Annotated in this window: 95 protein-coding genes and 1 pseudogene (2 of these 96 running past the window's edge); 32 read left to right on the top strand and 64 right to left on the bottom strand. The window is 61.1% G+C overall.

Going from position 1 to position 115,343, the window contains the following annotated elements:
- Positions 1–83: the 5' end (the start) of an asparaginase domain-containing protein gene (locus B9Q17_RS08850; protein ID WP_022988497.1), read on the bottom strand. Its footprint begins 415 nt before the window's first position; 83 of the gene's 498 nt are visible here — the first part of the coding sequence; the start codon lies at positions 81–83; its stop codon lies off the left edge, out of view.
- A gap of 182 nt (positions 84–265) precedes the next feature.
- Between B9Q17_RS08850 and B9Q17_RS08845 the strand changes: the two genes are divergently transcribed.
- Together B9Q17_RS08845 and B9Q17_RS08840 are read left to right on the top strand one after the other, a co-directional pair.
- On the top strand, positions 266–2,458 hold the full coding sequence (locus tag B9Q17_RS08845; RefSeq protein ID WP_244177351.1) for an EAL domain-containing protein: 2,193 nt from the start codon (positions 266–268) through the stop codon (positions 2,456–2,458).
- Positions 2,459–2,557: 99 nt separating this feature from the next.
- Complete coding sequence (locus B9Q17_RS08840; protein ID WP_094624929.1) at positions 2,558–4,978, top strand: phosphoketolase Xfp; 2,421 nt, start codon at positions 2,558–2,560, stop codon at positions 4,976–4,978.
- 66 nt (positions 4,979–5,044) lie between these two features.
- Here B9Q17_RS08840 and B9Q17_RS08835 read toward each other — a convergent pair.
- The 3 genes and pseudogenes from B9Q17_RS08835 to B9Q17_RS08830 all read right to left on the bottom strand — a co-directional run.
- Positions 5,045–6,922 (bottom strand): annotated as a pseudogene (locus B9Q17_RS08835) (cation-translocating P-type ATPase); the annotation flags it as partial.
- Positions 6,923–6,946: 24 nt separating this feature from the next.
- Positions 6,947–7,360 (bottom strand): cation-transporting P-type ATPase, encoded by a 414-nt coding sequence (locus B9Q17_RS18370; protein WP_244177350.1) that lies wholly within the window; start codon positions 7,358–7,360, stop codon positions 6,947–6,949.
- A 17-nt stretch (positions 7,361–7,377) separates the two neighbouring features.
- Positions 7,378–7,989, bottom strand: a complete 612-nt coding sequence (locus B9Q17_RS08830; protein ID WP_094624928.1) for a Yip1 family protein — start codon at positions 7,987–7,989, stop codon at positions 7,378–7,380.
- Between the two features lie 191 nt (positions 7,990–8,180).
- Here B9Q17_RS08830 and B9Q17_RS08825 point away from each other — a divergent pair, with 191 nt between their 5' ends.
- Positions 8,181–8,984 carry a dienelactone hydrolase family protein gene (locus B9Q17_RS08825; protein WP_094624926.1) on the top strand — a complete coding sequence of 268 codons (804 nt, stop codon included), beginning with the start codon at positions 8,181–8,183 and terminating at the stop codon, positions 8,982–8,984.
- Positions 8,985–9,057: 73 nt separating this feature from the next.
- Here the strand turns inward: B9Q17_RS08825 and B9Q17_RS08820 are convergent, their stop codons facing one another.
- The 5 genes from B9Q17_RS08820 to cysZ form a co-directional block, all read right to left on the bottom strand.
- Entirely contained in the window at positions 9,058–9,264 is a 207-nt protein-coding gene (locus tag B9Q17_RS08820) for a cold-shock protein (RefSeq protein ID WP_008939715.1), read from the bottom strand.
- A gap of 263 nt (positions 9,265–9,527) precedes the next feature.
- A complete protein-coding gene (gene crcB / locus B9Q17_RS08815) occupies positions 9,528–9,908 on the bottom strand; it encodes a fluoride efflux transporter CrcB (protein WP_094624925.1) in 381 nt (126 codons plus the stop codon).
- Between the two features lie 14 nt (positions 9,909–9,922).
- Complete coding sequence (locus tag B9Q17_RS08810; protein WP_094624923.1) at positions 9,923–12,370, bottom strand: acyl-CoA dehydrogenase; 2,448 nt, start codon at positions 12,368–12,370, stop codon at positions 9,923–9,925.
- Between the two features lie 140 nt (positions 12,371–12,510).
- Complete coding sequence (rapA, locus tag B9Q17_RS08805) at positions 12,511–15,375, bottom strand: RNA polymerase-associated protein RapA (protein ID WP_094624921.1); 2,865 nt, start codon at positions 15,373–15,375, stop codon at positions 12,511–12,513.
- Between the two features lie 19 nt (positions 15,376–15,394).
- Entirely contained in the window at positions 15,395–16,144 is a 750-nt protein-coding gene (gene cysZ / locus B9Q17_RS08800) for a sulfate transporter CysZ (RefSeq protein ID WP_022988506.1), read from the bottom strand.
- Between the two features lie 95 nt (positions 16,145–16,239).
- On the opposite strand from cysZ, the gene B9Q17_RS08795 reads away from it, so the two are divergent.
- Positions 16,240–16,644: a VanZ family protein gene (locus B9Q17_RS08795; protein ID WP_036219163.1), complete on the top strand. Its 405-nt coding sequence runs from the start codon at positions 16,240–16,242 to the stop codon at positions 16,642–16,644.
- 466 nt (positions 16,645–17,110) lie between these two features.
- On the opposite strand, the gene B9Q17_RS08790 is transcribed toward B9Q17_RS08795, so the two are convergent.
- Positions 17,111–17,770, bottom strand: a complete 660-nt coding sequence (locus tag B9Q17_RS08790; RefSeq protein ID WP_094624920.1) for a 50S ribosomal protein L11 methyltransferase — start codon at positions 17,768–17,770, stop codon at positions 17,111–17,113.
- Between the two features lie 110 nt (positions 17,771–17,880).
- Here B9Q17_RS08790 and mnmH point away from each other — a divergent pair, with 110 nt between their 5' ends.
- The 5 genes from mnmH to B9Q17_RS08765 all read left to right on the top strand — a co-directional run bounded on the left by mnmH (position 17,881) and on the right by B9Q17_RS08765 (position 22,443).
- Entirely contained in the window at positions 17,881–18,990 is a 1,110-nt protein-coding gene (gene mnmH, locus B9Q17_RS08785; RefSeq protein ID WP_094624919.1) for a tRNA 2-selenouridine(34) synthase MnmH, read from the top strand.
- 137 nt (positions 18,991–19,127) lie between these two features.
- A complete protein-coding gene (locus tag B9Q17_RS08780; RefSeq protein ID WP_058342001.1) occupies positions 19,128–19,958 on the top strand; it encodes a mechanosensitive ion channel family protein in 831 nt (276 codons plus the stop codon).
- Between the two features lie 158 nt (positions 19,959–20,116).
- Entirely contained in the window at positions 20,117–20,665 is a 549-nt protein-coding gene (locus B9Q17_RS08775; RefSeq protein WP_094624918.1) for an aminoacyl-tRNA deacylase, read from the top strand.
- 77 nt (positions 20,666–20,742) lie between these two features.
- A complete protein-coding gene (locus tag B9Q17_RS08770; protein ID WP_094624917.1) occupies positions 20,743–22,038 on the top strand; it encodes an FAD-dependent oxidoreductase in 1,296 nt (431 codons plus the stop codon).
- 39 nt (positions 22,039–22,077) lie between these two features.
- Entirely contained in the window at positions 22,078–22,443 is a 366-nt protein-coding gene (locus B9Q17_RS08765) for a histidine triad nucleotide-binding protein (RefSeq protein WP_022988513.1), read from the top strand.
- A 230-nt stretch (positions 22,444–22,673) separates the two neighbouring features.
- Here B9Q17_RS08765 and phoU read toward each other — a convergent pair whose 3' ends face one another.
- The 5 genes from phoU to B9Q17_RS08740 form a co-directional block, all read right to left on the bottom strand.
- Positions 22,674–23,396 (bottom strand): phosphate signaling complex protein PhoU, encoded by a 723-nt coding sequence (gene phoU / locus B9Q17_RS08760; RefSeq protein ID WP_058342005.1) that lies wholly within the window; start codon positions 23,394–23,396, stop codon positions 22,674–22,676.
- Between the two features lie 30 nt (positions 23,397–23,426).
- Complete coding sequence (gene pstB, locus B9Q17_RS08755; protein WP_094624916.1) at positions 23,427–24,314, bottom strand: phosphate ABC transporter ATP-binding protein PstB; 888 nt, start codon at positions 24,312–24,314, stop codon at positions 23,427–23,429.
- Positions 24,315–24,325: 11 nt separating this feature from the next.
- The gene (gene pstA, locus B9Q17_RS08750) at positions 24,326–25,603 is read right to left on the bottom strand and encodes a phosphate ABC transporter permease PstA (RefSeq protein WP_094624915.1); all 1,278 of its coding nucleotides are present in this window, start codon (positions 25,601–25,603) and stop codon (positions 24,326–24,328) included.
- Complete coding sequence (pstC, locus tag B9Q17_RS08745; protein WP_094624914.1) at positions 25,596–26,984, bottom strand: phosphate ABC transporter permease subunit PstC; 1,389 nt, start codon at positions 26,982–26,984, stop codon at positions 25,596–25,598. The genes pstA and pstC overlap by 8 nt, the downstream gene beginning before the upstream one ends.
- A gap of 158 nt (positions 26,985–27,142) precedes the next feature.
- Positions 27,143–28,189, bottom strand: a complete 1,047-nt coding sequence (locus B9Q17_RS08740; protein ID WP_269802465.1) for a substrate-binding domain-containing protein — start codon at positions 28,187–28,189, stop codon at positions 27,143–27,145.
- Between the two features lie 197 nt (positions 28,190–28,386).
- On the opposite strand from B9Q17_RS08740, the gene B9Q17_RS08735 reads away from it, so the two are divergent.
- Complete coding sequence (locus tag B9Q17_RS08735) at positions 28,387–28,791, top strand: acyl-CoA thioesterase (RefSeq protein WP_094624912.1); 405 nt, start codon at positions 28,387–28,389, stop codon at positions 28,789–28,791.
- On the opposite strand, the gene B9Q17_RS08730 is transcribed toward B9Q17_RS08735, so the two are convergent.
- Genes B9Q17_RS08730 through B9Q17_RS08710 form a run of 5 tightly spaced genes read right to left on the bottom strand, consistent with a single transcriptional unit; the run spans position 28,785 to position 34,131 of the window.
- On the bottom strand, positions 28,785–29,879 hold the full coding sequence (locus tag B9Q17_RS08730; RefSeq protein ID WP_094624911.1) for a tRNA-queuosine alpha-mannosyltransferase domain-containing protein: 1,095 nt from the start codon (positions 29,877–29,879) through the stop codon (positions 28,785–28,787). The genes B9Q17_RS08735 and B9Q17_RS08730 overlap by 7 nt on opposite strands.
- Positions 29,880–29,919: 40 nt before the next feature.
- Entirely contained in the window at positions 29,920–31,095 is a 1,176-nt protein-coding gene (locus B9Q17_RS08725; protein WP_094624910.1) for an MFS transporter, read from the bottom strand.
- Positions 31,092–32,318 carry an organoarsenical effux MFS transporter ArsJ gene (gene arsJ / locus B9Q17_RS08720; protein ID WP_094624909.1) on the bottom strand — a complete coding sequence of 409 codons (1,227 nt, stop codon included), beginning with the start codon at positions 32,316–32,318 and terminating at the stop codon, positions 31,092–31,094. Before arsJ ends, B9Q17_RS08725 begins: the two co-directional genes overlap by 4 nt.
- Position 32,319: 1 nt before the next feature.
- Complete coding sequence (locus B9Q17_RS08715) at positions 32,320–33,324, bottom strand: ArsJ-associated glyceraldehyde-3-phosphate dehydrogenase (RefSeq protein ID WP_094624908.1); 1,005 nt, start codon at positions 33,322–33,324, stop codon at positions 32,320–32,322.
- 42 nt (positions 33,325–33,366) lie between these two features.
- Positions 33,367–34,131 carry a metalloregulator ArsR/SmtB family transcription factor gene (locus B9Q17_RS08710; protein ID WP_094624907.1) on the bottom strand — a complete coding sequence of 255 codons (765 nt, stop codon included), beginning with the start codon at positions 34,129–34,131 and terminating at the stop codon, positions 33,367–33,369.
- 131 nt (positions 34,132–34,262) lie between these two features.
- Here B9Q17_RS08710 and B9Q17_RS08705 point away from each other — a divergent pair, with 131 nt between their 5' ends.
- The 6 genes from B9Q17_RS08705 to B9Q17_RS08680 all read left to right on the top strand — a co-directional run bounded on the left by B9Q17_RS08705 (position 34,263) and on the right by B9Q17_RS08680 (position 39,757).
- Positions 34,263–35,585: a permease gene (locus B9Q17_RS08705; protein WP_094624906.1), complete on the top strand. Its 1,323-nt coding sequence runs from the start codon at positions 34,263–34,265 to the stop codon at positions 35,583–35,585.
- Between the two features lie 31 nt (positions 35,586–35,616).
- A complete protein-coding gene (locus B9Q17_RS08700) occupies positions 35,617–35,847 on the top strand; it encodes a thioredoxin family protein (RefSeq protein WP_022988528.1) in 231 nt (76 codons plus the stop codon).
- Positions 35,848–35,849: 2 nt separating this feature from the next.
- Positions 35,850–36,566 (top strand): arsenical resistance protein ArsH, encoded by a 717-nt coding sequence (gene arsH / locus B9Q17_RS08695; RefSeq protein WP_094624905.1) that lies wholly within the window; start codon positions 35,850–35,852, stop codon positions 36,564–36,566.
- 9 nt (positions 36,567–36,575) lie between these two features.
- A complete protein-coding gene (arsB, locus tag B9Q17_RS08690; protein WP_094624904.1) occupies positions 36,576–37,640 on the top strand; it encodes an ACR3 family arsenite efflux transporter in 1,065 nt (354 codons plus the stop codon).
- A gap of 24 nt (positions 37,641–37,664) precedes the next feature.
- Positions 37,665–38,858 carry a chromate efflux transporter gene (gene chrA / locus B9Q17_RS08685; RefSeq protein ID WP_094624903.1) on the top strand — a complete coding sequence of 398 codons (1,194 nt, stop codon included), beginning with the start codon at positions 37,665–37,667 and terminating at the stop codon, positions 38,856–38,858.
- A gap of 101 nt (positions 38,859–38,959) precedes the next feature.
- Positions 38,960–39,757, top strand: coding sequence for an undecaprenyl-diphosphate phosphatase (locus tag B9Q17_RS08680; RefSeq protein ID WP_094624902.1), 798 nt, complete (start codon positions 38,960–38,962; stop codon positions 39,755–39,757).
- 462 nt (positions 39,758–40,219) lie between these two features.
- Here B9Q17_RS08680 and uvrD read toward each other — a convergent pair whose 3' ends face one another.
- Both uvrD and B9Q17_RS08670 read right to left on the bottom strand, forming a co-directional pair.
- On the bottom strand, positions 40,220–42,385 hold the full coding sequence (gene uvrD, locus B9Q17_RS08675; protein WP_094624901.1) for a DNA helicase II: 2,166 nt from the start codon (positions 42,383–42,385) through the stop codon (positions 40,220–40,222).
- Between the two features lie 295 nt (positions 42,386–42,680).
- Positions 42,681–44,129: an NAD-dependent succinate-semialdehyde dehydrogenase gene (locus tag B9Q17_RS08670; RefSeq protein WP_094624900.1), complete on the bottom strand. Its 1,449-nt coding sequence runs from the start codon at positions 44,127–44,129 to the stop codon at positions 42,681–42,683.
- A gap of 168 nt (positions 44,130–44,297) precedes the next feature.
- Between B9Q17_RS08670 and B9Q17_RS08665 the strand changes: the two genes are divergently transcribed.
- Positions 44,298–45,311, top strand: coding sequence for a histone deacetylase family protein (locus B9Q17_RS08665; protein ID WP_058342022.1), 1,014 nt, complete (start codon positions 44,298–44,300; stop codon positions 45,309–45,311).
- On the opposite strand, the gene thiI is transcribed toward B9Q17_RS08665, so the two are convergent.
- Entirely contained in the window at positions 45,308–46,762 is a 1,455-nt protein-coding gene (thiI, locus tag B9Q17_RS08660; protein WP_094624899.1) for a tRNA uracil 4-sulfurtransferase ThiI, read from the bottom strand. The two genes, B9Q17_RS08665 and thiI, sit on opposite strands and share 4 nt — an antisense overlap.
- Before the next feature lie 121 nt (positions 46,763–46,883).
- On the opposite strand from thiI, the gene ppnN reads away from it, so the two are divergent.
- A complete protein-coding gene (gene ppnN, locus B9Q17_RS08655) occupies positions 46,884–48,266 on the top strand; it encodes a nucleotide 5'-monophosphate nucleosidase PpnN (protein WP_094624898.1) in 1,383 nt (460 codons plus the stop codon).
- 20 nt (positions 48,267–48,286) lie between these two features.
- Here ppnN and B9Q17_RS08650 read toward each other — a convergent pair whose 3' ends face one another.
- Complete coding sequence (locus B9Q17_RS08650; protein WP_022988539.1) at positions 48,287–48,619, bottom strand: c-type cytochrome; 333 nt, start codon at positions 48,617–48,619, stop codon at positions 48,287–48,289.
- Positions 48,620–48,849: 230 nt separating this feature from the next.
- On the opposite strand from B9Q17_RS08650, the gene B9Q17_RS08645 reads away from it, so the two are divergent.
- A complete protein-coding gene (locus B9Q17_RS08645) occupies positions 48,850–49,953 on the top strand; it encodes an enoyl-CoA hydratase/isomerase family protein (RefSeq protein ID WP_094624897.1) in 1,104 nt (367 codons plus the stop codon).
- 15 nt (positions 49,954–49,968) lie between these two features.
- On the opposite strand, the gene B9Q17_RS08640 is transcribed toward B9Q17_RS08645, so the two are convergent.
- Together B9Q17_RS08640 and B9Q17_RS08635 are read right to left on the bottom strand one after the other, a co-directional pair.
- Positions 49,969–50,550, bottom strand: a complete 582-nt coding sequence (locus tag B9Q17_RS08640; protein WP_022988541.1) for an ankyrin repeat domain-containing protein — start codon at positions 50,548–50,550, stop codon at positions 49,969–49,971.
- Positions 50,551–50,617: 67 nt separating this feature from the next.
- A complete protein-coding gene (locus tag B9Q17_RS08635) occupies positions 50,618–52,750 on the bottom strand; it encodes a tRNA(Met) cytidine acetyltransferase TmcA (protein ID WP_094624896.1) in 2,133 nt (710 codons plus the stop codon).
- A gap of 298 nt (positions 52,751–53,048) precedes the next feature.
- On the opposite strand from B9Q17_RS08635, the gene B9Q17_RS08630 reads away from it, so the two are divergent.
- Positions 53,049–55,328 carry an ATP-dependent helicase gene (locus B9Q17_RS08630; protein WP_208618770.1) on the top strand — a complete coding sequence of 760 codons (2,280 nt, stop codon included), beginning with the start codon at positions 53,049–53,051 and terminating at the stop codon, positions 55,326–55,328.
- Between the two features lie 166 nt (positions 55,329–55,494).
- Positions 55,495–56,691: an OmpA family protein gene (locus tag B9Q17_RS08625; protein WP_094624894.1), complete on the top strand. Its 1,197-nt coding sequence runs from the start codon at positions 55,495–55,497 to the stop codon at positions 56,689–56,691.
- 64 nt (positions 56,692–56,755) lie between these two features.
- On the opposite strand, the gene B9Q17_RS08620 is transcribed toward B9Q17_RS08625, so the two are convergent.
- Positions 56,756–57,997 (bottom strand): methyltransferase, encoded by a 1,242-nt coding sequence (locus B9Q17_RS08620; protein WP_094624893.1) that lies wholly within the window; start codon positions 57,995–57,997, stop codon positions 56,756–56,758.
- On the opposite strand from B9Q17_RS08620, the gene B9Q17_RS08615 reads away from it, so the two are divergent.
- On the top strand, positions 57,996–58,679 hold the full coding sequence (locus tag B9Q17_RS08615) for a tRNA/rRNA methyltransferase (protein ID WP_094624892.1): 684 nt from the start codon (positions 57,996–57,998) through the stop codon (positions 58,677–58,679). The two genes, B9Q17_RS08620 and B9Q17_RS08615, sit on opposite strands and share 2 nt — an antisense overlap.
- A gap of 1 nt (position 58,680) precedes the next feature.
- On the opposite strand, the gene B9Q17_RS08610 is transcribed toward B9Q17_RS08615, so the two are convergent.
- Together B9Q17_RS08610 and B9Q17_RS08605 are read right to left on the bottom strand one after the other, a co-directional pair.
- On the bottom strand, positions 58,681–59,952 hold the full coding sequence (locus B9Q17_RS08610) for a D-amino acid dehydrogenase (protein WP_094624891.1): 1,272 nt from the start codon (positions 59,950–59,952) through the stop codon (positions 58,681–58,683).
- Between the two features lie 12 nt (positions 59,953–59,964).
- The gene (locus B9Q17_RS08605; protein WP_094624890.1) at positions 59,965–60,795 is read right to left on the bottom strand and encodes a polyphosphate kinase 2 family protein; all 831 of its coding nucleotides are present in this window, start codon (positions 60,793–60,795) and stop codon (positions 59,965–59,967) included.
- Positions 60,796–60,913: 118 nt separating this feature from the next.
- On the opposite strand from B9Q17_RS08605, the gene B9Q17_RS08600 reads away from it, so the two are divergent.
- Positions 60,914–61,723, top strand: a complete 810-nt coding sequence (locus B9Q17_RS08600; RefSeq protein ID WP_094624889.1) for a TatD family hydrolase — start codon at positions 60,914–60,916, stop codon at positions 61,721–61,723.
- Positions 61,720–63,339: a Na/Pi cotransporter family protein gene (locus B9Q17_RS08595; protein ID WP_094624888.1), complete on the top strand. Its 1,620-nt coding sequence runs from the start codon at positions 61,720–61,722 to the stop codon at positions 63,337–63,339. Before B9Q17_RS08600 ends, B9Q17_RS08595 begins: the two co-directional genes overlap by 4 nt.
- On the opposite strand, the gene B9Q17_RS08590 is transcribed toward B9Q17_RS08595, so the two are convergent.
- From B9Q17_RS08590 to acnA, 5 genes are all read right to left on the bottom strand, one after another.
- Positions 63,309–65,603 (bottom strand): diguanylate cyclase domain-containing protein, encoded by a 2,295-nt coding sequence (locus B9Q17_RS08590; protein ID WP_244177349.1) that lies wholly within the window; start codon positions 65,601–65,603, stop codon positions 63,309–63,311. The two genes, B9Q17_RS08595 and B9Q17_RS08590, sit on opposite strands and share 31 nt — an antisense overlap.
- Positions 65,600–66,556: an ABC transporter substrate-binding protein gene (locus B9Q17_RS08585; protein ID WP_094624887.1), complete on the bottom strand. Its 957-nt coding sequence runs from the start codon at positions 66,554–66,556 to the stop codon at positions 65,600–65,602. The genes B9Q17_RS08590 and B9Q17_RS08585 overlap by 4 nt, the downstream gene beginning before the upstream one ends.
- Before the next feature lie 102 nt (positions 66,557–66,658).
- Entirely contained in the window at positions 66,659–67,567 is a 909-nt protein-coding gene (locus tag B9Q17_RS08580; RefSeq protein ID WP_094624886.1) for a LysO family transporter, read from the bottom strand.
- 34 nt (positions 67,568–67,601) lie between these two features.
- Positions 67,602–67,919: a DUF2288 domain-containing protein gene (locus B9Q17_RS08575; RefSeq protein WP_058342036.1), complete on the bottom strand. Its 318-nt coding sequence runs from the start codon at positions 67,917–67,919 to the stop codon at positions 67,602–67,604.
- 100 nt (positions 67,920–68,019) lie between these two features.
- A complete protein-coding gene (gene acnA / locus B9Q17_RS08570) occupies positions 68,020–70,779 on the bottom strand; it encodes an aconitate hydratase AcnA (protein WP_094624885.1) in 2,760 nt (919 codons plus the stop codon).
- 196 nt (positions 70,780–70,975) lie between these two features.
- Between acnA and B9Q17_RS08565 the strand changes: the two genes are divergently transcribed.
- Together B9Q17_RS08565 and B9Q17_RS08560 are read left to right on the top strand one after the other, a co-directional pair.
- Positions 70,976–71,359, top strand: a complete 384-nt coding sequence (locus B9Q17_RS08565; RefSeq protein WP_208618769.1) for a PAS domain-containing protein — start codon at positions 70,976–70,978, stop codon at positions 71,357–71,359.
- A 32-nt stretch (positions 71,360–71,391) separates the two neighbouring features.
- Positions 71,392–72,846 (top strand): B-box zinc finger protein, encoded by a 1,455-nt coding sequence (locus B9Q17_RS08560; RefSeq protein WP_094624884.1) that lies wholly within the window; start codon positions 71,392–71,394, stop codon positions 72,844–72,846.
- Here B9Q17_RS08560 and B9Q17_RS08555 read toward each other — a convergent pair.
- Positions 72,843–74,288, bottom strand: coding sequence for a rhomboid family intramembrane serine protease (locus B9Q17_RS08555; RefSeq protein ID WP_058342039.1), 1,446 nt, complete (start codon positions 74,286–74,288; stop codon positions 72,843–72,845). The two genes, B9Q17_RS08560 and B9Q17_RS08555, sit on opposite strands and share 4 nt — an antisense overlap.
- A 232-nt stretch (positions 74,289–74,520) precedes the next feature.
- Between B9Q17_RS08555 and B9Q17_RS08550 the strand changes: the two genes are divergently transcribed.
- The gene (locus B9Q17_RS08550) at positions 74,521–74,961 is read left to right on the top strand and encodes an OmpA family protein (RefSeq protein ID WP_058342040.1); all 441 of its coding nucleotides are present in this window, start codon (positions 74,521–74,523) and stop codon (positions 74,959–74,961) included.
- Between the two features lie 64 nt (positions 74,962–75,025).
- On the opposite strand, the gene B9Q17_RS08545 is transcribed toward B9Q17_RS08550, so the two are convergent.
- The 5 genes from B9Q17_RS08545 to B9Q17_RS08525 all read right to left on the bottom strand — a co-directional run bounded on the left by B9Q17_RS08545 (position 75,026) and on the right by B9Q17_RS08525 (position 79,270).
- The gene (locus B9Q17_RS08545) at positions 75,026–75,427 is read right to left on the bottom strand and encodes an MAPEG family protein (protein WP_022988559.1); all 402 of its coding nucleotides are present in this window, start codon (positions 75,425–75,427) and stop codon (positions 75,026–75,028) included.
- A gap of 1 nt (position 75,428) precedes the next feature.
- Positions 75,429–75,671, bottom strand: coding sequence for a GlsB/YeaQ/YmgE family stress response membrane protein (locus tag B9Q17_RS08540; protein ID WP_022988560.1), 243 nt, complete (start codon positions 75,669–75,671; stop codon positions 75,429–75,431).
- A gap of 63 nt (positions 75,672–75,734) precedes the next feature.
- Complete coding sequence (locus B9Q17_RS08535) at positions 75,735–76,454, bottom strand: lysophospholipid acyltransferase family protein (RefSeq protein ID WP_094624883.1); 720 nt, start codon at positions 76,452–76,454, stop codon at positions 75,735–75,737.
- A 48-nt stretch (positions 76,455–76,502) separates the two neighbouring features.
- Positions 76,503–77,087: a class GN sortase gene (locus B9Q17_RS08530; RefSeq protein WP_244177348.1), complete on the bottom strand. Its 585-nt coding sequence runs from the start codon at positions 77,085–77,087 to the stop codon at positions 76,503–76,505.
- The gene (locus tag B9Q17_RS08525; RefSeq protein WP_244177347.1) at positions 77,084–79,270 is read right to left on the bottom strand and encodes a marine proteobacterial sortase target protein; all 2,187 of its coding nucleotides are present in this window, start codon (positions 79,268–79,270) and stop codon (positions 77,084–77,086) included. The genes B9Q17_RS08530 and B9Q17_RS08525 overlap by 4 nt, the downstream gene beginning before the upstream one ends.
- A 145-nt stretch (positions 79,271–79,415) precedes the next feature.
- Here B9Q17_RS08525 and pdsR point away from each other — a divergent pair, with 145 nt between their 5' ends.
- The 3 genes from pdsR to B9Q17_RS08510 are packed head-to-tail and all read left to right on the top strand — an operon-like array spanning position 79,416 to position 83,446.
- Positions 79,416–80,117, top strand: a complete 702-nt coding sequence (gene pdsR, locus B9Q17_RS08520; RefSeq protein ID WP_022988564.1) for a proteobacterial dedicated sortase system response regulator — start codon at positions 79,416–79,418, stop codon at positions 80,115–80,117.
- A gap of 3 nt (positions 80,118–80,120) precedes the next feature.
- On the top strand, positions 80,121–82,124 hold the full coding sequence (locus B9Q17_RS08515; RefSeq protein ID WP_094624881.1) for an ATP-binding protein: 2,004 nt from the start codon (positions 80,121–80,123) through the stop codon (positions 82,122–82,124).
- A 14-nt stretch (positions 82,125–82,138) separates the two neighbouring features.
- A complete protein-coding gene (locus B9Q17_RS08510) occupies positions 82,139–83,446 on the top strand; it encodes a DUF3422 family protein (RefSeq protein ID WP_094624880.1) in 1,308 nt (435 codons plus the stop codon).
- A gap of 6 nt (positions 83,447–83,452) precedes the next feature.
- Here the strand turns inward: B9Q17_RS08510 and B9Q17_RS08505 are convergent, their stop codons facing one another.
- Positions 83,453–84,232, bottom strand: coding sequence for an ATP-binding protein (locus B9Q17_RS08505; RefSeq protein WP_094624879.1), 780 nt, complete (start codon positions 84,230–84,232; stop codon positions 83,453–83,455).
- Between the two features lie 103 nt (positions 84,233–84,335).
- On the opposite strand from B9Q17_RS08505, the gene cysK reads away from it, so the two are divergent.
- The gene (gene cysK, locus B9Q17_RS08500) at positions 84,336–85,307 is read left to right on the top strand and encodes a cysteine synthase A (protein ID WP_094624878.1); all 972 of its coding nucleotides are present in this window, start codon (positions 84,336–84,338) and stop codon (positions 85,305–85,307) included.
- A gap of 63 nt (positions 85,308–85,370) precedes the next feature.
- On the opposite strand, the gene B9Q17_RS08495 is transcribed toward cysK, so the two are convergent.
- The 3 genes from B9Q17_RS08495 to B9Q17_RS08485 all read right to left on the bottom strand — a co-directional run bounded on the left by B9Q17_RS08495 (position 85,371) and on the right by B9Q17_RS08485 (position 87,282).
- Positions 85,371–85,949 (bottom strand): porin family protein, encoded by a 579-nt coding sequence (locus B9Q17_RS08495; protein WP_094624877.1) that lies wholly within the window; start codon positions 85,947–85,949, stop codon positions 85,371–85,373.
- A 119-nt stretch (positions 85,950–86,068) separates the two neighbouring features.
- Entirely contained in the window at positions 86,069–86,374 is a 306-nt protein-coding gene (locus B9Q17_RS08490) for a hypothetical protein (protein ID WP_094624876.1), read from the bottom strand.
- Positions 86,371–87,282: an esterase/lipase family protein gene (locus B9Q17_RS08485; RefSeq protein ID WP_094624875.1), complete on the bottom strand. Its 912-nt coding sequence runs from the start codon at positions 87,280–87,282 to the stop codon at positions 86,371–86,373. Before B9Q17_RS08485 ends, B9Q17_RS08490 begins: the two co-directional genes overlap by 4 nt.
- Before the next feature lie 225 nt (positions 87,283–87,507).
- Here B9Q17_RS08485 and B9Q17_RS08480 point away from each other — a divergent pair, with 225 nt between their 5' ends.
- A complete protein-coding gene (locus B9Q17_RS08480) occupies positions 87,508–88,101 on the top strand; it encodes an ATP-dependent zinc protease family protein (RefSeq protein ID WP_058342051.1) in 594 nt (197 codons plus the stop codon).
- Here B9Q17_RS08480 and B9Q17_RS08475 read toward each other — a convergent pair.
- The 20 genes from B9Q17_RS08475 to tssE form a co-directional block, all read right to left on the bottom strand.
- Positions 88,098–88,988: a DNA ligase gene (locus tag B9Q17_RS08475; protein ID WP_094624874.1), complete on the bottom strand. Its 891-nt coding sequence runs from the start codon at positions 88,986–88,988 to the stop codon at positions 88,098–88,100. The two genes, B9Q17_RS08480 and B9Q17_RS08475, sit on opposite strands and share 4 nt — an antisense overlap.
- A 52-nt stretch (positions 88,989–89,040) precedes the next feature.
- Entirely contained in the window at positions 89,041–89,478 is a 438-nt protein-coding gene (locus B9Q17_RS08470) for a YtoQ family protein (protein WP_022988574.1), read from the bottom strand.
- A gap of 65 nt (positions 89,479–89,543) precedes the next feature.
- Complete coding sequence (locus tag B9Q17_RS08465; RefSeq protein WP_022988575.1) at positions 89,544–89,801, bottom strand: HP1242/YdcH family protein; 258 nt, start codon at positions 89,799–89,801, stop codon at positions 89,544–89,546.
- A gap of 108 nt (positions 89,802–89,909) precedes the next feature.
- Entirely contained in the window at positions 89,910–90,359 is a 450-nt protein-coding gene (locus B9Q17_RS08460; protein WP_022988576.1) for a DUF4124 domain-containing protein, read from the bottom strand.
- Positions 90,360–90,430: 71 nt separating this feature from the next.
- The gene (locus B9Q17_RS08455) at positions 90,431–91,744 is read right to left on the bottom strand and encodes a hypothetical protein (RefSeq protein WP_094624873.1); all 1,314 of its coding nucleotides are present in this window, start codon (positions 91,742–91,744) and stop codon (positions 90,431–90,433) included.
- Between the two features lie 2 nt (positions 91,745–91,746).
- Complete coding sequence (locus tag B9Q17_RS08450) at positions 91,747–95,193, bottom strand: toxin VasX (RefSeq protein WP_094624872.1); 3,447 nt, start codon at positions 95,191–95,193, stop codon at positions 91,747–91,749.
- Entirely contained in the window at positions 95,186–96,115 is a 930-nt protein-coding gene (locus B9Q17_RS08445; RefSeq protein WP_058342057.1) for a DUF4123 domain-containing protein, read from the bottom strand. The genes B9Q17_RS08450 and B9Q17_RS08445 overlap by 8 nt, the downstream gene beginning before the upstream one ends.
- Positions 96,108–98,192, bottom strand: a complete 2,085-nt coding sequence (locus B9Q17_RS08440; RefSeq protein WP_094624871.1) for a type VI secretion system Vgr family protein — start codon at positions 98,190–98,192, stop codon at positions 96,108–96,110. The genes B9Q17_RS08445 and B9Q17_RS08440 overlap by 8 nt, the downstream gene beginning before the upstream one ends.
- A 100-nt stretch (positions 98,193–98,292) precedes the next feature.
- The gene (gene tssM / locus B9Q17_RS08435) at positions 98,293–101,886 is read right to left on the bottom strand and encodes a type VI secretion system membrane subunit TssM (RefSeq protein WP_094624870.1); all 3,594 of its coding nucleotides are present in this window, start codon (positions 101,884–101,886) and stop codon (positions 98,293–98,295) included.
- A gap of 24 nt (positions 101,887–101,910) precedes the next feature.
- A complete protein-coding gene (gene tssA / locus B9Q17_RS08430) occupies positions 101,911–103,356 on the bottom strand; it encodes a type VI secretion system protein TssA (protein ID WP_094624869.1) in 1,446 nt (481 codons plus the stop codon).
- Positions 103,357–103,368: 12 nt separating this feature from the next.
- Positions 103,369–104,010 (bottom strand): type VI secretion system-associated protein VasI, encoded by a 642-nt coding sequence (vasI, locus tag B9Q17_RS08425; protein WP_094624868.1) that lies wholly within the window; start codon positions 104,008–104,010, stop codon positions 103,369–103,371.
- Entirely contained in the window at positions 104,007–105,572 is a 1,566-nt protein-coding gene (locus B9Q17_RS08420; RefSeq protein ID WP_094624867.1) for a sigma-54 interaction domain-containing protein, read from the bottom strand. The genes vasI and B9Q17_RS08420 overlap by 4 nt, the downstream gene beginning before the upstream one ends.
- Before the next feature lie 177 nt (positions 105,573–105,749).
- Positions 105,750–108,428 carry a type VI secretion system ATPase TssH gene (tssH, locus tag B9Q17_RS08415; RefSeq protein ID WP_094624866.1) on the bottom strand — a complete coding sequence of 893 codons (2,679 nt, stop codon included), beginning with the start codon at positions 108,426–108,428 and terminating at the stop codon, positions 105,750–105,752.
- Positions 108,394–109,215, bottom strand: coding sequence for a type IVB secretion system protein IcmH/DotU (gene icmH, locus B9Q17_RS08410; RefSeq protein ID WP_094624865.1), 822 nt, complete (start codon positions 109,213–109,215; stop codon positions 108,394–108,396). Before icmH ends, tssH begins: the two co-directional genes overlap by 35 nt.
- A gap of 3 nt (positions 109,216–109,218) precedes the next feature.
- Positions 109,219–110,553: a type VI secretion system baseplate subunit TssK gene (gene tssK, locus B9Q17_RS08405; RefSeq protein WP_094624864.1), complete on the bottom strand. Its 1,335-nt coding sequence runs from the start codon at positions 110,551–110,553 to the stop codon at positions 109,219–109,221.
- Positions 110,553–111,086: a type VI secretion system lipoprotein TssJ gene (gene tssJ, locus B9Q17_RS08400; protein WP_022988588.1), complete on the bottom strand. Its 534-nt coding sequence runs from the start codon at positions 111,084–111,086 to the stop codon at positions 110,553–110,555. Before tssJ ends, tssK begins: the two co-directional genes overlap by 1 nt.
- Positions 111,086–112,261, bottom strand: a complete 1,176-nt coding sequence (gene tagH / locus B9Q17_RS08395; RefSeq protein ID WP_094624863.1) for a type VI secretion system-associated FHA domain protein TagH — start codon at positions 112,259–112,261, stop codon at positions 111,086–111,088. The genes tssJ and tagH overlap by 1 nt, the downstream gene beginning before the upstream one ends.
- Positions 112,262–112,278: 17 nt before the next feature.
- Entirely contained in the window at positions 112,279–113,295 is a 1,017-nt protein-coding gene (tssG, locus tag B9Q17_RS08390; protein ID WP_094624862.1) for a type VI secretion system baseplate subunit TssG, read from the bottom strand.
- Positions 113,259–115,031 carry a type VI secretion system baseplate subunit TssF gene (gene tssF, locus B9Q17_RS08385; protein ID WP_094624861.1) on the bottom strand — a complete coding sequence of 591 codons (1,773 nt, stop codon included), beginning with the start codon at positions 115,029–115,031 and terminating at the stop codon, positions 113,259–113,261. The genes tssG and tssF overlap by 37 nt, the downstream gene beginning before the upstream one ends.
- Positions 115,032–115,340: 309 nt before the next feature.
- Positions 115,341–115,343, bottom strand: partial view of a type VI secretion system baseplate subunit TssE gene (gene tssE, locus B9Q17_RS08380; protein WP_094624860.1) — the 3' portion only. It continues 435 nt past the right edge of the window; the window shows 3 of its 438 coding nt (coding positions 436–438); its start codon lies off the right edge, out of view; it ends in the stop codon at positions 115,341–115,343.

The following is a 115,343-nucleotide window of genomic DNA, read 5'->3' as shown; positions in this document are numbered from 1 at the left end:
CTGTCACCGATCTCGAACTTGCTGTTGGCATCAAAGTACACCTTGTCGATGGTGCCGCCGGTGGTCAGTATCTGGATGGTCACGGGGTATCCTCTGTTGGAGTGGAGCTATCGGGAACAGGTCTCATTTTAACCATCCCCATGAAACTCCAAATGTAAAATATCTTTAAATGCATTAAAATTTGTTCAAATTCATAATGTTGCAAGATGTTATATCGAGTAACATTGTGTATCAAAGCCTTTGCACCAATCAGGATTGCTACGGAATGGGCGCAGCCTCCACAAACCAACACAGCCCAGGGCGGGGCCGGCGCGCCGGTGGCAACGGGCTGCAGCGCTGGTTTCCGTTTGTGGTGCTGCTGGTAGTGGCAATCTATGGTTTGCTGGCGGCATTTCTGGGCCAACAAGCTTCGTCGCTGGTTGGCGACACAGCCATCGCCGAGCCTGACCTGCCGGTCATGGTCTGGAAGTCCTTCGTCACCGGCATGCTGGTGTTTGCCCTGCCGCTGAACCTGAGCATTGTCATCAGGCTTCGCCGGCCCGGGCTGGCCTGGCTCAGTGTGCTGATGGTGGGCGTTATCTACAGCCAGCTGGTGATGGATGGCCTGGGGCTCTGGCTGATCTGGCCCGGCATACCGGAGCTCAACGCCCTGCTGTCCGTCAGCCTGCCACTATGCCTGATTGCCCTGTGTGAATTCACCCCCCACTTTATTGCCGTGGGCCGGCAAGGCGCCCGGCTACTCCGGGGCTTCAGCCTGGCCGCCGGCCTGCACCTGCTGGCGGCCCCCTTCCCCATCGGCCCGCTGGGGCAGGATGTGTTCCTGGTAGTTGCCGCCACCGGTGGCATGTTCATCTTCGGACTGGTGCTGGGGCAGATCCGCAAGCACGTCTACGCCCGTTATTTCGCCCTGTCGGTACTGGCCATTCTGGTCGGCGCACTCACCACGTCCCTGACAACCATCGGCTGGCTGCCGGTCAATCCGCTGACCGACTCCGCATTTTTTCTGGGGGCAGCCGTCGGCTCGCTGATCCTCACCAGCGGTGTCGGCCGGCTGTTGCTGGAAGAGCGCAAACGCCGGCTGAGCGCCGACATCCGCGCCCGGGAAGAACAGGCACTGCGCGCGCGCATCGAACAGGATTACGACCGGGTCCTGAAAACCCACCGGGTAACCGGCAAACCCAACCGCCCCATGCTGGAAGAGGCGCTGACCGCCATCGACAGCCGGCAAACCCCTTACACGCTGTGCATGGTGCGGCTGACCCGCTTCAATGAACTGGAGCAGGCGCTGGGTTACCGCTCTGCCGAAGAGCTGTTGAGGCAGTACCTGCGGAAGATGAACCGGTTCCTGAAACAGGCATTGGGCGAGCAGCTGATTCCCATCAACGGCTATGCCATTGCCACACTGGATACCGTCAACCATGCCTTTGCCCTGCGCCGCAGCCCGAACCAGCCGGAGCTCGAAGCCCGCGCCCTGAGTGCCATTGCCGACTGGTTATCGGGCAACTTCATGGAAGGCCGGTTTTCGTTCTCCTGGGCTGCGTCACTGGGCATTGCCCACGCCCCGGAGCATGGCACCGACGCCGGCAGCCTGCTGTCGGCGGCGGGCTTTGCCTCCCTGAACAGCGACAATGCCCTGAGTGTTTATGACCCGTCTATTGCCGAGTGGCAGTACCGCCAGCAGATCCTGATGCTGGACGTTGAAGATGCCCTGAACTCCGGCGACATGTGGCTGGAATACCAGCCGAAAGTGAGTATCCGCGACGGCCGGATCAGCTCGGTGGAAGCCCTGCTGCGCTGGGAACACAGCGAATTCGGACGAATCCCCCCGGACCAGTGGATTCCGCTGGCCGAGGAAGTGGGCATTATCCACCAGGTTACCCGCTGGGTGCTGGACCGGGCCTGCCGTGATGCCAGCGGCCTGCGGGCAAGGTACGGCGACCACATCGCCATCAGCGTCAATATTTCCGCCAAGGACCTGGCTCACCCGCTGTTCGCCGAACAGGCCCGGGCGATCCTGCGCCGGCACCATCTGCTGCCCCGGAATATCATCCTGGAGATCACCGAAACCGCCATGATGACCGACCCGGAGCTGGCCCGGCATACCATCGAAATCCTCAGCGACATGGGTTTCCGGATTGCCCTGGACGACTTCGGTTCCGGCCATTCCTCCCTGGGCACCCTGGCCCTGTTCCGGCTGGATGAACTGAAGATAGACCGCAGCTTCCTGCACAACGTGCTGGACTATCCGGCCCGCCAGAAAATCCTGAAAGCGGCACTGGAACTGGGCACCGCCCTGGACCTGGACGTTGTCGTGGAAGGTGTGGAAGAAGAAGCCATTGCCGTCTGGCTGCAGCAGTTCCCCGGCCTGCAGGGCCAGGGTTATTACTGGGGCCAGCCCGCCCGGGCCAGTCTCGAATCAACAGGCGCACCCCTGCCCTCCCACGCAAGCGATCATTAGCCCGTCAATAGATGCAGACTCCAATGACCTGCATCAAGGGCCCCTCCCGGCACTGCCATTACACTGCTCTGACAATTATCAATGTCATGGAGGCCGACTATGTCTTCGCCCATCAAACAGGTTCCAACGCCGGATGCGACCGCGGCGAGCCCGGTATTCCAGTGCTGGCAACAGGGCTATGGCATAATCCGGCACTCTGAGACCACCGCTCGCCAGGTACAGGCGCTGGCACAGAAACTGGTGGCAGCAGGCCAACAGCCGGACGCCGACAGCGTATACCGCAAACTGATCGCCCTGGACCGGCTGACCAGCGCCGGCCTGTGGCTGGTGGTGCACATGACCTACTGCAACCGGGTGGATATTACCGGTGCCCCGCTGCAACCCAAGGACTTCAAAACCGCCCCGGAAGGCCATACCGGTGGCGCGCTCAACATGGTGCCGGCCTATGCCGCCTACCTGGCCCTGAACAACCTGACCGGACAAACCCGAAGCTGGCTGATGGGCCAGGGCCACTGCGTTGCTGCCGTAGACGCCATCAACGTTCTGACCGGCAACCTGCACCCGGAACAGAAAGCCCGGTACCAGGCCGCAGACGGCCTGTCCCGCCTGGCCTCGGATTTTTACAGCTACCGGCAAAAGCCCGATGGCTCCATGGCATCGCCCCTGGGCAGCCACGTTAATCCGCACACCGCCGGCGGCATTATTGAAGGCGGCTATCTGGGGTTCGCTGAGCTGCAGTACGCGCACATGCCGCTGCCCGATGAGTCCCTGGTCGCCTTCCTGTCTGACGGCGCCGCTGAAGAACAGCGCGGCAGTGACTGGATACCCCGCTGGTGGCGGGCGGAAGACTGCGGGCAGGTGCTGCCGGTGATGATCGCCAATGGTCGCCGCATTGAACAGCGCACCGAACTGGGTACCCGGGAAGGCCTGGAGCGCTTCGAACAGCACCTGGAAGCCCGTGGCTTTGCGCCTTTCCGCTTTGACGGCAAAGACCCGGCTGCCTTTGTCTGCGCCCTGTACGAGATGGAAACCGCGCTGGCCGCCAACGGCGAGGCAGCCAAAAAAGGCGAAACCGCGTATCCGGTGCAGATTCCCTACGGCATTGCTGAAACCGTCAAAGGCTTCGGCTTTTACGGCGCCGGCCAGAACAGCGCCCATAACCTGCCACTACCGGGCAACCCCCGGCTGGATACCCGGGCCAGGGATCTGTTCCAGGAGCACATTGCGCCCCTGTGGGTTGAACCGACCCATCTCCAGCAAGCCGTTGCCGAACTGAACGAACACGCCCTGCAACAGCGCCCGCTGGAGCGGGACCACGCCCTGGCCACCCGTAACCCGCCGGAACCTTCCATACCGGCCCTGCCCTGGGGCCAGAACCAGAGTTCGCCCATGTCGGCCGTCGACGAATTCTTCCGGGCACTGGTGGAGGACAACCCCGGGTTACGCCCCCGGGTGGGCAATCCTGACGAACTGGCTAGTAACCGCCTGACCGGTATCCTGGCTGACCTGAAACACCGGGTTAATGACCCGGAAAGCCGCCAGGAATCGATCCACGGCAAGGTCATCACCGCCCTGAATGAAGAGGCCGTGGTGTCTGCCTGCCTGGCCAACAAGGCCGGCCTGAACCTGGTCGCCAGCTACGAAGCCTTCTGCGTGAAAATGCTCGGCGCCATTCGCCAGGAGCTGATTTTCGCCCGGCACCAGAAAGAAGTGGGCCGGCCGGCCCGCTGGCTGGGCTTTCCGGTGATAGCCACTTCCCACACCTGGGAGAACGGCAAGAACGAACAGTCACACCAGGACACCACCTTCTGCGAAGCCATGCTGGGCGAGATGAGCGATGTTTCCCGGGTTCTGTTCCCGGCGGATTACAACAGCACCCTCGCAGTTCTGCCTTCGGTCTTTACTGAACGGGGCCGGATCAGCTGCATGGTGATCCCGAAGCGGGAGCGGCCCTGCGTGTTCAATGCCGGTGAGGCAGAAACCCTGGCCCGCCACGGCGCGCTGGTGGTCGACGAAGACACCTCCACCGGAGAAGAACCGATTCTGCTGATTGCCAGCGGGGCCTACCAGCTGTCTGAAGCCATCCGGGCCTGCGAGCGCCTGCGGGAAACCGGCACCGCGTTCCGGCTGGTGTACCTGCAGGAGCCCGGGCGCTTCCGCCAGCCCCGGGACCCGCACGAAGCCGCCTTCTGCCTGAACGAATTCGAGCGGGAGCGGTTGTTCCCCCATCGCCTGCAGCGGCGGGTTGCGCTCACCCATATGCGCCCGGAAGTATTCCGGGGCCATCTGCACAACCTGTTCCCCCAGCCGTCCCACACCCGGGTGCTGGGTTACGTCAACCGTGGCGGCACCCTGAACGAAAGCGGCATGCTGTTTGCCAATCACTGCTCCTGGGGCCACACCCTGGCAGCCTGCGCCGAGGTGTTGGACAAGCCCCCCGGAGCCTGGCTCTCCAGTGCCGAGCTGGCCGCCGTGGAAGGCCGGGGTGACCCCTCCGTGATTACCCGCGGGCTGCCCTGAAGCGCCGGCGGATTGCCGTTTCCAGCTCCAGCAGCACCAACACCGCGACACCGGCCAGACCACAAAACCCCGGAGCAGGGATTCGTCCCGTGGCCGCGGCGGCTGGTCCATCACGCCCGGCTCCGGCGGTTCGAAAGCCAGGGTCATGGCCAGCACCACCGAACTCACCATATTCACCCAGAGAATCTGCAGGGCGGATATGGGCAGCGCCAGCCCCAGCAGCAAGGCCGTGATCAGACTGATCGACTCGCCGCCGTTAATCGGCAGCATGAAGGCAATGCCCTTGCGCAAATTGGTGTAGACCGTACGGCCTTCCCGCACGGCGGCCACAATGCTGGCAAAGTTGTCGTCCAGCAAGACCACCGACGAAGCCTCCCGGGCCGCTTCCGAGCCTTTCACGCCCATGGCGATACCCACATCCGCCCGCTTCAGGGCCGGGGCATCGTTCACCCCGTCACCGGTCATAGCCACCACGCCATGCAGGGCCTGCAGGGCTGCCACCAGCCTCAGTTTGTGTTCTGGGCTGGTGCGGGCGAAAACATCCACTTCACCGGCCGCCTGCTGCAGCTGTTGCTCGTCCATGGCGTCCAGGTCCTTGCCGGTGAGCACCTTGTCGGTATTCCGCAACCCAAGCTTTCGGGCGATGGCTCCGGCGGTCAGGGCGTGGTCGCCGGTGATCATTTTTACCCGGATACCGGCACTGTGGCATTCTTCAATCGCCCGGATGGCTTCCTGCCGGGGCGGGTCCAGCAGGCCCACCACACCCAGCAGTTCAGCCCCCTGCTCCAGCTCTTCCACAACCAGCTCACGGCTGCCGGCTGTCACGGGCCGGCGAGCAATCGCCAGCACCCGCAGGCCTTCGGACGCCATCCCGGCAATGATGCCGTCCCATGCCGGGTGGTCAAGTTCAACCGGCTCACCGTTATCCGATAACTGGTGCGAACACATCCGCAGAATCCGCTCTGGCGCGCCTTTCAGGTAGGCCACCTCATGGCCATGATGATCATGGTGCAGGGTCGCCATAAAGCGGATATTGGTATCAAAGGGTACTTCATCGACCCTTGGCCAATCCCGGGCACTGGCTTCTACATCGAACTCCGCCTTGCTGGCAAACACCTTCAGCGCGGCTTCCATGGGGTCGCCATGAATCACGGCCCGGCCATCCCGGAGGCTGATACTGGCATCGTTGCACAGGGCCGCGGCCCGCGCCATTTCCGCCAGCGCCGGGCTGGCATCTACCGGAGCATCGTTGCGGCAAACTGCACCCTCAAAACTGTAGCCCTCGCCGGTGACATCGAAGCGCTGGCCACCGGCCACTGCGGCGGTCACCATCATTTCGTTACGGGTCAGGGTTCCGGTCTTGTCGGAACAGATCACCGACACCGCACCCAGGGTTTCAATGACCGGCATACGCCGGACTACGGCCTTGCGGCGAGCCATCTGGCGGACACCAATGGCCAGGGTAATGGTCAGAATCGCAGGCAGGCCCTCGGGAATGGCCGCAACGGTGAGCCCCACCACCGCCATGAACAGCTCCCGGAACTCCAGGCCGCTGAACGCCAGGCCGCCGAAGAAAATCGCCACCCCGGTCAGGATGACAATAATCGACAACACCCGGGCAAACCGGTCCATCTGCTCCAGCAAGGGCGTTTTCAGGGTGGTCGTGCTGGCCAGAAGGCGGGAAATCCGGCCAATCTCGGTACTGGCGCCGGTACGCACCACCACACCCCGGCCGGTTCCTGTGGCCACCATGGTGCCGGAAAAGGCCATACCGGTCTGGTCACCCAGGGCAGCCTCGGCCTCGACCGGCTCGGGGGTTTTATCCACCGCCTCGGATTCGCCGGTCAGGATGGCTTCTTCAATTTTCAGGTTGTGGCACTTTTCCAGGCGGATATCCGCCGGTACACGGTCACCCGGTTCCAGCAAAATGGTATCGCCCGGCACCAGTTCTGCTGCATCCACCTGGTGCTAGCCATCGTTCCGGACAACCCGGGCTTTCGGCGCCAGCATGTGCCGGATAGCCGACAGCGCCTGTTCGGCCCGCCCCTCCTGCAGAAAGCCGACCAGGGTCTGGATGACCACCACCGCCAGGATGACGCCGGCATCGACCCAGTGGCCGAGGGCACCGGTAATCACCACCGCGGTCATCAGCACATAGATCAGGAAATTCTTCAGTTGCCGGCCAGGGCGGGCAAGCGGGCCGGATGCGGCCGCTTCCGGCAAACGGTTGTAGCCCAGGGTGACCAGGCGTTCAGCAGCTTCGGCGTTGGATAATGGATGTTCGGCCTTCAGGCGTTCACGAGCCTCGGCGGCCGGCACAGGCCTTTGCCATTGGCACAGGTCAAATAAAAACGGGAGCCGAAGCTCCCGTAAACGATCCAAACGCAGGTGACATCCGGTTATCCGCTGATAAAGACCGGACCAACCCCCAGGTTCCACAGGATTACCGAGCCCACGCGGGTGGACACCAGGATCACCAGTGCGACCGTCAGCAAAGCGCCACCGTACATCACAGCACGCTCTTTCTCGATGCCCATCACAATGGGCAGACCGTCATACATTAACCAGGCGCCGTAACAGGCCGCAGCCAGGAACACCGCAGCGTTGAACCAGGGCACCGGATACAACAGGGCAAAGCCCGCCAGGAACAGGGGCGTACAGGAATAAGCCGCCAGGGCAATACCATTGGAAGGCACGTGCTCTTCCTTGGCCCCGTAAGTCTTCGCCATCCAGTTGATGGCATAGCCGAGGGCAAACACCCCCACCAGCATTGCCACGTAGGTCAGGACACTCAGTTGAACCGCACTGATTTCCGTAAGCTTGATCAGCCGCTCGCTACCCACAGACCAGCCGAAGTGTGCTGTTGAAATATAGGCGCAGATGGGAGCAATAGCCGCCAGAATGGCGATGTAAGCGATATAGAGCCTGGTTGGATTTTCGTGTTCCTTTCTGATGGATACCCACTCCTGGTCAGGGTGAGTAAAGAGACCGAACGCATGTGACAGGAGCATAGACCACCCCGCATTGTTGCTGTTGTTGGTATGGGGATATACGGCGCCTGAACCAGTTCAGACTTACAACCGTTCCTGTACTTAACTATAGTCAAGAATACCGGTGGTAAAAGCCGGCTTTGATGCTATTTTGTTCAAAGCCCGCCGTTATCATACCCTTTAGTTCTTGATGAACAGGAGCAGGAACAGCCATGAAACCACGTTTGAACAAGCACTCACTCGCCGCCCTTACCCTGGCCATTGCCAGCCTCAACGCACAGGCCGAGCTTCGCACCGAGACCGTGGAATACACGCTCGATGGCCAGGTCTTCAGCGGCTATCTGGCCTGGGATGATGAAGCCGAAGGCAAAAGGCCCGGAATCCTGCTGGTACACGAATGGTGGGGCCACAACGACTTTGTCCGGGAACAGGCAGAACAGCTGGCGGCCGCCGGTTACACCGCCTTTGCCCTGGACATGTATGGCGAAGGCAAGCTGGCCGAGCATCCGGATACCGCCCAGGAGTTCATGAAACAGGCCACCCGGGATATGGAGCAGGTAAAAGCCCGCTTTATCAAGGCAAAGGAGCTGTTACAGAACCACGAATCGGTGGATGCTGACAAGATTGCCGCCCAGGGCTACTGCTTTGGCGGTGCCGTGGTGCTCAATATGGCACGGATGGGCGTCGACCTTGATGGCGTGGTGAGCTATCACGGCGCCCTGGCCAGCCCTCTGCAGGCCGAAGCCGGCAAAGTGACCGCACGGGTACAGGTGTATACCGGCGGCGCCGACCCGATGGTGCCCTCAGAACAGGTGGCAGGCCTGGTTCAGGAAATGCAGGATGCCGAGGTGGACCTGACGCTGGTGAGCTTCCCGGGGGTCAAGCACTCCTTCACCAATCCGGGTGCGGATGCCTTTGCCGAAAAGTTCGGTATGCCGGTTGGCTACGACGAGGATGCCGCCCGCCGTTCCTGGGATGGCACCCTGCTGTTCTACCAGGAGCTGTTCGGCAGCTGATCCGACAAACCGGGCAGGCACAAAAAAAGGCAGCCTTGGCTGCCTTTTTTTGATGTTACTGAATCCTCAAGGATTACAGGGCAACAACGTTCTCCGCCTGAGGACCTTTCTGGCCCTGAGTTACGGTGAACTCAACCTGCTGACCTTCGGCCAGGGTCTTGAAACCAGAGCCTTGGATGGCGCTGTAGTGAACAAATACGTCCGGGCCGCCTTCACGAGTGATAAAGCCAAAGCCTTTTGCTTCGTTGAAGAACTTAACAGTACCGGTAACAGTAGACATACGTAAACTTCCTGAAATCAATCATTTTATCTGCTGCCACACACCATTCTGGTGCTGGTCAGCGTGTTACGGAAAAACTGAACTCGCGGAATCAAAAACAGGACGGCACTACTAACTGCGGAGGTACGTCTTATTCATGAACTGCTTTGCTAATCTTTCCTTCAGGATTCACTCTACTCCTGAATTTCCGGCTTGCCAAGGGTAAATTCAATAATTTATGTAGGTAGTGATACCAAGGCCGGAGCGGTCATCCGCAACCGTCTTTATCCCCTGAACAGGGTGAAGGTCCAGAAGCCCAGGGCGGTCATCAGGATGGAACCAATCACGTGGGCCAGGATGCCGGTGAGGGCCACCGCCCACTTGCCTTCCTGCATGGCGGCAAACATTTCCAGGGAAAAGGCCGAGAAGGTCGTCAGCGCACCGCACAGGCCCGTTACGGCGAACAGCCGCCACTCCGGAGCCAGCGAACTGCTGTGGGTAAAGAAGCCCATCAGCAGTCCGATCAGCCAGCCACCACTGAGGTTGGCCACCAGGGTGCCCCAGGGAATGGCATGGTAACTGGCATTCAGCCACAGGCTCAGGGCCCAACGCAGGTTGGCGCCGATCACGGCGCCAACACTGACAGCAACTACCGACAGCCACATATCAGCGGCCTGCTTCAGGCCGGATTGTGGTCAATGAGGGTGTCCTTGTTGCGGGCGAACTCGTCGAACGGGAAATCGTCGACGGTCAGCATTTCCAGCACCAGCGCCTCATACTCGCGCATGAAATCGGCCTCTTCCTGGCTGAAAATACCCGCTTCCAGGGCCGCCTCGAACCGTTCTTCCGGATGCAGGGCTGTCATGGGCAACTCGCCCTTGGCGTAGGCCTTGGTAGCTTTGCGGTACAACTGCTCTGCCTTGCCATAGTCCTTGAGCAGGCTGTTGTACTGAGCCAGCGGATTGGCCACATCACCCTCACTTGCCGTTGTCCACGCACTTTCTGTCAGCTTGCTGCGCACCGGCGTATCCGTGCTGATGCTGTTGGCCAGTTTGCGGGTAAGCTCGTCGCCCGGCTCAGCCCAGCGACGGCCCAGCGGCAGGGTTACCGCCCGCAACGCCATGGCGGCCGGCCGGTTGGGCAGGTTCTTCAGGAATTCGTCCAGGGCTTTCTCGGTACGATGCAGCAGCAGGGTCATGCTGTATTGCATCAGTTCCTTCTCGCCATCCACCGGCTGGGTTTCATACCAGTTCTTGAGCACCATGGAGGCCAGGTACAGGTTGGCCAGCATGTCGCCGAGGCGCGCGGAAATCAGCTCACGCATTTTCAGCTCTCCGCCAAGGGTGGTCATGGCCGCGTCGGCACACAAGCCGAAGGCAGAACTGAAGCGGGCAAGGGCCTGGGCATAGGGCCGCGACGCGCTGTCAAACGGCACGTCCGCCTTGCCGATACCCAGGGCCTGGGTGAAAGCGCGGGCAGCGTTGCCGAAGATCAGGCCGGCGTGGCCGAAGAAGGCTTCATCGAAGGCCTTGATGTCATCGTTATCCTTGGCCGCCAGTTCCTTGAGTACATAGGGATGGCAGCGAATGGCGCCCTGGCCGAAGATCATCAGGCTGCGGGTCATGATATTCGCGCCTTCCACGGTGATCGACACCGCAGCACCACTGTAACCGATACCCAGATAGTTGCGCGGCCCCAGGGTAACCGTCTTGCCGCCGTGCACATCCATGGCATCGGTGAGGATGTCACGCTGGAACTCGGTCAGGTGGTACTTGAGAATGGCCGACGGCACCGCCGGCTTTTCGCCCTGGTCGATCATGTTGGCGGTATGGTTGACCGCAGACTGGGCAATGTAGGTCTTGGCAGCAATCCGCGCCAGCGGGGCCTGGACACCTTCCATCTCTGCCACCGGGGTGTTGAACTGGCGACGGATACGGGTGAAGCCACCGGCCGTGCCCACGGCATAGGCAGCCGCACCGGCAGCACCGGACGGCAGGGTGATACAACGGCCAACTGACAGGCACTCAACCAGCATGCGCCAGCCCTGACCGGCCATTTCCTGGCCACCGATGATGTAGTCCAGTGGAATGAACACGTCCTTGCCCTTGATCGGGCCGTTCATGAACGGCGAGCCAATGGGGCAATGGCGACGGCCGATTTCCATGCCATCGGTGTCCCGGGGAATCAGCGCACAGGTGATGCCATAATCCCTGGTCTCGCCCAGCAGGCCATCCGGGTCGAACATCCGGAACGCCAGGCCCACCACCGTGGCCACCGGCGCCAGGGTAATCCAGCGCTTCTCGAAATTCAGGCGGATGCCCAACACTTCCTTGCCGTCCACTTCCTGTTTGCACACGATACCCGTGTCCGGCAGGGAGGTGGCGTCGGAGCCCGCGCGCGGGCCGGTCAGGCCGAAACAGGGTACTTCCCGGCCATCCGCCAGGCGCGGCAGATAATAGTCTTTCTGCTCCTGGGTGCCGTATTTGACCAGCAGTTCGCCCGGGCCGAGGGAGTTGGGCACGCCCACGGTCACCATCAGCATTTCATTGGCGGCCAGTTTCTGCAGTACCGCCGTCTGGGCCTTGGCCGAGAAACCCAGGCCACCGTATTCCTTCGGAATGATCATGCCGAAGAATTTTTCCTGCTTCAGGAAATCCCACAGTTCCTTGGGCAGGTCAGCCCGCTCTACCGCCAGGTCCCAGGCATTGCACATGGAAATCGCCTGGGTGCACTGGTTATCCACAAAGGCCTGTTCCTCATCGCTCAGGCCGGTATGACGGTTGATCAGCAGGTTGTGCCAGTCCGGGCGGCCGGTGAACAGCTCGCCGTCCCAGCCTACGGTGCCAGCCTCCAGGGCCACCTTTTCAGTGTCGGAAACCTTCGGCGCCACCTTCTTGAACATGGCGAACACCCGGGGGGTCAGCCAGTTCATGCGGAACTGGGGCAAACCGGCAGCGGCCGTGGCTGCCGCACCCAGGAACAGAAGCAGGGTCAGCCAGCCGGAGGCCATAAACAGGGACAGCACACCCACCACCAGCATCACGCCGATGGCCGGCTTGGCACCGGACTCCCGGCGCATCACAAACAGCAGGCCGGCCAGTGCTACCAGAAACAGAATCAAAGTCATCGCAAGTTCTCTCTGTCTTCCATGGATTAGAGCCTCCGGCACGCAGCCGGAGCCACTTCGCTAACACTTCGTTACGTTCAACTTACCCTAACAGATGCCTGTATTCCAGATAACACACCGGATTCAGACAGTTAGGGGCCTCAGGATGTGACAATCACCCGGATTCCCTCCAGCGCCAGGCTGGCATGGCCCACCGCCTCGCGGGCGGCTTCCAGCTGTTTGCGCAGGAAGTCGATTTCCTCATCGCGAATAGCCGGGTTTACTTTCTGCAGGGCTTCAAGGCGGCGGATTTCCGGTACAAAGCCCGCTTCCACCTGCGCCAGCGCCTTTTCCTGCAGTGGTTCGAGGTTCGGTTCGGCCAGCCGCTCGGCATGGTCCACCATGGTTTCCACTTCTGCCCGGACCTTGGGCACGATGGCCTGGGCGGTCCGGCGGCGGATGTTGGAACACAGCTCGTTCAGCCGGTCATGGGGCAGGGCCTTGGACAGATCCCGGCCGTTGACGTCTACCACCAGGCGCAGCGGCGAAACCGGCAGGTAGCGGGTCAGCTGCAGGGCTTCCGGGGCCGGACAATGCACGGCGAACACCGCTTCCAGCAGCAGGGTGCCCGGTGGCAGGGCCTTGACCGACAGGTTGGCCAGTGCCGCCTTGCCGAGGCCGGAACTGGTTACCGAATCCATCACCCCGGTCACGATCGGGTGCTCCCAGCTCATGAACGCCATGTCTTCCCGCTGCAGTGCCTGCTCCCGCTCCCAGGTCACGGTCAGCCCGTCTTCCGGCAATTCCGCCACATGGCCGGCCTGGTATTGCTCTCCGGGCTTGAGGACGTCGGCGTGTTCGCTGTGGTCTTCCACATCAACGCCCAGAATGTCGAACGCCTGCACCAGGTAATCCCGCACCCGGGCAGAGCCCTCTTCTTTCTCGATCTCGGCGATCAGCGCATTGGCTTCTTCACGGCGACAGGAGTTCAGCTCGATCAAGGCATCCCGGCCGTTATGCAGCAAGGTTTTCAGGCGCCGGGTCTCTGCGGCGCTGTCCGCCAGCAGCGGCTCGATGACACTGTCATCACCGTCCAGGGCTTTCTGCCAGTTGTCCACCACGTGTTCGTGCACCGCGACACCCACCGCGCAGCTCTCGGCAAAGGCGTTCAGGCCTTCATGGAACCAGCGGTACTGCAGCTCCTGGCTGGTGCCCTGCAGGTAAGGGATATGAATCCTGATGGCTTCGGTCTGGCCAATGCGATCCAGCCGGCCAATGCGCTGTTCCAGCAGGTCCGGGTTCTCCGGCAGGTCAAACAGCACCAGGTGATGGGCGAACTGGAAGTTGCGGCCCTCGCTGCCAATCTCGGAACAGATCAGCGCCTGGGCGCCCTGCTCGGTGTCGGCGAAGTAGGCGGCAGCCCGGTCCCGCTCCAGCAGGCTCAGGTGCTCATGAAAGGCAGCACTGCGGATACCGGCCCGCAGCTGCAGGTAATGTTCCAGCGCCATGGCGGTGTCGGCCCGGGCACAGATGACCACCACCTTGGCCGGGCGCAGGCTGGCCAGTTTCTTTTCCAGCCAGGCCACGCGGGGGTCATCGGCCAGCCATTGCTCTTCCGGGGCCGACTGCTCCGGCGCCAGGCCGGTTTTGCCGTGACGCACCTCTTCATAGAGTTCCGGGCACGGCAACGGCTCCGGCAGCGGCTGGCGTTCGGGGAAGCCCTGAATGGCCGCACGGGTATTGCGGAACAGTACCCGGCCGGTGCCGTGGCGATCCAGCAGGGCATCAATCACGGCATGATGGGCGTTGTCGCTGGCCAGCAACTCGTCCAGTTCACTGCCAAGCCAGTCAGACAAGGCGGCCTTGTCGTCCTCGGCGATGGTGTCCGGGTTTTCCTGAAGCCGCCGCACCACCTGGTTGATACGCTCATACTGCTGCTCTTCCTGCCGGAAAGTGTCCAGGTTATGGAACCGGGCCGGGTCCAGCAGGCGCAGCCGGGCAAAGTGACTGGCAATCCCGACCTGTTCCGGGGTGGCCGTCAGCAACAGCAAGCCCTTGCTGGCCCCAGACAGGCTTTCCACCACTTCATACTCGGGGCTGGCCTGCTCCGGCGACCAGGCCAGGTGGTGCGCTTCATCCACTACCATCAGGTCCCAGCCGGCGGCGAGGGCATGGTTCCTGGCCTTTTCGCTGCGCACCAGGAAGTCCAGGCTGCACAGCACCAGCTGGTCCGCCTCGAACGGGTTAACACCGTCATCGTCGTCACCGAAGATGTGGTTTACCAGGGCATCGACATCATCTTCCTGTGCCTTGAGGTCGTCGTAGCGGCCCTGGTCGACGATGGAAAAACGCAGGTTGAAGCGGCGCAGCATTTCCACCAGCCACTGGTGAATCAGCGAATCCGGCACCACAATCAGGGCCCGGCGGGCGCGGCCGGTGTGCAGCTGGTAATGCAGGATCAGGCCGGCTTCGATGGTTTTGCCCAGGCCCACCTCATCGGCCAGCAGTACCCGGGGCGCGTGGCGGCGGGCCACTTCGTGGGCAATATAGAGCTGGTGCGGCAAATGCTGGGTACGGGCGCCAATCAGCCCCTGGGCCGGCGAGGCCCGCAGGCGATCCATGTGTTCCAGGGTCGACACCCGCAACCGGAAGGCTCCGTTACGGTCGAACTGGCCGGCAAACAGGCGCTGGTGCGGGGCAGAAAAATTCACCGAACCGGCCAGCTTCACTTCCGAAACCTGGTGGATATTTTCGCCATCGTCGGCGTGGTACAGCAGAACGCCGTTCAGGTCCTCCACGGCGCGCACAATGTATTTCTCGCCTTCGAAAGTCTCTATTTCCTCACCCATCTGGTACACAATCCTCGACAGGGGAGCATTATCGATGGCGTAGGTGCGCTCCTCATCGGCCGCGGGAAAGCCCAATGTGACCCTGCGCCCGGAAATGTCGGTAACAATTCCCAGACCCAAAGCGGTATCGCTGTGGCTTACCCAACGCTGACCAATGACAAATTCCGATGTTTCCAAGAAACCTCCGCTGACTGAATTACTGTTGATTTGAATCGTTTTCACGCACCCAGAACGCGGTCGCACCGCACACGGCCGCCGGCACCACCACCAGGTTGAGCACAGGCACCATGGCCGCAAGGGCCACCGGCAGGCCGAAGCCCAGGGCAGAAAGCCGGCTGGCTGCCAGGTCTTTTCTTAATTTCGGGAAGCTGACCCGGTGGTTATCGGCCGGGAAATCCACATATTGCAGGGCCATCATCCAGCTGTTGAACAGGAACCAGAGCACCGCCGCCACCAGGTTGACGACCGGAATCAGGCCGATAATAAACAGGCCCAGCGCCCGGGGCAGGTAATAGGCAATTTTCTGGACTTCCCGCCACAGCGCCCGGGGAATGTCCTTGATAATGGCAGCCCAGCTGCCATCCGTGCTGACTTCCTGGCCGGTGAGGTGTTTTTCGGTCAACTCGGCCAGGTAACCATAAAAAGGAGAGCCGATCAGGTTGGCAACGATCACGAAGCCGTAGGCCAGCATCAGCAGGATAACCACGCCGTAGAGCAGCCAGAACAACCAATCGAGCGCTTGCAGCCAGGCCCAGTCGGGCAGCCAGGCCATGGCACCGGCGATCATCAGGGAAAACATCTCGGCCAGGAAATAGAACATCAGCCCGAACAGGATGACGTTGATCACAACAGGAATGATCACGAACAGCCTCAGGCCGGGCTGGCGAATCAGCCTGAAGCCCTCCCCCAGGTAGCCCAGTCCGCGAAAAAAGTTTCCTTTGAGCATTGCTGGTGGTCCTCCGCTGCCATGACAATAACGGGGCGCAAAGCATATCATGTCAGCCTCGTTCCCACAGCACGCAACCACCTTCGGATTACCCTATGACGCGACTCTGGCCAACCATCCGGCATATTCTTCACATGCGCCGCCTGTGGCAGGCCGTGTTGCTGGTGTCGGTTGTCGCCATTCTGTACCTGGCCACCACCAGCAGCAGCTACCCGATTCCGTCGTCCGATAATGACAAGGTCAATCACCTGATTGCCTTTATCGAGCTGACCATCGTTACCCGGCTGGCCTGGCCGCGCCTGAGCGCCTTCTGGTATGCCCCGGCACTACTGGGTTTCGGGCTGCTGCTGGAGGTGGTCCAGGCCAATCTGCCCTACCGGGATTTTTCCCTGGCCGATGTGCTGGCAGACAGCCTGGGGATTGCCATCGGCATGCTGCCCTGGCCCGGCACACGCAGGCCGCGCGAAATGGATTTGAGAGATTCGCCTGAATCCTTGTAAGAGATATCTCACAAACCTGTAGGAACTTTCAGTGTCTTCACGTACGAAGACGCAGCCCGGCCCATAGCCACTTCCCGCAGGGCCATGAATTCAAAGAAAAAACTATTAACGTGATAGTTGAAGCCCGCAAATAGTGTGCGCCGGTCACACGTTTGTCAGATTGGCCTTGGTATAGTGGGAACCGTCAAGGATGACAGGGAAAAGGACGACGCACTGGATGCACCCCTGCAGGGACTGTGGGGAGAGGCAAGGACACAGGGATGCCTCGCTTAAGGGATAACGATTTGGATTGCCGGCTCGGACGCTGGCCATCAGGGAAAGACGCAAGGATTACGGCAACATGGCGGTTGCCCCGAGTGCACGGACGCACCACTTGTTCCGACTGTGAACTGCCCGGGATGGCGGTTCAAACCTGTTAAAGGGCAGCCCTTGAGCTGCCCTTTGTTTTTTCTGCCGTAGAAAATTCTCAGCCTGCACCTTCCGCCAGGTAGATACGCACCCTGTTGAACTCCTCGAATTCGTTCAGGTCTGGCCAGGTCCTGGCTTCAATCACCGTTTGCAGCTGATAAGCCGGGTTACCGAGATCCCGAACCCGCGAATCTGCCAGCAAAACCCGGCTTGCTGCCGCCCGGAACGCCTCCAGCAACGGCCGGTTGTCAGGGTCATAAAGCACATCGGCCGCGGTGACCAGGTCCAGGGATTCCGGCCGCGCCGCCCAGTCGTCACAAAGCTCCACCTGCACACCGTTAAGCCGGGCATTGGCTGCGGCAGCATCCAGCGCTGCCGGATCGATATCGCAGGCAATGGCACGGGCCGCACCCGCCCGCGCCGCAGCCACGGCAACCACGCCGGAGCCTGAGCCGAAATCCAGTACCGCTTTGCCGGCCACCAGCTCCGGATGCTGCAAAATCCAGCTGGCCAGCACCTGGCCGCTGGCCCAGCAGAATGACCAGTACGCCGGCTCTGCTACCACGGCCTGGGCTTCATCATGGCTCAGGGGACCTTCCAGTACCGAGGGATCAAACAGGTACAAGGGGAGGTCCGGGCAACCTGCCGGTGCCGATGCGGCCACACGGCCACGGCTCAGGGTCTTGCGCAGGTGCTGGTTCAGGTGTTCCGGGGTCATTGCTGGCTCTCTCGGCAGTCCAAACCGCCATTGTACCTCTGGCCGGGATGCCCGGAAATCGGCACTCCGGTATACTGCCGCCCTACCCAGAACAACAGCGATCCGTTGACATGGCAAGCAGACCCGATACCAGCGATTACCTCAACCTGTTCCTGAGCGACGTTCCCCTGATGGACGTTCGCGCCCCGGTGGAGTTCAGCAAAGGCAGTTTTCCCAACGCCGAGAACGCGCCCCTGATGAACGACGGGGAACGCCACCGGGTGGGCATCTGCTACAAGGAAAAGGGCCAGGACAAGGCCATCGAGCTGGGCCACCAACTGGTCGCCGGTGATGTAAAAGCCCAGCGTATCGAAGCCTGGAAGCGTTTCGTAGCCCGCCACCCGGACGGCTACCTGTTCTGTTTTCGGGGTGGGTTACGCTCCCGTCTGACCCAGCAATGGATCAAGGACGCCGGCATTGATTACCCGCTGGTGAAAGGTGGCTACAAGGCCTTGCGACGCTTTCTGATCGACAGCCTGGACCAGCTGATCGACAGCGAAGACTTCCGCATTCTCAGCGGCCGCACCGGCACCGGCAAAACCCGGGTACTGATGGACCTTCCCAACCCGGTCGACCTGGAGGGCCTGGCCAACCACCGGGGCTCCAGCTTCGGCCGGCAAGTCACCCCGCAGCCGTCCCAGATCGATTTCGAAAACCACCTGGCGGTTGCCATGCTCAAGGCACACCACCAGGTAGGCGGGCCGGTGTACCTGGAAGACGAAAGCCGGCTGATCGGCCGCTGCGCGCTACCGGAACACTTCCGGGCCCGCATGAGCGAATCGCCGCTGCTGATCCTGGAACAGCCCATGGCAGAGCGTGTCGATATTATCCGCACCGACTATGTGGAACACATGCTGGCCGACTACATCGGCCGGGATGACGAAGAAGCCGGCTGGCTGAACTTCCGGGACTACCTGCTGAGCGCCATCGACCGTATCCGGAAACGCCTGGGCGGGGCGCGCCACCAGGAACTTCGCGCCTTGATGGAGCAGGCCCTGGAGCAACAGGAACGCACCGGCGACACCAGCGGCCACCATCTCTGGATCGAAGCCCTGCTCACCGATTACTACGACCCCATGTACGATTACCAGCTGAGCCAGAAACAGGGCCGGATCCTGGTGCGGGGCGGCCCCGATGAAATCACGGCATATGCCAGAGAGCATCACAATCCGTATAACTAACCGCTGCGTACCAACACTTTCTGACGCTGACATTTAATATGTCTGCTATATACTCTTTGTCAGATAAATATTGTGCTGGCAATCATTTGTCGGGTTTTCGCCACCTCAGAAAATACTAACGATCAAGGAGCTTCTATATGGAAGACATCATAAGTAACGGACAAGCGTCTGAATGGATTGACCAGGGCATCGCACTGGTTATGGCCTACGCCCCGAAAGTAGTACTGGCCATCATCACCCTCATTGTCGGCCTGTGGCTGATCAATCGTTTTGTCGGCGTGCTGGACAACAAACTGGGCAAGAAAGACCCCACCCTCAACAAGTTCCTGTGCGGCCTGATCGGCGCCATTCTGAAGATCCTGCTGCTGGTTTCCGTAGCTTCCATGGTCGGTATTGCCACCACCTCCTTCGTCGCCATTATCGGTGCCGCCGGCCTGGCCGTGGGCCTGGCCCTGCAAGGCAGCCTGGGCAACTTTGCCGGTGGCGTACTGATCCTGATCTTCAAGCCGTTCAAGGTGGGCGATGCCATCGAAGCTCAGGGTTTCCTGGGTTCGGTGCGTGAAATCAGCATCCTGTACACCATCATCGACACCTTCGATAACCGTCGCGTGGTGATCCCGAACGGCCAGCTGTCCAACGCCAGCCTGACCAACATGAGCGTGTATGAAACCCGTCGTTGCGACATGACCTTCGGCATCGGCTACAGCGACGACATCGACAAGGCCAAGGCGATCTGCAAGCGCCTGATCGAAGAAGACGAACGCGCCCTGAAAGACCCGGCTCCGCTGATCGTAGTGGGTGGCCTGGGCGAAAGCTCTGTCGACCTGACCGTACGGGCCTGGACCAAGGCCGGCGACCTGTGGCCGTTCTACTGGGACATGCAGGAACGTGTGAAGAAAGCGTTCGACGCCGAGGGTATCTCCATCCCTTTCCCGCAGCGCGACGTGCATATGTACAAGGCTGACTGACCGGAAGCCTGTCACACAGACACAACCGGTTATTCGCAAACTGCAGATCCTGCGCTAAGCTGTCGGTAAGACGGGAGGTCACCCCGTCTTACCGGAGCCTGGCCCGGGATTGGCAGACGGCTCTGCAACACTGTCCATGTTGTCAGGAGGTTGTGAACATGCCGGTACAGCAGTTAAAAGATTACCTGGACAAGGCCAATGTGGAATACATGTGCCTGTCCCACCCTCCCGCCTTTACTGCCCAACAACTCGCCCACCACGTGAAGATTGCCGGTGACCGTGTGGTTAAAACCGTGATCATCGAACTCGATGGCAAGATGGCCATGCTGGTGATGCCCGCCACCTGGCGCGTGCGCTGGGACAGACTGTCCCGCATTCTCGACACCGACTTTGTGGAACTGGCAGACGAACAGGAATTCCAGGACAGTTTCCCGGATTGCGAAGTGGGCGCCATGCCACCGTTCGGCAACCTGTTCGGAATGACGGTTTATTGCGCCGAAGTACTCACCGAACAGCCCGAACTGGCATTTGCCGCCGGCAGCCACACCGAATCCACCCACATGAAAACCCGGGATTTCCTCAACCTGGTGCAACCCATGGTGATCAATCAAGGCTTCACCCGCCCGGGCACCCAGAAACCGGCCTGGCTACTGAAAAACCGCAAACGACCGGAACCCCGGGAGGAAACCCTGCTGGCCGGATACTGAAACCTGCCGGATTGACCCCGGTCGCTTGTCTGGCGCCCGGCATCGCGTAAACTGATGCCAACAGACAGGAACCGGATATGAACCAAGCATTTGACATCATTATCGTGGGCGCCGGCATGGTCGGCGCCGCACTTGCCACCGGCCTTGGTCAGCAAGGCATCCGTGTGGCCCTGATCGACAAAGCCGAACCCAGCGCCTTCGATGCCTCCAGTGCCCCGGATATCCGGGTGTCGGCCCTGAGTGCCGGCAGCGAACGCTACCTGGACAGCCTGGGAGCCTGGCATTCCATCCTGGCCATGCGCGCCACACCCTATCGCCGCCTTGCGGTGTGGGACGAAACCCCCAACCCCCTGAGCCGACTGCTGCCACCCTCCCTGACCGAAGTGGAATTCAGTGCCGAACAGCTCGGTGCCCGCCACCTGGGTCACATTGTGGAAAACAGCATCACCCAGCAGGCGCTCTGGCAGACCGCTGAGGCCGAGCCGGAAGTAACCCTGATAACCGGCCGCAGCGTTCAGGACCTGGCACAGGATCAACGGCTGGCCCGGGTCACCCTAGATGATGGCAGCCAGCTGGAAGCACAGTTGGTCATCGGTGCCGACGGCGCCATGTCACGGGTTCGTGACCTGGCCGGTATCGGCGTTACCCGCGATCAATACGACCAGCAGGCCATGGTGATTTCCGTGCGCTACCGGGGCGGCGTGGAAGACATCACCTGGCAGGGCTTCTACCCCAGCGGCCCGCGGGCCTTTTTACCCCTGCACAGTGCCGGCGAACAGTTGCCCGGTGAATGCTGGGGCTCGCTGGTATGGTATGACCACCCGGCCAGGCTGGCGCAGCTCAAGGCCATGGATGAGCCAGCACTGATGGCCGAGATCCAGAAGCATTTCCCGGCCCGCCTGCCGGAGCTGACCCATATCGATGCCCGAGCCAGCTTTCCCATTGCCCGCCAGCACGCCAGGCACTATTACCTGAACCGGGTGGTACTGGCCGGCGACGCCGCCCATACCATCAACCCGCTGGCCGGCCAGGGCGTAAACCTGGGTTTCCAGGATGCCCAGTGCCTGCAGGGTTTACTGAAGGAAGCCCGGCGCGGCGGTGACGACCTCGCCTGCGAACGCTGGCTGGCCCTGTACGAACAGCAACGCCGGCCCGCCAACCAGCGCATGATGCTGGCCATGGACCTGTTCTACCACCTGTTCAGCAACGCCATACCGCCGGTACACCTTGTCCGTAACCTGGGCCTGGGCGCCGCCCGCGCCCTGCCCTTTGCCCGCAACCGCGTCGCCCGCTACGCCATGGGGCTGGACGACAAACTGCCCGCACCGCTTCAACAAATGGTCAATCGTCTGCCGGGTCTCGGCAGTCTATAGTGGTCAACTTGCACGCTTAACAACGAACAGGGAGTTTTCATGTCGGAAACCATCTTCACCAAAATCATCAACCGGGAAATCCCGGCGGACATCGTCTATGAAGACGACCTCAGCCTCGCCTTCAGGGACATCAATCCCCAGGCACCGGTACACCTGCTGATCATCCCGAAAAAGGCGATTGCGACCATCAACGACATTGAAGAAGGCGACCGGGAAGTGGTGGGACACCTGTACTGGGTAGCCGGAAAACTGGCCAGAGACATGGGATTTGCCGAAGACGGCTACCGGGTGGTGATGAACTGCGGAGAGAATGCCGGGCAGACCGTGTTCCACATCCATTTGCACCTGCTGGCCGGCAAGCCACTGGGCTGGCCGCCTTACACTGACAAGATGAAGCAGGCCTGACTTTTCCTGCTTCTGGTTTTGGAGTAAGCAAGCGGGCTGGTATGGCTGTTTGGGACACGCTCAAGGCATCCATGCTCGCTTAGCTTTGGCCATCCATGGCCAAAGATAGTCCCAAACAGCCATACCAGCCCGCGTGCCCGAAGCTTGGGAGGTAGGCTGACAGACTAAAACACGATTTTGGTGAAAACAGCTCTGAAGTCAGGTCGGCCGATGTGCGGTGCGGCCCGCCCCTACCGCCCCACTACCCGCTCTGCTTCTTCCATCGGCGAATGGCGAATATCCTCACCCTTGGCCATGAAAATGACGTGCTCAGCGATGTTACAGGCGTGGTCACCAATGCGCTCGAGTGCGCGCAGTACCCACATCACCATCATGCAACGGGTGATATTGCGGGTATCTTCCATCATGAAGGTCAGCAAGGCCCGGGCCGCAGCCTGGTACTCTTCGTCAACCTGCTTGTCTTCTTTCATGATGCGCAGGGCCTGCTCGGAATCCAGCCGGGCAAAGGCATCCAGGGCATCATGCAGCATGCTGAGCACGTGGGTGCCGATGTGGCGGATTTCCACGTAACCCCGGGGAGCCTGGCCTTCTTCGGTCAGCTTGATGGCCATCTTGGCAATTTTCTTGGCTTCGTCACCCACACGTTCCAGGTCCGCCACCATCTTGATCACGGAAATCACCAGTCGCAGGTCCCGGGCTGTCGGTTGCCGGCGGGCGATGACCAGGATGGCTTCTTCATCCAGGTCCATTTCCATCTTGTCGACCAGCTTGTCGCCAAGGCGGACTTTTTCCGCCAGCTGGCCGTCACTGTCAACCAGTGACTGGATAGCCTGCTCCACCTGGCTTTCCACCATGCCCCCCATGTTCAGGAACTGGGTTTTCAGCTCGTTAAGTTCATCGTTGAACTTACCGGAGATATGATCTCCGTATACATCATCCTTTCTGTTCGGCATTTTCTTTGTCTCCAAGGTTCCCGGGCCTGATTAACCAAAACGACCGGTGATGTAGGATTCGGTCAGTTCGTGGTCCGGCGAAGTAAATACTTTGTCGGTTTCGTTCACTTCCACCAGGTGGCCCAGATGGAAGTACGCCGTGCGGTTGGATACCCGGGCGGCCTGCTGCATCGAGTGGGTTACGATCACAATGGTGTAGCTCTCGGACATTTCCGCGATCAGCTCTTCCACCTTGGCGGTAGCGATCGGGTCCAGCGCTGAACAGGGCTCGTCCATCAGGATCACTTCGGGGCTGACGGCAATGGCCCGGGCAATACACAGACGCTGCTGCTGACCGCCGGACATGCCGGTGGCAGTAGCATCCAGGCGGTCTTTTACCTCGTTCCACAGGCCAGCCTTGCGCAGGCTGTCTTCCACGATATCGTCCAGGTCGGACTTACGATTGGCCAGGCCGTGAATACGCGGGCCATAGGCCACGTTGTCGTAGATCGACTTGGGGAACGGGTTCGGCTTCTGGAATACCATGCCAACCCGGGCCCGCAGCTCAACCACGTCACGCTTGGGGTCATAGATGTTCTGGTCATCCAGCATCAACTCGCCTTTCACGCTACAGATATCGATGCTGTCGTTCATCCGGTTCAGGCAGCGCAGGAAGGTGGACTTGCCGCACCCGGACGGGCCGATAAAGGCAATCACTTCGTTGCGGGCAATATCCAGGCTGATTTTCTTGATGGCCCGGCTTTCGCCGTAAAACACCTCAACATCCCGCAGCTTGAACTTCGGGTCGTCGGCGTAGGGGCTGCCAACGGTAACCCCTTCCTGGATGATCGTCTCTGCCGGGCGCTCGTCCTGTACGGGAACAGCGGGCGCCTCGGTGGTTTCGTTGTTGCTGGTTACTGTCGAATTCATAGTGTTCATGGTTTAACTCCTTACCACCGGCGCTCAAGACGTTTACGGAGCCAGATGGCCAATGCGTTCATGGTGATCATAAAGCTCAGCAGGATCATGATTCCGGCAGAGGCAAGTTCAACAAAGCCCTGCTCGGCACTGCTGGCCCAGAGGTAAATCTGTACCGGGAGCACAGTGGCGGAACTGAAGAAACCGTCAGGAATCTCCACGATGAATGCCACCATACCGATCAGCAGCAGCGGTGCTGTCTCCCCCAGTGCCTGGGCCATGCCGATGATCGAACCGGTCATCATGCCGGGCATGGCCAGGGGCACCACATGGTGCAGCACCACCTGCATTTTCGAGGCGCCGATGCCTTCCGCCGCTTCACGGATAGAGGGCGGCACACTCTTGATGGCCGCACGGCTGGAAATGATGATGGTGGGCAGGGTCATCAGCGCCAGCACCAGGCCACCCAATACCGGTACGGAGCGCGGCAAGCCGAACACCCCGATAAACACCGCCAGGCCCAACAGGCCGAAGATGATCGACGGTACCGCCGCCAGGTTGTTGATGTTGACTTCGATAAAATCGGTGAACTTGTTCTGGGGCGCAAATTCCTCCAGGTACACCGCTGCCGCAACCCCCATCGGGAAGGCAATCACCAGGGTAACCACCATGGTCAGCAGGGAGCCGACAATGGCGCCCAGAATACCGGCATTGGACGGCTCCCGGGAATCGCCCCGGCTGAAGAACACATCGTTGAAACCGGTGTCTACCACGCCCTTCTGAACCAGCTCATCCACCCAGCGCTGCTGCTGTTCCGACAAACGGATGCTGTAGGCCGGATTGTCGGCATGTTTCACATAGACCGACACCGTGTCGTGCACCAGGAACTCCATGGTCTGGGTAGTACCCAACAATTCCGGCTGCCGGGCCAGCAGGTCCTTGATCTGGTTGCTGGCATAGCTACCCGCCAACCGGCTCAGCTCCCGAAGGTCCTTACGCTCCTCCACCTCGGGAAAATGCTTCTGCAGAGCCGTTATAATGGGCGCCTGGAAGTCCGCCATGGACATCTGGTCTTTGTCAGACGCGTCATCCAGGTACATCTGCTCGCCATCAAGCACCACCTCAAGGGTCATGGTGGTCTTGATAAAGCCGGTGTAGCCCTTGCCGATGATGTCGGTAAACAGTACCACCAGGGACAACAAGGCGATAGCGATGGCGGTCATGCCGTAGAGCCGGAACCGGCGCTCCTTGCGGTACCGCCGCTTGAGTGACTGGCGGACAATCTCCGCCTGTGAACGTTGATCAGTCATACTGTTCCCTATACTTGCGGACAATCTTCAGGGCAACCACGTTGAGGGCCAGGGTTACGATGAACAGCATCATGCCCAGGGCAAACGCGGCCAGGGTCTTGGCGCTGTCGAATTCCTGGTCACCGGTCAGCAGGGTGACAATCTGCACCGTAACCGTGGTGACGGAATCCAGCGGATTGGCCGTCAGGTTGGCTGCCAGGCCTGCTGCCATCACCACAATCATGGTTTCACCGATGGCCCGGGAAGCCGCCAGCAGGATGCCGCCCATAATGCCCGGCAGGGCCGCGGGGAAAATCACGTTCTTCATGGTTTCTGACTGGGTGGCACCCAGTGCCAGGGAACCGTCCCGCAGGGTCTGGGGTACGGCGTTGATCACGTCGTCAGACAACGATGAAACAAACGGAATAATCATGACACCCATCACCAGGCCCGCCGCCAGCGCGCTCTGGGATGAGGCTTCAAGGCCGATACGTTCAGCCAGGTCCCGTATGAACGGGGCAACCGTAAGGGCCGCAAAAAAGCCGTATACCACGGTTGGGACACCTGCCAGCATTTCCAGCAGCGGCTTGATCACCGCCCGGGCCGGCCTGGTTGCGTACTCAGACAGGTACACCGCAGACAGCAACCCCACAGGTACCGCTACCAGCAGCGCAATGGCCGAAATCAGCAGGGTGCCGGTGAACAGCGGGATGATACCGAAAGCACCGTCTGAACCTACCTGGTCGGCACGCAGGGCAGTCTGGGGGCTCCAGGACGTGCCGAACAGAAACTCGGTAATGGGAACCTTGCCGAAGAACCGGAAGGTTTCAAAAATCACGGAAAAGACAATACCGACGGTGGTCAACACGGCAACCGCCGCACAGACAAAGAAAATCCACCGCAAGGTGCGCTCCACGTTTTCGCGGGCGTTGATGTGGGGTTGTACCCGGGTCCAGGCATAGGCAGCGCCCAGTACCGCAAGAAGAATCACCAGCGTGGCCTTGAAGCTGGCACTGCGCTGTTTGAGGGCGTCCAGAAGGTCCGCCGCACCCACCACTTCCGGGGGTACAAACTGCGGATCCAGCTTGCCGGCTGCCACGTTGTTGATCTGCGAAAGGATAAGGCTCGCCTGCCCGTCAGACTCAGGTGCAAGTTCTGCCGGCAACGAAGCCACCACATAGTTCTGGATAACCTTGCCTTCAAAACCCGCCCACAGCGCCAGGACAATCAGCGCAGGGATCGCGCACCACAAAGCGGCACGGGCCGCGTAGTAAAAGGGCAGCGCCTTCAGATTGCGAATACCGCCGATGGGCTCGGCTACCGCGCGCGAGCGCATGTAGGACAAACCATAGGCGATGACGGCAATCACCAGGATCAGAGGCAACAGATTGGCCGTTTGCATAACGTTCTCTGTATCGTGTAAATGTTGAGTTAAAGCCAGCTCAACGTTTTTATTATTGTGCCAGTTTAGCGGCTGTTTTATTCATCTGGTTGTAACAAAAGAACGCGAACCTCCCCGGCCCGCGTTCTTTGTCGTCGTCCCTGACTACCCGGAGCTGCTTACAGCTCGTTGCCGGTCATCGGCTTCAGGTTGCGCACATTCTTGGCCACTTCCATGCGGGTGTTGCGCGGGTTCGGAATCAGACCTACGTCGACCAGGTAGCCGTTGTCGCCCCAGGCGCCTTCAGTGGTGAATTCCTCGGCATATTCCTTGATACCCGGAACCACACCTACGTGGGCGTTCTTGATGTAGAAGAACAGGGAGCGGGCAACCGGGTAATCTTCATCAGCGATAGTTTCCGGAGTCGGCTCAACGCCACCGATGGTCGCGGCCTGGATCTGGCTGCTGTTTTCCATCAGGAAGCTGTAGCCGAAGATACCCAGGGTGTCCTTGTCCTGCGCCAGACGCTGAACGATCAGGTTGTCGTTTTCACCAGCCTCAACGAACGGGCCATCTTCACGCATGCTGTGGCACACGCTCTTCATGTCTTTCTTTTCCATCGCTTTGATGAAATCGAAGGTCTTGCAGCCACCTTCCATAGCGATTTCAACGAAGGCATCACGGGTACCGGAAGTCGGAGGGGGACCCATCACGCTGATTTCCAGGTTCGGCAGGCTGGAGTCAATGTCACTCCACTTCTGGTAGGGGTTGGCCACCAGCTTATCGCCACCCTTGGGATCAGGCACTTCCTTGGCCAGGGCCAGGAACACCTGCTTAAGGCTCAGATCCAACTTCTCAGCGTCTTTGGAGTTGGCGATAACGATACCGTCAGCACCGATTTTCACTTCGGTGATTTCCTTCACGCCATTGCTCTGGCACAGCTCGAACTCGCTCTTCTTCATGCGACGGGAAGCGTTAGTGATGTCCGGGTGCTGGGTACCGATACCGGCACAGAACAGCTTCAGACCACCGCCGGAACCGGTAGATTCCAGTTTCGGAGTCGGGAAGTCGGTGTTACGGCCAAAACGCTCGGCAACTACAGTGGCGAACGGATAAACAGTGGAAGAACCGACGACATTGACGGTATCACGGGCCATGGCCGGGGTGGACACGGCGGCAATGCTGCCCGCCAGGGCAACAGAAGCGATTGCAGCTTTCAATTTCATCACGTTATGTCTCCAGTATCGGTGGACGTTATGTTGGTATCTGCTTTACCGATGAGTGCATCCTAGGGAGACTCTGTGACAACTTTGTTACAGCTTTTGAAATATAGCCGTCATTAGCGAAATTTTCTTGCAGCGTGCGGCCAGCCCGTTACCATGCACGGAAAACAATTCATAAGCTTCCGTAAGGCAAATCATTCATGAAAGCATACGATGACGACAAACCCGCCCCCCGCGGGGAAATGATGCTGCAGGTGATTCCCCTGCCCTCAGACACCAATGCCAATGGCGATGTGTTCGCCGGCTGGCTAGTCAAACAGATGGATATTGCCGCCGCTGCCATGGCCGGGCGCATTTCCCGGGGCCGCAATGCCACCGTGGCCATGGATCGCATGGAGTTCCTGTCGCCGTTGCGGGTGGGTTCCCAGGTAGGTTGTTATTGCGAATTGGTGGACATTGGCCGCAGCTCCATGAAGATCCAGGTGGAAGTCTGGACCCTGGACCGCAGCTCAAAGACACCGCGCAAGGTAACGGAAGGCCTGTTTGTATACGTAGCCATAGACGAGCACGGCCGCATCCGGGAAGTGCCGGAACAGAATCACTGACCTTTCGACATCAGCTGCTCGATGAGAGCCTGATACCGGGGCGCCAGCCTTGAAGCCCGCCATGGATTCGGCGGCTCTGCAACAGGTGGTTGTTCAAGCAGCCTGGCCAGCTGATCAGCTGCCGCCCCGGCTTCCGCCGCTTTGTCAGACTCAATGCTGGTGTACCGGCACTGCGGCGGCACATACTCCCGGTAGGCCAGACGGTCCGGTGCCAGTGGCAAACACCCGGCAGCCATGGCTTCGAGCATCGCCAGCCCCTGGAAATCGTGAAGCGCTGTCGTCAGCACAATATCGGCACGGCCTAGCAAGCGATCATAATCTGCGCGGCGCTCCAGAAAGCCCCAGTGTTCGATGTGCCCTGAAAATTGCCGGTGAATCCGGTCAAATGCTTCCGGGCGGCTGCGAAAGCCCTCGCCCACCACGCTGATACGGAAAGGCATTGCACGCTCTGTCAGCTGCTCCAGCAATGCCAACAATCGGTCCGGCCCCTTGTCGTATTCCCAGCGGTGATTCCACAGCAGGTGCGGACACGCCCGGTTCACAGGCCGGGGCTGGTCGATAAACAAGCGGTCTTCAATCGGAACCGGCAGCACCGAAGACCTTTCCCTGAGTTTTTCCATCACCCCATCGGGCACCGCATCCGGCATCTTGTTCAGAAAGCCTTCCACGCCTTGCAGAAAGCTGTCCCGGTTCCAGGCGCTGTTGAAGACCACCGCATCGGCCGCCAGGGCACTGTAGAGATTGACCATTTTCGGCTCTACCCGGCCCCGCTGCTGATCGCTGACCGGAAAGGCGAACTGGTTTTCATGCATGTAAAGCAGGCACGGCGTGTTTGCCAGCGAGGGGTGCAACCCGCGCAATGTGGCCAGGTCGACCATGGACGTGGCAATGACCAGGTCCCAGGATTCCTGCAGGCAAGGCTCGTCCAGCCAGCTCACCGGATTACCCCGTATCCGCCATTGGAAGAATCTGGGCGGAAGCGCCAGCGTCTGCCAGTGATAACCGGGCAGCAGGGTGACCAATTGCTCTCGCCAGCGCCGATGGCTGGCGGCATCGTAGCCTGACAATAGAAGAATGCGTTGGGTCATGGCGATCCATAGCTGGGGGACGAAGGAGTCGGCAAGTGTATCAGGCCTCGGGCTTTCCTTGGTTCAGGGACCACAGGCCGAACACCGGCCCCGGCAACAGCAAAAGCGCCACCCAGACATCCCAGGCGCTCCAGAACCCGCTGGTGAGCCATATTGCCGGCAGCGTCAGGCCAAAGCCGACCGCGTTCATGACCGCCAGCGACGAACCCACGGTTTCCTTCGGTGCGGTCGAGGCCGCCAGTGCAGAGAATTGCGGTGAATCGGCCACTACCGCCACGCCCCAAACCAACAGCAAAACCATTAACAACAAAGGCGGCAGCCCGTTCATCCAGGGATAGAGCAGACACAGAGCCCCGGACACCATCAGCGCCCGCCGGGCCACCCACTCACTGCCCAGGGTCCGACTGAGCCGACCGCCACCGATACAGCCGGCAGCGCCGATGCCGATTACCGCAAATGACAGCCAGGGTATCAAAGCCTCACCCTGCCCCAGCCTTTGAAGTTCTCGCCCGATCAACAGCGGCACCAAGGTCCAGAAGGCATATAGCTCCCACATGTGGCCAAAATAACCGCCGGCCACGGCCCTGAAGCGGGGACTACGCAAAGCCGCCAGCCCCTGACTGAGCGGGAGACGACCACTGGCTTTGGGCAGGTGCGGCCCATCGCCCAACAGAAATACCAACAACCCGCCCAGAAGTGCCAGGCAGGAAGATGCGAGCAGTGGCCACTCCCAGGGCATGCCCAGCGTTGCCCCACGCATAAGATGCGGCAGAGCTGTACCCAAGGTCAGCATGCCCACCAGCCAGGCCAGGGCCGCTCCGGCATATTTGGGCGTCCAGGCAATGACAAGTTTCATACCCAGAGGATAGATGCCGGCCAGGCACAGGCCGGTGGCGAACCGCAGCAGGCTGTCCAGCGGAAATACTCCAGCCACCGTCACGAAAGCCGCATTCGCAAGGGCACCCAGCAGGCTCGATACAAGGAAAATCCGACTGGCGCCGAAGCGGTCTGCCAGCCCGGTCACCGCCAGGGCAAGCGTACCCGCAATAAAGCCGGCCTGAACCGAGAGCGTCAACCGGCCCAGATCCGATTCCGCCAGCCCCAGCTCGGCGGACAGGGATAACCAGACTCCGTTGATACTGAACCAGAGAGATGTGCCAAAGAGTTGCGCCAGTACAATGACTGGCAGGCAGAGGCGCCGAAGTAACCCGATCATTTTATTGTCTTTGTTGCAGCCAGTTGGCTGAAGCCTGGCTTGTCCGCGCGCTCCGGCAACCATACTGACAACACGGCCGCTGTGGCTACCAGGGCTGCGGAAATCCACAGGCAGGCCTCCAGCCCGTAGGCCTGATACACCCAACCAGACAGGATGGTACCCAGTAATCTGCCCGCCGCATTGGACATATAGTAAAAACCCACATCCAGCGACACACCATCACCCCGGGCATAGCTGACAATCAAGTAGCTGTGCAGGGAGGAGTTGATGGCAAACAGCACCCCGAACAGCAGCAAACCGCCGATCACCACCGCCTGTGCCGACCAGCCGGCCATCAAGGCCCCGGCAATGGCCGCCGGAACCACCGCCAGCAAGGCCGCCCAAAGCACGGCACCGGATTTACCGTTGGAGTGTCCGGTGATTTTGGGTGCAATGGTCTGGATAAAGCCATAGCCGATAATCCAGCTGGCCATAAAACCGCCCACCTTCCAGTGGTCCCAGCCGAACACCGTGGCCATGTAGACCGGCAGGGCCACCACGAACCACACATCCCGGGCACCGAACAGGAACATCCGGGCGGCCGACAGCACGTTAATTGCCCGGCTCTTGGACAGGATCTCGCTGAACTTCGGCTTGGCCTTACTCTTGCCCAGATCCTGCCCCAGCAGGAACAGGCTGGCCAGCCACACCAGCCCCAGCGCCACTGCCATGAAGATCACCGCGCCGGTAAAGCCGGCTGCCATCAGCAGCACGCCGCCCAGAAAGAACCCCACCCCTTTCAGGGTGTTCTTGGAGCCGGTGAGAATGGCCACCCACTTGTACAGGGTGCCCTGCTGCTCATCCGGTACCAGCAACTTGATGCCGCTCTTGGCCGACATCTTGTTCAGGTCCTTGGCAATGCCGGACAACGCCTGCGCCGCCATCACCCAGGGCACCGTGAGCATGGCCGCCGGCACCGCCAGCATCGCCAGCGCGACGATCTGCAGGAACAGCCCGATGTTCATGGTGCGGTTCAGGCCCATGCGGGCGCCGAGATAGCCGCCCACCAGGTTGGTCACCACCCCGAAGAACTCGTAGAAGATGAACAACAGGGCGATTTCCAGCGGCGAATAGCCCAGCTGGTGAAAGTGCAACACCACCAGCATCCGCAGGGCGCCATCGGTCAGTGTGAAGGCCCAGTAGTTGCCTGTGATCACCAGGTACTGGCGGATGGCCGCGCTCATATCAGGCCAGCCCTACCTTGCGGGCGAGTTCCGCCGTGCGGTTGGCGTAGCCCCATTCGTTGTCGTACCAGGCATAGATTTTCACATGGGTTCCGTTAACCACCAGGGTGGACAGGGCATCGACGATGGAAGAACGGGGGTCGGTCTTGTAGTCGATGGACACCAGCGGGCGCTCTTCGTAGCCCAGGATGTCTTTCAGTTCGCCCTCGGCCGCGTCCTTGAGCAGTTGATTCACAGTTTCCTTATCCGTGGGTTTCTCTACTTCAAAGACGCAGTCGGTCAGTGAGGCATTAGTCAGCGGAATCCGCACCGCATGGCCATCCAGCCTGCCTTTAAGCTCCGGAAAGATCTCGATGATCGCGGTGGCGGAGCCGGTGCTGGTGGGAATCAGCGAGCTGCCACAGGCACGGGCCCGGCGCAGGTCCTTGTGGGGCGCGTCGATGATGGTCTGGGTGTTGGTCAGGCTGTGGATGGTGGTCAGTGAACCGTGCTTGATGCCCAGTTTCTCGTGGATGACTTTCACCACCGGCGCCAGGCAGTTGGTGGTGCAGGAGGCCGCGGTGATGATGCGGTCATTGGCCGGGTCGAAGATGTGTTCGTTCACGCCCATGACAATATTCTTGGCGCCCGGCTCTTTCACCGGGGCGGTCACCACCACCCGCTTCACACCCTGATCCAGGTAGCCCTGCAGCACCGCAACTTTCTTGTTCACACCACTGGCCTCGATGACCAGGTCGCAACCAGACCAGTCGGTATCGGCAATGGCCTTGTTGTGGGTCACGCGGATGCGCTGGCCGTCAATCACCATCTCATCGCCATCGGCGGTGGCTTCGTGGCTCCAGCGGCCATGCACGCTGTCAAAGTTCAGCAGGTGCGCCAGCGTATTGGTGTCTGCGCCCGGGTCATTGATGGCCACAAATTCCAGCTCCGGCCAACCCCAGGCGGCCCGCAGAGCCAAACGGCCAATGCGGCCAAATCCGTTAATACCTACCTTGATCTTACTCATGGTGTTCTCCTTGCGAGTTTCGCAATCCGTGTAAATTCGTGATCAGGGGCACTGCACCGCCGGGCGGTCTGCCATGGCCTGCAACCTGGCCAGGGGCTGCCCGATCAGTGCCGCATTGTTCCGGCCGGTTTCCTCCAGAACCCGCACCACCCAGTCTGGCAGATGCGGATGAAGGTAATAATAGACCCATTGGCCCCGTCGCTCTGTTTCCAGCAGGCCGGCATCCCGAAGTGAGGCCAGGTGGCGGCTGACTTTTGGCTGGGAGACTTCAAATGCTTCCGTCAGCTCGCACACGCACAGCTTGCCTTGATCTTTGATCAGCAGCAGGGCCGCCAGGCGCAGGTCGTCGGCCATGGCCTTGAACACAGTCACCGGGTTGTAGTCCGCCGGTTTCAGGCTAGTCTCTTTCTGATGCACCAGGGTGAACAGGCCGATACGCTCCCTGATCTCTTTCAGCGTCAAGGCAAAGGTGGCGTGCCGGTTGGCCTCGGCAGGGTCCGGAAAGTCCCAGGCAATTTGCTGGGCACCAGAAGATACCCGCGCGCATTCCCGGGCAGCCTTTTCACACAGAGTGATTACGTAATCCCAGTACTGGCCCTGCAACTCAGACAGCGACTTGCTGTAAAGCCCGTCCACCGGAATGCCAGCTTCCTGCAGCACCTGTAGCGCGAGCGGGTGCGGTTCACCGGGCTCGGTACCGGCGCTGGCCACTTCAAACCGGTCGCCAGCCATGTGCCGGAGCAAGGCTTCTGCCATCAGGGAGCGGGCGCTGTTGGCGGTGCAGACAAACAGGACTCTTCTTTTCATACGAATTTCCGTATATTCGGGTTGCCATATATTTAACTTTTGCGATAATAGCCCGCAACTGTGACAGAGTAAAGACAGCAATCGCAGCCAGCAGCAGCGAGCCAACCGCGATAAAGGGCATCGAAACTACCATGGCAGAAAGACTACTGGAGATCTATCGAAGCAATCAGCGGGAAGGCAACCTGCTGTTTTTCATGATCCTGGCCTTTCTGGCCATTTTCTTCATGCCCGCCGGAACCGAACGCTTTGATAACGCGGTACTGGAAGCCTTCCGCCTGACCAACTGGTATGCCCGGGAACACGTGATTCTGTGCTTGCTGCCGGCGTTCCTGATTGCCGGGGCCATGGCGGTGTACATCAGCCAGGGCTCGGTGATGCGCTATCTGGGGCCGTCTGCCTCAAAACCGGTAGCCTTCAGCGTCGCCTCGGTATCCGGCACTTTGCTAGCTGTGTGCTCGTGCACCGTACTGCCGCTGTTCGGCGGTATTTATCGTCGTGGCGCCGGACTGGGGGCGGCGGTGGCCTTTCTCTATTCCGGCCCGGCCATAAACATCATGGCAATAGTGGTCACCGCCAAGGTGTTGGGGGCTGAAATCGGGCTGGCCCGGGCCATTGGCGCCATTGTCTTTGCCGTGGTTATCGGCGCCATCATGCACCTGATCTACCGCAAGGAAGAGGCCGAGCGCTCGGTGAGCCATGCCCGGGGCTTCGGCGGCGACGAGGCTGACAAACCGGTCGGTGTCATTGCCCTGTTCTTTGCCCTGATGGTGGGCATCCTGGTATTCGCCAACTGGGCGGCGGCCGACAACCAGGCCTGGATGGCGGTCTATGACCTGAAATGGCCGTTCACTGCGGCCCTGGCCGCTGTCCTGGGTGTGTTGCTGGTACGGCGCTGGCACTGGCCACCGGGCCAGTTGCTGATTCTGGCCGCCGTGGTTGCGGCCTTCGCCACCCTGGCACCCGGCATGCCGGAGCTGCCGTTTGTGATCGGTATCGGCGGCCTGATGCTGATTGCCACCCTGCGGGATGAAGACCGGGAATGGCCGGTACAAAGCTGGGACTTCGCCAAGCAGATCCTGCCGTTGCTGCTGGCGGGGGTGTTCGTGGCGGGCTTTGCCCTGGGGCGCCCCGGCCATGAGGGCATGATTCCCTCAGAATGGGTCGCCGCCGCGGTGGGCGACAACTCCCTGCTTTCCACCATTCTGGCGTCGGTGCTGGGCGCCCTGATGTACTTTTCGACCCTCACCGAAGTGCCCATCGTCGAAGCCCTGATGGGCTCCGGCATGGGCAAGGGCCCGGCACTGGCGCTGTTACTGGCTGGCCCGGCCCTGTCGTTGCCCAACATGCTGGTGATCCGCACCATTCTGGGCACGCAGAAAACCCTGGTGTACTGCGCCCTGGTGGTGCTGATGGCCACCATTACCGGCTTTATTTACGGAAACTGGTGGGTATAACCCCGCCCGCACAAACCCGAAGGAGATGACCATGAAATTCACCATCTATGGCAGTGGCTGTGCCAAGTGCAAACAACTGACAGCGAATGCCGAGGAGGCCGCCAGGGCACTCGGGCTGGACTACGAAGTGGAAAAGGTGACGGATGTGAACGACATCATTGATGCCGGCATCATGCGCACACCCGCCCTGGCCGTAGACGGCGAGATTGCCGTGGAAGGCAAGGTGGCCAGCGCCGACGACATCAAGAAACTGCTGGGCTGAGCATGACCTCTTCTGATTTACCCAACATCGACACCGGGCTGTTCCGGGCCCCGACCAACAACGACCTGTTCGCGGCGACGCCTTCTGACCACAAACCCAGAATTCTGCTGCTGTACGGCTCCCTGCGCGAGCGCTCGTTCAGCCGCCTGGCGGTGGAAGAAGCCGCCCGCCTGCTGGAAGCCATCGGTGCGGAAACCCGCATCTTTAATCCCCGCGGCCTGCCCCTGGCCGATGCCGAAGATGCCTCCCACCCGAAGGTTCAGGAGCTGCGGGAGCTGGTGCAGTGGAGCGAGGGCATGGTGTGGTGCTCACCGGAACGCCACGGCGCCATGACCGGCATCATGAAAACCCAGATCGACTGGATTCCCCTGTCCATGGGGGCGGTGCGGCCGACCCAGGGCAAAACCCTGGCGGTGATGCAGGTGTGCGGCGGCTCCCAGTCATTCAACGCAGTCAACCAGTTGCGGGTGCTGGGCCGCTGGATGCGCATGGTGACCATCCCGAACCAGTCGTCCGTACCCAAGGCGTTCATGGAATTTGACGACAACGACCGGATGAAGCCTTCGGCCTACTACGACCGTATCGTGGATGTCATGGAGGAGCTGGTAAAGTTCACCCTGCTGGTGCGGGACCGCAGCGATTACCTGACCGACCGCTATTCCGAACGCAAGGAAAGCGCCGAAGAACTGTCGAAGCGTGTGAACCAACGTTCCATTTAAGGATGTGCAATGAGCAGTAACGAACAAGCCCCGGAAGCTTCCTCCAGTAGCATGGGAATTTTCGGGCGCTATCTGTCAGTTTGGGTAGCCCTGGCGATTATTGCCGGTGTAGCGCTGGGCCAACTGGCGCCGTCTGTGCCGGAAACCCTGTCGCGCTTTGAATACGCCCAGGTGTCCATCCCCATCGCCATCCTGATCTGGGCGATGATTTTCCCGATGATGGCGCAGATCGATTTCAGCGCGATTGTCGGCGTGCGCAAAGAGCCCAAGGGCCTGGCCATCACCACCATTGTGAACTGGCTGATCAAACCCTTCACCATGTTTGCCATTGCCTGGTTCTTCCTGATGGTGGTGTTCGAGCCCTGGATTGCCCCGCAACTGGCCAGCGAATACCTGGCCGGCGCCATTCTGCTGGGCGCCGCCCCCTGCACCGCCATGGTGTTTGTCTGGAGTTACCTGACCCGCGGCGATGCCGCCTACACCCTGGTGCAGGTGTCCCTGAACGACATCATCATGCTGTTCGCCTTCGCCCCGATTGTGGTGTTCCTGCTGGGTATTTCCGACATCCAGGTACCCTGGGATACGGTGATTCTGTCGGTGGTGCTGTACATCGTGATTCCGCTCACCGCCGGCTACCTGACCCGCCGCATCCTGATCGCCCGCAACGGCCAGCAGTGGTACGACGAGGTCTTTATGAAACGCCTCGGCCCGGTGACCCCGGCGGCGCTGATTGTCACCCTGGTTCTGCTGTTTGCCTTTCAGGGCGAAGTCATTCTGGAAAACCCGCTGCACATTGCCCTGATTGCCGTGCCGCTGATTATCCAGACCGTACTGATCTTCTTTATCGCCTACGGCTGGGCAAAATTATGGAAGGTACGCCATTGCATCGCCGCACCCGGTGCCATGATCGGTGCCAGCAACTTCTTTGAACTGGCCGTGGCTGCCGCCATCGCCCTGTTCGGCCTGCAATCCGGGGCGGCGCTGGCCACGGTGGTGGGCGTACTGGTGGAAGTGCCGTTGATGCTGATGCTGGTGCGCATAGCCAATAACACCCGGGACAAGTTCCCGGCCTGATCACAGACACTTTCAGGAGCAACCATGCCCTCCGGCTCGACAGCAGGACGAATTCGCGAAATCTTCCTGGCCTTCCTGGCCCTGGGCTTGACCTCCTTTGGCGGCCCGGCAGCGCACCTGGGTTATTTCCGGAACGAATTTGTCGCCCGGCGCCGCTGGCTGTCCGAACAAGACTATGCCGACCTGGTCGCCCTGTGCCAGTTCCTGCCCGGGCCTGCCAGCAGTCAGGTAGGCTTTGCCATTGGCCTGCAGCGTGGCGGCGGCTGGGGTGCTGCTGCCGCCTGGACCGCATTCACCCTGCCCTCGGCCATCATCCTGGTGGCCTTTGCCCTGAGCGCCAGCCTGCTGGATGGTGCGGTCAGCCAGGGCATTATCCATGGCTTGAAAGTGGCCGCTGTAGCCGTAGTAGCCCACGCCGTGCTGGGCATGGCGCGCTCACTGTGCCCGGATCAGCAGCGGGCTGGTATCGCCCTGGCAGCGGTTATGCTGGTGGTGTTTGTGGGCGGTACTGCCGGGCAGGTTTCCGCGATTGTGGTCGGAGCCCTTGCGGGCCTGGTGCTGTGCCGCGCTGCCGACGACGGCGCGGCCGGACATTCCGGCATCTCGGTGTCAGCGGGCACCGGCCGGCTGACGGCTTTTTTATACGTGTTCCTGCTGGTCGGCCTGCCCCTGCTGGCGTGGCTCGCGCCCTCGGCCCCGCTGGATATGCTTGATGGCTTCTACCGCGCCGGGGCGCTGGTCTTCGGCGGCGGCCACGTGATGCTGCCGCTGCTGGAAGCGGAAGTGGTACAAACCGGCAGGGTAACCGCCGATGAATTCCTCGCCGGCTACGGCGCCGCCCAGGCCATCCCCGGCCCGCTGTTTACCTTTGCCGCCTACCTGGGTGCCGTGATGGGGCCCTCTGCACCGATTATCTGGGCCGCGCTGGCCCTGCTGGCCATTTTCCTGCCCGGCATGCTGATCCTGATGGCGGTACTGCCACACTGGAACAACTTCCGCCGCTGGCACCGGGCCCAGGCCCTGATGCGCGGCGCCAACGCCGCCGTGGTGGGCATTCTCGGTGCCGCGCTGTACCAGCCGGTATTCACCAGCGCCATCGTCGGCCCCGGCGAATTCGCCCTTGGCCTGACCGGGTTTATGCTGCTAAGCGTATGGAAACTCCCGGCCTGGGGCGTGGTGATCGTGATGGCCGCCGGCGGCGTGCTGCTGGGTGCGTAACCTGCCGCGCCTGTTCAGCCGGCAGCCACCCTGCTAATATCGCGCTCGTTTTCTGAGCGCGCCAAACCCGTTAACCAGCACCACCGACCGGAATTAAAAGAATGGATGTTTACCAGGCCCTTTTCCTTGGCCTCCTCCAGGGACTGACCGAATTCCTGCCCATATCCAGCTCCGCCCACCTGATCCTGACACCGGCCTTCTTTGGCTGGGAAGATCAGGGCGTGGGCTTTGACCTGTCGGTGCATGTGGGCACGCTGCTGGCCGTGGTGCTTTACTTCCGTCGGGATGTCTTCGGCATCGCCCGGGACGGCCTGATTTCCATTGGCCAGCGCAGAATCGTCGGTCAGGGCGCCCTGGCCTGGTACCTGGTCATCGGCACCATTCCCGCAGGCCTCGCTGGCCTGGCCCTGCTCGACATGATCGACAACGAACTGCGCGGCGCCTCGGTGATCTTCTTCACCACCCTGGTGTTCGGCATTCTGCTTGGCATTGCCGACTGGCTGCCGAAACGCCAGCGCACCATGGATACCCTGAACTGGAAAGACGCCGTCGTCGTCGGCATCGCCCAGGCCATGGCCCTGGTCCCCGGCACCTCACGCTCCGGCGTCACCATCACCGCCGGCCTGTTCCTGGGCATGACGCGGGAAACCGCCTCGCGGTTTTCGTTCCTGCTGGCGATTCCGATTATCGTGCTGGCGTCTGCGGTGAAGCTGCTGGAAGTGGCCTCATCCGATGTGATCGTAGACTGGAATGGCTTCCTGATTGGCGGCGTAACGTCGTTCCTGATGGCCATCACCGCCATCCACTTCTTCCTGAAGTGGCTCAACAAAGTGGGCATGTGGCCGTATGTTCTCTACCGGATTATTCTGGCCGGGGTGATTTACGCGGTTCTGATGTAATCGCGGTTTGGGAGTTTTGTTCTTCGGGTGCCGGCCTCGACCTTGGGAGGTGGCAGGCATCAGGAAGGGCTTTCCAAAAAGCGCTCGAGTTTCCTGGCATTGGAGGTAGGCAGGTATCGGGGTGGGCCTTCCAAAAACCGCTCCTTACGGCACATCCCTGTGGCGCTTCTGCTCCGCCATCCATGGCTCCGCACATTTTTGGAAGGCCCACCCCGATACCAGCCCCAAACCTCTCAGCTGGCTTTCAAAGCAACCTCTTAGCCTTGCCTATGTAGCGTCTGCAAGCCGATTGGGATTTCAGAAACGCCGAAGCATGGCGGTGGGACGGTCTTTCCAAAAATTTGTGGAGCCATGGATGGCGGAACACAAGCGCCCATGGACGGCTAGAGCGCTTTTTGGAAAGACCGTCCCACCGCCATGCCACCACCGAGCCAGAAGGCTAGGGGTAAAAAGCACCGACGTCTAACAAGCCTCCAACGGCGCATAGGCCAGAACCAGCCACTTGGCGCCCTCGTCGAAGTTTACCTGCACCCGGGTGTGGTGCCCGGTGCCCTCGGAGTTCATTACGATACCCTCGCCGAACTTCGGATGACGCACCCGCTGCCCCAGACTGAAACCCGATTGCTGCGCCGAATCCTGGCTGAACATGCTCTCATTAGGGCGGGACACCATCGCCGGCCGGGTCACCGTATTGCGTAACCGCACTTCCTGCAGGCAGTCGCCCGGAATCTCCCGCACGAAGCGGGACAGCGCGTGGAATTTTTCCTGCCCGTACAAGCGGCGGGATTCGGCGTAAGTGAGCACCAGCTTTTTCATGGCACGGGTAATGCCTACGTAGGCCAGCCGGCGTTCTTCTTCCATACGCCCCGGCTCTTCCAGCGACATGCTGTGGGGGAACAAACCTTCTTCCACACCGGCCAGGAACACCAGCGGGAATTCCAGGCCCTTGGCAGAGTGCAGGGTCATCAGCTGTACGCTGTCTTCATGGGCATCGGCCTGGGCTTCGCCGGCATCCAGTGCCGCCTGGGCGATGAATTCTGCCAGCGGGTCGACGCCGTCTTCCACCTCGAAATCGGACAGCGCATTTACCAGTTCTTCCAGGTTCTCAACCCTTGCCTGGCCCTTCTCGCCTTTTTCGCTGGCGTGGTAGTCCTTCAGGCCACTGGCTTCGATGGCCTGTTTCATCAGGCCCTGCAGTGAGGCTTCGCCCACCATTTCCGACAGGCCGTTGATGATTTCCATAAACGACTGCAGCCCGGTTTTCGCCCGGCCTTTCACCTGCCCTGCTGCCAGCAGGCGTTCGGCGGATTCCCACAGGGAAATGCCCTGCTCGGTGGCGTATTCACGCAGCTCTGCCAGGCTCTTGGCGCCGATGCCGCGGGTCGGGATGTTCACCACCCGTTCGAAGGCGGCATCATCACGGTGGTACTGCACCAGGCGAAGGTAGGCGAGGGCGTTGCGGATTTCCTGGCGGTCGTAGAACCGCAGGCCACCATACACCCGGTAGGGAATTCCCTGGCGCATCAGGGCTTCTTCCAGTACCCGGGACTGGGCGTTGGAGCGGTACAGGATGGCGGATTCGCTGCGCAGGTTGCCGTCGTTGACCCAGGCGGTGATGGAGTCAGCGATGTAATTGGCTTCGTCCTGTTCGTTAAAGGCCGCGTACAGGCTGATCGGTTCGCCTTCGGGGCCGTCGGTCCACAGCTCTTTACCGAGGCGGCCCTGGTTATTGGCGATCACCGCGTTGGCCGCCTTCAGGATCATCTGGGTGGAGCGGTAGTTCTGCTCCAGCCGCACCAGGCGGGCGTTCGGGAAGTCCCGCTGGTACTGCTGGATGTTTTCGATCTTGGCACCACGCCAGCCGTAGATGGACTGGTCGTCATCCCCGACCACGGTCAGCGGCACGCGGTTGCTGGCCAGTACCTGAAGCCAGGCGTATTGGATGGTGTTGGTGTCCTGGAACTCGTCCACCAGGATGTGCTGGAAGCGCTGCTGGTAGTGACTCAGTAGCTCCGGCCGGTGCAGCCACAGCTCGTGGGAGCGCAGCAGCAGTTCGCCAAAGTCCACCAGGCCGCCCTGCTGGCAGAGTTTTTCGTACTGGCGGTAGATTTTCAGCATGGTGCTGGTGAAGTGGTCACCGGGGTTTTCCTGGATATGGTCCGCCCGCAGGCCTTCGTCTTTCTGGCTGTTGATAAACCACTGGGCCTGTTTCGGCGGCCACTGGCTTTCATCAATCTGGAACTCGCGCATCACCCGCTTGACCATGCGCAGCTGGTCGTCGCTGTCGAGCACCTGGAAATTCTCCGGCAGGCCGGCGTCTTTCCAGTGCGAGCGCAGCAAGCGGTGGGCGATGCCGTGGAAGGTGCCGAACCACAGTCCCCGGGAGGGGATGTTCATCATTTCTTCGATGCGGTAGCGCATTTCCTTGGCGGCTTTGTTGGTAAAGGTCACCGCCAGGATGCCGGTCGGCGGCACCCGGTCAACAGTCATCAGCCAGGCAATCCGGTGCACCAGCACCCGCGTTTTGCCACTGCCCGCGCCGGCCAGTACCAGCAGGTGGTCGTTCTGGGCGGTGACGGCCTCGCGCTGGGCATCGTTCAGGGGGTCAATAATGTGGGAAACGTCCATAGCACCTGGCTTTTTACTGGTTAAATAAACAGGCCTGAGAGTATAACAGGAGAAAAGCAGGTTTGTCGGGCAGGGATTGGCGCCGCTCTTTTGGAGTTAACGCTCAGGATCTTTGGAGTTAACGCACAGGAACGGGGACTTCTTCCCAGGACACGCTACGAGCACATCCCTGTGCGCTTGACTGTGGCCATTCATGGCCACAGACAGTCCTGGGAAGAAGTCCCCGTTCCTGCGCTGTCTGGCAACGAAGGTGCACCTCCCCCGTGCGACACCTCAAAAGATGAGGGCTTATGTCTTAGAAGCCACGCGGTACGGTTTGGGCTTCCACGAACTCGAACAAGCCTTCCAAGCCACCTTCGCGGCCAATACCAGAGGCTTTCATGCCACCAAACGGCGCTTCCGGAGTAGGCCCGGTGCCGGTGTTCCAGCCAACATGGCCGAAACGCAGGCCGGCGGCTACGCGTTGGGCACGCTCGGCATCGGCGGTGAAGACGTAGGAGGCCAGGCCGAATTCGGTGTCGTTGCCGGCTTCGATGACTTCCTCTTCGGTGCGGAACAGGGCCATGGGCACCAGCGGGCCGAAGGTTTCCTCCTGGTAGCAGGCCATGTTGCGGTCAACGCCCTGCACCACTGTGGGCGGGAAGAACAGGCCTTCACCCAACTCATCCGGCTGCTTGCCGGCAACCAGTTTGCCGCCTTTGGCCAGGGCATCCTCCAGGTGGCGTTTGACCTTGTCGAAGCCGGCTTTGTTGACCAGCGGGCCGATGTCGACGCCATCGTTCATGCCGTCGCCGACGGTCATTTTATTCACTCGCTCGGCGAGTTTTTCGCCGAAGGCGTCGGCCACTTTTTCATGGACGAAGATGCGGTTGGCGCAGACGCAGGTCTGGCCGCCACCGCGGAATTTATTGGCGATCAGGTTGTCGGCGGCGGCGTCCAGGTCGGCGTCGTCGAAGACGATATACGGGGCGTTGCCACCCAGTTCCAGGGACAGCTTTTTCACCTGCTCGGCGGTGTCGACGATCAGTTTTCGGCCCACTTCGGTGGAGCCAGTGAAGCTGAGCATGGGTACGTCTTTGTGTTCACACAGCACCTTGCCTATGACGCTGGCCTTGCCCATCACCAGGTTGACCATGCCATCGGGCAGGCCGAGTTTGTCCATGATGCTGAAGAAGGCAATCATGGTCAGCGGGGTTTCACTGGCCGGTTTGATGACCGAGGGGCAGCCGGCCGCCAGGGCTGCCGAGAGTTTCTTGGCGATCATGCCGATGGGGAAGTTCCAGGGCACAATCAGGCCGGTGACGCCGATGGGGCGGTAGTGGACGGTCCAGGTGCAGTCTTTCGGCTTTTCCGGAATGGTGTGGGCATCCAGCGCCTGGATGTGCCTGGCGCAGTAATCGAAGAAGCCGGCGGCGTAGTCCACTTCACCCTGGCCTTCTTTCCAGGGCTTGCCGTGCTCCATGCACAGGATGCGACCGATTTCCTCGCGGTTGTCCTTCAGGGCATCGCGGATGTCTTCCAGCCATTTGCGGCGGGTTTCAAGGGGATAGGGGTTGGTCAGCCGCAGGGCCTGCTTGCCGGCTTCGACCGCATCCAGTATGTCTTGCTCCGGCATCGAAGGCACTTTGGCAATCACCTCGCCCGTGGCCGGATTGTAGACATCAAAGGTGCTGCCACCGGCGCTGTCTGTCCAGCGCCCGCCAATGTAGCCGGTAAGATTCTGCAACAGTGGTGATTCGATCATCTCGACTCCTTTTCTGTGCCTGATCACGCCCGGTTGCGGGCCGGGATCCGGGGTTCGGGTTCTGCCTTCATAGTGGTAGCTGGGGGCCGGCCTGTAAAGTCAGCGGGGATTTTTTGACCCATCCCGGTCTCTGCCTATACTCGAGGGAGTGAATCAAGGAGGCCGGACATGAAAGCATTTTTCCATCCGTCACAGGATCTGCACATCCCGAAGACGTATTTCACCCGGGGCCAGATGCGCCAGCCCCAGGAGGTGCCGGATCGTACCGGCCAGATGGTGGAAGGCCTGAAAGCGCTGGGCATTCCGGTGTTCCAGCCTGCCGACCAGGGTGCGGCGCCAATCTCGAAGGTGCATGACCTGGGCTATCTGCGGTTCCTGGAATCCGCCCACCGGCGCTGGATGGAAATGGAAGACTGGGGCGACGAGGTGATGTCCAACATCTTCGTGCGTTCTCCCAATGCCCTGCGGGGTGTCCTGGCGGAAGCAGCCTGTTACCTGGCCGATGGCAGTTGTCCGATTGGCGAGAATACCTGGAAGGCCGCCTACTGGTCGGCCCAGACTGCTCTCGGGGCGGCCGATGCCCTGATTGCCGGCGAGCGCTATGCCTATGCCGTGTGCCGCCCGCCCGGCCACCACGCCCGCAAAGATGCCGCCGGGGGCTTCTGCTACCTGAACAATGCCGCCATTGCCGCCGAACACCTGAAAAGCCGGTTCCCGCGCACGGTGATCCTGGATACCGACATGCACCACGGCCAGGGCATCCAGGAAATCTTCTACAATCGCAGCGATGTGCTGTATATCTCCATCCATGGCGACCCCACCAACTTCTACCCGGTGGTGAGTGGTTTCGAGGACGAGCGCGGTGAAGGCGAAGGCTACGGTTACAACATCAACCTGCCCATGCCCCACGGCTCCAGCGAGGAGGATTTCTTTGCCCGGGTGGAGGAAGCACTGGCGGCCGTGCGGCTGTACCAGCCCGATGTGCTGATCCTGCCTCTGGGCTTCGATATCTACAAAAACGACCCGCAGGCCAAGGTGTCGGTGTCGTCCGAGGGCTTCTGCCGGCTCAGCACCCACATCCGTCAGCTGGGGCTGCCGACGCTGATCGTACAGGAGGGGGGATATGACCTGGACGCCCTCAGCGAGAACGTCCAGCAGTTCTTCAGGGGGCTGGAAGGCTAGGCGCCCGGAGCGTAAACCTTCACGTTGTTAAGGCCTTCCGCCTTCAGGTGACCGGCGTGCATGCGGCTCATGGTGCCCCGGTCACAGTACAACAGGTACTGGCGGCCTGCCGGTAGCGCCGGCACCTGCTGGTTAAGCTCGTAGAACGGGATCTTCAGGATCTCGTTGTTGGTGAGCGTCAGCGGTGCCCGCTCTTCCTCAGAAGGGTGGCGCACGTCGATGATCACATCGTCTACCGCCGGGGTCTGCACCAGTTCCACCTCTTCCGGAGTCACCACGCTGTCCAGCAGTTCGCTCACCTTGGTGTGCTCGCTGTTGGCAATGGCGCTGGCCAGCACTTTCGGGTCCATGTGGGTTTCTTCTTCCTCCACCCGGTGCAGCTTGGCGCGGGTGACCGGCTTGCTGGAAATCACGCCGCAGTATTCCGGCATGTTGCGGGCAAAGGGCTCGGTACCGATGTCCCGGGCAATGCGGATGATTTCCTGTTTGTCCATGGCAATCAGCGGGCGCAGCACCACTTCATCGCTGGCGCGATCGACCACGTTCAGGTTGGTCAGGGTCTGGCTCGACACCTGGGCCACGGCATCGCCCATCACCAGGCCGGTGGCGGTGTAATCCCGGGCAATTTCGGCAGCGGCTTTCAGCATCATGCGCTTGAGCACCACGCCCCAGTGGCGATGGTTTACCGAACGCATGATCTCTGCCACCACGCCCTCGAGAGGCACCGAGATAAACTTCACATTGTGGGAGGCGCCGTAACGCTGCCACAGGTAGTGCACCACCTGGCGCACGCCCACCTCATGGGCAGTGCCGCCGAGGTTGAAGAACAGGAAATGGCTGCGGATACCGCGGCGCATCATCAGGTAAGCCGCTACCGACGAATCGTAGCCACCGGAGATCAATGTCATCACGGTTTCCACGGTACCCAGCGGATAGCCGCCCAAGCCCTCGTGACGGCGATGGGCAATGTGGAACTGGTCATCGTTCACTTCGATGCGCACTTCCACTTCCGGATTTTTCAGGTCGACCCCACGGGCCTCGGAGGCTTGCATCAGCGCGCCGCCGACCAGTCGCTCCAGGTCAATCGAACGGAAATCGTGCTGGCCATGGCGCCGTGCACGTACTGCAAAGGTTTTGCCTTTCAGTCGACCGGCAAAGGCCTGTATGGCCTTGGCGCCCACGTCGTCCAGGTCCACAAACGGGTAAACCGCGATTTCCTGGATGGTGGAAATGCCGGAAATTCGGGTAAGTTCATCAATCACCGCGCCGGTCAGGCCCCGGCCTTCGGGCACCTCCACATCAACCCGGTCCCAGCTGCCATCCACCCGGATGTCAGCATCCAGCCGGGCCAGGAGTTTCCGGATATTCTGCCGCAACTGGCGCATTTGCTGCTGGCGAACGGGTTTGCTTTTGATGGCCACTTCAGCGGCGGGACGAATCAGTAATTTCATAAAAAAGGACTTTGATCGGAGGAACGTCGGGTAGCGTAAAAGGCGGAAAGCGCTTAGTGTACCCTTTCGCCTGAGTGGCTCAAAATCCGTCATTGCCGAAACAGCAGGAGTTCTAACACCGATGACCGAACCCACCATGAATGCCCTGGTCTCTCCGGAGGGCAGCCTCGAAATTCTCTCCACCCACGAGGTAAACCGGCTCAAGGACAAGAGTGAAGGTGGCTTGTACCGGTTGTTCAGGCAATGCGCCCTGGCGGTGCTGAATACCGGCATGGAAACCGACGACTGCAAGGAACTGATGGAAGCCCACGGCGATTTCGATGTGCGGCTGGTTCCCCAGCCCCGGGGCCTGAAGCTGGAGCTGGTCAATGCCCCGGCGCACGCTTTTGTTGACGGCGAAATGCTGCGGGCGATCCGGGAACACCTGTTCTCGGTGTTGCGGGATATTGTCTACAGCCACTCGCTGCCAGACACCGTCTCCGGCTTCCGCAAGGATAATCCGGAAGACATTACCAACCTGGTGTTCCACATCCTGCGCAATGCCCGGGCCCTGGAGCCCGGCCGCCAGCCCGACATGGTGGTGTGCTGGGGTGGCCATTCCATCAGCCATGACGAGTACCAGTACAGCAAGGAAGTGGGGCACCAGCTGGGGCTTCGGGGAATGAGCATCTGCACCGGCTGCGGCCCCGGTGCCATGAAAGGCCCCATGAAAGGCGCGACCATTGCCCACGCCAAGCAGCGGATCAAGAACGGTCGTTACATTGGTATAACCGAACCGGGCATCATCGGGGCGGAAGCGCCCAACCCGATTGTCAACGAACTGGTGATCATGCCGGATATCGAAAAGCGGCTGGAAGCCTTTGTGCGCTGCGGCCACGGGGTGATCGTTTTCCCCGGTGGCGTGGGTACGGCCGAAGAGATTCTGTATCTTCTGGGCATTCTGCTACACCCGGACAACGCCGACCTGCCCTTCCCGGTGGTGTTTACCGGCCGCCGGGAAAACGCGGAATACTTCGAGATGATCGACAAGTTCATCCGCAATGCCCTGGGCGACGAAGCCGCCAGCAAATACGACATCATCATTGATGACCCGGTAAGGGTAGCCCAGACCATGAAGCAGGGCATCAAGGATGTGGAGACCTTCCGCCGCGCCATGCAGGATGCCTACTATTTCAACTGGATGCTGAAGATCGACCCGGTGTTCCAGTTACCGTTCGAGCCCAACCACAGCAACATGCGGGCGCTGGAATTACACAGGGATCAACCGGCACACCTGATTGCGGCGAATCTGCGCAAGGCGTTCAGCGGTATCGTGGCGGGAAATGTGAAGGAAAGCGGAATTCGGCAGATTCAGGAGAAGGGACCGTTTGAAATTGCCGGAGACCCGACGCTGATCAAACCCCTTGAGGCCATGCTGGAGCAGTTTATTGCCCAGGACCGGATGAAACTGCCGGGATCATCCGCCTACCGGCCCAGTTACCGGATTGTCAGTGGTGCGGCCTGAGCCGCACCACTGCCGGGCAATTACTTGCCGCCAGCCGGCAGGCTTGCGTAGTAAGCCGCCAGGTTAGCGATGTCTTCATCGCTCAGGGCAGTTGCCTGGCCCTGCATGACCGGAGCCTGGCCACCCTGACGCTGACCAGCCTTGTAGGCTTTCAGGGCAGCAACCAGGTACTGCTCTTTCTGGCCTGCCAGGTTCGGGTAGATGGGCACCTGGGAGATACCGTTCTGGCCGTGGCACGCGGCACAAACGCCAGCCTTGGCCTTACCGGCTTCGGCGTCGGCTGCCATGGAAGCGGCAGGCGCAGCAGCACCCAGTGCGAACAGACCAGCAACTGCGAAGTGTTTCAGGTTCATAGAGTTCATCCTCTCATCGTTTTTACGTTTACAATTCAGTTTTTTATCAACCGGACCGTAAGTCAGACTTTCTTTATAGCACAGCCATCCAAGGCCTCAAATGTGATAGGTCAAGGACATTCGTGCGACCATAGTGCTGTTTTACTCTCGTGCTGACTATAGGACAGTACGAACAAACCGCAAAAATACATTAATTAACAAAATCACCTGCACACCGGAGATCACACCACATGTCTGTAGAGGTTCAGGAACTCACCTGCCGCCAGGGCCATATCGGTCTGCTTACCCTGAATGCAGCCCAGACCCTCAACGCCCTGACCGAGGACATGGTCAACCAGGCCCAGGAAACCCTGGATCGCTGGGCCACAGACGACCGCATCTGCATGGTGGTGTTGCAAGGCAGTGGCGAACGGGCCTTCTGTGCCGGCGGTAACATCCGCAACCTTTACCAGGCCCTGAAAGGCGAAGGTGACACATCTGCCCCGGAACGCTTCTTCACCCGGGAGTACCGGCTTGACTACAGCCTGCACCGTTTTCCGAAGCCGGTGGTGGGCCTGGCCCGGGGCATTGTGATGGGGGGCGGTCTGGGCCTGCTGTCGGCCTGCCGCTACCGCCTGGTCACGCCCGATGTCACCCTGGCCATGCCGGAAATCAGCATCGGCCTGTTCCCGGATGTCGGTGCCAGCTGGTTCCTGAACCGCCTGCCGGGGCGCCTCGGGCTGTTTATGGGGCTGACCGGGGCCCGCCTGAACGTGGCCGACACCCTGCGGGTGGGGCTGGCAGACCTGGTGATTGATGCCGGCCAGATCGAAACCCTGCTGGCCCGCCTGCAGGATGAGCGCTGGACCGGCGAGGCCGCCGCCGATGACAACCGGCTGTTCCGCCTGCTGAACCAGGTGGAAGCACTGGATTACCGGAGCCTGGCGCCGGGCCACCTGGAGCGGCACGAACAGACCATCGCCGGGCTGACCGCGGGTACCGAACTGCCCGCCATCATCGAACAGATACTCGCCGCCGACATTGACGACCCCTGGTGGCAAAGCTGTGCGGAAAACCTGAAGAATGGCTGCCCGGTGACCGCCTGGCTGGTCTGGCACCAGCTGCGCAAAGGTCAGCAGATGTCACTGAAGGATATTTTCCGGATGGAACTGGCCATGGCACTGGAATGCACACGCCGCCCCGACCTCGCCGAAGGCATCCGGGCATTGCTGGTAGATAAAGATAAAGCGCCGGTGTGGTCGTTCAAATCCGCCGGGGAGGTACCGGAAGAGGTGATCGAACGGCATTTCGAGCCGGTTTGGGACGACCTGAACGACCCGATGCAGCTGGACTGACACCGGGCCGGGAAATCAGCGGGCCGCGCCCGCCTGCACCAGCAGCATTTCCAGGTCCTGGTTATTGCGGGCCCGGGCAATGTCGAGGGCCGTGGTGCCATCGGTGCGCCGGTAGTGCACATCAGCACCAGCGGCCAGCAGCATCTCGGCGGTCAGCAGGTCGCCGGCTTCCACCACTTTCATCAACAGGGATTCGCCGTCCTGGCTGACATTGACGTTGGCTCCCGCCGCCAGCAAGGCGCGAACCACCGACAAATGCCCGTTTTCCGCCGCATGGATCACCGGAGTGTAACCGCTGTTGTCTTCGCTGTTCACATCGGCACCGGCCGCCAGCAACAAGCGGACAATACGCCGGTTACCCTCCGCCGCCGCCAGCATCAGCGGGGTTTTGGAAGAACCTGCCCTTGGGTCCGGGTCCACGCCCTGCGACAGCATATCCAGCACCGCTCGGTCTTCATTGGCCGCAACCGCTGCCAGCAAATCCGCGCCGGTTGCCCCGGTATCGCCTACCTCGCCTGTGCTGCTGCAACCAGCCAGCAACGACAGCACCACCAAAACCACAAAATGAAAGCGACTGCCCGCATCCCTGCTCATCATTCGTACTCTCTTGTTTGATTTTTTCAGCTATTTTGCGGGCCGGGTGGTCATAATTAAATCGAAACGGTCACAACTCCGACACTTGTGCCAACCAGCGGGCCACGATTTGTCTCAGCCGCATTTCGCCCTCTCGCTTGCCGGTGACCAGCCCAAGCGCCTGCAACTGCGGCCAGGCCCAACCCTGAAGTACCGCACGGCACCAGAGCCCGGCATCTTCCTGCCCGGCCAGCCAGGCCATCCAGCCAGGCCAGCTGCAGACTTCACGCAGCAGCGGCAAAGTCACTTCAAACCCCCGATAGCCCTCGGCAAAGCTCCGCAAATCCTGCCAGTCGTCCGGCCCGGGCTCTGCCGTGGCAGGCAGGTCTGCGGCTAGCTGCGCCAGTAATTCCGGGGGCATGTCTGCCCAATGCCGGGGAATCAGCACCTGCCAATGCCTGGCAAACCGACGGCGCAGGCGCTGTTCCAGGTCGCTGCCCGCCGGGGATACACCCTTCAACAGTTGCACCGGAAATTCGCCGGTAGAATGCTCCCGGGTCAGCCCGATACGCACCAGGCGTAATCCACAACCCTGCCAGAACGACTGCAAACCCGCTTCGCCACCAAAACTGGTACCCAGCGAATCCAGCCCCTGGCTCCGGCAAAACTCTTCCGCCGCCGCCACCAGCGCCCGGCCCACGCCCAGCTGCCGGGCCGGCTCTGCCACGGCAATGCGCACCACCCGAAAACACCGCTGCTGCGCCGCCTCCGCAAAGCCACCATGGCTGGCCAGGGACTGCGCCAGCAAATGCCCCCGCATACGGCGCTGGCCCATGGCCACCTGGGCGGCCAGGTCCTGATCCAGGCCGCCTTCCACACATCCCCAGAGCACACCCACGGTTTTGCCCTGCACCACCGCCCGCCAGCTGCTGGCGGCCGGATCGTCCAGCCACTGCCGCAAGTCCGCCGGCGTGGTGCGGTAATGGGCATCCACCAGCAAGCCGAAGGCCTCGGCAAGTTCCGCCTCGCTGGCCTGTGCCGGATTCCAGGGTTCGACAGACACTGCACCGGGTTTCGGCTTGCTGCTGTCCGGCCCCCGGGCACCCAACAGAAACATCCGGAACAACACCCGCTCCAGGGGATCACCCTGCGCCCAGCGCACCGGCTGGTTCAGCTCCACCGATTGCCAGTGCGGCGCCTCCCGGTCCAGCACCTGCCGGAACCGGATCGCAAAGCCCCGCCCGGTGCCCTCATAACCATGCACCGTGCTGGCAAACGCCACCCGAGGCCAACCCAGCAAAACCTCCCGCAGCCAGCTCGCCGGCAAACCGGCGGCCTCGTCCACCATCACCACCTCGGCCTCCGGCTTCTGCGCCAGCAACTCCGGCACCGGCAGGAAACGAATCGCCTGCCCGCCCGGCAGCACAAGCTCCGACTCCGACCGGCTCTCAACCCGGTCGCCCATAACCTCCGCCGCATGCCGGAAAAAACTCTGCAGATTGTCCACCGAAGGCGACGTCACCAACACCTGCTGCCGCCCCGCCAGCAACAACTCCGCCGCCGCCATCCCCAACGCCGCCGACTTCCCCCGGCCCCGGTCTGCCGTCACCACCACCGGCCGCCGACGCCGCCCCAACCCGAAACGCACCAGCCGCGCCACCAGCTCCGACTGCTCCGCCGTCGCCCCCGGCCTGAACGCTGCATCATCACACCGGACATCCGGCAGCACCGGGCATTCATCAATACCCTGCCGAACCCGGACCACCGCACCGTCAGACGCCACAACCTCCGCCAACCGCGCCAAAAACCGATGCTCCCCCGCCCCGTCCAGCCCCGTGCGCGAGTAATCCGGATCCTCAAACCCCGGCCATTGCGCCAGCGGCGGCATCAACCAGAACAACAACCCACCGGCCCTCAACGTACCCGCCAACCCGGCAAACCCATCCGGCGGATTCCCCTGCCAGCCATCCCAAACCAACACCCCGGTCTCCTGCCCCAGCCACCGCTTGTACTGCGCTGAAGAGACGCCACGTACACCCGCAACCCCGGCGTCCTCATCACGGCCAACCCACAGCGCCCCGGCGACATCAAAACCACCCAGCCACTCCTGCACCCAGCCCCGGGCCCACTCCTGTTCACCCTCCAGCAGAACGAGGCGGCGTTGACCGGTATGGGCCAATTGAGCCGAAAAGGTTTGCCAGTTCTGTGTGATCGAGGAAGGCATAATCTGAAGGCAACTCCGATGGAGCGCTGCGCCGGGGGTGGCCTTCAAAAAATTTGCGGAGCCATGGATGGCGGAGCAGAAGCGCCACATGGGCTCAGCCGAGCTCTTATGAAGCGAAGCTTCATGCGAAAGCTGAGCGACCGCAATCTGTGATTGCGGGCCGGACCCCGTAGGGGTGCCGACAGGAGCGTTTTTTTGAAGGCCACCCCCGGCGCAGTGCGGGCATGAATGACAAAAGTCTCAGGCAATTATGCGGCACGGCTACTCCCACTGCCAGCAGCCAAGTACAATACCCGCCATGCCAAACCAGCCCCAAACGCCAGACATCAGCTACCTGCCAGACCACCTAACCGACGAACAGCGGGCCATCATCACCGCCGGCTACGAGCACTCGGTAATCACCGCCGTGGCCGGCAGCGGCAAAACCTCCACCCTGGCCTGGCGCATACGCCACCTGCTGCAACAGGGCCACGACCCGGACCGCATGCTGGTACTCATGTTCAACCGCAGCGCCCGCATCGACTTCCAGCGCAAACTGCAGCAAGTGTGCCACCAGTCCGGCCTGGCCCTGCCGGAAATCCGCACCTATCACGCCATGGGCCTGCGGCTCTACAAACGCTTCGTGCGGGAAGGCTACCTGCCCGGATTCTCTGAAAAAATCCTCACCGAACAGGAAATCGGCTACCAGGCCTGGCTGCTCACCCGCCGGCTGGCACCGGAAGATCTGGCCGATGAAATACGCCGCAACAAGAAAGACTATGTGGAAACCGCCACCGGCTTTATCGACCTGGTCAAAACCTGCCTGTCGCCGGCAGAAATCGTATTCGAAGAACTGGGCTACTCGGAAAAACACAAATACCTGATCGACCTGTTCCACAGCTTTGAGCAATGGCGCAAAAGCCAGAGCCGCATCAGCTACGCCGACATGCTGTACGAACCGGTCATGGCCATTCACCAGAACCCGCCATTGCAGCGCCTCGTCGGCAATAAAATGGACCTGATCCTGGTGGACGAATACCAGGACACCAACGAAATCCAGCACCTGCTGCTGCGCTACGTGGCCGGCGACCGCGCCCGGGTGACCGTGGTCGGCGACCCGGACCAGACCATCTACGAATTCCGCGGCGCCAAGCCTGAATTTATCCTGCGCCGGTTCAGCGACGAGTTCGAAAGCCCCCTGGAACAGACCCTGAGCTACACCTTCCGGTACGGGCACCAGGTCGCCTTGCTGGCCAACCACCTGATTTGCCACAACACCGGCCGCAAAGATGTGCTGTGCCACTCCCACTCATCCACTCCGGCTACCGATGTAAACCTGCACCGGGCAGACAACGACAGCGACCAGATCCTGAAAATTCTGCAGCAACAAAGCCCGGAGCAAACCAGCCAGAGCGCCATCCTGTTCCGGGTCTGGAGCCAGAGCGTACCGATCGAGCTGAAACTACTGGCCCGGCAGATCCCCTATCGCATCGACAGCGGCAAAGGCGCCCTGTTCAGCCGGGAAGTCCAAGCCATTATCGCCCTGCTGATGGTGGTCAGCGGCCGCCTGCACCAACTGCCCGACAGCGACCGGCTGGACCTGGCCCGGCAACTGCTGCGTTTTCCCCACGTTGGCCTGAAAGAACCGGAACTGGAAAACCTGGCGCAGTTCCTCGCCGGCTTCGACAGCGACTGGCACGAACGCCTGCTGGCCATGGACTTCAACGCCCTGGCCCCCATGGCCGCCCGCAAGCTGAAAAAACTGGGCGAAGTGTTGATGCAGCTGCGCAACTACAAGGGCCCCGTGGCCGGACTGATCAGCGTCTACGCCGACCATACCGATCTGTACGAAGGCATTCGCAGCCTCGCCCTGACCCACGACAGCGCCGAAGAGCGCATCGACACCATCCAGGGCTTCCGCGACTACCTGAAAAGCCTGGATGTTGACGCCGCCGGTGCGCTGGACCATCTCAAGGCCCTGAAACAGCAAGCCGGCGAACAGAGGGAACAGGGCGTGCTGTTATCCACCATCCACCGCACCAAGGGCCTGGAGTGGCCGGTGGTCATCATTCCCGGCTTGCAGGAAAAGTACCTGCCCTACAGCCCCCGCCCGCAGGACGATGCCCGGGCCCTGCTGGAGAGTGAACGGCGGCTGCTCTACGTGGGCATGACCCGTTGCCGGGAGCAGCTGCACTTGATTACCCGCCCCGACAGCAGCCACCCGCACCTGGAGGGTGATCAGGGCCCCAGCCGCTTCGTGGCAGAATTCTGCTTCCCCCTGGCCCGGGAGCTGGGGCAGGTTCTGGACGCAGGTAACCCCGCCTCCGACCAGCCCGTAACGCTCCGGCATCCCCTCACCCCGGTCAGCCTGCGCTATGCCGAAAGGGCCAAAATCGCCCTGGATGGCCAGGCGCCAGCCAGCACCCCGGACACCTCACAACCCGTATGGCACCAGCCCCGGCTCATTCACGCCATCTTTGGCGCTGGCCGCGTAACCGGGGAAGACGAAAGCTCATTCGAGGTGCGCTTTGATAATGGCGACACCCTGAATTTCAGCAAGAAAAGCGCCCACCTGTACTTCACCCCGGTAACAGACTGATCCATAAGTGGAACCCCCTGCGTACAAGTCCTGACCCAGGTAAAGATGTAATTTTTTGTATTTTTTGGCTTACTAACCTAGATTCCAGATAAGGCATTAAATCTAGGGATTTGTCTGCGTTCCTGATGAGAGAACGGGAACATAAAAATGAAACAGGAGGTTCTGCATGAACATCGTGCGCCCGGTCGCCCTGGCCGTCTTAGCTTCATCCCTGTCTGCGCCAGCCCTGGCCGCCGACAAGCAATCCATTTACCTGAACCCGTTCGCCGGTTACCAGCTGTTTGACGACAAGCGTGACCTGAGCGAAACCGACACCTACGGCTTTGGCCTTGAGTACCGGTTCAAGCCCCACTGGGCGGTGGAAGCGGTCTATTCCCGGGCCGATGCAGACCGCAAATACGACGCCGGTGATTCCGAATTTGAAGAACTGCGCCTGGACGGCCTCTATTACTTCCGTGGCCAGGATTCAGCCTGGAACCCGTACCTGGCCTTCGGTGCCGGCCATGCCGATTTCGGGCTGGGCGACAACATCGGTCGTGAAACCGCCGGCACAGACCACGACGAAACCCGTGTAAACGTGGGCGCCGGTGTGCGTTACAACATCAGCGACATGATTTCCCTGCGCGGTGACCTGCGCGAGTTCCACGGCATTGACGAAAGCACCTTCGACACCATGGTGTCTCTGGGCCTGAGCCTGGCCTTCCACCGTACCACCACCGAGCCCAAGCCGGCGGATGCGGACAACGACGGTGTGCCCGATTCCCGTGACCAGTGCGCCAACACCCCGGTCGGTGCCCAGGTAGACAGCCGCGGCTGTGAACTGGATGCCGACAATGATGGCGTTGCCGACAGCAAGGACCAGTGCCCGAACACCCCGGCTGGCGCTGAAGTAAACAGCCGTGGCTGTGAGCTGGACAGCGACAACGATGGCGTGGTGAACAGCAAGGACCAGTGTCCGAACACTGCTGCTGGTGCTGAAGTGGACGAAACCGGTTGCGAAGGTGTCACCGAGACCATCGAAACCATCGAGCTGCGGGTTCAGTTCCCCACCAACAGCTCCGTGATTGACGCCACCTACGACGCCGAAATCCGCAAGGCGGCGGACTTCATGGAAGAATACCCGGACACCACCGTTGAGATTGCCGGTCACTCCGACAGCATTGGTGATGCCGAATACAACCGCTTCCTGTCCCAGCGCCGTGCCGAAGCCGTGGCTGATCGCCTGACTTCCGTACTGGGCGTGGATCCGGACCGTGTAACTGCAGTTGGTTACGGTGAAGTCGAGCCGATTGCCAGCAACGACACTGCAGCTGGCCGTGCCCAGAACCGCCGAGTAGAAGCCCGCATCCAGGTTCGTCGCTAAGACCAACCGGACGGGTAATGAATAAGTAAGGCGCCTTCGGGCGCCTTACTTGTTTCAGCCGCAGTCATTTCACCCGAACCGCATCCACCAGCAGGTTTCTGGGCGTCAGTTCCCGTGCACAGAAACGGCCCAGGCGCACACTGTAGCCCTGCTCCTCCAGAAACACCGCGTAATCCAGCACCATCCAGAGCTCCAGTGGCCGGCGGAACAGATGCCGCAGTAACTCGTGGCGCTGAACCTGCAACGCCCGCTGTTCACCCCGCGCCAGCCAGTGCTGCCAGTCCAGGTTATCCGGCAATTCCAGCTGTTTCTTGCCCGCAGCCCAGCGGCAGAAGCCTTCGAAGTCACCGTTATTCAGGGACGGCGGATGGGAGGGCACCGGCAGATAGCCGTCTACTGCCCGCAGATGGCGCTGAAGGGCATCAAAGCCCAGCCGCCATGCCGTTACTCGGGCCGTCTGCTCCCGCACCCTTGCGGGCGCTGTGACCGTTTCCTGCACGGCCAGGCGCAGAGTGTTACGGCCTGGCCTCAGGGCGGGTGCGTGGTTTCGGCTGCCTTGTGCCAGGGGTTGATACGGCTCCTGGGCCGTCAGGTGATAACAGCAGGGGGAAAAACTCAGTCTCGGCGTACCGGCCGCCGCGCCGCGCTTCAGCAGTTGCCGGTGCAGGTCGCCACAGGCATGCAGCGCCACGCCATGCACTCCCGCAGGCCAGTTCAGGGAATCCGCCATCACATCCTGGTGGTGCAACTGCACCGGATCGCCGTAATGCCGGGCCAGCCGGTTGCCGTCCTGAACCAGTTCATCATTCCACTCGAAGCCCTGCACGCGCGCCGCCCCCCGGGCCGCCAGCGTTCGTGCCAGGTGGCCTTTGCCACAGCACCAATCCAGCACCGGCTGTTCCAGCGGCAGCACTGCGGCGGCAAAGGCACCGGCCTGCAAACGCTTGCGACCGGGCATATCCACGGCCTGCAGCTCCGGCAGTGCCGACCGGGCCCCGCTGTCGGGAGGCGACAGTTCCGGCAGCTCTACCAGGGCGCTATAGTCAGCAAGGTTCGGTACAAACCGGGCGGCTTCAACGGCAAACGCCGCCAGGTTTTCCTCAAAGGCTTCACAGGCGTCCACCGTCAGCGTGCCCAGCCAGTGTGCAAGCTCCGGATAACGTTCGCACCAGGCCGGTTCCGGCTCCCTAAACGGTGCCGGCTGCCACAACTCCTGGTGCCGGACCAGCCAGTCATTCACCTGCTGCCAGTGGCTGTAAAAAGATCTCGCTGGCTGGTGTAAACTCGCCGCCGGAGGTAACGTCATGAAACTGGCCTTTGTACTGGTTGAACCAAAAGTTCCGGAAAACGTGGGCGCAGCTGCCCGGGCCCTGTGCACTATGGGTTTTGCCGAGCTGTGGCTGGTCAATTCCGACCTGCACACCCGGCCTGAAGCCCACTGGCTGGCTCACGGCAGTGATCACATCCTGGATAACGCGCGCATTTTCCCTGATCTGGCAGCGGTTAGAAACTCCGCGGATTTGCTGATGGGCACCTCGGCCAAGCCCCGCCATAACCGGCAGGACTGGCACCCGCCGGCGCAGCTGAAATCGGTACTGGCCAACAAGGGCGCGGCAGTGGCTACCGCGGCCCTGGTGTTCGGGCGGGAAGACCGGGGCTTGTCGAACGACGAACTGGCCCTGTGTGACCTGCTGACCGGCTTCCCCATGGCGGTCAGTTATCCGTCACTGAACCTGGCCCAGTCGGTGATGCTCTACGCCTGGGAACTGTCGGGGCTCGCCGGTGCCGGCACCGACAGCCCTGCCGAAGAAACGGGAGCCGCCGGTCTCGGTGCCCTGCGTACCCGGCTGGAAACCCTGTTGCCGAAACTGGATGCCCCAGCCGATGAAAAGCTGTCGCAATGGGTGTTCGAGCGCCTGCCCCTGCTGTCGGAGCGGGATATCGGCTTTGTGCATACCCTGTGCGGCAACATCGAGCGCAAGCTCTGAGCTATTCGGAGAACCGCCCGGGCCGGAAGGCGTCCAGTTGCACCTCCGGCTCCTCGCCATCAATCACCTGGGCAATCACCGCCGCGCTGCCAGCCGACAGGGTCCAGCCGAAGGTACCGTGCCCGGTATTCAGGAACAGGTTGTCCCTGGGGCCTCGCCCGATAATGGCGGGGCCGTCTGGCGTCATCGGCCGGAACCCGGTCCAGGTTTCGGCGTCATCCAGGTTGGCGCACCCCGGAAAGCGCGACTGCACGGATTTTTTAATGGTGGCAATGCGGGCCCCGGGGATGTCCCGGTTGAAGTCCGCCAGCTCCACAAACCCGGTGGCCCGCAGGCGGTTGCCCAGCCGGGTGGAAACCACCTTGAAGTTGTCATCGTGAATGGTGCTCACCGGCGCCCGGCCGGGGTCGCTGAGTGGCACGGTAATGCTGTAGCCCTTGACCGGGTATATCGGCAGTTTCAGCCCCAGCGGCCGCACCAGCTCCGGCGACCAGCAGCCGGCAGACACCACGAAGGCATCCCCCTCGACAATCTCGGTACGGCCATCAGCCCGCCGGATCTGCACGCCATTCACCCGCTGCTGTTCCGCCAGCAGGTGTTCCACTGACACTTCATAGCGGAATTCGGCCCCTAGCTCCTGGCAGACCCGGGCCAGTTCCTGGCTGAACAGGTGGCAATCACCGGTGCCGTCGGTGTCGTAGCGAATGGCACCGTACAGGGGGCCGCCACCGGTCATGCCCGGCTCCACCTGCCGCACCTGCTCCGGGGTCAGCAGGCTTGAGGCAATGCCCATGCCGGCCAGCAATTCATGCAACTTGCGGTAGTCTTCCATGGCGCCTGGCGTGCTGGCCAGGTGCAGCAGGCCTTGATGGGCACCGTCAAAGGCCAGCTTGTGTTCCTGTTCCAGTGCCAGGAAACGTTCCCGGCTGTAGATACCAAGGCGCAACATGGCCCGCTTGTTCAGCCCGAATAACCCCGGCGACCAGGCGTAGCGCAGGGTGGCAAACATGAACCGCAAGGCCTCCAGCGACGGCGGCAGGCCCAGTTTCAGCGGGCCGTCCTGTTGCAACAGCCATGGCAGGGACTTGAACACCATGGAGGGGTCCGCCCAGGGATACACCACCCCGTAGGAGCGCTGGGCCGCATTGCCCTTGCTGGTTTCGTTACCCGCCACCGGGTGCCGTTCCAGTACCGTTACCCTGTAGCCCCGCCGTATCAGCTCCCGGGCAGTGGTTACACCCACCACACCGCCGCCTATCACCACAATGTGCATGACTTGCCTCCGTTAACTCACGCCATTCTCGGCCAGCAACTGCCGATACTCCTCCAGCACCTCCGGATGTTCCGCCGGATAATCCGGTGCCAGCTGCTTCAACACATCCGCCACCAGCGCCGCCACGATCGCACGGGCAACCGGCTTGCTGTCTCCGGGCACAACAAACCAGGGTGCCTCGTCGGTATGGGTGGCCGCCAACGCCTGTTCGGCATACTTCTGGTAAGTGGCCCGCTGCTTCCAGCCTTCGATATCGGAATGATCGAATTTCCAGCGTTTCCGGGGTTTGTCCAGGCGCTTCAGCAACCGCCGTTTGTGCTCATCTTCCGACAGGTTGAGCCAGACTTTCACAATACAGGTGCCTTCAGACACCAGATGCCGTTCGAAGTCACAGACCGCCTGGTACCGGGCCGGCCAGTTGTAGGTGTCCTCGGCCCGCACCGGCCACACCCGTTCGCCAATCACCGCTTCATGGTGGCTGCGGTTGAAGGCCACCATCTGGCCATAGGCCGGCAGGTAAGGCGTCACCCGCCACAGAAAATCATGGGCGGCCTCGGCCCCGGTCGGCCGGCTGAACGACCAGGCATGAAAGCCGGCAGGGTCTGCATAGGTGGCCAGGGTGCGAATCAGGCTGTCCTTGCCACTGGTATCCGGGCCATGGACCACCAGCAACAGCGCCTGCTTGCGGTTGGCCCAGAGCCTGCGCTGGTATTCCCCGATGTCTTCCAGGCTGGCCTCAAGCGATGGCACACCTGCGCTATCATCCAGCTCGGTGGGGTAATGCCCCAGCCCCGGTTGTTTCGGGCTCAGAAACCAGGAACGGGCAAACGCCGTGTACTTCATCAAGGAAACTCCCTAGGCCTGCCGGGCAGGTCAAGCTGTATGCAAACTGTTAAACTCAGGGTATCAACTTTCAGGATAGCAGCCAGCCCTGTGCTGCGATGGAGCCAGAACCCCGGATATGAGCAAAAAACGTCGCGAGATTCCCGTTTTCGATCACCCGATCATTGAGACCCACTGCCACCTGGACTATCTGAAAGACCAGCCCCTGGCGGATATTCTCGAGCACAGCCGGAAGGTCAATATCGAAAAGGTCATCACCATCGCGGTGTCGCCGGACAACCTGGCGGCAGTGCGGGAACTGAGCCAGGCTGCCGACTGGGTGTATGGCACCCAGGGTATCCACCCCCATGAAGCCGAGAGCTACACCGATGCGGTGGAAGCCGAAATCCGCCAGCACGCGGGCGACAGCAAGATCGTCGCCATTGGCGAGATCGGCCTGGACTATTACTACGACAACGCCGACCGCGAAGTGCAGCGGGAGGTGTTCCGCCGCCAGCTGCAAATTGCCTGCGACACCAACCTCCCGGTGGTGATCCACAGCCGGGATGCCGATGACGACACCATCGCCATCCTCAAGGAATTCGAAAACACCCTGGAGCGGCGCGGCGTCATTCACAGCTTTACCTCCGGCCCCGGCCTGGCGCAATACGCCCTGGACCAGGGCTGGTGTCTGGGTTTTAACGGCATCACCACCTTCAACAAGGCAGAAAACGTGCGGGACATCGTGCGCATGACACCCATCGAGCAGATTCTGCTGGAAACCGATGCCCCGTTCCTGACGCCGGTGCCCTACCGTGGCCGGGAGAATGCCCCCTTCTACCTGCCGTTCGTGGCGGAAAAAATCGCCGAGGTAAAAGAACTACCGCTCGGGCAGGTTGTGAGCCAGACTTATCAAAACAGTCTCAGGGTGTTTTTCCCGCAACCATGATCTCATCCGTTTTTCAGGTGCTCGGCGGGCTGGCGTTGTTCATGCTGGCCATGGAAATGATGACCAACGGCCTGAAAAACGCGGCCGGCCATTCCCTGCGCCACCTGCTCGGCCACTGGACCCGCACCCCGATGCGCGGGCTGATGGCCGGCTTTGTGATTACCGGTATTGTGCAGCACTCCGGTGCAGTCACCGTGGCCACCATCGGCTTTGTTAACGCCGGCTTGCTGTCCCTGAAACACTCCCTGGGCGTAATCTTCGGCTCCAACATCGGCACCACCATGACCGGTTGGCTGGTCAGCCTGGTGGGCTTCGGCTTCAAGATCGAAGCCATTGCCCTGCCCCTGCTGGCGGCCGGCGTGGGATTCCGCACCATCAGCCGCACGCCCCGAAACCAGTTTCTGGGCGAGGCCCTGGCCGGTTTTGCGCTGTTTTTCCTGGGCCTGTCGATTCTGAAAACCGCGCTGGAATCCGCCGCCGGCGGCCTTACCAGTGGCGACATCATCAGCCCGGACTACGGCCTGCCGGCGTTCTTCATGATTGGCCTGATCGCCACCGTTCTGACCCAGTCCTCCAGTGCCTCGCTGGCCATTGTACTGACTGCAGCTGCCGGTGGACTGATCCCGCTCGATAATGCCGCCGCAGCCGTGGTGGGTGCCAACCTGGGGTCTACCTCCACCGCTGCGCTGTCTGCCCTGAAAGCCACCGCCAACGCCCGGCGCCTGGCCATTGGCCACATTCTGTTCAACGTGGTGACCGGCATCATCGCCCTGCTGATCCTGCCGGTGATGCTCTGGATGGTCGCCACACTGACCGACCTGCTGGACCTGGAAGCCAACCCGGCAGTGTCGCTGGCCCTGTTCCACACCCTGTTCAACGTGTTGGGCGCCGCGGTAATGCTGCCGTTTATCACACCCTTTGCCCGTTTTCTGGGCCGGCTGTTCCGCAGCAAGGAAGAAGACAATGCCGAACCCCGGCACCTGGATGACACCCTGATCACCACCCCGGAACTGGCGATCGGTGCCGTGGACCAGGAGATGAAACGGCTGATCGGCCATACCCGGGGCCTGCTGAGGGTATGCCTGGACCGGGAAGGCCTGAATGTCGCCCAGATCCGCCCGAAAATGGAGGCCATCAAGTCCCTGAACAGCGCCATTACCGACTATATCGGGCGGTTGCGGGCAGAGAAAATGCAGGTCTCCATTGTCGATGCCCTGACGATCAGCGTTCGCACCTGTCGCTACCTGGCCGAAGCCACCGACCTGGCAGACCGGTTGCTGACCCTCAGGGAACTGGCAGACCGCACCGAATTTGCCGGTTCCAAACAGGCCTACAGCGACTATCTGGACACCCTGCGGGCACTGGTGGCGTCGGAAGAACCGGCTCCGGAATTGCTGGCGAAAACCGAACAGGTTTATCACAGCCTGAAGAACGACACCCTGCAGAAAATTGTCTGGCAGCGGCTGGCCACCACCCTCGGGGACCGGATGCTGGATACCCTCAGCTCGGTACGCCGGCTGAGCGACCAGTGGGCCAAGTCACTCTACTGGCGCGCCGGCACCGATATCCTGAACGGCTACCACCATCAGGAGCCGGTGCCGGAGAACCCGCAATAACCGTTACGGCCCGTGTTCTTGGCCTGGTACATGGCCTGGTCGGCCTGGCGCAGCAATTGGTCGCCGTCCAGCTCCACAGGCTGGGGATACAGGGTGTAGCCGACACTGGCAGAGACTTCCACCATGTGGTCAGCCACCCAGACCGGCTCGGCAACCGCCGTCAGCAGCCTGTCCATCAGGTTTTCAATAGCATCCACATCGGCCACGTTCACTACGATGGCCGCAAACTCGTCGCCACCCAGCCGTGCCAGGGTATCTTCTTCCCGCAGCACCGTGCGCAGTCGCCGGGCCACTTCCACCAGTAACTGGTCACCGGCGTCATGGCCGAAGGCATCATTCACCGGTTTGAATTTATCCAGGTCGATATAAAGCACCGCCAACCGGTACTCCTGCCGCCGGGCCTGGGCCATGGCCTGCTGCAGGCGCTCGGCAAACAGCACCCGGTTGGGCAGGTTGGTGAGGGCGTCATAGTGCGCCATGGTGCGAAGCTTCTTCTCGGTTTCCTTGAGCCGGGTGATATCACTGAACACACCCACGAAATGGCTTTTCTCGCCCTGGTCATCCACCACGCTGCTCAGGGTCAGGCTCAGGATCAGCCGCCGGCCATCCCGGTTACGGCTGGCAAACTCGCCACTCCATACCCCGTGCTTGCGGGCGGCCACCAGTATCGAGCTGCCCTCATCCACCGGCAGCGGTGGCAGGCGGCCTATTGCGGTGTTGCGGTCCCAGCCGGTAATCAGGAAGTAGGCCTCGTTGGTGTCGATGACCACACCATGGGCATCGGTGATAAAGATCGCTTCCCGGGCATTTTCAAACACCTTCAGGGCCAGCCGCTGGCGTTCTTCGGCCTGTTTCCGCCGGGTGATGTTGTACCAGGAACACAGCACCGAAGGTGTGTCGTCATCATTTTCGTAGACCGGGGCCAGGGTCATGTCCACCCACACGTGGCTGCCATCCTCCCGGCAGAAGAGCCATTCGGATTGCGCCACATCTCCTACCTGAACCCGCTGCAGCAGTCCCACCAGCTTTCGGGCGGAGTCCTGGCCATCCGGCTGGCTCTCCGGGGAAAACCGCTCCAGGGGCTGGCCCAGCATGTCGGCGGCGGAGCGGCACTCCAGCAGCTCCACTGCGGCCCGGTTACAGTCACTCAGGGCCCGGCCACGGATCATCAGCATGGGCTGGGGCCAGCTTGCCACCAGCTCCTGAAGCCGGCGGCTTTCCCGGGACAGCTGGCGCTTCTTGCGGCCCAGCCAGATGCTGGTAGCCAGCAATAACAGCACCAACACGGTTACCACCGCTACCCATAGCCGGTACTGATGGAGTACATCCAGCCAGGTTACCTGGGGGACCTGGTCGTAAGGCGGCAGGCGCAGGCTGCGAGTCAGGTGTTCCACCGACTGGTAATCGGCCGGGGGCGCGAAGGAAGCCAGGCCTGCGGCCACGGCAGCCGGGTCGTCCGGTTCCAGGGCAAACAGGGCGGAGGCAATCTGGCGAATGGTGCGGGAATCCACATGGGGCAGCGACACCAGTGGCCATTCCGGATACAGGCGGGTTGAAAGCCGGAACGGATAGCCCCGGAGGTTCTGGGCGTTGATCACCTTCAGCGCGGTTTCCAGCCCCGGTTCTTCCTGCAGAAGTTCTTCCAGAACACCGGTGCGGATAAAGCCGATGTCGGTGTCTCCCGTCAGCACAGCCCGAACCACCCGGTCATGGTTGCCCAGATAGATGATCCGGTTATCCCGCCGGATATCCAGGCCTGCCGACTGCAGCTCCAAGGCCTGAGCCTGGTAGCCGCCCAGGTAGTGAAGGCCCGGGGTAGCAATGCTTTTGCCGCGCAGGTCTTCCAGAGTTTGAATATCGCTGCGCCCGGCCCGGGCGATGATCACACCGCCAATGCTGCCGGTAGTGATGCCATTCCAGTCCCGCTGCAGGGTAGCCAGTACGCCGGTCAGGCTGCGCTCGCTGCGGATCATCAGGAAGTGGGCCGGATTGGTCAGGAAAAAATCAATGCGGTTGGAAGCAACCGCACGGTCCATTTCTTCCTGGGCCAGCACACGGATGGTGATATCCCTGCCGGTCTCCCGGCTCAGATAGTCCGCCAGCGGCTGATACTTTGCCATCACCAGGGGGGCGGGGCGGTATCCCAGCACCCCCAGCGTCACGCTATCCGCTTCTGCCGCCACCGGGAGCGGCGCCAGAACCAGCAGCACCAACAGGGCAATCGCCCGCCCAGGGTTACCTGCAAGAACCGATAACCAACTCACTCTGCCCGCCTTGGCAGAAACTGCTGGCTGGCGATCCGTTCGTGTTCCGGGTGCTTGTCCATCAGTCCCTCCCGTTCCAGAAGCCCGGCCAGGCGTATGGCCGTTGTTTCAATTGTTCCGTTCTTGGCCAGGTAACGCTGGTTGGCTGCGAGATCTGGCAACATAACCGTCGCCAGTGCCTGGCGGATAAGCTCCGGTGCCATGCCCTGCCGCGTTGCTATCCGGTAAACCGCGTCGTGCAGGTTGCGCACCAGGTACCGGTAACCGGCAAAATGGCCGGCCACCAGGTCCTTTATTGGCCCGGGCTGGCGGCCTTCGGCCCGGTGGGTCACCGCCAGCACATCAAAGATGGTATCCGGCAACTCCCGGCTGTCAAACAGGCTGACGGCCCCGGCCTGCTCCAGGCGGGCAGCGACCGGCTGGTAACAGACCGACGCATCAATCAATCCGTTATTCCAGGCTTCCAGGTGCTGGTCTACCGGTATATCGACAACCGAAATATCCCCTGTCGTCAGCCCTGCCCGTTCAAGCAGGTGCAGCAACATAACCCCGGACACGCCATTGAGTTCTACCCCCACCGCTCGCCCCTTCAGCTGCTCGATTGCGGTGATGTCCGGTCGAACCAGCAGCATATCGGCGCCCACCGAAACGTTGGTGACCGCCACCAGCCGCAGGTCTACCCCCGCCGAACAGACCCGCAGCGCTTCATCCAGCGTCAGGGCGGCGGCATCCAGTTGCCCTGACAACAAGCCGCTCATGGAATCCCTGGCCGCCGAACCCTTGACCAGTTGCACGGTATCCGGTAACCAGCCAAATTCTTCCGCCAGGTACAAGGGCTCGTACCCGATCCAGGGGTGAATACCGACTCGCAGGGGATCACCCCGGCCACAACCGGGCAGGCTGGCGGCCAGGCCGGCGGCAAGCGAGAGCTGTAGGAAGCGACGGCGGTGCATGAAAGGCTCCGAATAACACAATGTGTCGGATAGTAATACAGATGTCCTGCAGCCGCCTACCCGCACGGGCCATCGGACCCAACCAGAACCCTGATATTCAGCTTAGCCGAAAGACAGAAACACGCCCATCAACACCGGAGACAGAAACGACAGCAGAAAACCGGAAGCAATGGCCACCGGCACACAGGCCAGGCCGCCACTGCTGCGGATAACCGGCAAAGTGAAGTCCATCGCGGTGGCACCACCGTAACCGATGGCCATGGCCGGGCGAGCGGTGATCACCAGCGGAATCAGCGCCAGGGCAATGATTTCCCGCAGCACGTCGTTCAGAAACGCCACGCCACCCCAGGCCGGGCCCAGGGCATCGCCAATGACAATGCCGGACAGCGAATACCAGCCAAAGCCAGACGCCAGCGCCAGGGCCTGGTGCCAGGGCACCTGCAATACCGGAATCAACGCCAGGCCCGCCACCAGGGAGCTTGCCACCAGCGCCAGGGCAATGCCCAGCCCCTGACGGTTCATCAGCAACTTGCGCAGGGAAAGGCCGGCATTACGTAATTGCAGGCCAATCAGAAACAGCAGAAACATCAAGGCACCGGTGGCCACATCGTCCACCAGCGGCAGCTCCGGAAACAGGAAATAACCCAGCAAAGCCCCCACAAGCACCGCCAACAGGGGTTTCAGCCCGGCCAGGAACAGGCGCCGGTAGCCCGGCCGACCCTCGCCGGTTTGTTCCCCGACATCCAGTGGCGCCCAGCGATGAAACAGCCACAGCCCCAGCATGTTCGCTACCAGTAACACCACCACCAGCGCGCTGACCTGTCCCGCCATGGTGCCCAGTTGCCCCAACAGCCCTTCCATCTGCCCAAGGCTCAGGCCCAGCAGTGCCAGAATGAAATACACCAGCCCTTCCACGGTGTAGTGGATCACCGTCATCAACCGGCGATTGGACAGGGCAAAGGCAAAGCCCAGAAACAATGGGGCAAGAATCAGCAAAGCGCCGGTGAGCATGGCAACCTCGGAAAAGAATGGCTAAGGGAAAGGATCAGTGCAGGCTGGCGCCCGAGCGATCCTGCACCAGTACCCAGGGCGCAATGACCACGGCCCAGAGTTCCGCATTGCGGTCGTACCAACCGCGCGCCAGGTCCGGTGCCACTTCACCCACCTGCCCGGAGGTCATCCACTGTTCGAACCGGGCCTTGTTGTCGGCGGTCAGTTCTGCGGCTACGTCCAGCAAGTCCAGCTCCGGTGCAACCCGCACAACTTGCCCGCGGGCGTAGTAGGTCTGCAGCTCGTGCCAGTGAATTCGGGAGGTTTCGAGGTTGAGTTTGGCTTTGATGTCGTCGCGTGGGGAGTCAGCCATGGCACCTTGTCTTCATTCAGGGATTAAGAAAAGGCCGCCAGCTTACCTGAAAATGCGGGGCAGGACACGGGGCCAGCCGGGCTGGCCCCGCAGGATGGCATCAGGCGGTGCGAAGCATCTCCCGCACCACATAGTGCAGGATACCGCCATGCTGGAAGTACACCGCCTCATTCGCGGTGTCGATCCGCGACTTGAGTTCACAGCTCTCGGTGGAGCCGTCCTTGTACTTCACGGTCATCTTAAGGGTCTGGCCCGGCTTGATCTCGCCGGACAGGCCTTCGATGCTGATGGTTTCCTCACCGGTGAGTTTCAGGCTCTTGCGATCCGTACCCTCCGGGAACTGCAGCGGCATCACCCCCATGCCGATCAGGTTGGAACGGTGAATACGCTCATAGGATTCCGCCACCACGGCTTTCACGCCCAGCAGGCGGGTACCCTTGGCGGCCCAGTCCCGGCTGGAGCCGGTGCCGTACTCCTTGCCGGCAATCACCACCAGCGGGGTGCCGCTTTCCTGGTACTTCATGGCGGCATCGTAGATGGCCATCTGCTCGCCGATGGGCACGAATTTGGTGAAGCCGCCTTCCACGCCGTCGAGCATCTCGTTGCGGATGCGCACGTTGGCGAAGGTGCCGCGCATCATCACCTCGTGGTTGCCCCGGCGGGAGCCGTAGGAGTTGAAGTCTTTCGGCTCAACACCGTGTTCCTGCAGGTATTTACCGGCAGGAGTGTCCGGCTTGAAGGAACCGGCCGGGGAGATGTGGTCTGTGGTCACCGAATCCCCCAGCAGGGCCAGGATGTTGGCATCCTTGATGTTCTCGATGGGCTCGGGCTGCTCGCCCATGCCTTCGAAGAAGGGCGGATGCTGGATGTAGGTGGATTTGTCGCTCCACTCGTACACCTTGCTCTCCGGCACCTTGATCGATTTCCAGATGTCGTCACCTTCGAACACCTCGCCGTATTCCTTGCGGAACATGTCGGTTTTGACCTTCTCGACCGCTTCGGCAATTTCCGCCTGGCTGGGCCAGAGGTCGTTCAGGTACACCGGGTTACCGTCTTTGTCGGTGCCCAGCGGGTCTTTGGTCAGATCCAGCCTTACGTTGCCCGCCAGGGCATAGGCCACCACCAGGGGCGGCGAAGCCAGCCAGTTGGTTTTCACCAGCGGATGCACCCGGCCTTCAAAGTTGCGGTTGCCGGACAGCACCGAGGCTACGGTAATGTCGCCATCGGTAATGGCCTTTTCCACGGCATCCGGCAATGGGCCGGAGTTACCGATGCAGGTGGTGCAGCCGTAACCCACCAGGTTGAAACCGAGCTTGTCCAGGTCGTCCTGCAAGCCGGCCACTTTCAGGTAGTCGGTGACCACCTTGGAGCCCGGCGCCAGCGAGGTTTTCACCCAGGGCTTGGTGCTCAGGCCCTTCTCCACCGCCTTCCGGGCGATCAGGCCGGCGGCCATCATCACGCTCGGGTTGGAGGTATTGGTGCAGGAGGTAATGGCAGCAATCACCACGGCACCCGGGTCCAGCCGGCACTTTTCGCCGTTCATTTCCAGCAGCTGACTGGCCGGGTGTTCGTAGCTGTTATCCACGCCCACCGCCGTCTGACCACCTTCTGATTCCAGTTTGCCTTCCTGGGCTTTTGCCGGGCCTTCTGCGGTTTCCATCAGCAACTCGAAGGACGCCTTCATGTTTTTCAGGGCCACCCGGTCCTGGGGCCGCTTCGGTCCGGCCAGGCTGGCCTCGACATCGCCCATGTCCAGTTCCAGGGTGTCGGTGTACGCCGGCTCATGGCCTGGTTCCCGCCACAGGCCCTGGGCCCTGGCGTAGTTCTCGACCAGTTCCAGCAGTTCCTCATCGCGGCCGGTCAGGCGCATGTAGGTGATGGTCTGGTCATCCACCGGGAAGAAGCCGCAGGTAGCACCGTATTCCGGCGCCATGTTGGCAATGGTCGCGCGGTCCGCTACCGGCATGTCTTTCAGGCCGTCGCCATAGAATTCCACGAACTTGCCCACCACGCCTTTCTTGCGCAGCATTTCCACCACGGTCAGCACCAGGTCGGTGGCGGTAATGCCTTCACGCAGCTTGCCGGTAATCTTGAAGCCGATGACTTCGGGAATCAGCATGGACACCGGCTGCCCAAGCATGGCCGCCTCGGCTTCGATACCGCCAACACCCCAGCCCAGGATACCCAGGCCGTTGATCATGGTGGTGTGGGAATCCGTACCCACGAGGGTGTCCGGATAGGCAATGGTCTTGCCGTCCACATCCTTCTGCCAGACGGTCTTGCCCAAATACTCCAGGTTGACCTGGTGACAGATACCGGTGCCCGGCGGCACCACCCGGAAGTTGTCGAAGGCCTGCTGGCCCCAGCGCAGAAACTCGTAGCGCTCCTGGTTGCGCTCCATCTCGATGGCGACGTTGTCCTTGAAGGCAGACGGATTGCCGTACTTGTCCACCATTACCGAGTGGTCGATGACCAGGTCCACCGGCGACAGCGGGTTGATCAGGGCCGGGTCTTTACCCGCCTGCTTCACCGCCTCGCGCATGGCGGCCAGGTCCACCACCCCGGGCACCCCGGTGAAGTCCTGCATCAGCACCCGGGCCGGGCGGAACTGGATTTCCGTGTCGGAGCCCCGGTCTTTCAGCCACTGCACCATGGCATCGATGTGGGACCGGTCGACCGTGGTGTCGTCTTCGTTGCGCAGCAGGTTCTCCATCAGTACTTTCAGGGAGAACGGCAGGCGGTTGAGATCGCCCAGGGTGTCTGCTGCCTTGGGCAGGCTGTAGTAGTGGTAGGTCTTGCCACCCGCGCTCAGGGTGGAGAGGGTATTCAGGCTGTCTTTGCTTGGTGATGTGTTCGACATACGTTGCCTCCTCGTGGAGTTTGTCTGGTAACACTCTATCCACTAACTATTGCACCGATAAGTGAGACTTCAACCGGAGACGATGAATGTTCGACATTTCCTTGGTGAATAGTCACTTGCGTTGACACGGCCGGCAATCTGAACAATGCTGGCCTATGGTTTCAATCCAACGTCACCCGACACCACAGGCGGCAACTTGACCAAGGTACCTTCCATGAACCTGCCAGGTATCTCTGCTGATGACTCACTCATGTTGTTGCGCGCGGCAACCGAGTTGTCGTTCAGCTCTATACTGGTCACCGACGCCCAACACCGGATTCTCTATGCCAACCCGGCCTTCTGCGCAACAACCGGGTATAGCCCGGACGAGCTGGAGGGCCAGAACCCGCGCATTCTTCAAGGGCCGCTGACCGACAAAAGCGTGATCGAAAAGTTGCGCTATGACCGGGACACCACCGGGCACTTCACCGGTTCTACCTTCAATTACCGCAAGGGTGACCGCCGGCTGAGCTGCGGGGCACCGGAATCCCGCAGTGTGAACACAATGGCTGCGACCCCCTGCCGGTTCTGTCATCATTAGCGCCTGTTTTCTGACGGACCAGGATCCTCTCCGTGAAGCACGATTGTCATTACCACCCGGGCGAGCCTGCCAAGTGGCATTGCGGTGAATGCCAGATGCATTATTGCACCCGCTGTATGCCCGATGCCGACACCCGGCAGCGCCGGGCCCTTTGCCCCCGCTGCAGCAAGGCCATGCGTTATCTGGGCGCCGCCACCGAAGTGGTCCCTTTCTGGCAACGGGTAGGCGCGTTTTTCCGCTACCCGTTCCATACCGACCCGCTGATCGTCATCGCCATCTGCACCCTGGTGCCGCTGATTGCACCACCCAACCTGATCGGCCTGCTGATCTGGATTGTGCTGGCCCTGGCGCTGTTCAAGTACACCTACGCGGTCATCAACCACACCGCCGAAGGCCACCTCAAGCCACCACCCGTGGCCGTCGCCTTTACCGGTAGCGGGTTCAATATCGTGATTCTGCAGCTACTGGTGTTTGTTCTGATGGGCGGCCTTGTGGGCGCCGCCGCCATGATCGGCGGGCCGATCCTGATGATGCTGGCACTGGCCTTTGCGGTACTGGCCCTGCCCGCCAGCATCATGGTGCTGGCCATGGAGCGGTCGGTGGGTGCCGCAGTAAACCCCATGAACCTGGCGGTACTGATCTCCCGAATCGGCACCCCCTACTTCCTGCTTTATGGCTACCTGATTCTGCTGACCCTGGCCTCCGGTGCAGCCCAGGACTTTGCTGTTAGCCACTTCCCCATGTGGGTAGCGCAACCCCTAGCGGGCTTTCTGAACAGTACCTTCACCCTGATTCTGTTCCACATGCTCGGTTACCTGCTGTTTCAGTACCAGGAGGAACTGGGCTTTGCGTCAGACTTGCAGGATGGGGAAGGTATAACCGAAAACCACCAGCGGGATCGCAGCAGCCGGTTTGATGCCGACCTGGACATGAACCTGAAAGACGGCAACTACGACCGGGTACACAGCATGCTGCTGGAAGCCCTGAAGAATGACCGGGATAACCCGGTGCGCGTCGGCCAGTTATACCAGCTGCTGACCGCCCGGAACGATGCCCGGGAGCTGTACCGGTTCCACCCCAGAATCATGGCCTGGCTGGCCGCGCGGCAGGACGGTGACGGGCTGAACCGGCTGGTAGAAACCCTGCAGACGCTGGAGCCCGGCTTCAAGCTCGAAGACCCGGAACTGGCAGTAACCTGTGCCACCACCCTGTATCACCGGGGCCACCCGAAAACGGCTATCCGCCTGCTGCAGGACTTCCACAAACGCTTCCCGAACAGTGACCAGCTGGCGCCGGCCTACCTGATTGTGGCCCAGGCCCTGGCCAATGGCCTTCAGCAATGGGAGAAGGCCAGCGCATTCCTGGCGTTTATCCAGAAGCGATGCGCCGGCCATCCGGTGCACCAGGATATTGAGGTGTGGCTGGAACAGGCCCGCAACCGGCAGCCTTTGAAAGGGCCGAAAGCGAGCTTTCAGGTGCCGGACTAGCCCCTTAACAACTGCCGGTAATGCCGGGCCTTGGGTTCCATCTGCAGCTTTTCGAACTCGGCCAGCAGTAACCGGCAGGCTTCCTGCACCATATCCGGCTCGGCCTTCAGGCGCATGCGTTCGAAGGCCTTTTCAGCGGCTTTCAGGTCGTGGTTTTTCAGGCTGGTGAACAGCACCCGGTTATGGTCTTCCACCGCCAGCGGGTGGTGGGCTTCGCCCTTGCTGAGGTACTCGTTCCAGACGTCCAGCATCTGTTCTGGCTGCCGCCGGTTCATGGCATCGGCCATCAGGGTTCGGGCTAGGTCCCGGTATTCCGGCAGGTCCGGGCGCAACTTGGCCAGCTGGTACAGGTGCTCCAGCAATACCGTTCTGTCCGGATAGTTTTCCCGTAAAGCCTCGAACTGGCGCCGGGCCAGGTCGAATTCCATGCGGCCAACACTGGCCATGGCCTGGGCATACCCCCGGGTAAACTGCTCGTCTTGCTGCTCCGGTTCCGGCTCGAAGAACTCTTCTTTTACCTGCAACCAGCTCTTGCCCAACAGCCAGACCAGCGCAGCCCCCGCCAGCAGGCCGCCGGCGTGGGCCATGTAGGCAATACCGGTAGCTCCGGCGAACCAGTAATCGTAGATCTCCTTGCCCAGCCACACCGGCAGCATGGCAATGGCCGGCGCCCGGAAGTAGTTGAAGTACACACCCAGGAAGTAGAAAAACCGGATTTTCTGCAGGCCATAAATGGCCACGTACATACCCATCAGCCCGGATATGGAACCGGATGCGCCCACCAGCGGGATCTGGCTGCCCATGGAAAACCCGGTAAATACCAACCCGGACAGGGCCCCGCACACCAGGTAGGCCACCAGGAATTTGCCCGGGCCCAGCGCCCGCTCCACGGTAAAACCGAGCAGGAACAAGAACAGCAGGTTGCCGATGATGTGGCCCCAGCCGCCGTGCAGGAACTGGTAGGTGATCAGGGTATACAGCGACAAGTCAGACGGCACCAGCCCCAACTGGAAGGCGCTCATGCGGCTGATCCACTGCTCCTCAATGGCACCGCGCTGCTCCGACCACTGGTTGCGCTCGGCTACCGACCAGATCAGGTCCCGGTTGTCTTGCAGGTACTGGTAATAATCCCGGTCAAACAGCAGGGTAACCGCCTGCCAGCCTTGTTCATCCTGCTCCCTCAGGGCCTGGAATTCCTGCAGCTCCAGCACACTCTGCTGGTCGCCTTCGAAGCGGATTTCCCGCTGCAGGTAGTCTTCGTAGGCGGGGGCTTCCAGTGCCAGCAGGTTGCCATCAAGGTACTGCTCGATCGCTGCGTCCAGCTTGCGGTCGTCTGCTCCCTGATAGAACAGGAACACCATGACACAGGCCATCATCAGGCCCAGGGTTACCCAGGGCGGGCGCTTCCAGTTGATGGCGTTCTCGGCGGGGATAATCAGCATGGGCGGTCACAATTCATCATAATCTGTCCCTGAAAAGCTGTTTTTTACCACAGCGGGGCCTTCTTTTCGCGGTGTAATGTCATCACCAGGTCACACAAATGCCATTCAATCGGTGACCAACAACCCCGTCAGGGGCTATCGACCATTAGCCAATTGTTGTTATTGCTCTATAACTGAATAGTGAAACGGCAATAACAAGAAGAACCTGACACTGGACTTAAGGATACTGCACATGACCGTACTCGTTCTGGACAACCCCGAAATGCTCGCCCGGGCCGCCCTGCTCTCCGGTGTAATGGCAGATTCGCTGGGGACAGAAGCCGGCCGCCCTCACCGCACTCGGTTCCATTATGGCTTTAACAAACATGTGCCTGACGCCGGCGATGCTGCCATTATGCGCCAGCATGCCGCCTACCTGAAAAACCACCCCGGTGTACGGGTCAGAATCCACGGCCATACCGACAACTTTGGTTCACCCGAGTACAACCGCTTCCTGGCCAGGCTGCGTGCCAACGCTGTAGCCCGGTTGCTGATTCAGGAGGGCGTGCCGCAAAGTGCTATCCTGATGACCACCTGGGGCGCCGAACGCCCCCTGACCCGGCCGGAAGACCACGCAGCCAACCGGCGGGTGGAACTGGAGTATCTTACCGTGGATATGGCCCAGGCCCTCTGAAACGTCACGCGCCGTAAACAGAAACGGGGCCTCGAGGGCCCCGTTCCTTAGACAGCTATCCGCCTCAGCCGTATACCTGCCAGACATTCCACAGCAGCAACAACGCCGCCACCAGGATCGCCAGCCAGGTCAGCAGAATACCGATCATTCGGGCTTTGTGGGGACCACCCTTGCCGTTGATCATGCCCCAGGCATGCAGGATTCGCCCGACCACTAATGCCATGCCGGTCCAGTAGATCAGGCCGCTGGCGACACCGTTCAACTCGGCAATGGCCAGCATGATCAGGCCAACCGGCGCGTATTCCACCAGGTTGGCGTGGGCGCGCACCGCCGCTTCAAACTCCGGGTCGTCATTCACCCCCAGACCCATGCGGTACTTGAGCCGGTACTTCACCACCTGGCCCGAGAGCACCAGCAACAACAGGCCGATAACGGCCGCGAAGACTGCGGTTACGGGTACGATCATGTCAGCCCTGCTTGATCTTGTTGACGACAGCCAGCAGCAACACCGCACCTACCGTGGCTGTGACCAGCTCGCCGATCATGCTCTTCACCGCCAGGCCCAACATGCTGAACAGCACACCGCCAATCACTGAACCGACGATGCCGATACCGATATTGGCCAGCACACCGAACCCTTTACCCTTCATGATCAGGCCCGCCAGCCAACCGGCCAGGCCACCGATAATCAGAAACCAGAGAAAGCTCATTTATCCACTCCCCTTATGTGGTGTTCAATCCTGCCAGAAGACTGCCCTGTTTTGGGCAGGCATTCAAGCAGTTCCGGGGCGGTGGCCGAGGGCTGTGATGGCGTCTGCCATTTGCTGGTGACACCGGGCCATCAGCTCCGGCACATCGTCACGGGTCAGGCCGGTGGTTTCTACCGGCGGCAGGATATGCACCGGCACCGATTTCCGGCGGCCGGCCCAGCCACGGGTTTGGCTGTGATACTCGCCGGCACACACCATGGTGATGGGGGCTCCGGCGGCAATGGCCGTGTGGAAAGCGCCTTTTTTGAAGCTGCCCAGCCCCCGGCCACGGCTACGGGTGCCTTCAGGAAACACCCAGATGCTTTTGCGGTCTTTGCGGATAGCATCACTGGTAGCCTGCATGGCTGCCACGGCTTTATGGGAGCGGCCGCGATTGAGGATGATGTTGCCGCCGAGCCAGAACACCTGGCCGAAGAACGGCAACCAGACCAGTGAGGACTTACCCACCGCCACGGTACGCGGCGGCAGCAGGTCGCCCACCACGAACAGGTCGTCGTTCTGCTGGTGGTTGGCGATGATTACCGTGGGCCGGTCTTGCGGCATGTTTTCGGCGCCATACAAAGGGCGCTTCATACCCAGCAGACAGCGCCCCACACGGGCCAGTGTCCAGGCCAGCAAACGGTTGTTATCCGGGTTGAAAGGCCGTGCGATGTAGCCAATCAGGGCCAGCATGCAAATCAGCGGAACACTCAGCCAGGCCAGGATTTTTCTTGCGACTGCCATACAGCTTTACCGTTACTCGAAATTTTGGCGCACAAGTGTACGCCAAAATCAGAGGGCGGCAACAGTATCCTTTTGTACCGGTCTGTTAACCGGTTTTGCCTCCACCACGAAACGCAGCGGGCCGTTGGCATCGAGCGCATCAAACGGGTAACAGGTTACCAGCAGCAGGGTATCCGGGCCGAAGGTGCTGGTATCGATGGACTCTGTTCTGCTGTCCACCACCCGGGTTCCGGTTACCTGATACTGCTGCCACTGCTGGTCCTGGCCCTGCAGCTGCACCCGGTGGCCCTGCTCAAGGTGCTCCAGGGGCCGGAAATGGGTATCCCGGTGGCCAGCCAGAATCACCGGCCCCTGCTCCCCGGCGACCATCCGCCCCGGGCCAAACGCCAGGCTTTCTCCGTGCAGGCCCTCCAGCACAATCATCGACACCCCCAGCTCCGGCAACTCCAGCCTGGCCACCGGCCAGGTATCGGCCCAGGGCCAGGGCCGGGCTTCCACCTGTCGCGCCTGGGTTTCGGCCCAGGCCAGTGCCAGCAGCTCCTGGGCTACCAGCGCCTTGAACGGAATCCACAGGCCGAACATCAACACGGTGGCGGAGGCACCAAACAACAGCAATAGCAGGCGGTTCATCATGCTGGCCTCCGGTTCAGCAGCAACATGGCCAGTGCCAGCATCAATCCGGACAGGCCCAGTGCTGCCAGCAACGGCCAGGCGGTGGCGGTTTGCGGGTAACGCAACATGCCGTCCCGGCTACCTGCTGGCAGCAAGGTGGGAACCGCCTCGGTGTCCAGCTTCGCCTCCGCCGGTCGGGCCGGTTGCTCCTCGACCGCCACAAAACTGGTGAACGGCGACATCACCCCGTGCTGCACCGACAACGCCACGATTGCCGGCTCATCCGGCGCCTCACCCTGCAGGCGGGCGGCATCCAACAGCTCGTCTATCCGGCCCCGGGCCCACTGGCGGTTCAGGCCGCTGGCCGGGGCAGCATTCCCCAGATCAAGCCGGGTGTTCCAGGGCCGGCCGCCGGGCAAGCGGCCGGAGACCTCCAGCTCACCACCCGCGGGCACACCGCGCACCACCTGTACCAGCGGGCTGCCCTGAAACAGGTCACCGGGCCTGGCCGGTACCGCTTCCACCGGATTGCCACCGGTGGGCCAGCGCACGGTCAGATCACTCATAACCGGCGCTTCCATGGCCGCAAACAGTCCGTTCAGGGCGCGATTCACCTCACCGGTATTGTGCACCGCGGTGAACTCGCCACGGCCCCAGCGGGCCGCTTCGCGCAGAAAGTGCATATTGGGGGCCGAGCCGATGCCCACGGTAAACATCCGCCGTTCGCCCAAGCCTGTACGAATCCGATCGAACAGCGCCGATTCATTGCCTACGGCCCCGTCGGTGATAAACACCATCTGCTGTACCAGCCCCTCTGCCGGAGCAGGCTCCATCGCCATTGCCAGTGACAGCGCCCCGGCCATTTCAGTGCCGCCGTTGGCGTTCAGGCCTTCCACATATTGCCGGGCACGGGCCAGGTAATGGCCCTCGGCCGGCACCGGGCGGGCAAACAGGCTGTGGGCCTGGGAATTGAACTGAATAACGTTGAAATAATCCCCCGGGCGCAGGCTATCCAGTCCTTTCAGCAACGCTGAACGGGCCTGGACAATGGACTCCCCTGCCATGGAGCCTGAGGTATCAATCACAAACAACAGCTCCCGACGCAACACCGGGCCGGTGACGTCCGGGGGCAATATCATCGCCATCAGAAAATCCTCACCCTGCCACTGCTGGTGAAACACTGCCGCCGTCGGTTCCCGGCCGGTTAACGGCCGCCAGCGCACAATCAGGTCACGATCCATCAGCACTTCCCGGCCTTCCGGACGCACCACCACCCGGCCGCCGTCGGCCTCGGTCACCAGGCTGTGACTGGGGCTGGTTACCCCGGCCAGCGGGAATCCACTTTCGATGGCCAGCTCAATCCGGGCCCGGTGGCTGCGCTCATCCACATCAGCCGCCCGCACCGTGAACGGGCTGATCTCCGCAGCATCCGGCACTTGCGTGGTGGCCGTGGCCCAGCCTGACTGCCACTGCGTTGCCGCCTCGACAACCGGTTCACCCGGCATGTAACGGGGCGTGAGCGTGGTGGGCAGGCGCAACTCGAACTCGCCGTGGCGATAGCTCACCGGTTGCTGGTAGCGAACCTCCACCCGCACGGTTTCCCCGGGCGGGATATTGGCCACCCGGCTGGTAAACAGGTTCGGGCGCTGCTGCTCCAGCGTGGCGGCATGCTGGCCGGCGGATTTCGCTTTCTCGTAGGTTTCCCGGGCCTCGGCCCGGGGCTCGATGCGCCCGACTATCCGGCGCTCACCCACGGTCATGGTCAACCCGAACACGGCCGCCTGCTCCGGTAACGGAAACACGAAAATGCCTTCGTGCCATGAATCACTGGTATTGCGGAATTCCCGGGTAAGCGTGGTATCCGCCAGCAGGCCGGACACCCGCACCTGAAACTCACTGTCCAGAACCAGTGCCGGCTGCTGCCGGTTGCCCTGGCTGTCGACCAGGTAAAGCTGGCCGGCTTCCTCAGCTTGCCCGGCTTGCCGGTCACTGGCCTCGGCATACAGCGGGTGGACAAACAGCATCAGCATAACCGCCAGCCACAGGCTGACCCCTTCGGCGCAGCGCAGCCAACGGCGTTTGCTGATCAAAGGGCGAGGGGTGCGTGTGGTTTGCGGATAAAGGTCGGCCCGGACGGCCGGGTTGGCAAGCAGCGACAGCAGCATCATCACGTCATCCTTTTTAGTGGAAGTTGGTGATGCCATTGCAACAGCCGGAACGGGCGCCGCCGTGGCAAAAACGGGCAGGCCGGCGACAAAAAATGATGAATTATGGCAATCGGGCCGGCACAACTTGTACCAGCCCTTGAGCGTGGTTTAATGGCTACACATTCCGGTGAAACACACAGCCATGAAAAAACACATTGTTCTGATAGAAGACGAAGCCGGTATCCGCGACAACTACCGGGCCGCATTTGAACGCCGGGGCTACCGGGTATCCGCCTATGGTGACCGGCCCTCCGCCTGGCAGGTGCTGCGCCAGAGCCTGCCGGACCTGGCTATTATCGATGTAGGCCTGGGCGACGAACTCGAAGGCGGCTTTACCCTGTGCCAGGATTTGCGGGCCCTGTCGGCCACCCTGCCGATTATTTTCCTGACCGCCCGGGACAGCGACATCGACTCGGTGCACGGCCTGCGCCTTGGCGCCGACGACTACGTGACCAAGGACATGAGCCTGGATCACCTGCTGGCCCGCATCACCGCCCTGCTGCGCCGGGCCGAGGCCTGGGCCGAAGCCCTGCAGAAGCCGGACGAAGTGATTCACCGGGGCCGGATGACCATGAATGTAGACCGAATGACCGTCGCCTGGAACGACCAGCCGGTGGACCTGACAGTGACCGAATTCTGGATGCTGCACGCACTGGTCCAGCACCCCGGCCATGTCCGCACCCGGGACCAGCTGATGGAAGCCGCCAGCACCGTGCTGGACGACAACACGGTGACTTCCCACATCAAACGCATCCGGCGCAAATTTATTCAGCTGGACGAAACCTTTGATGGCATCCAGACCGCCTACGGCATGGGCTACCGCTGGAATGCCCGTGAGGTGTAACCCTTGAGCCTGAAGCGCCAGCTGTTCCTGGCGAGCCTGCTGATGCTGCTGATCCCCTGGGCCGGCCTAAGTTTTGTACTGGAACTGGACACGGCACTGCGCCAGCAAACCCTGCAGCAGCTGCAAACCCAGAGCACCCGGCTGACCGAGCTGGCCGACGACCTGCTGCTGGGGCAGCCGGCCATTGCCGGCGACCCGGTGGTGTATGCCCGCCCCGTGCAGACGGCAGGCGACACCTTTGTCTGGCCCAGCTATGAAGACCAGGACCACCGGCAACCCTGGCAAAGCGCCGCAACCAGCGACAACGAGCCACAACTGCGCTGGCAGGCAGCGGCCGACGATCGTTACCTATACCTGTTAACGGATGTTCAGCAACACTCACTGACACCCTTCAACCCGGCCCGGCCAGAGCAGCCCTATGACCGCTTCGAGCTCTGGCTGCAGGCCCCCGCCAGCGACCTGGAACAACCCGCCGACCCACACACCTGGCACATAAAACCGGATGAAGCGCGGGCCACCACCGCCAGTGAGCCGGAGCGCCGGGATTACCGGGTGCATGCCACCTGGCGTATCCGCACCAACAGCTGGCAGCTGGAAGTGCGAATGCCCCTGCCCGCCCAGGGCAGCCGTCTGGGCTTTCGGGTGGCCCGCAGCGACACCGGGGCAAGCCTGGCCGGCACCGGGACCGAGCCGCTGCCGGCACTGGTTTATCCACACCGGGTTCTGGAACGAGCCCTTGGCCGGCAACTGGGGCCGGGACAGCAGGTCACCATCACTGAGCCTGCCGGCTGGATAACCGCCAGCGCCAGCCGGGAGGGCCGGGATAACGCCAATTTCGAGAACCTGTCGCCCGGGCAAATCCTGGATACCGTCATCCTGAACGGCCTGCGCGCGCTCGTGCGCTGGTATCAGCCAGAACCGCTGATGCTGACCGGTGCCGACTTCCAGCTGAACAGCCGCCAGGTACCCGACAACGGGTTGGTGAAACACCCGGACGACTCCCTGTGGCTGGCCACGGCACACCCCCTGTTCGATGGCCGGTCACTGCTGCTGGAGCAATCCCTGGACCATCTGCTGAGTGTTTCCGGCTCGGCCCTCGGCAGTGTGCTGGCCCGCTCCCTGTTGATCATCCTGGCACTGATGCTGGTGTTGCTGGGCTATGCCAGCTGGTTGTCGTGGCGTATAACCCGCCTGCAGCGGCTGGTCAGCGCCAGCGTGGACGATGACGGCCGCATCCTCGGCCCGGTGCCTGTGCCAAGATCCGGCGATGAGCTGGGCCAGCTGCAGCAGCACTTCAGCCAGATGGTCGACCGCCTGCAAAGCTATAACCGGTACCTGGAAAGTTTTTCCCGCAGGCTTTCCCACGAGCTGAAAACCCCGGTGGCGGTGGTGCGCTCCTCGCTGGAGAACCTGGCCCACAGCCAGTCGGAAACCGAGCGCCGGGAATACCTGCAACGGGCTTCCGCCGCCACCGAGCGCCTGCGCCGCATCCTCACCAGCATGAGCGAAGCAGCCCGGCTGGAACAGAGCTTTGACCAGGCCGACAAAGAACCCTTTGACCTGGCCGAGGTCGCCAGCCAGGCCTGTGCTGCCTACCAACAGCTGGATGACCAGCACCGGATTCACTATCAGGGACCGCCCAATGGCTGCCCCCTGCTGGGCAACCCGGAAATGCTGGTGCAAATGCTCGACAAGCTGGTGGATAACGCCCGGGATTTCACCCCGGAACAGGGCAACATCGAGGTACGCCTGCAACATCGAACGGACCACTACCAGCTGGATGTCTTCAACCAAGGCTCACAGCTGCCGGAAACCGCCGGTGTGGATATTTTTGGTGCCTTTGTCACCCGACGGGAAGGCAAGGCTGAAGGCCACCTGGGCCAGGGTCTGCTGATTGTCCGACTGATTGCCGACTACCATGGTGGTAAGGTGGAAGCCTTCAACCAGCACCATAACGGAATTGACGGCGTGTGCTTCCGCGTTATCATCCCTGTACAACCAGCATAACCAAGGACAACTCCGTGACCTCCCAGCCACGCTCCCTGGATTTCCACCCGCTCCGGGCCGATCTGTACCAGGAGCTCCATTCCCGGCCGTTCCAGGTGCTGCCTTCACGCGCCCGGGTTACCCAGATTGCCCTGCTGACCACCCCGGCCCAGCGGCAAAGCCAGTTCCGCCACCTGCAGAACCTGCACCGGTTGCTGGGCGAACACTGGCCGGAACAGGAAGTAAGTTGCTACGAACAGGATTTCGGCCCGCTGCGCATCCGCCGGGAAGTGCACATGGAGTTCACCACCTACACCTTCACCAACCTGCGGGACTCCGATGCCGATCCGTTTGCCGAAACCGGCATCAGCCTGCTGCCGGACGGCTGGCTGAACGAACTCGAAGGCACGGTGGTAGGGGCCTTCCATGTGGAAGTACGGCCATCGTCTGAAAGCGCCCGCAACGAGCTGGCGTTCATGCGTAAACACTTTGAAGGCATGCGCCTGGTGGGCAGCAGTCCGCAGGAAGGGGCTGCGCGGATTCTGGGCACCTTCCAGTTGCACAGCGACCATTTCGGGCGGTTTATGGTGCTTAACCACAGCATGTCAGACAGCCAGCTGGGCCGGTTGGTGCAGCGCCTGATGGAAATCGAAACCTACCGGCTGATGTCGCTTCTCGCCCTGCCCCTGGCCCGGGAAATCACCCCGGCCCTGAACGACATGGATCAGCAACTGGTAAACATCACCCAGTCACTGGCCGACAACGAAACCCTGGACGAACAAAAGATCCTGGCGGAGCTGACCAACATTGCCTCGCGCATTGAAGCTTTCCGGGCCCATTCCACCTTCCGTTTTTCCGCCACCCGGGCCTACCACCGGCTGGTACTGACCCGGCTGGAAGAACTGCGGGAAGACGAAGTGTCCGGCCACCTCACCCTCACCGAGTTCATGACCCGGCGGCTGACCCCGGCGGTGAAAACCTGTGAGGCCGTGGGTGAACGCCTGGAAGACCTATCACGCCGGGTAGACCGGGCCTCGGACATGATGCGCACCCGGGTGGAACTGGCCATCCAGAGTCAGAACCAGCAACTGCTCAGCTCCATGGACCGGCGCTCGCGCATCCAGCTGATGATGCAGCACACAGTGGAAGGCTTCTCGGTGGTGGCCATTTCCTACTACCTGATCGGCCTGCTGAAGCTGGCACTGGATACCCTGCGCGAGGCCGGCGTAGCCTTTAATCACTCGCTGGTGCTGGGCGTTGCCATTCCGGTGGTGATGGTGCTGGTGTTCATCGGCATCCGCATGATTCACCACCGGTTTATCAAGATGGCCCGCCGGCAGTAGCCGGCCTCAGGTGAACCGGGGGTCACCGGCAAACTGGCGGAAAAACTGCTGGGCGGTGCGGCCGTTGCGCACGCCCTTGCCGGTGGCAAAGCGCAGCGCTTCGATATGCAGCTGCTGCCTGTCTGCCACCTGCGGGAACAGGGCATCAACCGCCTGCAGGTATACATCCTGGGAGAACGGATAGAACGACAGCTGCAGGCCAAACCGGTCGGCCAGCGACACCTGCTCCTCGACAGCCTCCGCCGGATGCAACTCGCCATCCCGCACTTCGCTTTTCACATTGTCGCTCATGAACTCCGGCATCAGGTGCCGGCGGTTGGAGGTGGCATACACCCGCACATTCTCCGGCGGTAACTCCAGCGAGCCTTCCAGCACGCTCTTCAGCGCCTTGTAACCGGACTCCCCCACATCGAACGACAGGTCATCGCAGAAGATCACAAACCGATACGGCAGGTCGCAGATGTCATCGACAATTTCCGGCAGGTTCACCAGGTCGTCCTTGTCCACCTCGATCATCCGCAGCCCCCGGTCCCGGTATCGGTTCAGCAGGGCTTTAACCAGCGACGACTTGCCGGTACCCCGGGAGCCCCAGAGCAGTGCGTTGTTGGACGGCTCACCGGCCAGAAAACGCTCGGTATTGCGGGCCAGGGCCTGTTTTTGTCGCGCGATGCCGGTGAGATCGTCCCAGCTGATCGGGTCCAGCCGGCGAATGGCCCGCAGGCCCGAACGGTGGCGACGCCAGACCGCAGCCGGACTCTGTGCCCAGTCGAAGGGGGTTTCGTTCATAACCTTACTCCGCTTGGTTCTGAATATGCCCGCTCACAGTCTGGCCTTGGCCAGACCTGTAGGGGTAGGATCTGCAGATCTTATCAGACACCAGGAGCAAACCATGGCACGCATCTATAACGACAATTCCCTTTCCATCGGCAACACCCCCTTGGTAAGGCTGAACCGGGTGAACGACGGCGCCACCATCTGGGCCAAGATTGAAGGCCGCAACCCGGCCTATTCCGTCAAGTGCCGCATTGGCGCCGCCATGATCTGGGATGCGGAAAAACGCGGCGTTCTGAAGCCCGGCATGACTATCGTTGAGCCCACCAGCGGCAACACCGGTATTGCCCTGGCCTACGTGGCAGCCGCCCGGGGTTACAAGCTGGTACTGACCATGCCTGCCTCCATGAGCCTGGAACGCCGCAAGGTGCTGAAAGCCCTGGGCGCCGACCTGGTACTGACCGAACCCGCCAAGGGCATGGCCGGCGCCATTGCCAGGGCGGAAGAACTGGTGGCGGCAGACCCGGACAACCACTTCCTGCCCCAGCAGTTCGAGAACCCGGCCAACCCGCGCATCCATGAAGACACCACCGGCCCGGAAATCTGGAACGACACCGACGGCGAAGTGGACATCTTTGTTTCCGGCGTGGGCACCGGTGGCACCCTGACCGGTGTTTCCCGCTACCTCAAACAGACCAAGGGCAAGGCTGTGACCACCGTAGCCGTGGAACCCACCGATTCGCCGATCATCACCCAGGTACGCAGCGGCCAGGACCCGAAACCGGCCCCCCATAAAATCCAGGGCATTGGCGCAGGCTTTATTCCGGGCAACCTGGATATGGACATGGTGGACCAGGTTGAAGCCATCAGCAACGAAGACGCCATGGCCATGGCGCACCGGATGATGAAAGAAGAAGGCATTCTGTGCGGCATCTCCTGCGGAGCTGCAGTAGCCGCCGCCGTGCGGGTGAGCAAACAACCGGAGCATCAGGGCAAGAACATTGTGGTGATCCTGCCGGATTCCGCCGAGCGCTACCTGTCTACGGCGCTGTTTGCCGACACCTTTGGTGAGCTGGAAAACCAGCAGTAATCCGGGTTCCTTAAACGCAAAAAGCGCAGCCTCGCCGGGCTGCGCTTTTTGGTTTCAGGCGGCTCAAAACTGGAACTTCAGGCCCACCCGGCCAGTATCGAAGTCCGGGCCGTCATTGGTCACCTGGCCGTTGAAGTCGTCTTCATCGATATCCACGTTGTAGCGGTTGTATTCGGCGAACGCTGTCAGCTGCTCGGTCACCCGGAAATCCACACCGGCGCCGACAAACGGGTTCACTTCATCGTAGGTTTCACTTTCATCGAAAGCGTCTACATCAAACGCTGAGGCAAAGGCACCTGCCTTGGCATACACACTGAAACTGTTGGTCAGCGGCAGGCGGCCAATGGCACTCAGGCCGGCACCTTTAAGCTTGCCCTCTACCTCGTCATCACCGAAGTTGCCGAAATCGATGTACTCGGCCTCCAGGGCGAAGAATTCGTTGAACTGGTAACCCAGTGCAGCTCCCAGCAGGTCGTTCTCGTCTTCGAACTCGCCACCGTGGGCCTTGTAGCCCCCGTAACTACCGCTGATGTAGGGGCCGGATTGATCACGGCTGACGCTGTCCTGCGCCCAGACGGCCGGGGCGGTGAATACAGCAGCACTCAGAACGGTGGCACACGCAAAACTGGCTTTGTAGCTCATAACGCGTTTTCCTCTGTGGTCAGGTTTCCATTCGTCGAAACGAACAACCGGGACGACTCGTTCCCGATTGCGTGAACCTACCCTACCGGGGAAATTTCGCGTTTTGGGTTAAAACCGTACTAAGAATTATTCACATTCAGGTCATGTTTCCGGGCATGCCCCGCAGCGGCCCTGGCGGCCAGTCCGGCGGCTGCCCGCCCGGCCAGCGACAAGCCGGTATAGCTCAGGCGGGATATTTCGTGGTGGCAGACACGCACGATGCGACTGCTGTGCCGGGTTGCGGGAATGGCTTCCAGCACCCGAAAGCTCTCATCCGCCACCGAAAGGTGAATCCGTTGCAGCTTGACCGCTCCGTGTTGCACGCCATGGGCCAGCAGGTCTGCCACGCCGAGCCACCAATGGGCATTGCTATGGGTTGGTTTCATACCAGCCACTCCTCAAGTTGCCGTGCTACGGCTGAATGATGGGCCAGGCGGATGTGATCCACCCCCGGAAAATTCGCTGTGCCGGTCAGCTGCCAGCCCGGCTGCCTGGCACCCCGGGCGCTGGCCTCATGCACCAGCGCATCGCCAAACAAGGCATTCACCAGGTGCTCTTCACCCCTGACCAGCAGGCCGCTGATCACATAATGCCGGGCGCCGGCTAACAGCGGCTGGTGCGCCGTGCCCGGTTCAAACACCTCGCCCCGTGACAGGTTGCGAATGCCTTCACTGCGCAGGTCGATCACCTCGCCCACCACCTTCAGGTAATCCCGGGGCACCCGGTTGAGCCAGCCGGCGGCCTTGTGGGCACCGACTGCCAGCCAGGAACCGTCGTGGGGCGAGCCGATGTACACGCAGTCCGGGTTCAGCCGGACCCAGCTATCATCATTTTCCGCCCCGTAATGACAGGCACTGCGAATCAGCAGGCCGCCCATACTGTGGCCAAGCAGGACAAGGCGTGTTACCGGTACCGGCCAGTTGCTGACCAGCCGTTCCAGCAGCGCAGCCAGGTCCTGGCCATTGCGATAGATGGGCCGGCCGGAATTGAAACGTAGCTTGAGTGCCGAGGCATTCCCCAACCGTTCAGCCAGCCGGGTGCCATAGTGCTCGCCTGGCTGGCCCGGAAAATCCCATACTGATTCCAGCTCCATCAAGCCATGGATGGACAGGCACAGCACACTGCCCGGCGCAGCGGGCCGGGGGTTCAGCAGATCCAGCGGCTCGCCGTCGGCAAACACCGTCATCGGCACCGCCAGTGCGTTGCCCCGGTGCTCCAGCCAGTCACCCAGAAAGCCGCTGGCAATGGCTGAAATGTGTTGCTGGACTCGCCCAGCGGAAGGAACAGACACCATGGTTATCTCCCGTGTATCCTTCCAGTGTACGCCCTTGGCGGTGCTTTGCACTGGCCATTTTCAGGCCAGAATGCGGCCCCGGGGCAAACCGGAGCGCCGTGGCTCAACGTTTGGTAATCTGCCCGAAAGGGCGACAGACACCTGATCCTGCTAGTCTTTGTGCCCGTATCACCCAAACCGGCCGTGCGCGCCTGTTGTCCACTGAGCAGCCAGAGGAAGTAGCCTATGCGATTTGCCATTATCGCCCTGACCAGCCTGTTGTTCTCAGCCAGCCCGGCCCTTGCCGAGCCCCAACCAGAAAGCTCTGCCGAACCGGAAGTGCTCGGTTTTATTGAATGGGTGGTGATGGGCGAAACCGGCATCCGGCTGAAAGCGCGCCTGGACACAGGCGCCAAGACCTCGTCGCTGCATGCAGTGAACGTGGAATCTTTCGAGAAAGACAACGAGGAATGGGTGCGCTTCCAGCTCCCGCTGGGCGATCACGAAGACCAGCCCAGCGAAGGTGAGCTGGAACACGATGAAGTGATCCTGGAATTCGAGCGACCGGTTTACCGCACGGTGCTGATCAAGCGCAAAGGTGCACCCTCCCAGCGCCGGCATGTGGTGAAAATGGAATTCTGTATCGCCGGCAAGATGCACGAAACCCAGTTTTCCCTCACCGACCGGGGCAAGTTCGCCTACCCGGTACTGCTGGGCCGCCGGTTTATGCGGGATGACAACATCCTGACCGATTCCGCCAGAAGCTTTGTTGCCGAACAGGAATGTGAATACAGCACACTGGAAGAGCTCGCCGAGAGCAGCAAGGCGGTAGAGCCCTAATCGGGGCTCACCTCCGGCTCATCATTTCGCACTCGTAGAAAGCTGGCAAACCTGGGCAAGCCGGTGGCCGTGAAGCCCCGGTAGCGGAAGGTAATCACCGTGCCAACAGTCGGCGGATTGTGTCGCTCAACATCACTGAAGCCGGTGCCAATACGAAAGCGGCGGCCATTGGCCAGCTCCACTTCCAGCGATCCCATCAGCCCCTCGTACTTGCCCTTACCTTGCAGGTGACCAACCACCGTGGCTTCGGCGTCGTCGTGGGTTTTCACTTTCAGCAGATCATCTGAACGGCCGGCCTGGTACCGGCTGTTTCTGCGCTTGAGCATCAGGCCTTCCGCACCGGCAGCCACGACCTGTTCAAGCTCTGCCATCAGTTCAGGATGGCTGGCAACCGGGCGCTGCACCACCAGGGCCAGGTACGGTGAACCAGACGCTTCGACCAGCTGCTTCAACTGGCGATAACGCTGCTCGAACACCTTTTCAGGAACAGGCAGGTCAAACACGTGAAACCTCACCTGACGCCATTCCTCGTCCACCGGCTGAGCCTTGCGCACCACCCCGGACAGCTCGGCAAAGCGCCCGCGACCGTTCCAGAGTTCACCGTCCAGCGGATGTGACGGAAACTGCGCCGTAAACCAGTCCGGCGCCGCATACACATGCCCGCCCCGGGACCAGAGCTTCTCGCCATCCCAATAAGCCCGGACACCGTCCAGTTTTTCACTGACCCAGTAATCCTCGAGGTTTACACCCGGGTGATAGACATTCGCCAGGGGAATGGCCGGAGGCCCCGCATTAGCCTGAGGCGGATAAGTGGCAAGTAACGAAAGAAAAAGCAGGCTGAGTGCCAGGGCTGCTGCCCTGACACTGCCGGTCGTGAAGAGTGGCATGTTCCTTTGCCCTTTTTACATCCTGTTGATGGTATTCCGAAAAACTCTTTGCTCAGGCCGTTACATACTTCAGCAGCTCAACCACCTGCTCCGGCGTTTGTGCCCAGGCCATGGCAGCTGCATCTACTTCCTTGAGCGGGTGCACGATATCTTCATCATGCAGCGTGATGTATGGCGTGCCCATGGCGGCACAGTAGCCGGCGTCGAAGGCGGCGTTCCACTGCTTGTACTTGTCGCCAAAGCGGATAACCGCCAGGTCGCACTGTTCAATCAGGGTTTTGGTGCGGATGGCGTTCACCTTGGAAGACTGGTGATCACGCCAGAAGTTGCTCTCCGGCTTGCCCAGGAAGTCGCCCGCAGCGTCGCTGGATTCGTGGTCGGTATTGGCAGAGGTGAACTCAACCGGCAGGCCGGCCGCCTCGGCACCCGCAGCAATCTGCTCACGCCAGTCGGTGTGGATTTCGCCGGAAAGGTATACGGTCCAGATCATTTTGGGCTCCTTAAGCTGAATTAAAGCCGGCCAGTCTAACCTACAGGCCGGCTTTAATGTAGGTATCAGCCCGCGACGGAAGCCTCATGCTCACGAATCATGGTGTAGAGCTGATCCTTCAGGTGCAGGCGTTTTTTCTTCTGCTCTTCCAGATACTCGTCTGAGGTGTTCTCAACACCGGTTTCGATGCGGTGAACCTCGTGGTCGAGATCATGGTACTCGTCAAACAGCTTGGCAAAGTGGCTGTTGCTGGTTTTCAGTTGGTGAATGGCTTCCTTGGACTCGGGAAGCTCGTGCAACAGATCATGCTTTTCGATGGTCATTCCTGGTGTTCTCCTGGGTTTTGTTGGTGCCTGAGTTCACTGTATGCCTGTGGCCTGAGAGCGCTCTTGATCAACGTCAACCCGAGGGCCATCGGCCGTAAGATGCGATTAGCCACCGCATTTTTCGCGCACACTGGCCCGGAACCGGTCTCGTATCTGCAGGTTCTGTTCTTCGGAGACAAACACCCGCTCCCCTTTATCATTGAGGTTGTAGAAGGTGGAGATACTTTCCATATGCTTCAGGCGGGCGTGAAGCTTACGGCAGGCCTCTGATTGTCGCTCGGCCTGCATCCGGGCCTTCGCTTCTGCCGCTTGTCTCGCCTCCCGCTCCTGCTGTTGCTGGTTCACGAACTCCGTCATTTTCTGATGCCGCTCACGGGCGGCAGTATCGGCCTGTGCAGGGGCAGCATTCACGCGTACCTCACTGGAACTCGCCTGCGCCGGTGGGCGATCGCCGAAATGGGTTTGGCCATTGGCATCTGTCCATTGGTAGACGGCAGCGTGAGAAAACGTACCAAGGGATACCAGAAATAAAGGGATGAGAAGCCTGCGAGCCATAACTGAATTCCTTTTCGAATAATGCTTTTAACGACTTTCGAAGGGGTAAAACCCATTGATCAATAAGACGCTCAGGCTCGGAAACGCCCTCTCCCTCGCTTTTGTTGCTGCTTCTCCTCACGCCCCGCTTGCCAACCAGACACTGGCCCCATCTGGGTAAACTTCAGGCCACGCTCGTAAGCACGGGCAAGCTGTTGATTCAGGCTCAGTAGTGCCTCGGATGGTTTGGCCCATTGCTCTTTAGGCAAAGGCGCGGACCACGCTTTCAGTTCCTCTGGCAGGCTCTTCAGGGCCAGGGTCTTGATGCGGCGTTCGGTGATGATGTGGGCCAGGTAACGCTGGAAGAACCAGTCGCCCACCTTCTTGCCCAGCCAAGGAAACAAAGACATCTCTTTGCGGGCCTGGCGGCATTTGGCTTTGTAGTGGACCAAAGTTTCGTCGTTCTTCGGATCCGGGCAGGCCTCGGGGCCATTTTCCATAAACTGGCGAATACACTCCCATTGGGCCAGGCCGGCTGTTTCATGGCCGACGTTGATGCTGGCAGCGGCCAGGGCCGATTCCGGATCGTTGGGTTTCGGAATCGCCAGGGTGAGCACTGTGTGTGTAGCCATCAGGCCGGGGCCGATGTCCTGGCGGGTTTCGATGTAGGCGACCAGTTTCTCCCACGGGTAGATTTCGTAGACGAGTTTGGGGTCGTGTTTTTTCTTCAAGCGGAGGGCGAAGAAGAGGTAGGTGCCGATAACTAAAAACTCTATTGCAAGCACAGCCAAGGCCCACATTATTATCGTATTGCGATACTCTTTTGTCGCATCCTCCAACATAAATGGCGCAAAAACAGCGACAATGGTGAATACAACCGTCACATAAGCCCATCCTTCTGCACTTTCATTCCAAAATGGCAGTTTGTATTCCTTTCCTCCCGTCCAGCGCGGCATGGCCACTTCCCGGCGATGCCGGTTCAGTCTCACCGGAGGCGTTTCTTTCACGGCTTTGTTACCCAGGAAATGCATGTAAAGACCCCAAGGGACCGTGATTAACATGTTCATCCCCCCCACAACACTGTACGGAATCCATGTCATTTGCCCATCCTGGAGATAGGCATCAACTGTGATAGCCGTAGCGAACAGCATCATTAAGATAAATAGGCTTAAAAACATCAACGCAAATTCGGCCCCAAACAACAGGTTGCCATGCTGCAAATCCAGCCAGCCCTCGGTTTTCCGTCGAATCCAAGCATTGACGTCTACCGCCCTTTCACCTGTCGTTGCCGGCTCCGGACTCAGAGCCAGTAACCGACCATCTTTAGTGGTTCGGCGCGCTCCGACTTCCCAGTCGGGCTCAGGCGATGTTTGAGTTGATGATGGGCTTTCGTTAGCTTTGGTCATAGTCAGGACTTAATGGGGTAGTTTACCGGGGCATGGTAGTTGATGATCAACGGGGTCAATCGAGTGTCGGGCCCATCCAGCGGTGTTATCGGCTGCCACTCTTTCGTTTCGTTAGCGCCTACCATCGGTAAATTACCCTGCTCGTGCAAGGTCAGCTTGTAATGGTACGCCTCGTCTGTCTCTGGCAACCAGTTGGGGGAGTTTGCAGCCTTGTAGCGAAAAGCCAAATAGAATCCATCGACCGCATCCAGGTCAGCTCCGGTCAGGGACAATTCAAGGGCAACGCCCGCCGCGCCCATGCTATTAGTAGTAATGGCCTGATTCCAGTAGTCGTGGTCTGGCTCCCAAGCCGTCCCTTCCTGCCGCAGGATCGCCCATTCCATGTTATCCGCTTCCAGCAAACTCAGTCCCGGTAATTCGATCCGGAATGCGCAGTAGCTCGTGCGCCCATCCAGAGCAGCCTGTTCCGCCTTCACCAACAAGTTTGGCCGGTAGATGGCCTTGGCCAGTTCGTGGCGTTGCTGATCCGTATCCCAACCTTTAGCGTCATTGCCCCAGGTACTTTGCTCACACCAGCGCTGCACGTCCGTTCGCTTGAAATAACTTTTTACCCAGTTGCCAATACAGACTAGGGCGGTGCCTATCCACAGGTAAACGTTCAACCCCCGGAACAAACCACCGGCCAGTGACAACATCCCCCGATTGACCGATTTCCAAGTGATGTCCGCAGAGGTTTTGCGGAGGACGTGATAGATGCCGGCTGATCCGGTTCGAGCCATTCGCCAGCTTCCCACAGTGAGCAATGTATCGCCAGCAAGAGTAATTCCACTCCCAACACGAACACCGTTATCGCTCTTGGGACTAATTAATTCAAGAAATTGCTTGGCGCCATCGGCTAGCGCTGAAAAGAACCCAGCCCAAGCGGCAATCGTGCCGCCCCATACATTCACCCGGGCCAACCGCATCAGAACCTCATCCGCCTGGGAGATGGCCTGGTAGTAATAATTCAGGCGGGCACTGCCGACGATCGTCAAAATACTGGCAGCCGCCCCGATTGCACCCGTTACGCCACCAAACATAGGCAGGAAGTTGTCGAAGGTTTTATCTTTTTGCCATTTACTAAACGCATCCCAAGCGCCAACTGCCCCAACCAATCCCATAAACGACACCAATCCCATGCCGCCAATGCGTTTTGGCAGATCCAACTTGTCCTGCCCAGGGGTCAGTATGCCCCGACCATAATCCATCATGCGGGTAAGCCCACCCCGCTCTCTCAAGCGCTTCAGTTCATCAACTTCAGATTGCACGGCACGGCCGTAGGCGGTCCTGGTCAACCCAGCAATCAGGAGAGCTCCGCTGTGGTTATCCCCCTCAACCGGGGACGTATCCATTAGTTGAAAACCTCGCTCACGGAGCTGATTGGTCAGTTCTTGCTTTTGAGCACGAATGGCTTGGATCTGTTCGTCGTACTCTCGTTTATATCGGCGACGGTCTCGGGTGCTGGCCTCGCTATGCCGCTGCTGAAGGCGGTTTTCCCGCTCCAAAACCTCCTCACGCAACTTGGCTAGCCGTTCGATTTCCTTGACGAGAGATTCATGCCTGGCAAGGTTATCAACATCGGCAATCTCCAGATCAATCTGGTACAGCCTCTGGTTCTCGAAAATGTGGGCCCGCAGGCCAGGGTCCATGCGCTCAAACACTTGCTTTAGGCGGCCATGTAAATCGGCGGCATCCGCCGCCTGTACCAACTCGAATACCGCCAATCGACCGGCAATGTTGAGCTGGGCCAAATGGTGGCTGAGTTGTGCGGCAGCGCCCTCTGAAAGAGATGGAAATTGCAAATGAGGGCTCCGCTCAACCAGCTGAACCCATTCCTTGTATGCCGCCGGAGCTTGCTTGGCGTCCATAATGGATTTCAGGCCGTCAATTACATCTTTTAACGTGCCGGGGATGATCTCGGGTTTCAGATCCAGCGAGATCAGATGCTGATGCCCGATCTCCTCAAAGTAGAATTGCTTCAGGAATGAAAAATCACCCGATGCTTGTGCCCACTCCGTGAGCACTGCAATCAGACCGTTGTCCATTTTCAGCAGCGCCATGTAGCTGTCTTCGCTTTTCCGGTCATACAGATGACCATGAAGGTAGAAGGTGGACAACAAAGATTGGATATCCGTGACGATGCGTCGTTTCTCTTCGGAGAATTTCGACAGGTGTTGCTGCGCCTGTTCCAGATAGGCATTCATGTCGTCAAGCTTCACCAGGTCAGCAATGCCTTGCTCACCAGCGAAATCGGAGCCGTCAACAAGGTTGGACTGATAGTCCGACATGGACTCGACGATACTGAACAATTCGCGCTGCGACAGTCCCATGTCTGTTGCCAGCGCGTCAGCTGCGTTACGCACTCTGGTGACCCGCTCATGGTCGGACGGCATATAGCTATAGGTGCTGGGGCCGGCGACTTTTCGGGCGCTTTGCTGATATTCCGGGAAGTCTTCGATCAGTTCCTTCAACTGAACATGTTGGTCGCGGCTCCCCACAGCAACCTTTTCAAACAATGCCTTGGCATCTTCATCTTCGACCTGCTCCGAAAACGCGCGGGCCAACTCAGCGACTCGGTCGTCATCCAATCGAATCAGATCGCTGATGAAGCGCGCAGGATAGTATTTCGCGTCCTCTGCCTCCAACCATGCGTTATGGTTGGTATCCACAATGGCCCAGGCATCCAACAGGTCGTCAATGTGGCCCATAAAATCATCAACCACGATGTACGCATGGTCCAGATCATAAGCCGCCAATCGATGGGCGAACGGTTCAGAGCCGGTATCCAGTGTATTTTGGGCCCAGTACCAGGAGGGTAAATGGGTTTTCCCATCCATGGGCACGGTTTGCGTGTCCGGGTGGGTCAGTAGCGATTCCAGACTTGCCTGGCTCAATAGCTGGGGCTTGCCGTTGATGGGGCAATAACCCGACAATCTCACCCGCTGCATCACCTGTTTACGGTAATCTTCCCAGCTAATAAGCATGCTGCACTTTTTCGCGGTCAGCTGCGTGGACGAGAAAAACACATCGACATGCCCACGGCGCGGCACCACGATAGCTGGTGTATCGGGGGTTCCGGTACGCTGATCCTGAGAGGCTTCATTACCTTGCCATAAACGTTTGGTGACCGCGCCGCCGTCTTTGACTTCGTATTCATGCAGAATGTCAGGCGCATCCGAATGGAACAGGTACAGGTAGCCATCCCGTATCTGGCGAATGCCAATCGGCTGAAATTCGAGGTTAAACCGCGGCTCCAATGAGGGGTGTTCCGCCGCCTCATCGGCATAAGCGTATCGTACCGGGATCAACTGAATATCCGCACGGGTCAAAGGGCAGGCACCCTGAGCCGTGGTGCTTGCCAGGCTTGCGCGGTCGGCGGCTGCTATGGGGTTAGTAAGTTGCTTACCCATGAATCGGCTCTCCTTGCACTTGGGCTCCAGCAGAGGACATGGCGATCATCGCCGCTTCTCTGGCCTGGGCTTCTGCGGCCGTTCCTGGCCACCGATGAAAAAGGTCATAAATGCCAGGGGCTGCTGCTTCCCATAGCGACAGCTCTCCCAGATAACCGTATACGGTACACCAGTGGAGCAAGGCCTGTAGCGATTCATAGCCATTGGCCAACGCCTGCTCCATGATGGTCCGAATATCCTTTATCAAAGCCTGCCTTACGTTTGACGCCACTCTACTCGGGAAATAGGTCTCAAGGTGCTGCACCAATTTGACCAACGTTGCGCGTCGATCAGTGTCCGTTAAACCGCTGAGAGTGAGTTCTCCCAGTCGAAATGACGCACTACTCTCCACGTTCCGTCCAACGCCAACCTCCGGTAACCAATCCGGGCGTATTTGAAGGTGCCAGCCATCCCATAACGCGTCCGGGAGTTTTACCGCAGTATACGGAGACCAGTATTCGGGCACCCCACCATCACCGGAAGAAGCCAGCAGGATCCTTGCGACGGTGGGGTCGGCGAACCGCAACATGACGTTGTAGCCCAAGGGGTGGCGTACCGTGACAAACCGGCGTAGATGATCAGCTAACGCATCCAACGATTCATCGCTGGCAATCGCGTAACCCCACTCTTGTGCTTTGCCTTCCAGAGACAGTTGTTCCAACAACGCGTGGCCCCGGTCGGTGCGCACCAGCAACGGTGCAACATCGCGAATCGATGCCCATTCAGTGCCATCAAACAGATTGCGATAGTCCGGAGTGTCAACAAGCTCGTACAGCCAGCGTTCCGCCTCTGCGCGTTTGCTGCCATCAATCAGGACATAATTGAAATGCATGTCCTGAAGCTGAGCGATGGTTTGTGAAGGTGCGTCGAAAACATCAAACATCGGACCCATCTCCCGATGTGCTCTCTCCTGACTGGCAAACAGAGGTCAGGGCTTTGCCTTCCTGCAGCGCGCGAATCTGGGCATCCGGTTGCGCATTGGTTCTCTGACCGACCGTGGCCAGCGCAGCAGGCTCGGTATACGCACCACCGGTATCCACCAACCCCGGCCTCTCCGGCACCTGCACCTTCTGCCCACTGCCTTTCCCTGCAGCCCCGCCCGCATTCATTTTGATACTCGCGCCACCCAATGCCACGCCGCTGGGGTCGATCTTTACAAAGCTGCCACCAGCTTTCAGGGTGATCTCAGCGCCGGCTTCGATGACGACTTTCTGGCCCGCCTTGATATGCAGCTCGGTGCCGGAATCGCTGAGCCAGGCGGTGCCGGCTTTGAGGTGCAGGGTGCCGGTTACGTTGAAGCTGTGGTCTTTGCCAGTTTGTTCGCGCTTTTCGCCATCTACGGTGTGGTGGCTGTTGCCTTTGGTGTGGCTGAAGCGGTTATTCTCCACCGTCAGGTGGCTGTCATTCTTGATGACTTCGGTGCGGTTGTTCTCGGTGAGCAGGTCCAGGTCTTTCTGGGCGTGGACGTAGATCTGCTCTTCACCGGCTTCGTCTTCAAACCGCAGTTCGTTGCTGCCTTCACCCTTGTGGGTTTTGGTTTTCAGGGTGGTTCTTGTTTTGTGCTCCGGCAGCGCATAAGGCGGTGTGTTGGTCGCGTGGTAGGTTCTTCCGGTAATAATGGGCTGGTCCGGGTCGCCGTCCAGGAAGCTAACAATCACTTCGTTGCCGATTCTGGGCAGGGCCATAAAGCCGTATTGGCCGCCGGCCCAGCCCTGGGCGACGCGCAGCCAGGCGCTGCTGTGTTCATCATTTTTTGAATAGCGATCCCACGGGAATCGGACTTTCACCCGGCCGTACTGATCGCAGTGGATCTCTTCACCCTCGGGGCCGGTGACGATGGCCATCTGAGGGCCGTCCATCATGGGTTTATGTTCACAAAGAGGCCGCCAGGTTTTGTCGGCCGGGATGGCGGTGAAGTCGTTGTGGTAACTGGTGGGTTCGCTGCCACCTTCTTCCTGCATCGCCTGGGGCTGTTTGCCGGTGTGGGTGATGGCGGTGAGTAGCCATTCCCGGTTCAGGTTTTGGCTGTCGTGTTCCTGCAGTTCTACCTTTGCACCGGGAGCGAAGTCCGGTCGGTTGCTTTTGCCCTTGGCGAGGAAGGCGTCGCCTCTCAGGGCGTCCAGTCTGGCCTGGGTAAACGGTTGGCCGCTGGCGTCGGCTTTGTAGCGGCCGGGGTAATCGTAGTGTTGATAGTCCTCCCGGTGGTTCACACTACCAGCGCTGTGTTCGTGCATCAGGGCGTAGGCGGGGTTCTTGAAGGTGTAGTCCTTCATGGCCACGGAGGCGGCTTTGACCCGTTCTTCGTAGGCGAACTGGAACACGCAGGGTTGTTGGGTGCTGCCACCGGCTTTGGTGTTGCAGGTGACCGGGTCCAGTTTCGGGGCGTCGCCGTGGTGGTCGGCAATGATCAGGGCTGGTTGTTCCTCACCATCCACGCTGCCGTGCTGGTAGCGGTAGTGCCAGCCTTCTTCGGCGGCCAGGCGTTCCAGGAACTGCAGGTCGGTTTCCCGGTGCTGGACGCAGTATTCCCGTTCTTCCGATGGGCGTTTGAAGTCAAAGATGGAATCCACAATGCCCCGCTCTTCGAGCAGGGTGCGCACGATGGCGTCGGTGGTCTGGGTCTGGAAGATGCGGCTGTTGTGCATCAGGCCCAGGCGCCACAGGGGCGGCTGGATGACGACTTCGTAGCGGGTGCGGCGGTGGCCGGTGTCGCCCCGCATAAATTCGTTCACCACGCCGGTGAACCGGCGCAGGGGCTGGCCGTCCTGCCACACCACCAGGTCTACCGGCTGTTCCAGTACATCGGCGGCGGCCACATCCGGGTCGGTGCTGGCCAGCTGCAACCGGCCATGGAACAGATCGGACAGCCGTTCGGTCAGCGCGAAGCCGACAACGACAAAGTGATCCGAGGGGAATTCGCCTACACGGGCGGTGAACTGCAATCCGCTTGCCTGGGGCATGACTTCGATCCCTGAAGAAAGACATGTCTGTTCAAACCCACACCATCCGGGTACGGGCTGCGATCAGCCCGGGCGTTCAGGCCCGGGCGCGGGCCATAGTCTAATACAAGCTGCGGGGTATTCGGTACCCTGCAAGCAGCTGCTGTGTGAACGGGTTGGTATTACTGGCGGCATGCAGGCGATAACGCATGGCGCCATCGTCTACGTTGAATTTTACGTCGACAGCGTTACTGCTCACGCCGGCAATCTCCGCTTTATCCAGCAGCCGGAACAGCGCCCAGGGGCCGCTTTCAGAGATGCTGCGCGGCGAACGGTTAACCTGAACCGGCACCAGGGTAATACGGCTTTCCACCGAATCCCGCAGGGTGTTGGGCCATACCAGCGGTATGCTCTGGCGCGGGCCATGGGAGAACTCCACCAGCTGGCCGTCGATGTTCACTACCGCCCTGCGTTTGTTGTTGGTCAGGTTCAACGGTTCCAGGGCAAATTCCACATCCAGTGTACCGCTGCGGGTAAAAAAGGCCTGGCGGATCTGGCGGGCACGGTCCAGGGCCGACACCACGTCACGCCGCACCAGGCTGGCCCGGCGGGCGTCGCCCACGTGCTCCGGATGATCTTCCAGGAACAGCTTCAGGTTCTGGTTGTAGAAGGTTTCCAGGATCCCATCCGGAGCAAAGAAGCGTTCAAAATCCTGCAGGGCGGCATCACGGCCGGCACCGGCTGTGAACGGATAATGCCGGGCCAGGTTTTGCTGGAACGGCTGGTAAACCTCCCGGTACCACTCACGCTCCAACTGGGCCACCGCCCGGTCCAGCACCACCCGCCAGCTTTCCGAGGCCAGCCGGTTCAATATCCGGTTGAGCGGTTCCGGCTGGTGGTTGGCCATGCGCTGCAGGGTGAAGATCGGATCAGCCCCCTGCAGGCCCATGCGGGCCCGGGCCGCCGCCAGGGAGGCCTTACCGGCATCCGGAGACTCCTGGATGTTGCGCAGGTACTCATGCAACTCGCCGACCACCAGCATGATTTCTTCCAGGCCCGAAGGCTGTTCGCCCTGCTTGTCCGACAGGCGGTTCAGGTCCGAGAACTGCCGTTCGATATCCTGCAGCATACGGTAGTGGGGCGACTGTTCCAGCAGCTTGCGGGCGGCCTCGGCTTCCCCTTCGCCCACAGGAATCAGGCGGGTGTTGTTCTGTACCTGGGCCAGCAAGCGAGTCAGGGGCTGGTGGCCGCTGGTCAGGCTTTCCAGCATGCGCACACCGTGGTTCAGGTCTTCAAACCGGTGGATATCCACCCGGCTGATGGCCGTGCGCCAGGCGTCTGCGTAGTTCTCTGCGTAAAGGGTTTGCAGACTGGCCAGCAGTTCTGCTTCATCCGCCTTGCTGAAGTCCACATCGTTGCGGCGGCCCAGTACCCAGGCATCCACCAGCGCCAGCTCGGTTACAGACCCGGACTTGCCCAGGAACCACTTCTCCAGGCCGTCACGGGTCAGCAGGGCCGGAATGGAGAGCGGATCTTCCGTGCCCGGCAGCTCATCGCCCAGCGGTTCGCCGTAGGCATCCAGCCGGGTGAACACCGTGGTGAAGGCAGGGCCTGAGCTGCGGGCCAGTTCCAGCGGGGCCTGGAATTCCCGGCCGGCTTCCACTTCCAGGTCACGGTAAACGCGATCGGGCGTGCTGATGCGGCCCAGCTCGTGCTGCGCCCACTGCACACTGCTGCGGAAGGGCGCCAGGGCCATGGCGGCGGTCTGGTCGCCGTCGGCAGCCATGCCGGCCAGGTCGGTGTGGGCCATGGCGTACTGCAGGTGGCCATACAGCCGGTTCTGTACATCCCGCTGGCCCGGAAACCGGGACTGCCAGTATTCGCGCATATAGCCGGAGACAAGGTCACTGCGGCGACCGCTGGCATCGTAGAGCATACGAAGCACCCGAAGGTGTTCCAGCCGCTCGGTGCTGTCATCCGGCGCGCGACCCATTTCTTCCATCACGCCGAACATCAGGGCCGGAAGGTACTGGTAGGCCAGCATATCCAGGTAGGCGGCATCCACTTCCGGGCCGACCTTGTGGCCCTGGTACAACCCCATATCGGTAACCAGCGGCCACTCCTTGCGGTAATCACCGAAGGCCAGGGTGGCTTCCCGCAGCTGGTCCAGGGGCTGCAGCAGGTTGCGACCGGTGCTGTCCGGCTCATAACCCACCGGTTGCCAGTCGTTGATGAACGAGTTCACCCGGGTTTTCACCTGGGCAGCCGCCTCGGCGTTCTTGATGAAGTAATGCTGCCAGCCGGCGGTTACACCGGCACCAGCGCACAGGGCAACCATGGCGGCAAACGCCACCTTGCGCCGGCGCTTGCTGACAACCTTACGGTTATCGCCGGCCAGTCCGGCCTCCCGGTAAACGATGTCGGGAAACAGGTTGCGGGTGAACAGGCTGGCTGACTGCCCGCCACGCTGGGCCGGCTGAATCGGGCCGGTCACCTGGTAGTTACGGGCAGCGGCAGAGACAAAGGCATCTTCGGGCACGCCTTCCTGCAGAACCGAGGTAAAGAAAGTGCCGCGCACCAGTGCCGGAGTGGAGAAGGCATCGGCTGACAACAGGTCGGCCAGGAACTGTTCCATGGTCGATTTCAGGCCGGCCAGCTGGCGGGTAAAGGAATAGGCCGCTGCCCGCTCCTCGTTATCCCGGGTGTTCGCCAGCACGTCCGGCAGGCGTTGGGACAACTCCTCCACCATCTCACTGTAGCTGCCCGCAAACTGCTCCAGCCAGTGATCATGGTCCTGCTGGCTCTCCAGCCGGAAGGTAAAGCCCAGGGCTTTTTCCTTCTCGGCTTTCGACAGGGTTCGAACAAAGGGCGCAAAGCCGTACATCAGGTCCATTTTGGTGAAAGTGACATACACCGGCAGCCGTGACCCCAGCTGCTCCATCAGTTCCCGCAGCCGTGTGCGCAGCAGGATGGCATGGGCTTCCCGTTGCTGGTCGCTGGCGGTGCTCAGGCGCGCCAGGTCCACGGCCAGGATCACGCCGTTCAGCGGGCGCTGAGCCCGGCTGCGCTCCAGCCAGCCGATAAAGTGGTTCCACAGCCGGTTCTGGATCTCACCGGTGGCGCCCTCACCCTGGTTCTGGCTCAGCAGTTCACCGTCCGGGTCGATCAGTACGCCGTTGTCACCAATCCACCAGTCAAAGCTGAACGGATTGCGGTCACCACGATTATTACGGGTGACGTTGGTCAGGGTGTAAGTCTGCCCTGCCCGCTGAATCAGGCTGGTTTTGCCGGCATCTTCCAGCCCCATCACCAGATACCAGGGTAAGCGGTAAAGCCCCTTGCGGCCCGGCAGGTTGCTCTTCAGGGCCTGTAACTGGCGGTCCAGCAAACGCTGCTGCCGGCGCTCCATAGGCAGGACAGGATCTTCCTGTTCCTGCTGTTCTTCGGCCTTGGCCTTGTTGACCTTGCCCAACCGGCGAGCCAGGGCCATGCCCCAGAACACCACAACCAGAAGGATGACCCCAAGGGTGACCAGCGCCCGCATCTGCCAGGCCATCAGCGGGTATTCACCGTGGATTTCCAGCCTTGGCCCCAGCCACCAGGTGGCCACCAGCAAGGCAACCACGCCCAGTACCAGGGTGACCGGGGCGGCGTTACGAATGTATGGCAGAAGCCAACGACCAATGAGTAATGCTTTTCTCCACATGGTTTCCATTCCTGCGTTTGATGCGTGCGGGCGTTACGCCAGTCGTTCCAGTTGTTTGATCAGGCCCGGTTCCCAGTCTTCCAGGACCAGCCCCTGAACCTGGTTTTTCAGGTCTTGTAAGTGTTCGCCGGCCATGGCTTTCAGGCCGGTTTCTTTCAATAATCGGGCACTGGCCAGGCGCCAGTAAAAGCGCTCCCTCGGTTCCCTTGCCTCTGCCAGTCCCTGCTCCAGAAGCTCCATGGCCGAAGCCAGCTTGTTCTGCCCCGCCAGCTCCAGTGCGCTGTCCAGGGCCTGCTCCCAGGCATTGGCCCCACCGCCACCGCCCTTGGCGGAAACCGGCGTGGTGTGCAGCCAGTCGGCGGCCTGGTCACTGAGGAACGGGGTGCCGTCGTTAAACGTGAGTTCCGCCAGCTGCGGCAAGCGTTCGACAAACGCTTTCAGGGCTTCCCGGATGGCCTCGGCGCAGTCGCCGTGGCCAAGGGCGGCGGCTACCCGGGCGCTCAACCAGTGGCCGTCGAGCCAGAACGGGCTTACCGACAGGCTTTGTTCAATGCGCTGCCAGAGTTCGTTGTCAGGCGTTTTCTCCAGAGCTTCCCGGTATTCCGACACCCGGTCGGCACTCACGGCGGCCAGGTCGGTGCGCTTGCCATCCCGGGTCGGTGGCAGGCTGGTAATGCTTTGCCAGATGGCATGGCGGCGCATCCGGTAACCCAGGGGATTGTCCGGCTCGGTGCCGGTCAGCAGTTCGGCCACTTTCAGCAGGCTCTGGCGGGTGGCCCGTTCGTTACCGGGGTCCAGGGTGAGGTTGCCCAGAGCTGCCGGTGTCGTCGCTGAACCTGCAGGTTCAGGGCTTGCCGGGCCCTGGGTCGTGCCCGCCGGCGTCGAAGCGGGTTCTGTTGCGCTCTGGCCACCGGTGAGCTGATCCTGCCGGGGCAGCTTTTCGACGGCCCGTTTGAGGTCAAACAGAACATCATCCGGCAAATCCCGCGCCCGGGCCTGGTCATCCAGCCGGGTAATCAGGTCCAGGCAAAACTGCCGGCCATCGCCGGCACTGGCATCAAACCCCAGACTTTCCACCGGTTTCAGGGCCCGCTGCAGCATCTGGGTGAACAGCATTTTCCGGGCCCTCTGGCCCTTTGCTCCGGGGTAAGGCCAGGCCGCTTCCCACCAGTCGTCCAGCACCCGGTGCAGCAGATACAGAGACAACACAAAGCGTTCGCCATCCCCACCCCGCTGCAGGCTCAGCATCAGAAACCCGAGCACCTTGATATCCTTGCTGCGGTCCGCCAGCAGCTGCAGCGCCATGCTTTCCACTTTGTTCCAGTCGATATCGTTGTGGGCCAGCGAACCCACCTTCATTACTTCGTCTTCCAGAAACTCCAGTGCGCTGTCCTCGGCCAGGCTTTCACCCACGGCAGACTCACTCGGGATAGCGCCAAGCACCTGGTCTACGTACGGATGTTGTTCGATCACCTGCATCACATTGCTCCCTTACCAGCCACAGGCCTGGCGCAAAGGCTTGATGGCCTCCGCGTAGCCGGTGAGGTCAAACAACAGGCCATCCAGTTCCGCCACATCGGCCTGAACCCGGGTATCCGGCTCCCGAACCATGGCCAGAACGGTGCGAATAGCGGGCAGGCCACGGCCAGCACTGACCACCAGCCCCTCATCCCGCACCCGCCACCAGGCGCGTTCGGCACCCAGGGCCACATTGACCCGCTCCCGGTTAATCGGCTCCGGCAGCATGACCGCAAGTTCGGTAATGTTGTTGTGGCATTGCAGGGTCAGTACCGGGCGCGGGGGCTTTGCTCCCAGGGCGGTCACGGTGACCAGGTGCCCGGCGGTTGCCCCGGTGTTCCGGTACATCACCCCGGAGGCATCGCCCTTACCAGCCAGGGCAAAGGCCTGGCGCCAGCGTTCGGAGCGATTCATCCGAGGCTCTCCGGCACCCGGCTGATAAGGGGCCAGCGGTGTGGCAAAAACCTCGTCAAAACAGGCCAGCCGCTCCAGCCGGTTGGCTTCTTCAGTGCAGGCCCCAGCCGCGGTCAGGCGCGGATCGGCGACGCCATGGCTGCTGGCACACAGCATGGCCAGGGCCAGCAGGCCAGTTCGAACAGGGTCTTTCAGGGTCATAGGTCAGTTACCTGATACTTCAGACATTTATGGGCCAGGGTGCGCTTCGGCAAACCCAGGCTTTCGGCCGCCTGGGCACGGTTGCCGCCGTACTGGCGCAGGCGGTCACGGATGATGGCGGCTTCAAAGGCCTGGGAGGCCGCTTTCAGGTCGCGGATGTCGTCGACTCCCGGCACCCCCGGCACGGTTTTGGGCGCCACGCTTGCCGTCAGGGGCTGGCCGGGTTCGGCAAACAGATCATCCAGGCGCAGTACATCGGGCTGGACATCGTCACCGGCGGGGGTTTGCAGGCAGGCCAGTTCCACGATGTTGCGCAGTTCCCGCACGTTACCGGGGAAGTTGTAACCGGCCAGCGTGTGCAGGGCGTGGCTGCTGATACCCAAAGGGCCGCTGCCTTCACGCTCGGTATACAGGCGGATGAAATGCCGGCTCAGGGCTTCCAGGTCTTCGGTGCGCTCCCGCAGGGGGTTGACCCGCAGCGGGAACTGGCTGAGGCGGTAGAACAGGTCCCGGCGAAAGCGGCCATCTTCGATGCCTTCCTGAAGGGGCTGATGGGTTGCTGCTACCAACCGGAAATCGGAGTGCTGTTCATCCCGGGCACCCAGGGGGCGGAACTGGCGGCTTTCCAGTACCCGCAGCAGTTTCGATTGCAAGGCCATGGGCATGTCGCCGATTTCATCCAGGAACAGGGTGCCGCCGTTGGCCCGGGCCAGCAGGCCTTCCTTGGCCTGGTCCGCACCGGAGAAGGCACCCTTGGTGTGACCGAACAGTTCGCTTTCCAGCAAGCTGTCCGGGATGGCGGCACAGTTGACCACCACCATGGGGCCGTTGGCCCGGTCAGACATGTCGTGGATCCCCCGGGCAACGACGTCTTTGCCACAGCCGGTTTCGCCCTGGATCAGCACCGACAGCCGGCTGCCGGCGGCACGCACTACCTGGGCCCGCAGGTTGACCATGGCTTCAGAGTTACCAACCAGGGTGTGGGCCAGTTGGTTACAGCGCTGGCGCAGGGTTTCGGCGTCGTGCAGGTGGTCCAGGGAGCGCTTGAGCAGCCGCCGCTGCCAGACCTGGTCGCGGGCTTGCAGTTGGCTGATCCACTGGTGCACCAGCAGTTGTTTGATGCCGGCGTACAGGGGCTGGCTGATGATGCCTTGCCAGTCCGGGTGGTCGCCACACAGTACGAGCATGCCAAGCGTGCGGCCATCTGTGCCTTTTAACGGTTCCAGCCAGAAACTTCTCGGGCGCCCACTGAGTTCCAGAAGGTTCTGGAAGCCGGCGTGGTCCAGGCGGTAGCTGGCGGCGCGGGTCAGTTCCCTTGGTTGCCCCGTTTGCAGTACGTGGGCGAAGGGATGGCTGAAGTCGTTGCAGTCGAATTCGCCCGCTTCGTCCAGTTTGCCGCAGTGGAGGGTTCGGCCGCTGAGGTCGAGTTCCAGTGCCCAGCATTTGCTGAGCGCGAAGGCGTTTTCGAGTTGGCGGGTGGCGGTGTTCAACAGCGCCGGCAGGGTATCCTGTTTGATGAGTGCCACCGCCAGGTCTATGCCGGTGTGCAGTTCCTTCTGCATCCTTCCCATGCTTTCCATCCCGGAATAATTACTTAGGAGATCGTCGCCCGCGCACCCTGCGGGGTGGCTTTCCAAAACACGCTGTGAATACATCCCTGTACGCTCCGCTCCGCCATCCATGGCTCCGCAGGGTTTTGGAAAGCCACCCCGCAGGCTACGCTCCGTTCGATTTAAACGTCAGGCAACAACGCCTGTGAACTTGTTGTCGCTCACACCCAGGGTGACCTTGGTCACCGGCTCCCTGGCCGCCAGCTTCTCCAGCAGTGCCAGGGATACCGGTGGCAGCAATTCGCCTTCGATGATCGACTCCAGCATCCTTGCACCGTTTTCGCTTCGGGTGGCGCGGCTGCGGATGGCTTCTACCAGGCCGCCTTCCAGCTCCACGTCGGTGTGGTAGCGGGCTTTGATCTGGTCGGCCAGGCGCTGGAGTTTGTCGCCGACGATGCGGTTGAGGGTGTCTTCGCCCAGCGGCAGGTAGGGCACCACTTCCATTCTGGCCAGCAACGCGGGTTTGAAGAAGTTGGCCAGTTCCGGGTACAGGGCTTCTTCGATCTTTTCCGGTGCTTCGGCGTGGTTGACGATGGTCTGGTAGCCGAGGTTGGAGGTTAGGAAAAAGACGACGTTTTTGCAGTCGATCAACCGGCCTTCGCCGTCCGCCAGTTCGCCTTTGTCGAAGGCCTGGTAGAACAGGTTGAGGACTTCCGGGTGGGCTTTTTCGACTTCGTCGAGCAGCACCACGGAATAAGGCTTCTGGCGGATGGCTTCGGTGAGGATGCCGCCTTCGCCGAATCCGACGTAGCCAGGGGGTGAGCCGATCAGGCGGGAGACGGTGTGTTTCTCCTGGTATTCGGACATGTTGATGGTGGTGAGGAACTGGCGGCCGCCATAGAGCAGTTCAGCCAATTGCACCACGGTTTCGGTTTTACCAACGCCGCTGGGGCCGACCAGCAGGAAGGCGCCCATGGGGCGGCCCGGCCGGCGCAGGTCGGCGCGGGCGGTGAGCAGGTGTTGGTGCAGGCAGTCGATGGCGGTGTCCTGGCCTTTGATGTGGGCCTGCAGGTAGGCCGGCAAGTGGGTGATTTTTTCCAGCTCGTCGGTGGTCATCCGGTTGACCGGGATACCGGTCCAGTCGGCGATGACTTCGGCCACCTGGCGGGCGTCGACCCGGGCGTGGACCAGGGGCTCGTCGGCCTGAAGCTCGGCCAGTTCCTGTTCGATGGCGGCGGCTTCGCTTTTCAGGTCCGGGCGTTCTTCGGTATCCAGATCAGCAGCGTTTTGATCCGCTTCTGCCGCAGGCTGTTCACCGGTCAGCAGCTGTTCGCGGATTTCGACCAGTCGGGCTACCAGTTCTCGCTGGTCGTTCCAGCTTTGCTCCAGGGCTTCGGCTTCGGCGGTCAGGTCGGCAATGAGTTGTTCAAGTTCCTGTTCCCGCTCGGTGTCGACGTTCTGGCCCAGGGCGTGTTCCCGGCTCAGCAGGTCCTGCTCCATGGCCAGCTGGTGCAGCTCACTGCGCACGTGGCTCAGGCGCCGTGGCGGGGTGCTCAGGTTCAGGCTGACCCGGGCGCAGGCGGTATCCAGTACGTCGATGGCTTTGTCCGGCAGCTGCCGGCCCGCCAGGTAACGGGCAGACATTTCCGAGGCGGCTTTCAGGGCGCTGTCGGCGACCAGTACCTGGTGGGCTTTTTCGTAGACAGTACGCAGGCCGCGGAGGATGTGGACGGCTTCGCCCGGGGTCGGCTCGTCCAGGGCGACCGGCTGGAAGCGGCGGCTGAGGGCCGGGTCTTTCTCGAAGTATTTCTTGTACTCGCGCCAGGTGGTGGCGGCGATAGTACGCAGCTCGCCCCGGGCCAGGGCTGGCTTCAGCAAGTTGGCGGCGTCAGAGCCGCCTTCGCTGTTGCCGGCGCCAATCAGGGTGTGGGCTTCGTCGATGAACAGGATGATCGGAGTGGCAGAACCTTTGACTGCTTCGATCACGCCTTTCAGGCGCTTCTCAAACTCACCTTTAACGGAAGCTCCGGCCTGCAGGGCGCCCATGTCCAGGGTCCAGAGTTCAACGGTTTTCAGGCGGTCCGGTACGTCGCCGTTCACAATCCGCAGGGCCAGGCCTTCCACCAGGGCGCTTTTGCCCACGCCGGCGTCGCCCACCACGATGGGGTTGTTCTTGCGGCGGCGGCAGAGGATGTCGATCATCTGGTCGATTTCGGCATCCCGGCACACCACCGGGTCCAGCTTTTGTTCCCGGGCCAGCTTGGTGAAGTCGGTGGCATAACGCTTGAGCGGGTCCATGTCGGCATCCGCCACAGGCCTGGCCGCGCCGTTTTCGGTCAGTTGCGGGCGCTCAACGGAGCCTTCGGTTAGCCGGTCAAACTGCTTGCGCAGCTGTTCCCGGTTGATGTCCACCAGGGCCTGGGCCACCCGGGGCATCAGGTAGCGGTCGGAGTTCATCAGCAGGGCCAGGAACACCGCGCCGGAGCGCAGTTCAGTATGGCCCAGTTCGGTAGAGGCCAGCAGCCAGGCGTCCTGCATCAGCTCCACCAGCAGCGGCGAGAACGAGGGATACGGCTCGGCGGTTTGAGGTTCGCCGTTCAGGCTGTCGCCCACCAGCGGTTGCAGCTGCTGGTGGTTGATGCCGGTGTGTTCCAGGATCTGGCGCACGTCAGAAAACGGTGTTTCCAGCAGCTTGAACAACAGGTGCGCCGGGGTAATCTCGGCGCCCTGACGGCTGATGCACAGGGCGGCGGAGGCTTCCAGCGCCTGGCGTGAAATGTCGTTGAGGCGCCCGATCAGCGCCGGCAGTTCTACCCGAATCACAGTGATGTCCTTATTTCGGTAGTTGGTCCAGTACGCTGAGCACATCCCTGATGCGTTCGTTCAGCGCAATGTTGTACAGGTGATAAATCCCGGCCATGGCCGCCACAAACAGCCCGCCGATCAGCCAGGCGGGCAACCCGGTGCGCAACCGGTTACGGGCAGGGGCCAGGTTTGCCAAGGCATCGGTCAGCGGCCGGGGTTCCCTATCACCGCGCAGTTCCCGCAGCTGTTCGTACAGGCCCCGGACAATCTTCTCGTATTCATCGCGGCCGTTTTCCATCACCTTGTAACGGCCCTCAAAACCCAGACACAGGCACAGGTAGATGAAACCCAGCATGTCCCGGTAGCGTTCCGGCTCTTTTTCCATCCGGGCCAGGATGGCGAACACCTTCTCACCACCCCAGGTTTCGTTGTGGAAACGGGACAACAGGGAGTGTTGTGACCACACACTGTGGGCGCCCCAGTCGGTGCCAAGCACCGCTTCGTCGATAAATGCGCACAGCACATAGCGGTATGCCACCACCGTGGGGCGTTCGTAGCCCTGCTCCACCAGTTCACGGTCGATGGCCGCCACTTCGTCGGTTACCTGCTGGTACAGGCTTTCCACATCCCGGAAATCCGCCAGCCGGCGAACCCGGATAACCAGCCCCAGCAGAGGTGTCGCCGCGTCGATCAGGCGGTTTTCTTCCTGCCCCCGCAGCTGGAATCCGCTGTTGGCAAAGTCATTGCGGGAACCCGGGCTGTCGTTGTCGGCAAACAGAAGGTCACTGAATGCACGATCACCCGAATCCCTGGTGCTGCGCGGTCTGTCCATTACCGGTGCATCTGCCATGATCTAGCTCCTGATTGCCCAGAATTGCATTTCCAGCCCCGGGTAACTGCCGGCCACGTGGAAGGCGAAGCCGCTGGCGTTATCGAGCATCTGCCAGGCCTGGCTCTGGTCGTCCAGCCGGAAGTACACAAAACCGGCGTGATACGGCAACTGGCGCGGCGCCACCGGCAAGGCGGACAGCGGAATGCCGGGCAGCTGCAGGCTGATGAGATCGCGGATTTTCTCCACCGAGGCCACCTTGCACTGCTGCACAAACTGTTTGCGCAGGTCGTCCAGCGGCATGTCGGCCTTCACCGCCAGGATGAACTCGGCATCCCTGATCAGCTGGCCATCCTGGACCGGGGCCACCGTCAGGCCGTACTGGCGCTGCTGCAGGGCGATCGACAAGGCCCGCGGCTCCAGAACGGTACTCAGGGCCTGCCGCAGAATCTGCATCAGCGGGCTGAAACACGCCACTGGCAGGTCGTGGTCGTAGGGGGTGAACTCCCTTGGCAAGCGGCTTTCGTCGGTGAAGGTCACCAGCTCGCCGCAGAGTTCCAGCAACACCTCATACAGCCGTTCCGGATGCAACTGGCGCAGCCGTGCCAGGTGCATAAACCGGGGGTGGGCACGGTTCAGCATCTGCAACAGCATGAAGTCCGACACATCGGCCACACCACCCTGCCCCGGCGCACCCACGCGTTCGGCGATGTTGCGGGCCCGCTCCTGCATCAGCCCGGCCATCTCTCCGACAAACCGCTGGAGCCGGGGCGCGGAACGCACACTGAGCATGGTGGGCAGGAAGTTCGGATCCATCACCAGGCTGCCATCCGGGCGCTTTTCCAGGATCCGGCCAACGGCAAGGCTGGCGTAGGCACTGCGGTCTTCCCGCTCCAGCACCAACCGCGGCGCCACCCGGCCCACATCGATGCTGTGGGCATCGCCATCGACCGAATGCAGGTCGCGGATTTCTACAGCCTGGGCCCGGAACCGGCCGGCGACCGGGGCATCCGGCCATTCCACTTCTGCCAGGGTATCGCTGCCCAGGGGCAGTGCCAGGAACACCACCTGGTTGGCCACCGAGGCATCGGTGATTTCCAGGGGCTCCGGCATTACGTCGTCCTGGGGCAGGTTGAACCGGGTGCCGTCCGGAAACAGCCCGCAGGCCCGCACCAGCCCGACCCGGCCAAAGCTCAGGTACTCGGCGTTCAGTTCCAGGTCACTGAAGCCATACAGGTAGTCAGACACCGCCAGCGCCCGCTCGTTAATCTGGTGCTCCAGGTATCTTTGTTGCTGCTGGAAATGCTGGGGCTTGATGAACAGCCCGTCACTCCAGACCACTCGGTTGGTGACTGCCATCAGCTTTCATCCGAACGTGTCAGTTTCACTTCCCGCTCGCGCAGGTTGACCAACAGGTGGTAGCGGCCGCCAATGGGGTCCACCCTGACCACCTTTTTCCACTGGGACAGGTTGGGGTAGGCATAGAAAGCAATCACAGCGATAAACCGGGTGTCCTTGCTGATTTCGAACGGCTCCACAAACTTGAACTGGCCCGGCACCAGGGTGTAATCGCTGTGGTCCACATAGTTGCGGCCCAGGGAATCTTCCAGGTCGGTCAGCAGCTGGTCGAAATCACCGGCCATCAGCAGCGAGCTGTCCCGCAACTCGATGATCTGGAACGCGATGGGCGTGGGCGCCAGGGATTCGTTCGGGTTTACATTCGGTTCCGCCAGCATGGTCAGGTCCACGCGGCTGGGCAGGTCTTCCGGATAGCCCACGGGAATGTCGGGATCCCACAGCACCTTGGCGGTCTTGGTCACCGCGTTGTACGGGGTGCTGCACCCCACCATTAACATAACAACCGCCAGCAAGCTCCATTTGCAGTACTTCATCAAACATTCTCCCTCTGTAGTTGGCGCAGATGCTGGTCATAAGCCTGGTCGAACACCTCCTGGAAGAGGCGCTCGAAACCCTGCTGACGACTGGATCTGAGTTCGCGGTAATAGTGTTGGTACATGTTCCAGGCCCAGCGGCCTTCGTCTTCGTTGTCTTGCAGGCCACGGCGGTAACCGTGGAACCGGCGCAACAGGGCCTCCGGTGAGAAGGCGTAAAGGATCGCTTCCAGCGCTTCCCGAATAGCTTCCCGGGTAGCCTGCTGGTGATGGTTCAGGCTCTCCAGGCTTTCGCGAACAGCGGCCGGGGCAGACAGGTGCACCGGGCTGCGCTCGGCCGCAAACAGGGTCTGCATGGTGCCCGCATAGTCATCACCCAGGCGCAGCGGATTGTCCTCAATCGGCTGCAGGCGGGTGCGCAGGGCCCGGTGGCGGGAATCCTCGCCCTGATGCAAAGCCAGCAGGCCTTCGACCGTGGCTTTCAGGGTCTGGCCGGCCTCTTCCAGAAACAGGCGCATTTCATCGCTGTCGGCAAAATCAATCTCGGCTTCCATACCGCGCATCAGGGGGGCACCGCTGATGTGTTTCCGGCTGGTGTCTTTGGCTTCCCGACTCTGTTCCGTGGACTCTGACATGCCCTGTCGCTCCTGTGTGTTTGGCCAGGGAGCCAGCGGGTCTTCGCTGATCGGTTCCCCTGCCGGGGTGTGCAGTCCCTCAAGAGGCTCGCGGCCATCCGGCAGTGCCTGGCCGGATTCCGACCGCAACAACGAGCCTTCGGCCACATCCACCAGTTGCCTGTGCTGGCCGGCGTCTTCTTCCATCCCCTTGTTAAAGGCCGCCTCGCCATTGAGCTCTGCCCGCATCCGGTACCGGCCAATGGTGAGTGTGTCACCATGGTTCAGCCGCGCCCTGCGGCCCCGGCCAACAGGCTGGCTGCTGCTGTTGATGTAGGTTCGGCCGCTACGGTCGATCAGGCAGAAGCCGCCATCCAGGTAACGAACCTCGGCATGGCCGGCTACAGCCCCGGTGCGATGGGGCGACAACCGCCAGGTATCGTTGGCGGCGGTGCCGATAGAGCCGCCACCGGTACTGAATTTGTGTTCAATGCTGGCACCACCGCCGGTTTCGGTCGGGTTGATGATCACCAGGGTTAATGCTGCTGTCCGGTTTGACACCTGTCTGGCTCCTTGCCTTATCGTCGTATCTGGATGCGCACCGCCGGGCGTTCACGGGCCCGCTCCGGTGTTACAAATGAATTCCAGCCGAGGCGCACGTCCTCACCCAGCTGCATAGGCCGGATATCCCTGGGCCGCATCTGCAGTTCCAGGTCGTAGGCCAGCTGCTCCCGGGTGGTGAATTCCACCAGCTTCACCAGCCGCTCATGGTCCCGTCCGTTGGGCAGAAAATCCGCAAAGCGGCGCCGGCTCAGGTTGCGCAGGCGCAGGATAAACTTGCCGCTGCGGTCCCGGATGCCGGAGCCCACCAGGGTGTCCTGGCCCAGGCTGGCATTGGCCTGGCCCAGCCGTGTTTGCTGGTCTGGCCCGATGGCCACCTTACGCAACACCCACTGTTCGATGCTGACGTCTTCCAGGTCGAAACAATGCGCGACAATGCCGCTGACCACTTCCGGCGACCGGCTACGGCCCGCCATCTGGCCCGCGTAGGCCAGCATCTTGGACCAGTTGACCGGCGTGGCTTCCCGCAGACGGCTGTCACCCAGCCCCACCAGGGCAAACACCAGTTCGGAAAAGCCGTCGCTGGCACCCGGCTGAAACCGCACGTAATACCGGTACTTGCGCCAGGCCCGGTGAAACAGGGTCACCAGCCGGTGATTGAAAAAATCCAGGAAGTGCCGGCGCACCCCCAGATCCTGGCCTGCTTCCCAGGCCAGGTCTTCCAGGTAGTAACCGGGCAGTGGCGACTGGGAGCCGTGCAGGCCGAGAAAGCTCACTTCCATCTGGTAAGGCGCGTGTTCATGTTCCGGCGACAGGGCCGAAACCACATCACTGCCCGGAAAGCCCAGACCGGCCGAGGCCGAGAACCGGATACGCTCCTGCCGGGGCTCGCCGTTGCCGGAGTTTTCCAGGTCGTCGCCGTGGTGCCGGTGAATCAGGTCCACCAACTGAAAAAAACTGTACCGCCGCGCGTTGCCGAGGACAGGTTCCAGCCCGGCTACATCAGCGGCTGCTGACCTTGCTGTAACGTCCATGTGTACCGTTCCTGGTTGTCTGTATTCACCACTTCCAGCTGGTGAAAGGCATTAATGCTCGCGTAAAGCGCAAAAAACTGACTCAGTACCGTGCCGAACAGGTACAGATCGCCCTCGCTGCCGAAATTCTGCTGATCCAGCTTCAGCACCGAACGAATGCCCCGCACCGGCAAGCCGCGCACCATGCGGTCCACCGGCTGGGTGGCAATCTCGCTGATGCCCGCCAACCGCTTCTGGGAAACCCGTTCCGCCTGCCGGTCGACCAGGGCACGGAAGTCGTACACCCGCAACACCGTGCGCAGGGCATCCACATCCAGCATCGACAGGTAGTTCAGGGACAGATTGGAAATCAGCGTCCACAACAGGCTGCCATCCAGCGTTGGCCGCAGCGTGGCCGTGGGCCGGGTAATGTTGCTGAACGAGGCAAACGCCGGCGTGGTCTCGGTGGCCATGCAGATCTCCCCCACCGCCAGTTGCTGGGGCAGCTGGCGGTTGGTGCAGGTCAATGTCAGCGACACCGCTTCCTGGCGGTTCATGCATTCGGACTCGTCGCCCCGGACAAACGAGATGTAGTGATCAAAGCCATCACCGCGCACGCTTTCACGGGTACGCACCCGGTAATACAGCGCCGTACGGCCCCGATCCCGCTCCACCTCGTGCTGGAAACTCTCGAACGCGGTATACAGCCGAGGCTCACCGCGCCCGGAACGCCCTTCCAGCCAGCCTTCCACCTGCTCGATACTGAACACTTCAAAATGCTCCGGGCAGCGGCTGGAGGGCGAAATACGGTACTCGGTCTGCCGGCCGTTCAAATCCACCGGCTCCCCTTCGTGGCTGAACAGATTCACCGCCGGCGTGCAGTACAGCTGCAGGGAGTCCCGGGTAACCCGGGCATCCGGTGGCAGAATCCGGCTGAAATGAAAACGCAGACTGATCTCATCCGCCTGCACCGCCGGCAAACGGGACTTCAGCCCGCCGATATCTACAAACCGGAAAGCCTCCGGAAAGCTCAGGTACTCCTGGATGATGCGGTACCCGGCATAGGCATTCTTTGGATACGGCAGAATCGCCTCATCCGCCGCAAAACCCACCGGCTGCAGCAACGACGACGGCAGGTTGTAGACGTTGTCGCCCACCACCAGCTCCATACGGCTGAGGTAATGGTTCAGCCACAGGTACAGGGTTTCAGCGGTGTGGTTATCCCCACCCAGATAGAACCGCAGGCTGTCCAGCCCCAGACCATTCAACGGCTGGTCCGTATGCAGGGCCAGGTCGACGGTAACGGAAGACACTTCCCGGGAATGCTCGGCATGGGCCTCCGCCACACTGACCGGAAAGATATCCACAGCCCGGCAAGTCCGGAACCGGCACTGAGTCTGACGGCTGGCCTCGCCCAAGGGCCGGCTCTTGATTTCGGTATGACGCTCAACGGTTTGCCGCTCACTAATGGCGTGCAGTTGCGGGTCAAAGCGCATAATGGTGCAGCTGGGCACCGGCCGCAGATAATTCGGCCAGAGCATGTTCAGCAGCGAATGGGTCAGCTCAGGAAACTCGTCCTCAACCTTCTCCCGCAATTTGCCGGTCAGAAAGGCAAAGCCTTCCAGCAACCGCTCCACATCCGGGTCGGTGCTTTGTTCGGACAAAAAGCGGGTAAGCTGCGGATGCGCCTCGGCAAATTCCCTGCCCTGCAACCGCAGAAAGCTCAACTCATCCCTGTAGAACCTGTTCAACTTCATTCTTACTGCACCTTATCTGGCTCCGAGCAAGGGTGTGGTTGGTCTTTCCAAAAGACGCTTCGAGCCCGTCCGTGGGGCGCTTGAGCTCCGCCATCCATGGCTCCGCACACTTTTGGAAAGACCAACCACACCCTCGCTCTCATCCGTGCCTTCAAAAAACATCCAGACGGCATTCATCCAGGTTTGACGGAGGGGGTGGGGGACCATTTTCTGGCGGGAAAAAAGATGTCTGAGCAAAGCGAGTTGTTTTTTCCCAGAAGAAAATGGTCCCCCACCCCCTCCAGCCCCCACGGGCCAATGCAACCAAGCCTA

Source organism: Marinobacter vinifirmus, assembly GCF_002258215.1.
In the GTDB taxonomy this organism is placed as follows: Bacteria; Pseudomonadota; Gammaproteobacteria; order Pseudomonadales; family Oleiphilaceae; genus Marinobacter; species Marinobacter vinifirmus.
This window is presented reverse-complemented; position numbering and strand designations above follow the sequence as displayed.

What these genes read in the sequence shown, in the direction of transcription:
- B9Q17_RS08775 (WP_094624918.1), top strand. Translation starts at nt 20,117, where the DNA reads ATGCCGGTACAGCAGTTAAAAGATTACCTGGACAAGGCCAATGTGGAA.
- B9Q17_RS08640 (WP_022988541.1), bottom strand. Translation starts at nt 50,550, where the DNA reads ATGATGAGCAGGGATGCGGGCAGTCGCTTTCATTTTGTGGTTTTGGTG.
- B9Q17_RS08525 (WP_244177347.1), bottom strand. Translation starts at nt 79,270, where the DNA reads ATGGCATCACCAACTTCCACTAAAAAGGATGACGTGATGATGCTGCTG.
- tssG (WP_094624862.1), bottom strand. Translation starts at nt 113,295, where the DNA reads ATGGACGTTACAGCAAGGTCAGCAGCCGCTGATGTAGCCGGGCTGGAA.
- B9Q17_RS08620 (WP_094624893.1), bottom strand. Translation starts at nt 57,997, where the DNA reads ATGACGTTACCTCCGGCGGCGAGTTTACACCAGCCAGCGAGATCTTTT.
- B9Q17_RS08535 (WP_094624883.1), bottom strand. Translation starts at nt 76,454, where the DNA reads ATGGCAGTCGCAAGAAAAATCCTGGCCTGGCTGAGTGTTCCGCTGATT.
- B9Q17_RS08505 (WP_094624879.1), bottom strand. Translation starts at nt 84,232, where the DNA reads ATGAACGAAACCCCCTTCGACTGGGCACAGAGTCCGGCTGCGGTCTGG.
- B9Q17_RS08485 (WP_094624875.1), bottom strand. Translation starts at nt 87,282, where the DNA reads ATGGTGTCTGTTCCTTCCGCTGGGCGAGTCCAGCAACACATTTCAGCC.
- vasI (WP_094624868.1), bottom strand. Translation starts at nt 104,010, where the DNA reads ATGACCCTGAAAGACCCTGTTCGAACTGGCCTGCTGGCCCTGGCCATG.
- ppnN (WP_094624898.1), top strand. Translation starts at nt 46,884, where the DNA reads ATGACCGAACCCACCATGAATGCCCTGGTCTCTCCGGAGGGCAGCCTC.
- B9Q17_RS08540 (WP_022988560.1), bottom strand. Translation starts at nt 75,671, where the DNA reads ATGAGCTTTCTCTGGTTTCTGATTATCGGTGGCCTGGCCGGTTGGCTG.
- B9Q17_RS08530 (WP_244177348.1), bottom strand. Translation starts at nt 77,087, where the DNA reads ATGATGAACCGCCTGCTATTGCTGTTGTTTGGTGCCTCCGCCACCGTG.
- B9Q17_RS08615 (WP_094624892.1), top strand. Translation starts at nt 57,996, where the DNA reads ATGAAACTGGCCTTTGTACTGGTTGAACCAAAAGTTCCGGAAAACGTG.
- B9Q17_RS08490 (WP_094624876.1), bottom strand. Translation starts at nt 86,374, where the DNA reads ATGAAACCAACCCATAGCAATGCCCATTGGTGGCTCGGCGTGGCAGAC.
- B9Q17_RS08840 (WP_094624929.1), top strand. Translation starts at nt 2,558, where the DNA reads ATGTCTTCGCCCATCAAACAGGTTCCAACGCCGGATGCGACCGCGGCG.
- B9Q17_RS08740 (WP_269802465.1), bottom strand. Translation starts at nt 28,189, where the DNA reads ATGAAATTGAAAGCTGCAATCGCTTCTGTTGCCCTGGCGGGCAGCATT.
- B9Q17_RS08730 (WP_094624911.1), bottom strand. Translation starts at nt 29,879, where the DNA reads ATGACCCAACGCATTCTTCTATTGTCAGGCTACGATGCCGCCAGCCAT.
- arsH (WP_094624905.1), top strand. Translation starts at nt 35,850, where the DNA reads ATGACCTCTTCTGATTTACCCAACATCGACACCGGGCTGTTCCGGGCC.
- tssH (WP_094624866.1), bottom strand. Translation starts at nt 108,428, where the DNA reads ATGTGCTCAGCGTACTGGACCAACTACCGAAATAAGGACATCACTGTG.
- pstC (WP_094624914.1), bottom strand. Translation starts at nt 26,984, where the DNA reads ATGCAAACGGCCAATCTGTTGCCTCTGATCCTGGTGATTGCCGTCATC.
- B9Q17_RS08445 (WP_058342057.1), bottom strand. Translation starts at nt 96,115, where the DNA reads ATGTTTGATGTTTTCGACGCACCTTCACAAACCATCGCTCAGCTTCAG.
- B9Q17_RS08795 (WP_036219163.1), top strand. Translation starts at nt 16,240, where the DNA reads ATGACGCGACTCTGGCCAACCATCCGGCATATTCTTCACATGCGCCGC.
- B9Q17_RS08420 (WP_094624867.1), bottom strand. Translation starts at nt 105,572, where the DNA reads ATGCAGAAGGAACTGCACACCGGCATAGACCTGGCGGTGGCACTCATC.
- mnmH (WP_094624919.1), top strand. Translation starts at nt 17,881, where the DNA reads ATGGCAAGCAGACCCGATACCAGCGATTACCTCAACCTGTTCCTGAGC.
- B9Q17_RS08470 (WP_022988574.1), bottom strand. Translation starts at nt 89,478, where the DNA reads ATGATCTGGACCGTATACCTTTCCGGCGAAATCCACACCGACTGGCGT.
- thiI (WP_094624899.1), bottom strand. Translation starts at nt 46,762, where the DNA reads ATGAAATTACTGATTCGTCCCGCCGCTGAAGTGGCCATCAAAAGCAAA.
- B9Q17_RS08460 (WP_022988576.1), bottom strand. Translation starts at nt 90,359, where the DNA reads ATGGCTCGCAGGCTTCTCATCCCTTTATTTCTGGTATCCCTTGGTACG.
- chrA (WP_094624903.1), top strand. Translation starts at nt 37,665, where the DNA reads ATGCCCTCCGGCTCGACAGCAGGACGAATTCGCGAAATCTTCCTGGCC.
- B9Q17_RS08670 (WP_094624900.1), bottom strand. Translation starts at nt 44,129, where the DNA reads ATGATCGAATCACCACTGTTGCAGAATCTTACCGGCTACATTGGCGGG.
- B9Q17_RS08765 (WP_022988513.1), top strand. Translation starts at nt 22,078, where the DNA reads ATGTCGGAAACCATCTTCACCAAAATCATCAACCGGGAAATCCCGGCG.
- pstB (WP_094624916.1), bottom strand. Translation starts at nt 24,314, where the DNA reads ATGAACACTATGAATTCGACAGTAACCAGCAACAACGAAACCACCGAG.
- B9Q17_RS08770 (WP_094624917.1), top strand. Translation starts at nt 20,743, where the DNA reads ATGAACCAAGCATTTGACATCATTATCGTGGGCGCCGGCATGGTCGGC.
- cysZ (WP_022988506.1), bottom strand. Translation starts at nt 16,144, where the DNA reads ATGCTCAAAGGAAACTTTTTTCGCGGACTGGGCTACCTGGGGGAGGGC.
- B9Q17_RS08650 (WP_022988539.1), bottom strand. Translation starts at nt 48,619, where the DNA reads ATGAACCTGAAACACTTCGCAGTTGCTGGTCTGTTCGCACTGGGTGCT.
- B9Q17_RS08545 (WP_022988559.1), bottom strand. Translation starts at nt 75,427, where the DNA reads ATGATCGTACCCGTAACCGCAGTCTTCGCGGCCGTTATCGGCCTGTTG.
- B9Q17_RS08630 (WP_208618770.1), top strand. Translation starts at nt 53,049, where the DNA reads ATGCCAAACCAGCCCCAAACGCCAGACATCAGCTACCTGCCAGACCAC.
- cysK (WP_094624878.1), top strand. Translation starts at nt 84,336, where the DNA reads ATGGCACGCATCTATAACGACAATTCCCTTTCCATCGGCAACACCCCC.
- B9Q17_RS08735 (WP_094624912.1), top strand. Translation starts at nt 28,387, where the DNA reads ATGAAAGCATACGATGACGACAAACCCGCCCCCCGCGGGGAAATGATG.
- B9Q17_RS08645 (WP_094624897.1), top strand. Translation starts at nt 48,850, where the DNA reads ATGTCTGTAGAGGTTCAGGAACTCACCTGCCGCCAGGGCCATATCGGT.
- B9Q17_RS08610 (WP_094624891.1), bottom strand. Translation starts at nt 59,952, where the DNA reads ATGCACATTGTGGTGATAGGCGGCGGTGTGGTGGGTGTAACCACTGCC.
- B9Q17_RS08580 (WP_094624886.1), bottom strand. Translation starts at nt 67,567, where the DNA reads ATGCTCACCGGCGCTTTGCTGATTCTTGCCCCATTGTTTCTGGGCTTT.
- B9Q17_RS08480 (WP_058342051.1), top strand. Translation starts at nt 87,508, where the DNA reads ATGCGATTTGCCATTATCGCCCTGACCAGCCTGTTGTTCTCAGCCAGC.
- B9Q17_RS08705 (WP_094624906.1), top strand. Translation starts at nt 34,263, where the DNA reads ATGGCAGAAAGACTACTGGAGATCTATCGAAGCAATCAGCGGGAAGGC.
- B9Q17_RS08710 (WP_094624907.1), bottom strand. Translation starts at nt 34,131, where the DNA reads ATGAAAAGAAGAGTCCTGTTTGTCTGCACCGCCAACAGCGCCCGCTCC.
- acnA (WP_094624885.1), bottom strand. Translation starts at nt 70,779, where the DNA reads ATGTCGAACACATCACCAAGCAAAGACAGCCTGAATACCCTCTCCACC.
- B9Q17_RS08820 (WP_008939715.1), bottom strand. Translation starts at nt 9,264, where the DNA reads ATGTCTACTGTTACCGGTACTGTTAAGTTCTTCAACGAAGCAAAAGGC.
- B9Q17_RS08830 (WP_094624928.1), bottom strand. Translation starts at nt 7,989, where the DNA reads ATGCTCCTGTCACATGCGTTCGGTCTCTTTACTCACCCTGACCAGGAG.
- B9Q17_RS08585 (WP_094624887.1), bottom strand. Translation starts at nt 66,556, where the DNA reads ATGCACCGCCGTCGCTTCCTACAGCTCTCGCTTGCCGCCGGCCTGGCC.
- arsB (WP_094624904.1), top strand. Translation starts at nt 36,576, where the DNA reads ATGAGCAGTAACGAACAAGCCCCGGAAGCTTCCTCCAGTAGCATGGGA.
- B9Q17_RS08780 (WP_058342001.1), top strand. Translation starts at nt 19,128, where the DNA reads ATGGAAGACATCATAAGTAACGGACAAGCGTCTGAATGGATTGACCAG.
- B9Q17_RS08575 (WP_058342036.1), bottom strand. Translation starts at nt 67,919, where the DNA reads ATGGCTGACTCCCCACGCGACGACATCAAAGCCAAACTCAACCTCGAA.
- tssK (WP_094624864.1), bottom strand. Translation starts at nt 110,553, where the DNA reads ATGGCAGTCACCAACCGAGTGGTCTGGAGTGACGGGCTGTTCATCAAG.
- arsJ (WP_094624909.1), bottom strand. Translation starts at nt 32,318, where the DNA reads ATGAGCGCGGCCATCCGCCAGTACCTGGTGATCACAGGCAACTACTGG.
- uvrD (WP_094624901.1), bottom strand. Translation starts at nt 42,385, where the DNA reads ATGGACGTTTCCCACATTATTGACCCCCTGAACGATGCCCAGCGCGAG.
- B9Q17_RS08595 (WP_094624888.1), top strand. Translation starts at nt 61,720, where the DNA reads ATGATCTCATCCGTTTTTCAGGTGCTCGGCGGGCTGGCGTTGTTCATG.
- B9Q17_RS08450 (WP_094624872.1), bottom strand. Translation starts at nt 95,193, where the DNA reads ATGGGTAAGCAACTTACTAACCCCATAGCAGCCGCCGACCGCGCAAGC.
- B9Q17_RS08715 (WP_094624908.1), bottom strand. Translation starts at nt 33,324, where the DNA reads ATGAGTAAGATCAAGGTAGGTATTAACGGATTTGGCCGCATTGGCCGT.
- B9Q17_RS08550 (WP_058342040.1), top strand. Translation starts at nt 74,521, where the DNA reads ATGACCGTACTCGTTCTGGACAACCCCGAAATGCTCGCCCGGGCCGCC.
- phoU (WP_058342005.1), bottom strand. Translation starts at nt 23,396, where the DNA reads ATGCCGAACAGAAAGGATGATGTATACGGAGATCATATCTCCGGTAAG.
- B9Q17_RS08680 (WP_094624902.1), top strand. Translation starts at nt 38,960, where the DNA reads ATGGATGTTTACCAGGCCCTTTTCCTTGGCCTCCTCCAGGGACTGACC.
- crcB (WP_094624925.1), bottom strand. Translation starts at nt 9,908, where the DNA reads ATGTGGCTGTCGGTAGTTGCTGTCAGTGTTGGCGCCGTGATCGGCGCC.
- icmH (WP_094624865.1), bottom strand. Translation starts at nt 109,215, where the DNA reads ATGGCAGATGCACCGGTAATGGACAGACCGCGCAGCACCAGGGATTCG.
- tssJ (WP_022988588.1), bottom strand. Translation starts at nt 111,086, where the DNA reads ATGAAGTACTGCAAATGGAGCTTGCTGGCGGTTGTTATGTTAATGGTG.
- B9Q17_RS08700 (WP_022988528.1), top strand. Translation starts at nt 35,617, where the DNA reads ATGAAATTCACCATCTATGGCAGTGGCTGTGCCAAGTGCAAACAACTG.
- B9Q17_RS08635 (WP_094624896.1), bottom strand. Translation starts at nt 52,750, where the DNA reads ATGCCTTCCTCGATCACACAGAACTGGCAAACCTTTTCGGCTCAATTG.
- B9Q17_RS08455 (WP_094624873.1), bottom strand. Translation starts at nt 91,744, where the DNA reads ATGACCAAAGCTAACGAAAGCCCATCATCAACTCAAACATCGCCTGAG.
- B9Q17_RS08625 (WP_094624894.1), top strand. Translation starts at nt 55,495, where the DNA reads ATGAACATCGTGCGCCCGGTCGCCCTGGCCGTCTTAGCTTCATCCCTG.
- tssA (WP_094624869.1), bottom strand. Translation starts at nt 103,356, where the DNA reads ATGCAGGTGATCGAACAACATCCGTACGTAGACCAGGTGCTTGGCGCT.
- tssM (WP_094624870.1), bottom strand. Translation starts at nt 101,886, where the DNA reads ATGGAAACCATGTGGAGAAAAGCATTACTCATTGGTCGTTGGCTTCTG.
- B9Q17_RS08475 (WP_094624874.1), bottom strand. Translation starts at nt 88,988, where the DNA reads ATGCCACTCTTCACGACCGGCAGTGTCAGGGCAGCAGCCCTGGCACTC.
- B9Q17_RS08790 (WP_094624920.1), bottom strand. Translation starts at nt 17,770, where the DNA reads ATGACCCCGGAACACCTGAACCAGCACCTGCGCAAGACCCTGAGCCGT.
- B9Q17_RS08845 (WP_244177351.1), top strand. Translation starts at nt 266, where the DNA reads ATGGGCGCAGCCTCCACAAACCAACACAGCCCAGGGCGGGGCCGGCGC.
- B9Q17_RS08600 (WP_094624889.1), top strand. Translation starts at nt 60,914, where the DNA reads ATGAGCAAAAAACGTCGCGAGATTCCCGTTTTCGATCACCCGATCATT.
- B9Q17_RS08465 (WP_022988575.1), bottom strand. Translation starts at nt 89,801, where the DNA reads ATGACCATCGAAAAGCATGATCTGTTGCACGAGCTTCCCGAGTCCAAG.
- B9Q17_RS08810 (WP_094624923.1), bottom strand. Translation starts at nt 12,370, where the DNA reads ATGACTTTGATTCTGTTTCTGGTAGCACTGGCCGGCCTGCTGTTTGTG.
- B9Q17_RS08825 (WP_094624926.1), top strand. Translation starts at nt 8,181, where the DNA reads ATGAAACCACGTTTGAACAAGCACTCACTCGCCGCCCTTACCCTGGCC.
- B9Q17_RS08495 (WP_094624877.1), bottom strand. Translation starts at nt 85,949, where the DNA reads ATGAGCTACAAAGCCAGTTTTGCGTGTGCCACCGTTCTGAGTGCTGCT.
- B9Q17_RS08725 (WP_094624910.1), bottom strand. Translation starts at nt 31,095, where the DNA reads ATGATCGGGTTACTTCGGCGCCTCTGCCTGCCAGTCATTGTACTGGCG.
- B9Q17_RS08665 (WP_058342022.1), top strand. Translation starts at nt 44,298, where the DNA reads ATGAAAGCATTTTTCCATCCGTCACAGGATCTGCACATCCCGAAGACG.
- B9Q17_RS08605 (WP_094624890.1), bottom strand. Translation starts at nt 60,795, where the DNA reads ATGAAGTACACGGCGTTTGCCCGTTCCTGGTTTCTGAGCCCGAAACAA.
- tssF (WP_094624861.1), bottom strand. Translation starts at nt 115,031, where the DNA reads ATGAAGTTGAACAGGTTCTACAGGGATGAGTTGAGCTTTCTGCGGTTG.
- B9Q17_RS08440 (WP_094624871.1), bottom strand. Translation starts at nt 98,192, where the DNA reads ATGCCCCAGGCAAGCGGATTGCAGTTCACCGCCCGTGTAGGCGAATTC.
- pdsR (WP_022988564.1), top strand. Translation starts at nt 79,416, where the DNA reads ATGAAAAAACACATTGTTCTGATAGAAGACGAAGCCGGTATCCGCGAC.
- B9Q17_RS08555 (WP_058342039.1), bottom strand. Translation starts at nt 74,288, where the DNA reads ATGCTGATTATCCCCGCCGAGAACGCCATCAACTGGAAGCGCCCGCCC.
- pstA (WP_094624915.1), bottom strand. Translation starts at nt 25,603, where the DNA reads ATGACTGATCAACGTTCACAGGCGGAGATTGTCCGCCAGTCACTCAAG.